We start from the raw sequence: 115,343 nt of genomic DNA on the forward strand, positions 1-115,343 counted from the left end.
TTGTGTTTGCGTAACACCACACTGAAATCGTAGTCGCGCACATAAGATGAGAAATTGTTACCCACAATGCCTTCAATACGTTTATTCGTATAATGATCGACAACGCTGGTTTTCAATACTTCAATCGTCGGGAAGGTCTCACCATTGCCTTCAACATCAACGTCGACATGCACGATATCGAGCTCAACGGAATACCGGTCTTTTTTAGGGTTATCCCAGTGTGCCAGACTATTGAAGTTGTTATTTATCATGTTGATTGCTTTGCGCAGGTTTTCCTGGCGGGCTTCACCACGGGCCAGGTTTGCAAAGTTCGTGGTAAGACGTGTTTCGTCCGCAGGAGAGTAGTGCTCATCAAAGCGAACGGTCTTAATGGAATAAGTGAAATCGCTACTCATAATAGTCTGGTGCCCCATGCTCAAAACAAAAACTAACATTTAATGTGTTGAGCTGATTGTAGGGCGAGTTAACTATGATGAATATTGATATTAATTAATGGTTGTATGAGCCGTTTTCATGGTTTGAGCGGCGTGACTCAAACTGCTATCTTAATGATAATGATTTTTATTTGAGTTTTATCTCAGCTGATCCTATGATTCTATTCGGGGGTAATCCATATCAATGGGTTAAATTGCGGACAGGCTTTTGAGAAGCAAAATGAATGAATCTGTTTCTACAATGCAAACGATGCGTATTGCACTGAAATCACGCGGTTGGCTTGTGAACAAGCGTCTGTTTCTGCCTGTTATTCTGCTTTCTTTTTTATGGTGGCCTTTCAGCCGTGAGACGACTCAGCAGGTTCTTGCTGACGCGTTCTTTCAGGTGGGGGCTTTTGTTTACGCATCTCTGGCGTTGTATTACCTGTGTACATTACGGGTGCCCGCAGAGACCATCAGCCGGTTCATTGCCCGCCATCCGTTTTATGAAGTCTTCATTGCCGCTTTTCTGGGGGCTTTACCCGGTTGCGGTGGCGCAATCATTGTTGTTACTCAATACACAAGAGGGGTAGCAAGCTTCGGTTCCGTTGTGGCGGTGCTCACCAGTACAATGGGTGATGCGGCATTTTTACTGTTGGCCCGGCAGCCGGCAGACGGTCTCACAGTGATGGCCGCCGGCATGGTGGTGGGGTCACTTACCGGAATCATTGTGAACCGTTTTCACAACTACCGGCCTGAACTTATTGAAGATGAGTTTAGCAGTCCTCAGGACGACAGTCACACTTGTGCGTCCATGAGAGTAAGTAAAGCACTGACTGGCCTGGCAACACGTTTCTGGCTGGTGATCAGTATTCCTGTTCTGCTTATCGCCATGGCTTTGGCTCTGCAAATTAGTCCTGCTGACTATTTACCTGTTTCTGAGCAACAACTCACCCTGTCAGGCGCTGTTCTCGCAATTGTGAGTGTTACGCTTTGGGCTACGGGAAGTGTGGGCACGGGATATTACTCATTAACCAGTGAAGATCCGGGGTCACAGCCACCTGACTGGAAACGAAAAGCAGCACTGGATACTCAATTCGTGCTGGTGTGGGTGATCATGGCATTTATGCTTTTTGAGATCAGTATGCTTGTTTTTGGCGTAGATTTAGTCGATGTATTTCAGTCTATGGGGGTAAGTGCCGTGGCACTGGCAATCCTTATCGGCTTCTTACCCGGTTGTGGTCCGCAAATACTTGTTACCACGCTATACCTCAATGGCGCACTGCCGTTTTCTGCGCAACTGGGTAACGCAATCAGTAACGACGGAGACGCGTTGTTTCCGGCTATTGCGCTTTCTCCCCGCGCTGCGCTGCTGGCAACGCTCTATTCTGGCATACCCGCTTTCCTGGTTGGGTTCGGATATTACTTCCTGTTTGAGGTCTGATCCCAGGCGCTCAGCAGAGGTGTAAAATTTACCATCAAATAGTAACAATTATCATTTGCATTATTATCCATTCGCATCTAAGGTAGACTAAGAAAACGGGAAATCACCTAATCTTGTTCACCGTAGAGGATGTCATTATGGATATTACCTTCCTGTGTCCAAAACACACTGAATGGGTGTACAGCCACCCGGAACAGGCTGTGCACTTTCTGGCAAGAGATGAATATCAGGGCTCAATGTTATATGCCGACGGCCAGTACAGAGAAGCCATTGCCTATCTCGGGTGTGCGTTTGATATTGCGGCCATTTTGCTGGAAGTCGACGGTGGAGATAATGACGCCATGCGGCTGAAGCTTGAGTCGCTCGGTGATTTGCTCAGTGATGCCTACAACAAACTCGGATTGGTTCATTATAAGAGCGCCATTGAAATACGGGCTGCCGGATTGCTTTCAACCATGCCTTATTACAATGTGGCGGTGCTGCATGCCTGATGGCGAGGTTATGAATAAGGAATGTCATGCTCATTACGTTATCTGGGAGCGGGTCATTAAAGACGGAAACAGAGACTTTGACGCGGATGTTTTCGAAGGCGCGCGGCTTAAGTATTTACGCGCAGTCGAATTAGCCGTTGCCATGGTCGAAAGCGAACCCTGCATCCGGCCTGCCATCGGCGCCTTGTTGGTGAGCTATCACAATCTGGCCGATCTTTACGAGCGGCACGGCTATCGGCTCTTCGCTCTGAATGCGCTGACCAGCGTGTTTCAGCATGTTGAACATCTTCAAAGGGAGAATCCTGCAGAAACAGCGCCCGTCTGGGGCAAGCGTATTGCCTCAGAGCAACTCTACCTGTTTAAAAAGCGACACGGCGAAGCGGAAGAATTTCAGAGACCTGCTTTCATCGCCATAAAACCTGACGACATCAGTACCCACCAAAGGTCTCTACATTAATTAACAAGGAGCATCCGCATGTTAAGACACCTGTCTTTAAAGCTTCAACTGGCGTTATCGCTGGTTCTGTTCAGCCCTTTTTTATGGGCACACCCCGGCCATGATCACGCCCACTGGACGAGTACAGTTCTTCATGTTCTGTTTTATGCTTCCATTGCCGCAGCGGCCGTAGCGTGTGCCTTTGCGATTTACAAAGTCGTCAAGCGCCAGTCGTTAACGCAGGGAGATTAACTATGATCCACCAGTTACTTGAAAAAGTGGATGCTCTGGTCAATTTCGAGCGCGCCAGTGCCCACTGTGATATTCCCTGCAAAATTTATGATCCCGTCAGCGCACAGCTGGCTGCGCTGAGTGTTATCCGCTTTGCTGACCTGATTGAAGAGTTAAATGGCGAAAATCCGGCTCAGCTTGTTCGCCTTGTACGTGAAAAAGAAATTCATGCGGAAAAGGTAAAGCAAGAAATCAGAGTGATTTGGGGCGACTATTTTAAAGCGCCACAAATCGAAAAATACCCTGATGTTCATGAACTGGCACACAAAATCATGATGGCCGGTTCTGCCTGTAAGCAACATACCAGTCGCGACAAAGGTGTGGAGCTGCTTAATCTGGTCAATCAGTTTGCAGAATACTTCTGGTCTTCTAAAGATGTTGCAACCTTTACAGCAACGTGTCCGTATCCGCCTGCAGAGCAAGTGGTCTATCCTAAACTTGCCTGATGCTGAAACTTCTCGTCGTCGATGGCCGCAGCATGGAGCCGGCACTGAGTGCGGGTACGTTCGTGCTGGTGCGCCATCTGTTCTGGCGACTCCCCCGCATTAACGACATTGTCGCTTTTCGTTGTCAGACCCGCGGTCTGCTCATCAAAAGGGTTATTTCTGCAGAACCTGAACTCGGGCTCTATCTGGGAGGCGACAATATTGCTGAATCAATCACTTCTGAACAAATAGGCTGGGTAAAACCGGCTGATATCATTGGCAAAGTTCTGTGGCGCAGCCGCTGAATACCCGAAAGGATAGTAATTGCTCATATTGGCGGTAAATTGATCGCATAGTTCAATTCTCTGGTCTAGGATACAGTATTGATGGTGACTATATTGAGTAGTACTTGAACGTATCCGTATTGGAAGAAAACAATAGCAACTTATTCGGGCAGCATGCACAACGCTTCGCAGATAACTTTCCTTCTGCCATTGTCCTGACTGATATACACGGCAAAGTGGTTTATCTGAACCGGTTTGCTGAAAGGTATTTGCCACAGGATTTCACACAAGTTCTGCATCAATCTTTTTCTGATGTTATCTCTCCCTCAAGTCTTGCATTGTTTACTGACGCATTCGGGAGTGTCGCGGCTGAAGGCGGCTCTTTAAGTATAAATGTTGACACAATTACAGATCTTGAACGCAGTTCTCTGACAATATTCGCCCTTGATGAGAAAACGCTTTGTATCACGCTTCAGGCTTGTCCGGCTGGCCTTCAAAGCACTGATGATCCTCATAACCTGCCTTTGAGTGAACAAAACGAGGCTCTCCACAAGCAGCGCCGGTTATACGAGGCTGCTCTATCAAATAGCCCCGATCCTGTGTATATCTTCGATCTCTCCGGGCGGTTTACTTACGTCAATGATGCATTGCTCGATATCTGGGGAATAACGTGGGACGAAGCAGTGGGCAAAACGTTGTACGAGCTCAACTACGAGAAATGGCATGCTGACAGGCATATGCAGGAAATTGAGCAGGTCATCGCGACAAAGCAACCCATCAGGAGGGATGTGCCTTATCATGGCGCCCATGGCCTTCGTATGTATGACTACATTTTCGTACCCGTGCTTGATGCAAAGGGCAATGTAGAGGCCATTGCAGGTTCAACCCGCGACGTTACAGAGCGGTATGAAGCAGAAAAAATTGCAAGAGATGCAGACAAAAGAAAGGATGAGTTTCTTGCGACATTAGCTCATGAATTGCGCAATCCGCTGGCTCCTATCCGGAATGCCCTTGAAATCCTGCAGTCCGATCAGTTTTCACAACAAAAGAAAAATGAGTCATTTGAATTAGTGGGGCGTCAGGTGAAACAAATGGTTCGCCTTGTGGACGACCTGATGGACGTATCCAGGATCACGAGAGGAAAGATTAAACTGGAGCGTGAACCGCTTGATATTTGCAGCGTCATTCATGATGCACTAGAGACAGCGCAGCCCTTTATTGACGAAAATCATCATGTATTATCAATCAACTATCCTGCAGAAACTGTGTGGGTAAACGGTGATTCTGTGCGGCTTGCTCAGATATTTACTAACATTATCAATAATGCAGCTAAATACACACCACCCGGCGGTCAGATTAGCATTGATGTAGCGCCTGCCGGCGCTCTGATTAATGTTGAAATCCGGGATAATGGCATAGGCATACCTTCTGATAAGCTGAACGAAGTCTTCACTATGTTTTCTCAGGTCGAAGGCGTGCTTGAGCGTTCACAGTGTGGGTTGGGCATTGGTCTTACACTGGTCAAGCGCCTTGTGGAAATGCACGGTGGTAATGTATCTGTGCAAAGCGACAGCAGTGGAACATCGTTTACCGTCTCTTTACCCCGAATCGATGTTCATAAGCGTGAAACTCAGAAGGCTACGGCATCAAAGCCCGGATATAACGTGGCGGATTCTTCTCCGTTAACAGTACTGATTGCTGATGATAATCAGGATGCTGCCATTACCATGGGATGGATCCTTGAGGCCAAAGGTTGTGATGTAGTGGTTGTCGAAGATGGACCATCAGCACTTAAAGCCGTCGAAAATTTTTCTCCGGATTTGATCCTGCTGGACATCGGGATGCCTGGTATGAACGGTTATGATTTATGTATCGCATTACGTGAGATGCCTGAGCTGGAACATTCCGTTTTTGTGGCCCAGACAGGTTGGGGTCAACCGTCTCACATCAAACGTTCGCAGGAGGCAGGGTTTCATCATCACCTGGTTAAACCTCTGGACATGGGTGACTTGATATCCATTGTTGACGAAGTCAGGCAGTTAAAGTCCCGGCTATCGTCATAATTCACCTGTTATTCTGATAACCGGATTCACGTATTACAGCGCCCGTAACGGGCGCTGTGCATTTTATTCTCCGGTATTTTCTGTCAGCTTCATCGGATCCATAAGCTTCATCAGTTCCTCGCGGGGAATATCTGTCATTTCCTCAGCGACATCTACCACCGGACGCTGCTCTTTGTACGCTTTCTTGGCAATTTCTGCGGCGTTGGCGTAACCGATAACCGGGTTCAGAGCGGTCACCAGAATCGGGTTGCGGTGCAGGGCTTTCTCCAGGGTTTCCTGATTCACCGTGAAACCGGCGATGGCTTTGTCAGCCAGAATGGTGGCGCTGTTTGCAATAAGTGTCAGGCTGTTCAGCAGGTTGGACGCAATGACAGGCAGCATCACATTCAGTTCGAAATTACCTGATTGACCTCCAATAGTGATTGCTGTGTCGTTGCCAATTACCTGTGCTGCAGCCATCGCCACAGCTTCCGGAATAACCGGGTTAACTTTGCCCGGCATGATAGATGAGCCCGGTTGCAGAGCTGGTAATGCGATTTCACCCAGTCCGGCCAGCGGGCCTGAATTCATCCAGCGAAGATCGTTGGCTATTTTCATCATTGTCACAGCGGTGGCCTTCAACTGGCCTGAAAGCGAAACAGCGGTATCCTGGGAGCCAATCAGCGCGAAGAAGTTGTCACCGGGTTGAAAGTCGATATCCGTAAGAGCAGACAATTCGCGGTTAAATGCAAAAGAAAAATCAGGATGGGCATTCACACCAGTACCTACCGCAGTTCCGCCCAGAGCAAGGGTTTGCAGGGCAGGCTGCAGGTTCTGAATCGCATTAATTTGCGCGTCAATCTGCGCTTTCCAGCCACCCAGGCTCTGATCCATGCGAACCGGCATGGCGTCCATCAGGTGAGTTCTGCCGGTTTTACAATAATCCTTCAGGGTTTGCGCTTTTTCACCGATGGTTTCTGACAGATGCGTCAGTGCCGGAAGCAGTACGTGGTGTACCTGAATCGCTGCGCTGACGTGGATGGAGGTAGGGATCACATCGTTGCTGCTCTGACCATAGTTAACGTGGTCGTTGGGGTGCACATTAACACTGCCGGCATTATTCGCCAGGGTGGCAATCACTTCGTTGGCGTTCATGTTAGAGCTGGTGCCGGAACCGGTCTGAAACACATCCACCGGGAAATGCTGCATCATTTGCTCATCGTTCAGCAAGGTATCACAGGCTTTAACGATGTTGTGGCTGGTGGATGCGTTTATACAGTCCAATGACAAGTTTGCTTTCGCGGCGGCTTTTTTAATGGTCACCAGCGCTTCAATAAAAGGGCGGGGCATTGGCTGGCCGCTCACAGGAAAGTTATTTACAGCCCGTTGAGTCTGCGCGCCGTAAAGTGCTTTTGCAGGTACCTCAAGTTCTCCCATACTGTCTTTTTCGATACGATATTCTGACATGTTGTGTCCTTCACAAAAAATATTGAGCCAGGATGTTCAGTTCCCGCTGGAACTGACGGATTAACTGGTCTTCGTCGTCGCAGGTCACCATACGTTGTGCTGCTAACAACGGCCGGTATATCTGGTTAAGGCAGTGGTGCCGCCAGTGCGTCACCACAAAACAGTCGCATACGGTGTCGAGTAACAACCTGGCTGCGTGGATGTATAAACTCACTTTCTCATACGTGGAAAGCAATAAAGAAGATGCATGTTCAATGCGGCGCAAGTAGGTATCGACAAGCAGGGGGCTGTCCGGCTCGTCGCCTTTGCGGATATGACTCTCCAGTTCCAGTAAACCTTTTTGCATAACAAAACCGTACACATAACCAAACAAATTCATTAAATCATAAATGATAATTGTTTTCATTATCATTTTGTGGTGATGCCAGATCTATACAAAAAAGTTAATGTCTGGTAAAACGTAATTGATTAATACAATGGGAAATAAATGATGAAAAAAACGATTGTTGCGATCTCAGTTTTGTTTAGTGGCTTCGCTTTTGGCGAAGAATGTGCGACCACTATCGACAGCACTGACATGATGCAATTCAATAAATCTGAAATGGCAGTACCTGCTTCTTGCGACAGCTACACTGTAACGCTGAAGCACACGGGTACATTGCCTAAAGAAGTCATGGGTCACAACTGGGTTTTATCTAAAACTGCAGATGCCCAGGCAATTGCCGGAGACGGCGTTGGTGCTGGTCTGGCAAACAACTACGTTAAAGCAGGTGACGAGCGTGTTATCGCTATGACCGATGTAATCGGTGGTGGCGAAGAAACAGCCGTTACTTTTGATGTTAAGGCTCTGGCAGCAGGAGAAGACTACACGTTCTTCTGCTCGTTCCCCGGCCACATCGGCGTAATGAAAGGCACGCTTACTGTTAAGTAATAGCCCTGATTGTTGAGAGGAAGGCCACGGTGTCAGCACCGTGGCCTTTTTTATTGCCGTTGTTTTTTTAAGCGTGATCGACGACACTTCATCTATTGTTTTTTATTGCCTGTATATAAAAAAGTATAAGTGCAGTTAATGCATAGGAGTGAGTCATGCGTATCGATCCCCGCACATTGCGTCTTTTCCTGGCGGTTTGCCGGGAGGGCACCATCAGTGGTGCTGCCCGGGCAGAGCACCTTTCCCAACCATCCGTTTCCGTAGCGATTAATCAGCTTGAACGCGTTCTTGCTACCAAGCTTTTTGAGCGTAACCGGCAGGGAATTTTACTTACCCCGGCAGGGGAAGCGTTAAAGATTAAAGCACAGGCGGTGGACAGCCTGCTGGTCTCGGCGCAGGAAGAAATCAAACTGCTGGCGGAAGATATCGGCGGTCCCCTGAATATCGGTGGAACACCCGGCGCACTGGCGTCTGTGATGGGGAAGGTCATTAACAGTTTCAGCGAGCAATATCCGAAATTTAATCTGCGAATTATTGAGTGTCATGACGCCAAAGCCCAGCGTTTGCTGAAGAGTTACGAACTGGATGTGGTCATTCTTACATCTGGTATGACGGACTCGCCGGAGGATTTCTGTGAGTTACCGGTGATGACTGATCCATTTTCTATTATTGTCGGGAATGCGAATAAAGATCTTCCCGATATGATGAATCTGAAGCAACTGGCTGCGGCACGCTGGGTATTGCCAGATAAAGTTGGCGGGTTTCGCAGACAAATTGACGCCCTGTTTATCAACAGTAATGCAACGCTGCCTGGCAATGCTATTTCCTGTGACTCATTACTTACCACAAAATCCATCGTACGCTCATCAGATTACATCACAATATTGCCAAATGAAGTGGTGAAATCTGAGCTGGAAAACGGGACCCTGCGGGCAATAAAAATTGAGGGCATAGCCTTCCAGCGCAAGGTGGGCCTGTTATGGCTGGCGGAACGAAAGTTACCGGCAATTGCACAGGCTTTCATTGACCATACCGTGCAGTGTCTGGATGTATAGTCTTTACCTATATTTAACAAAAAAATAAATATTTGAACAAATATCTGAGAGTGCCAACATAAGCGTATATCCAGAAGAATAGGTGACGCTTATGCGTACAATAATTAATAACGCAAATATCTTCGACGGCAGTGGTAGTGATCTGGTTTCCGGCTCTGTTGCCATTGAAGACAAACGAATTGTTCAAATCAGTGACGCAGCCATTCCTGCACAGGAAGGCGATATTGTCATCGACGCAAAGGGTAAAACGCTTATGCCCGGTATGGTTGAAGCCCATGCTCACCTTACCTGGCCAACGTCGGTAGAAAAGTTTGTGCCGGGCATGTTCCTTCCCCCTGAGGAACTGGCGCTGACAGCAGCCCGTAATGCCCGTATTCTTCTCGACCACGGGTTTACCAGTGCTTATTCCGCAGGCGCGTTAAGCAAAACCCTGGAAATCTCATTAAATGAACACCTGGTGACCGGTGGATTGCCCGGTCCACGTTTAATTCCTTCCTCTGTAGAGCGTGAGCCGCCCAACGAATCTGATCTTGATCCGGGTCATGTTGAACTGCATTCCCGTGGTCCGGAAGGTGTCAAAGAGTTCGTAAAAGACTGTGCGGATATTGGTGCGAAAGCCATTAAGTTTCTTATTAGTGGTGAAAGTGCACTGAAACCAGGTGCATCGCTGGAACTGCTTTACACCGAAGAAGAGTTAATGGCAGCCGGTGAACAGGCAAAAGAAAGCAACGTGTGGCTTACCGGCCATGCCCATGCCTGCGATGCGGTGAAATTCGGGATTAAAGCCGGCTTCCGCATTCTGTATCACTGCACCTACGCCGATGATGAAGCCATTGATATGCTGGTGGCGAAGAAAGACGAAATGTTCGTTGCGCCCACTATCGGTATTATTCAGGCCACGCTGGATGCAACCCCACCCCCGCATATGGACATGACCCATATGAAGGAAGACGCTGCCATTGTGCTGTCTAAGCTTAAAGCGCTGGTACCCAAGCTGAAAGCGAAAGGCGTAAGAATTCTGCCCGGCGGCGATTACGGATTCCCTTTCAACCCTAACGGCCGTAATGCCCGCGACCTGGAATTATGGGTTGAGCACTTCGGTTATACCCCTGCCGAAACCCTGCACGCCGCTACACAACTGGGCGGTCAACTGATGGGTATGGGTGACGAGCTTGGTCTGGTAAAGGAAGGTTACCTGGCTGACTTACTGCTTATTGACGGCGATCCCACCAAAGACGTCACCATTATGCAAAACAAGCAAAATATCGCGATGATTATGCAAGAAGGCCGTTTGTACAAAACGCCAGCCCGCGAAAGCTAGCCCGCCAAAAGGAAATTTACAATGTATGATGTAGCAATTATTGGCTGCGGGCCGGTAGGGGCTCTTGCGGCCAATTTTCTGGGAAAACGGGGGCTTGACGTCGTCGTTCTGGAAAAAGAAGCTAACCCGTATCCGTTACCCAGGGCCGTTCACCTCGACCATGAGATGGTGCGGTTATTCCAGTCTGTCGGCTTACACGACACCATTTTAAAAGATATGCGCGACACCGACGGTCATCTGCATATCGGTGCTGATCACGGTGTTATCCGGTATATGGGCACAGTGGGCAAGCCCCGGCCTTACGGCTGGTCGAACGATTACTTCTTTTATCAGCCAGAGCTGGAAGATCACTTGCGAAATGCGCTGTCCCGTTTCGATAACGTATCGCTGCGTCTGGGCACGGAATGTATTTCGATCAGTCAGCAGACTGATACCGCCGGTAAACGCAGCGTAACGCTGGAAACCCGCACCGGCGATAAAGCGGAAACTGTTCAGGCCCGCTGGGTCATTGCCTGTGACGGTGCCCGCAGCGTCGTCAGGAAATCGCTGGGTATAAAACTGGACGATTTGCAGTTTGAAGAGCCCTGGCTGGTGGTGGATGCCGAAGTAGAAGGGGAGATCCAGTTCCCGCCACTGACTGGTTTACCTGACGATGCCAATATTCAGCAGTTGTCTGTGATGATGTGTGATCCCGAACGTCCGGCAACTGTGGTTCCCGGCAGAGGAAATCACCGCCGCTGGGAATTAATGCTGCTGGCGGGTGAAGATGATCTGGCAATGATGCAGCCGGAAAAAGTCGCAGAGTTACTTGCGCCTTATCTTAAAGGCGTTCCGCATAACATTGTGCGTGCTGTGACCTACCGTTTCCACGGTCTCGTGGCGGAACAATGGAAATGCGGCAATGTCTTTTTAGCCGGTGATGCTGCCCATCAGACTCCGCCATTTTTCGGGCAAGGCATGTGCCATGGTTTCCGTGATGTCGCCAATCTTGCGTGGAAACTGGACCTGGTATCTAAAGGCCTGGCAAATGAATCCCTGCTTAAGACATATCAACCTGAGCGTGACCCTCATGTCCGGGCTGTTATCTCTGCCGCAGTCGGTGCAGGTCGTTATATCTGTATGCTGGACCGGGAAAAGGCCGCGCAGCGTGATATCGACATACGGGAAAAGGTGAAAAAAGGTGAGTTGCCCACAACGGCTGCCGACCTTATTCCGCCTGTCACCGACGGTATTATCGCAGCAGAGACTTCACAGGCCGGACGCCGCTTCATTCAGCCCCGTTTGAATATTAATGGCTCGGAACAGTTATTTGATGATTTAACCCGCGGCGACTGGCGATTACTGGTTTCGGGACTGGAAGTTGCGGGCAAAGCGTTAACTCAGGTTAAGAGTATCCTGCCGGACCTGAACATCGAAGTGGTCGATTTAAGCCAGTGGCGCGACCCGCAACTGACCGCCTGGTTTGAAGAAGCAGGTGTGGGAGCGGTACTGCTGCGCCCTGACTACTACGTTTACGGTACAGCCAGTGAATGCTGTGCCTCTCTTTTACAGCAGCTGAGACACCAGCTTGATGGTGCTTGTGCTGCCACTTCACAACAGGAATCCATAGCATGACATTAACATTAGCCCTCGCTGATAAGATCATTGATGGCACCCTGCGTTATGCCAGAGAAAATAACGTGAACCCGCTGGCGGTTGTTGTACTTGATGCCGGTGCGCATCCGGTTGCTTTCAAACGGGAAGATAAGGCCAGTTTATACCGCTTCGATATCGCTATGGCGAAAGCAAAAGGCGCTCTTGGCATGGGATTCAACACCCGTGGCATTGCAGAGAAAGCGAAAAATAATCCGGTATTTTTTGCCAGTGTCACCGCTATCAGCGGGGTTGAGCTGGCGTTATCTCCGGGGGGGAATCTGATTAAAGACAGTCAGGGCAATATCCTTGGTGCTGTGGGGATAAGCGGTGACACCGGTGAAGTCGATGAGCATTGCGCCCTTGCCGGCATAGAGGCCGTTGCCGGAGAACTGGAGAATGAAGCATGAAACTACGCAGTATAGAAATGGTGCTGCCGGAAGCAGATAAAGCCGCAGATTTCCTGGTGAATGTGTGGGGCACCAAACTTGCTGCCGTGCAAAACAACACACATTACATTCGCGGCTCCGGCACATTTCCCTATCTGGTTGCGCTGGAAGAAGGCGACAGCAAGTATGTACGCAGCGTTACATTTGTGTGTGACAGCGATGAACTGACTGCCCTGAAAGAACGTGTCGCTCAGTCCGGTTTCCCTTGCCGGCCTGAAGCGTGCACTGACCTGGGTGGTGGTGAAGGCATTGTTGTTGAATTGCCTGAAGGTGAATTATTACGTTTTCTTGTGAATGCAGAAGAAGTTGATGCGCTGGACGATGACGATTTGCCGGTAAAACTGACGCATGTGGTTTTCAATGCCACCGATGCAGAACGCACGGCTGACATTGTGGAAGAGGTGCTTAACTTCCGCGTGTCAGACCGCACAAAAGGCATGGTATTCGTGCGCTGTAACGACTCCCACCACAGCACCGCTTTTGCCCGCGCAGGATTCAGCTCTCTGAATCACATTGCATTTGAGATGCAGGATATGGACGCGGTGATGCGCGGTGTCGGCCGGTTGCGCGACGATAAACGTACGCCTGCCTGGGGCCCAGGCCGTCACGGACCGGGTGACAACGTGTTTGCCTATTACATCGCACCTTTCGGTGCGGTTGTAGAGTTTTCTACCGCCGTTGAGAAAGTGCCGGAAGATTACAAAGTGGGTGCGCCGGAAGACTGGACGTGGCCGGAAAACCGCATCGATCAATGGGGCATGTCTGACAAAGATTTCGCCGGGCTGAAAGTAGCTGAAGAAACCTTCCGCTTTCACCGCACATGGCAACCCGCGCCGCTGAATTAACCGACTCAGGAATATTATTTTATGAAATACGTAAGCTTTACTACTGCCAGTGGCCAACAGGGCTTTGGCCGTCTTGATGGTGATGTGATCACCGATTTATCTGCAAAGGCAGCCGATCTTAAAACTGCCATTACTGAAGGCACCCTGTCATCGCTGAACAGTGAAACGACACTCAGCCTGGCTGATGTCACATTAGGTCCGGTTGTGCCGAATCCGGATAAAGTATTCTGTGTGGGTCATAACTACGAGACTCACAGACAGGAAACAGGCCGCGCTGCCACTGATCATCCGTCAATTTTCGTGCGCTTTGCCGATTCCCTGTCTGGTCACAATCAGCCCATCGTGATGCCAAAGGTGTCAACGCAGCTGGATTTCGAAGGTGAATTGGCTGTGATCATCGGCAAAGGTGGCCGTTATATTTCTGAGCAGGATGCTATGTCTCATGTTGCCGGCTATGCCTGCTTCAATGATGCGTCTGTACGTGACTGGCAGTGGCATACCCGCCAGTTCACACCGGGCAAAAATTTCCCGACTACCGGCCCGTTCGGTCCTTACATGGTAACGCCGGATGAAGCCGGTGACCTTTCTGAGGTGCAGGTTACTACGCGTCTGAACGACGATATCGTGCAACAACAGCCCATCGGCGATATGATTTTCCCAATCGCAACGGTGATTGCGTATATTTCCAGCTTCACACCGCTGAAACCGGGTGACGTGATTGCCAGCGGCACACCGGGCGGTGTTGGCGCGAAACGCAATCCGCCACTGTGGATGAAGCCGGGCGATACGGTGTCGGTGGAAATTGGTCCTATGGGCAAGCTGGTGAATACCATCACCGCTGAGTAGTTGTTAAGCATCAGGCAGGAAAATAAACCATGGAAAACACCGCGGTAAGTGAACAAATCCGCCGTCTGGGCCGTGAACTCGGCCCGCCCGTGATGGAAGGGCTGTTAGCTATTTTTAGTGACGAGCAACGTCAGCTGGTGGCGAAGCAACCTGCCAGTGCCGTTGATGTGGCATATGGCGACCATGAGCGTCATGTGCTGGATATTTATGGCGCAGTTAGCCAAAACGGTGAGTCAAAGCCGGTATTCGTTTTTGTTCACGGTGGCGGTTTCCTGAAAGGCGATAAAGGCGATAGCGATCGCTGGTATAACGCCTGCGTGGGCCGCATGGCAGCGGAACAGGGCTGGCTGGGTGTGGTGATAAACTATCGCCTTGCTCCTGATTTTACCTGGCCTGCCGGCGGTGAAGATGTTACCCGGGTGGTAAGCTGGCTTAAAGCCAATGTGGCTCAGTATGGCGGCAACGCTGATAATATCATTCTGTGCGGTACCTCCGCTGGCGCGTGTCATGTGGCAACATACCTGCAACTGAATCCGGGTAAGGAAAAAATCACCGGTGCGGTGCTATTGTCCGGTTTGTACGGCATAACTCCGCTGGATGACCGTGATACGCTGTATTATGGTGATGCCGCAGAATATGGATCGCGTAAACCCCTGCCAGCATTAATTAAAACATCTGTACCCTTGTTTATTGCCTGTACAGAGCTCGACCCCGAACGTTTCCAGAAGGAATGTATCGGACTATTACAAGAGCGCTTACAGGCTAATCATATACTCGATAGAAGCATGATCCTGTCTGGACATAACCATTACTCTATTGCAGGTCATCTGGGTACATCAGATACCCGTTTGCGGGATGAAATCCGTTCGTTTGTCTCCTCAGTGACAGGGTACTGATATCGTATAAAACGAAAACGGGACGCTAATCAGACGTCCCGTTTTTATTTCCGGTATACGTTAAGCTAAAGCGCCTTTTCCTTCAGCAGTGCCCGCTTAATCACCGGGCTTGCCAGCATTTGTTGATAGTGCTGAATAACGTATTCAAACGCTGAAAAATCAAAGCCTGCACGTTTTAGCCGGTTTACCGTCCAGAACAGATAAGCGTCTGTAGCACTCCAGTCGTCACCATACCAGTAAGGCGTGGCTTTCAAACGCTTCTCTACGCTTTGATACGCCGATTTTAACTGCGATGCTGCTACATCTTTCACTGCATCAACGTCAGTGGTTACGCCCAGTAAGTCCGGCTTGCAATAACGTGTGATCAGCGGGTGAACGAAGCTGGCAAACCAGGCCAGATCGCTCACTGCTTCCACGTTGCTGACGTCAGCGGGCAGTATCCCTGCATCCGGATAGTGTGCGTGCAGAAACAGCAATATGGCCGGTGTTTCTGTAATGACCTCCGTGTCAGAGAGCAGAGCCGGTACTTTACCCTTAGGGTTTAAAGCTAAATACTCCGCCGTTTTATGCTCGCCTTTAGCAAGATGTACCGCGCGCAGGGCATAATTTGCCTGCGCTTTTTCCAGCATAATGATGGATATTTGAGAGCAGGCGCCTGGCGAGGCGCATAGAGTTAGCATGCCGGACTACACACGGTTCTGCTTGAGAATTTTGGAATAAGCCAACGCGCTGGGCTTTGGCTTCCGCTCAAAGGTTTTTCTGTCAACGGTATGCAGGCCGAACTTCGGTTCGTAGCCAGAAACCCACTCGAAGTTATCCAGCAGCGTCCAGTGAATGTAACCTTTTACCGGCACGCCCTTATCAATCACACTTTGCAGATGCTTCAGCGAGTGAGTGATAAAGCGTTCACGCTGACTGTCATCTTCAGTGCCAATCCCGTGCTCAGAAACAATAATGGGCTTACCGGTTTCTGCATAGGTGTAGGCAACACAGTTAGCCAGAGAGGAAGCATCTATCCAGCTGCCTGAGTGGTTTTTCTCTGCATCGTCCGGCGTGGGAACGTGACCATTTTTATCCCACACTACCTTTTCGTAATTTTGCACACCAATAAAATCAGTCTCTTCAACTTTCAGCCAGTCGCCGTAGTTATATTTACGCATCTCATTGCGCACAGAATCGGGACCTGCAGACTGATCATCCAGCATCGCCAGGGTAAAGCCCACATCCAGGTTGGTGCGCTCGGCTTTAATGGCCCGGCGGGCCGCTTTATGACCTTCTATCAGAATTGGGTTCATTACATCTAAATCCTGCAAACGCGCAGCATTCAGGCCGGTAAAATGCTCTGACTGTGTGGCTCTGCCTGCGGCTGCCAGCATTTTTTCCTGCATATCCCACACAAAAGGCGGTATGCCGAGCACTTTTAGCAAGCGAAGTAAGTTGGGTTCGTTGAAGGTAACCGCATAGCCAATACCATCAGCCAGTTGCGCCGCTACTTTGCTGCAATAATTTGAGAACAGTGCAGGCGCTTCGGGATTGGTCCAGCCGCCGCGGGCAGCAAACCATACCGGGCTGGCAAAATGATTAAAGCTGACCAGAGGCACCATGTTGCGCTTGTGACAACCGTCGATAATGCGTTTGTAATGGTCAATCATGGCCTGGCTGAATAAGCCCGGTTCTGGCTCAATGCGTGCCCACTCAATGGAAAAACGGTAAGCGCTGAATCCCAGATTGCTGCACAAATCCAAATCGGTTTCCCACAACTCAAAACTGTTACAGGCGTCACCGGACTGCTCCTTAAAAAGCGTGGGTTTTACGTTCTCCAGTAACCAGATATCTGAATTAACGTTGTTACCTTCAACCTGATGACCTGCATTTGCTGCACCCCAAAGAAAATTGTCGGGAAACTGACCGCCAGCCGGTAAAGATGAAGAGGCGGCTTTGGCAAAAAGCGGGGCGCTCATAGTGGCAGAGGCCATGGCAAGGAATTGTCTGCGGTTGATCATGTTACGTCCTGATGTCAAAAATTAATTTCTCAACTGTAAAAATAACGTGAATCAATCTTCAGGAATAATAATCATTTTTGACGGTTGTATAGTTTGAGTTAATGGTTAAACCTGACACAACCCGCAAGCAGGGCGAACGATTCGGGGATTTTTTATCTATAGTTTTTATCAATACATGGCATCAAATAAATAATTTGTTCGTATTGAAGAAATTACGTAAGTTACATTTTGTTAAAAACTTGAAAAGGATAATAACAAAATGAGTGATATGACCCTGAACCGCTACAAAAGCGTTGAAACCGTGGTAGGAGCGGTCATCAACGGCTTATTCAGTTTGTTTTTTGTTTTCCTGATCTTCGGCGGGCTGGACGTGGTGCCTATGCAGGGCGACAGCGGTTTGTTTTTTGACAGCATTCCTCAGGGGCTGGCAATCGGCTTTATGGGCGCGTTCTTTCCCTCATTTCTTACCCGTAAGCGTATCCGCAACGGACAGTTGCACATCAACGGGCAATCCGGTCACACATCCTGGTTACCGTCGCATCCGGTGCTTCGCGCACTGGTGTTTGCCGTATTTGGTGCGGCCCTGTCATTAAGCTTTTTCGCGTTACTCACATTTGCAGTAAATATCGACACCCTTTCGTTCAGTACAGCCGCTTTAGTGAAAACAATCTGGGGGATTTGTCTGGGGGGGCTTGTCGCTGCCATTACCATCCGCCTCGCGCTGAACGATTACGCACACTAATTTCGAAACCGTCTTTGCACCCATGTGTCAGTGGTGTTGCCCCGGTGAAGGCCGGGGCTTTTTAATAACTGGCAAACAGGACTTTTATGCAGGAGCAAAAAATGAAAGGTCTTTCCGCACGCTTGTTTGTATTTGTATTGCTGATATTTGCCCGGCCATCGTACGCAGTAGTAAGCGTAGCAACCGGTGATTGTCCGGCGGCACGTTCGCATTATTCAGTTGATATGCCGTTGTCTGATGTTGTCAGAAATAAAGAACTACTAGAGAAAATTGCCGCCATTTCGCCTCAGGCTGCCAATAAATTTGCGAAGCCGTTTGGTGACTTTCCACTTGATGAGCGGTTCGGCAATATCATCTCTCCGGCTTTTCTGTTTCAACAGCACATCATCCATGTTGATGAAAAAACAAAGTCTGAAATTACACGTCTTTTAGAAAGCACATTGATGACTGATGCCGCAAAGGAAGAAAACTGCGCTCGTTACGACAATATTCGCCCTGATATACCGGCAGCAGAGAATAGCAAACGCATTTTAGTGTTTGGAAAAGTGAATGGCTTCGTTCACGGTGAAGCCATAGCAGCGTCTGTCCCCGCCTTCAAAGAGCTAGCCGCCAGCAATAGTATGGATATCTTTTTCACTGACAAAGCGGGCGTATTTAATGCAGACGATCTGTCGCAGTTTAATGTCATTGTCTGGAATAACATTAGCGGTGATGCACTGACTTTCTCTCAAAGAGATGCATTAAAAGCATTTATTGTAAACGGGGGCGGGTTTGTTGCCGTACATGGCGCCGGTGGCGATTTGCAATATTTCTGGGACTGGTATGCCGATGAACTTATATCAGCCCGTTTCACCGGTCATCCTATGTCTCCCCAATTTCAGTCAGCCAGATTGATTACAGAGAGTAAAAATCCGGTTCTGACGAAAGATCTGCCAGCTTCCTTTGAGATGAGCGAAGAGTGGTATTCCTTTGAACAGTCTCCCCGCAGCAAGGATGTAGAGGTGATTGTTACTATCGATGAAAGCAGCTACGAGCCACTGGGTTTTGGCGGTCAATCTCTGGCGATGGGCGATCATCCGATTGTGTGGGCAAAGTGCGCGGGTCAGGGCAGAGTGTTCTATACCGCTATCGGTCACAAGGCTGAGTCTTTTTCAGATGCGTATGCTGTCAGACTGTTGGAAAACGGATTAATTTGGGCGTCATCGGGAAATGAGGGTGGGCAATGTGCAGATGACTTGGCCACTAACAACGCGGGAGGAGAAAAATAGCATGAATTCACTAAAACGAAGAGAGTTCCTGAAGTTGAGTGGAGTACTTGGTCTGGCAACATTGAATACGCGGTTGGCAACTGCTGCTGAGTCGGCTACCTCTTCCGGCACGTTTGCCGGTAAGTACTTCACTATGTTCAAAGTGCTGTCACACCAGATAATCCCTGATACTGATACACCGGGGGCGCTGGCCTGTCAGGTGCCTGAACAAATGAAAGCATTTGTCCTGAAAGTATACGGCGAGCAACATATCGCTGATTATTCTCGAAAACTGGATGCTTTAGATAACTGGCTGAAATCAAATTTCGGTGAGAGCTGGCATTCCGGAGACGATAAAAAACATCATGGGATAGTCTCTGCCCTTGAGGATTATAGCTACGACGAATCACCGGATTCCGAGGTTGCCGCAGGCTATAGAGAAACCAAAGAGCTCATCGTTTTTCATTACTACACCTCGCAACAGGGAGCCACTAAAACACTGCATTACGACCCTGTTCCCGGCATGTATAAAGGCTGTGAAGACCTATCAATCATCGGTAAAACCTGGGCAACGCCAAACGCTTATTAATGGACTAAAACATGAAAAACACATCATTCGAAGCCATTGTTATTGGTTCAGGCATTTCTGGTGGCTGGGCAGCAAAAGAGCTGTGTGAGAAAGGCATTAAAACCTTAATGCTTGAACGCGGAAAAGACATTAAACACCGGGAAGACTATCATTCCGATTTCACCCAGCCTTGGGAAACTATCGGCAAAGGTAAACTTAACGAAGATATTCTGAACAGGGACTATCCTGTTCAGCAGAAGTCTCATGTTATTAATGAATACAGCCACGACCGATTTATTAAAGATCCGGATAATCCGTATATACAAACCTCGCCGTTTGCCTGGATCCGAGGCCATCATACCGGCGGCAAATCGATTATGTGGGGTCGGCAGTCTTACCGTTTGTCAGAATTAAATTTGTCAGAGAATCAGCGTGATGGTCATGGTTCGCCTTGGCCAGTGCGCTATTCTGACCTTGATCCCTGGTATAGCTATGTGGAAGAGTTTGCGGGGATTAGCGGCAATAATGACGGCATTGATGTTCTGCCTGATGGTAATTTTCTCAAACCGATGGAAATGAATTGTCTCGAAAAACACGTATCCGGTTCGATCACAGAAAATTTCCCCGTCCGCAGAATGATCATAGGCAGGGCGGCGCACCTTACCGAAACCAAACCAGTGCATGAAGCGCTGGGCCGCAGCAATTGTATGTACCGGAATCAGTGTGTCAGAGGGTGTTCTTTTGGTGGCTATTTCAGTACCCAGAGTGCCACGTTACCCGCAGCCCGCAATACCGGTAATCTCACTCTGATGAATAACAAAGTTGTGCTGCGGATCTTACATGACGAAGCCAGCGGCCGCGCGACCGGGGTTGAAGTTGTTGATCAACTGACAATGGAAAAAACGCAGTATTTTGCCCGCGTTGTTTTTGTTTGTGCATCTACGCTTGGCTCAACGCAAATACTGCTTAATTCCGCTTCCTCTGCCTTTCCGCGAGGATTAGGTAACAGCAGTGGCGTACTAGGTCATTATCTGATGGATCACAACATCGGTGCCATTGTGGTGGGTCAGTACAGCGGGTTTGAGGATAAGTATTACAAAGGCAGACGTCCCAATGGCATTTACATTCCCCGTTTCCAGAATATTGGTGATGACAAACGTGATTTCCTCAGGGGATATGGCTTTCAAGGCGGAGCATCGCGCACCGACTGGGCAAAGCAGGCCCAGGGGAAAGGTTTTGGTAAAACACTGAAAGAAAAAGTCAGTACGCCGGGTGACTGGAGTATGGTGCTGGTTGGCTTTGGTGAGATGCTGCCAGATTTCAACAATAAAGTGACCCTGAACACTACGCAAAAAGACAAGTGGGGTATGCCGCTACTTAATGTGGATGCAAAGTGGGGAGAGAACGAGCACAAAATGACGGATGACATGATTGTGTCCGGTAAAGAAATGCTCGAAGCAGCCGGGCTGACACAAGTTTTCGGGTTTAAAACAGGCAGCGAACCCGGTACAGGTATTCACGAAATGGGCACCGCAAGAATGGGAGATGATCCCACACAGTCTGTGCTGAATAAATTTAACCAGATGCATGACGTTAAGAATGTGTTTGTGACCGATGGCTCAGCCATGGTGTCTACGGCCTGTCAAAATCCGTCCCTCACTTACATGGCAATGACAGCCCGTGCGGTGGATTACGCAGTGAAGGAAATGCGGGCTGGCAGAATTTAGCAATGCCACAGACGCGTGGTTCAATCTAACGTTGTCCCGGGATATCCGGGACTTTTTTCAGGAATAATTTGTATGAAAAAACTTATCCCGTTGCTGCTTATTATGGCTGCCAGCTTACAGGCAGTTGCCCAAAATATGCCTGTGGTAATCAACAAAAATGTTGAAGCACAATCATTTCTCGGCGATCCCATCCGGCTTTATCCCGACGATAAGGCCATGCAGGAAAATGACAAGGAAATGTGGGGGCAGATTTCTTTGACGATGCCCAACGGATTTAAACTGGAGCAGTATTTGATCCGCAACGTAACTAACCCTTCTTTATATGCTTTTTTACCTCCTGTTGATAAGGCCACGGGCACGGCAGTTATTGTTGCTCCCGGAGGTGCATTTCTGTCTTTGTCGGTTGAAGAGGAAGGCCGCAAAGTCGCTCAGAAACTGAATGAGCAGGGTATTGCTGCATTTGTACTGACTTATACACTGAATCCAACGCCGGTTGATGTCGATGAATACGGTGCTCATGTAGGCAGCGTATTTGCAGCAAAAGCAAGAGGGGAAGAGCCGGATATTTTTGTGCCTCAGGCGCCGTTAGATGCACTGAAGGCGTTATCCTATGTAAAAGATAGTGCGGATAACTGGCATATTGACCCGGCGAAAGTGGGCTTTATCGGTTTCTCAGCCGGGGCGATGACTACCTTATCGGCTTCGATTGCTGACACCGCTAATCGTCCGGCTTTCCTGGGCTATATTTACGGCCCCATGAAAGCCGTTACTGTGCCTGAGAATGCACCGCCAATGTTTGCCGCAATTGCATTAGATGACGGCTTGTTTGGCAGGGACGGGTTTGGCATTGTCAGCGCATGGCAAAAACAGAATGTGCCGGTAGAACTGCATGCTTATGAAAAAGGGGAGCACGGTTTTGGTACAGGACGACCCGGTACCACCACAACAGGGATGATGCCGCAGTTTATCCGCTGGTTAAATTCGAAAGGGTATTAGATCTTCTTAACCGGGGCAGTGCCGGTCCACTGCCCGCATTAAAACGGTAATGAGTGCTACTGCTGTAAAGAGACGACCGTTACAGATTTAGGTGGCAAGGAAATCACCAGCTTGCCGCTCTTTTCCCGCTCAAACCTGACCGGGGATGCCTTTACAGCTTCCGGCCTGCCAAATTCGTTCACGGTGTTAACTTCAGGAGCAGTCAGAACTGAGCCGGTGGCTGTCTGAAAACTGGTCCCTCCGGCTAACGCTTCGATTTCTGTTGTTTTTCCCGGGTCAATGTTAATCAATGCCATCCAAATCTTACCTTCCGGACTTTTAGCGCTGACCACATCAATCTGTGGTAAATGCGTTTTGCCGATTGTTATCATGTCAGCTTTAAAGTCAGAGGGGATAAACGTGGCATCCTGAAACGGCACATACATTTTATAGAGATGATAAGTCGGCGTAAGCAGCATGTCTTTGCCCTGAGTCAGGATCATACTCTGAATAACGTTAACCATCTGGGCGATGTTGGCCATTTTGACTCTGTCGGCATGACGCATAAAGGTATTGAGTGTCAGAGCAGCAGTGATAGCATCACGCAGACTGTTTTGCTGCTTCAGAAACATGGGGTTTTCACTGATATCAGGTTTTAACCAGTTCCCCCATTCATCGACGACAAGCGCCACTTTCTTTTGCGGATCGTATTGATCCATTATGTTTTCGTGTGCTGTCAGTACATCTTCCATACCCATAGCCATCGAGACGAAATGTGCATACTCAGCCTGACCAAAATCAGCAGAGTAATCCGACATGGGCCCTCTGGACATGGTGTAATGATGTAAAGACATGGCATCGAATACAGGCAGATAACCCGGGGCTTCAGACCAGCTTTTCATCAGGCTTTCAGTAAAGTCAGTGTCGTTATCGTTGGGGCCGGCGGCAATTTTTATCATTGCTTCCGGGTTCGACGCGCCGTGATTGAACAGCAAGTCTATGCCGGAAAATCGTTGCTGAGGATTGTGATTTAACGCAAACACACTGAACGGCTTGAGTCTGGCAAAGTATTCGTCTGCAGACATTGCTCCGCCACAGCCCCACGCTTCATTGCCAAAGCCAATATATTTAACCTTGTAAGGTACGGGGTGACCGTTCTCTGCCCTTAGCGTGGCAAGTGTGGTGGGATTATCCGAGGTAAGGTATTCAAACCAGTCTGCCGCTTCATCCACCGTGCCGGAGCCCACATTGACTGTGAGATAGGCCTCACTGCCAATTTGCTTAGCCAGCTCCATAAACTCATCTGAACCGAACTGGTTCGGCTCAATCACATTACCCCACGCATTGTTGCGTGAAACGCGGGATGATTGCGGGCCTATGCCTTCCCGCCAGTGATACTGATCGGCAAAGCAGCCACCCGGCCAACGTATTACAGGTATGTGCAGTTGCTTCAGTGCTTCTGTGACGTCATCTCTCAAGCCTCGGGTATTGGGTATGTCTGAGTTCTCACCCACCCATAGCCCGCCATAAACACCCTCGCCGATATGCTCGACAAACTGACCAAAGATATCTTTATTTATTTTTGGCCCCGGACTGCCTACGTCAATAAGCACTTGTTCGGTGGCGAAAGCAGCAGGGACATACTGAGGAAATAGCAGTAACCCTCCGATGGATGCCAGAATAAAAGGAGTTCGCATGGTGTACCTCAAAAAATCAGGTAAAAGAAGAATAAAACGGGCAATCTGCCTGCGCAGACTGCCCTCAGGCGGGCTTTACCACTTCAGCGATACATCGCCTAACAGACCAGAGGGTCGAAGCGGTGCATCCGGCACGTAGGCGGGCAGGGTGGTGAAGGTGTACTTTTGCTTCACATCCGGCTGGGCGTCACCGATTAAGCGGTTCACCCACAGGTTCGTGATATTCAGCGTTACCGTATTCTCACCGGCTGTCAGGTAGTCCGATACGTCTACTTCAAAGGGCGGCTTCCACAGCGTATTCACCACCTGTCCGTTCACTACCACTTCCACCACATCGCGCACATCTTCAATATGCAGCTGTACAGGTTTGCCCCGCATAGCCTTATCGATGTTGAAAGATTGGGTGTAGCTGGCGGTGCCGGAGAAGTAACGGATACCGGTGTCGTCAGACTCAGCCCAGTTCCCGGCAGACAAAGTGGCTTTGGCTGGCGCGCCACGGTTTTCAGTAAAGGTTACCTGCCACTCGTCTTTCAGCGTTTTTGTATTACTGAATGATGAAACCACTTTATCCACGTTCGCCGGTGAATCACCGAACACCACATAGCCAGACTCGTAAGGCGCCAGGGCCTTTTCAATCACGGTGCGCCCGTCTTTTACTGTGCTGTTTAATGCAGTAATGGCACCCGTAACGGCGTTGTAGTGATACGGTTTTCTGTCAGACACGTTGAAGGACAGTGTTACCGGCTCGTCACGGTTTTTGCGGTTGGTATAGAAGTAGATGTCTTCTTTGTCTGTTTCACGGTGAACAAAGAATACCGTGGTATCTTCGTGCTTGCCTGTGTAACGGAAGTCCGGTTTTACACCTGCTTGCTTAACGCCGCTTTCTATATTGTCAGTGTCGATAATATGGCCTTTGCCGGTTTTGCCGCTCCACAGTGTGTTGGCAAGTTGAGCAAAACGGGCGGCATCATCTGCCAGCGACGGGCTGGCCAGTGGTTTTTTGCCGATAACGGTGGCGCCATTCGCTACCAGTTCAGCAATGCGCTCAAGAACCGGCAGCGTCATGTATTGCGAGGTGCCGCCAAGATACAACACGGCATAGCGCTGGCCGGAATCTGTGCACAGCTCTGCCCCGCAGTTCTGCAGTAAATCCGTTATGACATCATTGTTCACATAGTCATAAGCATTTTCCAGTGGCACATCTTCAGATGGCTTATCCAGATACAGGGATGTTGGAGGAGCATCTTCACCATAGAAATAGGCCACATCTGCTTTGAAATGACCTTGCTGTAACATGTAGGCATTGCGGCTGATATAAGTTACCCAGGGTTTAGCATAATCAGCCCAGGTCTCCAGGCGGTTAAAGTACTGACCAAACACAAATAAACTCAGACCCGGGCCTTCATCTTTGGGTTGATGGACCGAGGTATGAATGATGGGGCGGTTAACACCCAGCGCAAATTCCATATCGATCATGGGTTGCAAATCCCGGGGTGAGAACGCCCAGGGAGAAGAGGCCGATGTCAGTGACTCAGCGGCGACCAGGTTTTGCCCGTACACGTGCGCTACAGAGGCGGCTTCCCGGATGTCCGCCCAGTATTGTGGTTGAGGACCAACCTGGTTATCAGTATCAAAAGACCACATAGCCGCCATCGGAACGTCCGCGTTCCGGCGAATACGCATGCCGTCACCCAGTGTCGGACGGCCGTTCTCAAGTGCTTCAGAATAATGGATAAGGCCAGCTTCTTTTACCCGCTTGCTGATCACCGCATAATGATTGTCTGCCAGCATTTCACCTAAAGTTAACCGGTAGTCGTAAAGGAATTTATCGGTTTGTTCAGCGCTGCCAATAACCACGCCAACCAGTGCCGGTAACCAGGGGGTTAAGTCGTAACCGCGGCGTTGTTTGAATTCTTCAAACATTTTTGGTGTCCAGTTCGATGCACCGACTTCAATACTGTCATTCAGCAGCGCTTTTATGCCTTCTCCCAATGCATATTGACCGCTGGCGTCTTTGTACATGTCGAGGTAGTGATCAATATAGGCACTCACCGCGCTGGCATCGTATTTGTCGACTTCAAGGCCGGTGGCGGCTTCTGTGGCAGGGTGATTCTCTTTACCGGTCAGGCTGTAACCAATGCGGATAATTTTCCACAAGCCTTTTTCCGGGTGCCAGTTAAGTGAACCGTCTGCATTCAGCTTGTCTGTAATGTCAATCACAGCGTCCGCAGACACACCTTCACCAGCGTGTTGATAAGACAGCGTGTGATAATCCGGGGCAATACCAAAGCCGGCTTTGTCTTCAAAACGATGCACTCGGGCTTGCGGATAAAAGGCTACTTCCAGCAAATCTACCGGCTCTGATTTTGCTTCTCCGGTAGGTAAATTAAAGCCCGGAGGTGGCGCAGCGCCGGGCGCAGATGACGATGGCAGGGAAAATTTGCTGTTCGGGTTACGCGACATAACGATACGCATAAACCGCGCTTTAACTTCCGGAAAACTGATCGTTGTTTGTGCTGTCGTTCCTACAGGAATGGTTGCCACAGGGGTAAACGTTACGCCGTCTTCACTGGCTTGCAGCGTGGGTAAAAATGGAGCCGGAATAAACATACCCGGTGGTGGCATAGCAAAAGACAGGCTTTGAACGCTTTTTAGTTCGCCAAAATCAAAGGTGATTTCAACGGTTTTTTCCGGGTGCGATTGTGTTTTGGTCGCGCTGCTGTATGAACCGTCAGACAATATACCGAGGTCGAGCTCGTCGTCATTGTTGGTTGTTACGGAAACAGGCTGAATGCGCTGTTCATGAACAGGGAAGGCGATAACGGCAATGTCTTTATAATAAACCGGTGTCTCTTTTTCGGCATGTGTAGGATCAGCAAAAATTTCCTCTGCGCCATAGAAATCCTGGAACGCACCCGTATTTTGAGGCGGTTGCGGCACACGAACGGCTTTTTTCTGTCTGGCGTCGATGGTAATTTCGCTCCACGCCAGCTTTTTCATGCCTTGTTCCGGCTTCACCCAGGGACCACCAGTTTCACTCCAGCCCGGCGACGCGGCGATACCAAATTCAAAATTGTGTTTATTCGCTTCACCCAGCGCATACTCAAAGGTGTCTTTCCAGGCCGGAGTCATGTATTCCAGTGTGGTATCGACAATTTTGGGTGTCATTAACTGGGCATCAAAGTTCTGCACGCCGCCAATACCCACTTTGTTCATCCAGGCGAGATCTTTTTCTATCCCTTCACGGGTAACGTTCCCGCTCATCCAGTGCCACCACACTAACGGTTTGGCAGATTGAGGCGGGGTGATGAAGTCGTCTTCGAGTGTGCTTGCAGCGCTGTTAAATGAAAGCAGAGAAAGGCCCAGCGCCACTTTGGATAATGTGAACAGATACGGTTTTACGGGTTTGGTCATAAACTTGCCCCTTAAAAATGATAATGAGGGCTGGCACTTTCGTGGCAGCCCTCCGCGTAGGAAGAGTAATTAAAAACGGGTTCTGAAGCCAACAGATAAGAAGCGGCCCATGCTCTTATAAGCCACACCCTCATCGATGTTACGGAACGGAGGATCTTCGTCGGTTACGTTATCAATGTTGAACGTCACCTGCGTATCCATGCTGAAGTCGTAGCTGGCGAACAGCGACAAAGTGGTGTAGGAATCGATATGTTCCTCTGCAACATCAGCACTGCCACGGTAATAAACTGTACCGGAGAAGTACCAGTCGTCACGACGTAAGCCTAACGTGGCCACACTGTTGAACGCTGAAATAGCTTCGTTGAAGTCACCCAGTGCCAGCGTGTCGTTAAAGCCTGCACCTTTTACGTTCTCTTTGTCACGGTTCATGATGTAGGTACCGCTTAACGAGAAGTCCAGCTCGCCTAAATCGATGTCACCGAACCATTGTACCGAGTAGTCCAGGCCATCGACTTCGTACGCGCCCATGTTCGATTTACGCTGGTCGCTCACCACATAAGGCAGGCCGTAAATGTCGACCATGGCTTGCAGACTCTCATAACCCTGGGTAGGGAAGTCGCCGAATTTCGCGATGATTTCTTCTACGGATGTCGGGTTAACGATGTAGTAGTCTTCATTTACTTCTGCATCGTAATACGCCGGGCCGAAGAAGAAACCTGCGTTCTGATCCAGACGGTCTTCATACGCAATGCTCCAGTAAGTCAGTGACACCTTAGTGGAGTCAGTCACGTACCAGTCGGTACCTAACGACATGGTTTCTGCAGTTTCAGGCTTAATACCTTCAGACGCACCGCCCAAAGTGAATGACGGTTTGAAGAAATCCGGGAAGAACGGGCTGTCTGATGAACGCAGCGGACTGATCGGCAGGAACAGTTCATACTGCAGCGGTGCCGCTAAGTCAGCCAGTGCCGGGGCGTGGAAAGACGTGCCCCAGGTACCGCGAACGGTAACATCTTCAGTAGGGTTCCAGGTTACCGCGATTTTTGGGTTCGAACTTGAGCCTACATCGTTGTACTTGTCGTAACGGCCGGAGATAGACACGTCCAGATGCTGGATACCCGGCATCATGTTGTCATCACCAACAATCGGGATGTAAATTTCGCCGAATACCGACTTAACGTTACGGTCGATGTCGCGTACTGAAGAGGTAGAAGGATTACCCACTTCACCGGCCGTTACCGATTGATAGAAGGACTCTTCACGGTACTCTGAGCCAACCGCTGCCCGCATCATACCTCCGGCAATTTCAAACATGTCGCCGTTGGCAATGACTTTGAATTCCGTTAAATCCTGGTCTGTGCTGGTATCGTCCAGCCAGTTATTGATACCGGATAACACAGATGCACTGGTTTGTGACACATCGTAAGGGTTCAGTGCTGTCTCAGTGGTACTGGCAGAAAGTGCAGCAAGCTGCGCATTCGCGTTAATGGAGTAGTCGTGATAGTACGACGTACTCTTACCGTAGTTAACGGTACCTTTAACTTTCCAGGTATCTGTAAGCTGATAAGTCAGGGTGGGCGTAACCTGCCATTGTTCGTACATGGACGGGTTTGCGCCGGCGCTGCCCCATACATCCGCGTAAGAGAACGAAACCGTGTTAGAGGTTTCATCACCCACAGCGATAAAATACGGGTTATCAGAAGTAATCGTCGCAGAAGCGCGAATATCGGACGGGTCATAATCTGTGGCTTCACGGCGTGAATAGTACGCCAGCACATCCAGGCTTAAACGGCTGGACAGTTCCTGAGTCAGGTTGGCGAACAGCGAATAACGCTCTTCTTCCGGATAATAAGACTGGTCGTCATAAGTAGAACAGTAGTTCGGTGATGATGCATCTACACCCGGCAGGCCATATAAGGTGTTGTCTAAAAGAATATTACCGGGCGTACAGGAAGTGGAACGGTAATCTGCACCGCCAACACCGGTGAGGTCTTCTTTAATGAAGTCCTGATCTTTACCGTACATCGGTGAACGGTCGCCGTAAGAAAATGCAGTAACCAGTGTGCCTTTATCCCAGCTTGTGCCAAAGCCGCCGGAAATATCAATGCGGTCATAGTCACCCGCACCCATACCATACTGCACGCTAACTTCGCCGCCTTCCATGTCTTTCTTCGGAATGAAGTTAATGACACCGGCAACGGCATCAGAACCGTAGATAGACGAACCGCCGTCGGGAATCACTTCTACGCGCTCAAGCAGGCTCGCAGGGATCATCGACGAGTCAACCCAGTTCATCGGGCCAACCGGAACAAGACGATTGCCGCCCAACATCACCAGCGTGGCCATGCCGCTTAAGCCACCAATACCGCGTATTTGTGGTGGCTCAAAAGGAATTGAGGCTGTAAGGGTATTTTCCGGCACGGCGTTGAAGTCGGCCATTTGCGGAATGCGACGAAGCAAATCGGTAGCAGAGGTTACACCCTGCTCAATGATTTTTTCCTGATTCAAACCGATGACGTTGGAACCAACGGGATTAACACCCTCGATCAACGTACCGGTAACGGAAATAACTTCAACGTCTTCTTCATCTTCTGTTTGTGTGTCCTGAGCAATGGCAGTGGCGCTCATAGAAACGCTTAATCCTGCAATAACAGCAAGGGAAAGCTTGTGTAGTGGCATGGTGGTTTTCATCATTATAACTCTCAGCATTAACCGACAGGTGTGTAATTTGTTACCAAGATTTAACAATGCGTATACAAAAGTAAAATACTATATTTTTGATAATGTATTAGTTCAGGCTATGCATGCCCCTGCGGGTCAGGCGCAGTAAGGCTTTCACGTGATGCCATTCTATCCGTGATATTGAAAATATAAATATCAGATATGACTATTATGGATTGAAAATGATTGTTTGTGAGTAATTTGTGTTGTGCAGGATGTAAAAGCCTTGGGTTTTGTAAATAGTTGTTGTACTTTTCAATCAGAATTTTCCGGAGTAAAGCAGTCTTTCGCCATGAAACCAGATGAAATCCCCTTCTATGATTTATATGGTGAGTCGTTTCTAAAGCTTAGTGCTGACTTCGTGCATCTGGAAGATATCCGTGCCCGCAGCGCAGGATTAGGGTGGGAGATTTCGCCTCACCGCCACGGCAAATTATTCCAGCTTATTTGTGTGTTTGATGATGAATGGACAGTACAACGGGATGATGAAAAGCTGACGCTTCAGGGAGACTGGGTAGTAACACTACCGCCCGGCGTGGTGCACGGATTTACCTTTGCGCCGGACACCAACGGCTACGTGCTTTCCGTGAATGCCGATGTGGTAAATGCATTGCGCAGTGACAGCGCTATCGCGGACTTTACCGGTGCAGTATGGTCTTCGCAGGCTATTGAGTTTCAGGACAAGCATCAGTCTGAACGGTTCGTTGCTTATCTGCATATGCTGGCCGGTGAAATGCGCAGCAATGATCCCGGCGCCACAGTGAGCATCCATATGTTGCTTAAACTTCTGTTTGTGCTGGTTGCCAGGCAACAAAATACAGCCCGTAATCTTGCCGGTACATCGGGCAGGGATTCCAGAGTGTTACTGGGCTTTCGGGAGCTCATCGACAAGCATTATCAGCAACATATGAATGTGAATGATTATGCATCGAAATTGTATATTTCTGTCTCTACCCTTAGCCGCATATGTCAGCAGCACCTTAATACCACCCCGAAAAAGCTGATCCACCAAAGGCTGGTAAATGAAGCGAAGCGGCGGCTGATTTACACCCGGCAATCGCTGGATGAAATTGCTGATACTTTAGGGTTCAAAGATACCGGCTATTTCTGCCGTTTCTTTAAACAGGCGGAAGGCACGACGGCAGGAGAATTCAGACGCCGGAGTGAGCTGTAAAAGTTCTGCTGCAGTGGTATCTGTTTATGACAATTTATTTATGGCTGTAAAATCTGTTTTGAATGTGGGTGAAAGGGGCGAAAACCTTTTAATTCTTATTTAAAAAGCTGAATTGTAAATAGTGCTTTTTTACTTGTATTTTTCGTGTCGTTATAGAAAAAACTAATGTCTGTCGTCGCATTTCTTAACAGCATCTGTTGATTCGCGGTAGCATACTGTTAGCCCTGAAACGGCTTGTAGTTATTACGCCGCAACTGAATCGTTTCTGACAGCGAAATCCGGTGCCTGAATTATTTTGCGCTCCTTTCTCTGTCAGCAGGAGAATGAATTAATGAGTGGTTTTACTGTTGATGCCGACTGGCTGCACTGGTGCGAGTCACCGTCGAAGCCGAAGTTTGTCGTACCCGAAGGTGCTGTTGACGCCCATTGCCATGTGTTTGGTCCCGGTAATGAATTCCCCTTCGCGCCGGAGCGCAAGTACACGCCATGCGACGCGTCGAAAGACCAGTTGTGGGCGCTACGTGATTATCTGGGTTTCAGCCGCAACGTCATTGTTCAGGCTACCTGCCACGGCGCTGATAACCGTGCCCTGGTTGACGCACTAAATCACTCTGATGGTCTCGCCCGCGGCGTTGCTACTGTAAAAGCGGATATTACTGATGAGGAGCTTCAGGCTCTGCATGCCGCTGGTGTACGGGGCGTTCGCTTTAACTTTGTAAAGCGGTTAGTAGACGCGCTGCCCTTCGACTCGTTGGGCACTATCGCTGAGAAAATTAAGCCTCTTGGCTGGCATATCGTTATTTACTTTGAATCTCAGGAACTGCCGGAGCTGTATGATTTCTTCACCAGCCTGCCTACCACTGTTGTGGTTGATCACATGGGCCGCCCTGACGTAACAAAACCGGTAGACGGACCTGAGTTTGCCCTGTTTCTGAAACTGCTGGAAGAGAATAAAAACTTCTGGTCGAAAGTAAGTTGTCCTGAGCGCTTGTCCATTGTGGGACCGGAAGGTGGCTACGAAGATGTGGTGCCGTTCGCCCGTGAAGTGGTTACCCGTTTTGAAGACCGTGTACTGTGGGGAACAGACTGGCCGCATCCGAACATGAAAACACATATGCCGGATGACGGGCACCTGGTGGATATGATCCCCAAAATCGCCCCCACAGAAGCATTGCAGCGTAAATTATTAATTGATAACCCCATGCGCCTTTACTGGGCGGATTAATCATCGCCGCCGGTACTTTCAGGAATGATGCAGGTCCGGCTGGCTGAACAGAAATGAGTTGGGAGAATAAAATGAAAGTAATCGTAGTGGGTCCCGGTGCGTTCGGGATCAAACACCTTGATGGCCTGAAAAATATCGATGACGCTGAAGTTGTTGGTCTGGTTGGCCGTAATTTAGAAAAGACACAAGCCGTGGCAAACGAATACGGTATTCCGAATGTGTATACGTCTCTGGACGATGCACTGGAATCCGATGCTGATGCCGTTATCCTCTGTACCCCTACACAACAACATGCTGCGCAATCTATTCAATGTATGAAAGCCGGCAAACATGTACAGGTCGAAATTCCGCTGGCAGACAGCTGGGAAGATTCAGAAGCTGTAGTGAAAACCCAGCAGGAAACGGGCAAAGTGTGCATGGTAGGTCATACCCGCCGCTTTAACCCGTCTCACCAGTATGTACATAATAAAATCACAGCCGGTGAGCTGAATGTTCAGCAAATGGATGTACAAACCTACTTCTTCCGCCGTAAGAATATTAATGCCAAAGGTGAGCCCCGTTCCTGGACCGACCACCTGCTGTGGCACCATGCTGCCCACACTGTGGATTTATTCGAATATCAGGCGGGTTCTCCTGTTGTTAAAGCGAATGCGATTCAGGGACCAATCCATCCTGAACTGGGTATTGCACTGGACATGTCAATTCAGCTGCAGGCTGAAAACGGTGCAATTTGTACACTGTCACTGTCGTTCAATAACGATGGCCCGCTGGGTACATTCTTCCGCTATATCTGTGATAACGGCACTTACATTGCCCGTTATGACGATCTGGTGGATGGCAGCGAAAATGCCATTGATGTGTCCAAAGTCGATGTGTCGATGAATGGAATCGAGCTTCAGGATCGCGAGTTCCTGTCTGCCATCAAAGAAGGCCGCGACCCGAACAGCAGTGTTCACAAAGTTATTAACTGTTATAAAGTGCTTCACGATCTGGAGCAGCAACTTAACAGCTGATGCTGCTTGTCTTCCGTATCGTGTGTCGACAGCGTCAGGCAACTACAGCCAGCGTATCCGGCATGATGCGGAAGCGGTTTAAAAGTTAACGGGAGAGAGAGAATGAAACAAAGAAAGCTGGCTGGTCGTCTGGTATCCGAAATCGGCCTTGGATGCATGAACCTCAACCACGCTTACGGCGCTTCAGTCTCTCAGCAGGAGGCCAGCAAGTTGCTGGCTTCTGCTTTTGAACAGGGCGTTACCCATTTCGATACTGCCGCGCTTTACGGTTTTGGCAGTAACGAAAAGCTGGTGGGTGAAGCCATTAAAGGTTTTCGTAAAGACATCTTTCTGGCCAGCAAATGCGGCATGACAGGCGTTGACGGCAAACGTGTCATCGACGGTCGTCCGGATACCCTGGTTAAAACCCTGGATACCGCTCTGCAAAGTCTGCAGACCGACCACATCGACCTGTACTACCTGCACAGAATCGACAAAGATGTGCCAGTGGAAGAAAGTGTAGGCACCCTGGGAGACATGGTGAAAGCCGGTAAAATCGGTGCCATCGGTTTGTCTGAGGTGTCAGCAGACTCTTTGCAGAAAGCCCATAATGAGTTTCCCATTGCTGCGCTGCAAACAGAATATTCTCTGTGGACCCGCAATGCAGAAATTGCCGTGCTGGAAACCTGTCAGAAACTGGGTATCGATTTTGTGGCTTTCAGCCCGTTGGCCCGTGGTTATCTGGCTGGTGGTATCGACAATCCGGAAGCACTGGCAAATGGTGATATCCGTAAAGGCATGCCACGTTTTCAGGGTGACAACTGGACAGCGAATCAAAAGCTGTACGCTGAGTTTGCAGCCCTTGCTGAAGCAAACGGTGTCACCCCGGCTCAACTGGCTATCGCCTGGGTTCTGGCACAAGGTGAGCATATTCACGCTTTGCCGGGCACGAAGTCAGAAGCGCATTTAACGGAAGATTTAAAAGCCAGCGGGGTGTCTCTGGATAAGCAGGTATTTGCACAGGCTGATGACATTATCAACCGTCAAACCGTGCAGGGTGCCCGCTATGGTGCAGGTGCACAGGCAGATATTGATACGGAAGATTTCTGAGTATTCCTCAGACGAACAGAATTTGAGCTGAACAGAAAACAAAGCCCTCCATGTGAGGGCTTTTGCTTTTAAAAGGACAGGGAATAAACGTCCTGCTCATGAGAGTCTGACAAACTATTACTTTCCTGCAAAGGTTTGTGACTCTGTCTCTTCAGCAAACCGCGCCAGTTGTTTTGTTAGCCGGTCAACGACATCAGGATGAGAGTCAGCCACATTGAAGCGCTCTGACGGGTCATCTTCAAGGTTATATAGTTCAGCCTGTACGCGTGTATCACCGGCACTGGCCATCTCACCGCTGAATTCATCAAAAGGAGACAGGCGCAGTTTCCATTTTTTATCTCTGACGGCTTCTGCCACATCACCACGGAAATAATAGAAGTAATTGTCTTTGCTATGCAGAGTGTTGCCCTTTAGAAAATCCGACAGATCTGCGCCATCCAGAGTGAGATCTTCAGGCAAAGTTGCGCCGCTTAATGTGGCGAATGTCGGGAATAAATCCAGTGCTGAAATCAATTCTGAATTGACCGAGCCGTTAATTTTGCTGTCAGGCCAGTGAATGATGGCGGGAACACGGGAGCCGCCTTCGTAGGTTGTGCCTTTTGACCCTTTCAACGTGCCGGCACTGCCCACATGCCAGCGTTCCACACCGCCCTGAACCATTCTGTCGGGCAGGTTTTGCCACGGGCCGTTATCACTGAAAAATACAATAATGGTGTTGTCCGCTACACCTTTTTCTTCCAGTGCATTCATTACTTCACCAACGCTCCAGTCAATCGTTGATACAGCATCACCATATAATCCGCCTGCGGATTTTCCTTTTTGAAAATCCGGTGCTGCCACCGGTAAATGGGGCATGGACCAGGCCATATATAAAAAGAAAGGTTTGTCGTCAGAAAATGCGCCGATATTGGCAACAGCTTCTTCGGTGTATGATGTGGTGAGCACAGACTGGTCTTTGATCACGCCCACAGGCTTGTCGTTACGGAACATTTGCAGCGGAGACATGCTTTCTCTGCCCATCAATTCTGCTGTCACCCAGGGATCAGTCATATCATTGCTGTAAAGCAAGCCGAAATACTGATCGAAGCCATGGTCCACCGGCAAAAATCCGGCTTTATCGCCCAGGTGCCATTTTCCTACCATAGCAGTTTGATACCCCTGAGATTTAAGCATTTCGGCCATCGTAAATTCAGACTGGGGCAGGCCGCGGTCTGAATCAGGCATCAATACCTGCTGCATACCGGATCGGATGGCATATCTTCCTGTCATCAGTGCTGCGCGGGAGGGTGTACACACTGCCTGACCAGCGTAAAACGAGGTGAGTTTGATCCCTTCTGATGCCATTGCATCTAAATTGGGTGTCACAATGTTGGGATGTCCATAAATACTTAAATCTCCATAGCCCATATCGTCAGCCATCATCACGATGATATTGGGTTGCTCCGGTTGAGGTGCTGACATAGCGCTGTTGAGCCCTGCCAGCGAAAATGCGGTGATAAGTGAAACGCGGGCAGAAGCTGCCAGCAATGTAGATACATAGCTCACGGGTAAATTCCTTAAACTAGGGGAGAAAAAAAGGCCCGGCCATAATATCGGGGTGTTGAGGGATTGGCCGGGCACTCACTGGAAATCAGAACGTGGCGCGGAATCCCGCAAACAGCCGGCGGCCATTGTCTACAACCTGATAGGGCAGGCCGTCGGTGAACTTAATTTCTACCGCTTCATCAAGCAGGTTCACGCCTTCCACGACAACGGTGAAATTCTCCAATACGTTATAATTCACCGACGCATCTAACGTGCCGTAAGCCTGGGTAACCGCGCCTTTGCCACCGAACGCTACAAGCTGAGACAGAAACTTGTCGCGCCAGGTATAGGAGATACGCGCGCCGAAGGTGTCATCCTCGTAAAATCCGCCCACGTTGAAGTTGTGCTTTGAGCCGGCAGTAATGGCTTCCGGGTCGCTGTTGTCAATAAAGGTATAGTTAGCGTTAACACCGGTATTGGACAGCAAGCCCGGCAGTGAAACGAAACTATGCTGACCGGCCAGCTCTGCACCGCGAATTTTAGCACCTTCGCCATTAGACGGACTGCGGTCAATAAACTGGGCTGTAAAGACTTCCCCGGTCAATGCATTGGTCACAGGCAGGTTTATTACCGTAGAGCCGGAGCGTATAAGAGACACCAGATCTTTGTAAAACAACGTTGCAGATACCATATCAGTGTCACCGTAGTAGTACTCCAGAGCCACATCGATGTTATTAGATTTAAACGGATCCAGTGTCGGGTTACCGCCTGTAATACTGTTGGCTTCCACGTTCGCTACCGTTACCGGCGAAATGTCTGTAAAGCGCGGACGGGCAATGGTTCTGCTGGCACCAAATCTTGCAATCAACTCATCTGTGAGGTTATAGCGAAGGTTAAGACTCGGCAGCCATTCACTGTAGCTGTTAGATTCCTCGATTAACCCCAGCGGTGCCACTGTGGTTAATCCGCCGTTAGGATTGAAGGTAATCTGATTTAAGTCAGCGCCGGCACCACGGGACAATTGCTCTGTACGGGTGTAACGAACGCCAAAGTTACCCGACAGATTGCCATCGCCACTTTCAAACTCTATTTCGGCATAGGCATTGGTCGCTTCTTCGGATACATCCTCCGACAGGGTGGGATCAATACCGTAATTACCGGCAGCTATCAGCTCTTCCCGGGAAAAGCTGTTCAGCATTCTGCGGGTATCAATGGCCAGCCGTTCCTGAATCAGGCCCGGATAGTTTTCAAGATACGCGCCGTTCAGTGGTGATACCGGTTGCAGCAGGAAAGCGGCAGAAGAGGTGCCGGTGATCCCCAGTTGTTCGAACAGATCCACCGGAGGCTGGTCGCCAAACAGTGACTCAATTTGTGCTACATTCATTGTCAGTCTGGCACTTTGACCCACTTTATTGCGGTCAGCGTAATGAAAGCCGGTTTTGAACTTCGTGATATTGCCGAAATCCAGATAGCGCTCTGCGTCGAGTTTTATATCCAGTAAATCTTCCGATGATGCCTGGTTGTAGGCACCGTTAACACCAACGAGGCGATAGTTCTGCGGGTCCAGCACACGGTCTTCAGAACCGTTCATATAAGTGGTTGAGGTAACCGCATCACCCTGTTCAGATTGCAGCGTTAAATCCACCAGCGTACTGTTCACAATATTCAGGTTGTCTGCCAGCTGTGAAGAACGGGAGCGGTTTACCTGACCGTTAACCGTCCAGTTATCAGTAAGATATTTACCCAGCAACGTCATCGACCAGGTATCACCTTCCCGCTGTTCTATCCGGTTTCCGGCACGGGTATCCACATTATCGGCGCGGAACGTCGTTGCCACTGCACGTCCGTCAATGTCCCGGATTTCAGACTCGTCAGGATAGTACGGCCCCAGTGAGTTATAGGGGAAGGCGAGGAATTCTGCCCGCGCGCTGTCGACTTCATATTTTGTGTAAAAGCCGTCAGCCGTCAGCTCAAGGTTATCCGATGCCGCCCACTGGGCTGACAAAATTGCGCTGGTGCGGGTACGTTTTTCGTCGTACATGGTGTGAAAGGTAATGTAGGGAATGGCCACACTGCCATCATCCAGTACGCCATTACCGTTGAAGTCCTGTCCGCTGCATAAGTCCCGCGAAGCTACAGAGCCGTCGCAGATCTCCGGATTGGCAATCCCGTCTTCAGTAAACGCGCCAAACTGTTGAGAACCGCTGGTGAAGCCCTCGGCTTCAGAAAAGCTGGTATAACCGAAATTAAGAAAATCCTGGGTGCCGGAATTCCGCTCCATGTAAGACACACCCAGTGTCAGACCAAAATCACCGTCGCCATAAACATCGCTGTAGAAAGCAGTAACACGGGGACCAATGTCTTCGGCGTTAGACTCCTTGCTGCCCTGCACTGACAGCGCAAGCTGGCGCTCAGTAAAATCGAAGGGGCGGGGAGTGCGGATCACCACAGAGCCGGCAAGGCCACCCTCCTCAAGAGACGCTGTGGGCGTTTTGTGTACTTCCAGGGTTCTGACAAATTCACTGGGTAAAGAAGTAAAGTCAAAGCTGCGGCTGGTATCTGAACCGGTATCCGTTAACGCATTTGGTAACGCCACATTGTTCATGCGTACAAGCACGAAGTCGGAAGGCAGGCCCCGTATATTTATCGAGGAGCCTTCACCGCGGGAGCGGTTAATTTGTACACCTGTAATACGTTGAAGGGATTCCGCGACGTTAATGTCAGGGAACTTACCTACATCTTCGGCAGAAATCGCATCAACAACGGTGGAGGATTCTTTTTTAATTCCCATGGCCTCAGTGAGGCTCTGGCGGATCCCGGTAACCGCGATGACTTCCATATCATCAGTTGGCGTGTCCTGAGCAAAACCGGGGTTGCAAAAGGTGGAGGCAATGGCGATTGCTAATGTGCTTTTCAGGCATCTGTTTTTTGTGTGTGTCATCGTGCTCTCAGTAATCAAAAGTCGTTGTCCGGAAAGAAACTACAAACAGACAGGATCTGTTTACTCTTCTTTGTTAACTGGAGGTTAACTTAAGGTTAATGTTGCACGCGTGTCGTGATAACTACAATTGATATTAAATTATCAACCTATAACTTATGGGAAATCATGGTTGATTATATCGGGTTCTCAGTGCTTCCAGCAGATAATTCACCGGTTCGAAATCTGTCAGACTGGTGCGGCATACCATGCCGGACGAGAACGTTTGATTCAGTGAAATTGCCTCTACAGGAATTAAATCGTAATGTGCAAAAGTTTCTGACACCGCATCCACAGACATAATAATGTGGTCGGTTTGCTGGCCGATACGGGCAAGACCAAGTAAAGATTCGATACCGTAGGTGAAGCCGGAAAAAGGAATGCCTTTGCGTTGCAGATTCTCTTTCATGGAAATGTTTATCGCACCTTCCCAAATCCCGAATGCAGACCAGGGATAATTGCAAAGGGACGCTGCGCGTTCGTTCGCGGGCAGCGCATGGATAGGATGTGAGCGGCGGGCGAACAGCATGCTTTCGAGATTTAACAGCGGAATGGCGCTGAGTCCGTGAGCCAGCTCACCGGCGGGGATCAAACCGAAATACATGTCAGAATCACCATTGAGTACTTTGGGAATGGCAATGTCTGCGGATTCAAGCTTAATGCCGATGTTCAAGCCAGGAAACTGGTGATACAACGAAGGCAATACATCCGGCAAAATCTCAGACAACCAGACGGGACCGGCGCTGCCAGTAAGAGGTTTGTAATAGTTCTGCTTAATTTTCTCAATTTCACGGGTGGTTATCTCCGCTTCCTTAAGGATGATATTGGCTTTGGTTCTGAGAATATCTGCGAACGGAGTGGGATTTAAACGGCCACCGGTTCTGTCGAATAACTTCACATCCAGCAGCATTTCAAACTGACTCAAACTCTTCGACAACGCAGGCTGGGACACATTCAGTACCTCCGATGCCGCCCGCAACGAGCCTTTGTCATAAATTGCTACAAACTGGGCAAGATGCCGGGACAACAAGAAGCGCATAGTACACCTGCATTAATGTGAGTGAGCTTATGTTGCCTCCGGTTGCAGGTAAAAGCCAGCGCGTCCGTTAAAGTCTGAGCATAAAAAACCGGAGGCCTTATGCCTCCGGTTAATTAACTAAAGCAAAACATGCCTGAAGTGATTATTCAGGATGGTTGTCCAGCACCATCACGCCGGCGCCGGTATTGGATATCGGGGCATGGTAGTGCTTGTGTACCACTTCCACGTCGTGACGCAGAGCGCCGCGCATCACCATCCACATGATGGTTTCAATACCTTCAGAGCCTGAGCGGCGCATGATTTCAGTGTTCGAGAGGTCTGCAAACCACTCAGGATCAGTGGCGATTTTATCCATACACTCTAAATCGAATTCCACATCAATGATGCCTGCGCGCTCACCCTGTAGCTGGTGAGACATACCGCCGGTACCCAGAATCACCACGCTGAGATCGTCCGGGAAGCTGGCGATAGCTTTGCCTAAAGCCTGGCCCAGTTTGTAGCAACGGCGGGCAGTCGGTACAGGGTGCTGAACGGTATTTACCGCCAGAGGAATGGCCTGAACCGGCCAGATTTCATGGTCGCCGTAAAGCGCGCGGATAGGGTTTACAAAGCCGTGGTCGACTTTCATTTCCTGACAGGTACAAATGTCGAATTCCTGCTCTACCAGCGATTCCGCCAGATGCCATGAGAAAGGTGCGTTACCCGTGAAAGGTGCGACAGGCTTCAGGCCCCAGCCCTCGTCGGCATTGAAGTACTGATCAGCACAGCCCAGCGCGAACGTGGGTACTTTGTCGAGGAAGAAATTCAGGCCGTGATCGTTATAAACCACAATCACGATGTCGGGCTTCTTCTCTTCCAGCCACGCCTTGGCCGGACCGTAGCCGTCAAAGAAGCGTTTCCAGTAAGGTTCCTGCGTTAAATTATTGGATATTGCAGCGCCCACTGCCGGAATATGTGAGCTGGTGATACCGCCTAAAAGCTTAGCCATTCCAGTAGTCTCCTTTTGCCTTAATCAGTTCATCGAGCTTCTCAGCCCGTTTTTGTAAATTCGCGATAAATTCTTCAGTCGTAATGCCCTGAAACGCCGCGCCGGCATCTTGTACTGATGTGCCACGGGGAATCGCCATTTTGGCCATGAAGTAAATGTTTGCACCCATTCGCAGCATGCCGAGAAAATCCTGATTCACCACAGCATCTTTATATTTGTCTTTCACACCCATTTTGTCGCAGTAAGCGGCCGGGTCCTGATCAAACTCAAGGCGGTTGGCTTCTTCATTAAAAGAAAACAGTAACTTGTTTAACGCATAGGCCGGGTTGGCTGCGCGTCCGTCGAACACATAGGTGCCCGGAATATCGTCATAATCTTTGGGTTGCCAGCTCATTGTGAAACCTCTGTTAACATTGTTTATTGTATTTTATATAGATTGAATGCATAGTTAATGCATAAAAAAGGTGCTTAATTGTCAATTTTGTAGAAAGTGAAAATTATGTTGAATTCTTTGGACGCGGTGGATTTCTATGGTGATAACGAACAGGTGGAACACAGACACATTTTGTACTGTGAGCCGCTGACCACACGCAGTGAACGCCACGACTGGATAATTCAGCCTCACCGTCACCGGGATTTGCACCAGATTTTTTTCGTCGTCAAAGGGGGCGGGCAAGTTCAGCTGGATGAGCAGCAATTATCTGTAACAGCGCCGGTATTGTTGTCTATCCCTGAAGGCCACATGCACGGTTTTCAGTGGGAACCCGGGTCTGAAGGATTTGTACTTTCAATTGTATCTGCGGCGATTTCTGAAATATCACCGGGAGCCTATCAGGCTGCGTTTCAGGAAGGCGCTATTTTGCAGGATATTCCGGCGCAAACCTGCGAAGATTTACAGCTCATTTGTAAACAACTGAAGCGGGAGGCCGAAGGCCACGGGCAGTTTGAAGAGCAAATGACCATCGCGCTTTTAAGGCAGATGGTAGTACATATTGCCAGGTGTACATCGCAACACGAAGATGTGCCCGGTCAGTATTCCAAGGCGGAAAGAAAGTTTCTGCAGTTTAAAGCACTGATCGCCCAGTTCGGCACAACGCATCACCAGGTGGGATGGTATGCAGGAAAAATCGGCGTATCAGCGGCGCACTTAAATCAGCTTTGTCAGCAACATGCGTCCGTGAATGCATTGTCGATGATCCACCGGCACCTGTTGGTGGAAGCCAAGCGGCATCTGATGTTCGCCGATTTCAGCATTACCTCAATCGCCTACCGCATTGGCTTTAAAGATCCGGCGCACTTTACCAAGTTTTTTACCAAAAAGGCCGGGTTGTCACCGCTGAAATTCAGACAGGAAACCCGTGATAAAGCGTCGCCGGAAACAGGGTAAGCCGTATTATACTACCGTGATGTCCACTTCAATGTTGCCACGGGTAGCATTGGAGTACGGGCACACCTGGTGTGCTTTGTCTGCGATGGCTTGCGCAGTCGCTTTATCAAGCTCTCCCAGGTCAACAATCAGCTTCACAGCAATAGCAAAGCCGCCCTCAATCGGGCCAATACCTACTTCACCTTTTACTGAAATGTCTTTGCCCAGTTTCACTTTCTCTGCAGCGGCTACATGCTTCAGTGCGCCGATGTAGCAGGCAGCATAACCGGCTGCGAACATTTGCTCAGGGTTAGTCCCTTCACCACCCGCGCCGCCAAGCTCCTTCGGGGTAGTCAGTGTGACAGACAGGTTGCCGTCATCAGAGGTTGCTTTACCTTCGCGGCCACCGGTTACCGTGGCTTTACCTGTATAAATCACGTTATCTAATTTGTGCATCAAGATCTCCTCAGTGTTGTCGTAATACAATCAAATACTTTGCATGCAAAATAAATTAACAGAGATCAGGTTTGCAGATCAAGTGTTTTGCATGCAAAATATTTGTATCTTGTTCCGGAGGCTGTTATGTCTGAAGCGCTGAAGTTAGAAAACCAGCTTTGTCACCGTTTTTATACTTTGTCGAATGCATTTACCCGTGCGTACCGGCCGCTCTTGGCTGCGCTGGATATTACCTATCCTCAATACGTGGTGATGATGGCTTTGTGGGAACAGGACGATGTGACGATTGCCGGCCTGCTCAACAAAACCCTGATAGACGGTGGTGCCATGTCGTTAATTCTGAAAAAGCTGGAGCAGAAAGGCTTGCTTACGGTGAAGCAGGATGAAAAAGATAAGCGGGTGAAGAAAGTCTTGCTGACAGAAGCGGGCAGGGCGGCGAAGACCACAGCAGAAGCTGTACCTGCACAGATGTTATGTAAATTTCAGGGCATGACCGCTGACGAAGCCCGCCAGCTGGTCACACTCATTGATAAGTTACAGGGCTGTTTCAGTCCTAAACTTTAAAGCGGTTCACGTTACCGTCGATATTGCGGGATACATCACTGACCCGCTGACTGGCGGCACCGGCCTGTTCAACGGTTGCGATAACTTGCTGACTCAGCGTGTTCAGCGCTGATACGGTTTCATTCAGGTTCATCACTACCTGACTTTGCTCTTCCGTGGCGGTGGCAATCAGATAGATACGGTCGTTGGCACCGGTGACCGACGACGATACCTTATTCAGCTTTTCATTCAGCGATGCTGAAATCTCTACCACTTCTGCCATCTGTGACGAACCGGACTCAATAGCCGATACAGCCTCAGACACCCCTTTGTTAAGATTCAGCAGCATCTCATTAATGTCTGTGGTGGCCTGCTGGGAACGGTTAGCCAGCGAGCGGACTTCATCAGCAACCACAGCGAAACCGCGACCCTGTTCACCGGCTCTGGCCGCTTCAATTGCCGCGTTCAGTGCCAGCAGGTTGGTTTGTTCAGAAATGCCGCTGATCACATCCAGCAGGGAAGAAATTTGTTGTGTTTCTTTTTCCAGCTTCTGAATCACAGAGCTGGCATGAGTGATCGCCTGCGAGGTTTTGGATACCGTTGATGCGGAGGTAGACACCGCTGCCTGGCTATCTGCTGCATCTTCATTGGCAGTGCGGGTATCGCTCAGCGCATCCTGAGTATTGTCGGCAACTTCCTTCAGCGCATAGCTGAGTTCGTTAATTGCGGTAGCAATCTGATCAAGGTTGTCACGTTGCTCATGGGAAATGTGTCTGACATCGTCTGACGATGTGCGCATAGAGGTTTCCGCATCTTTCAGTGACACAGCGTCAGCTTTAATCAGCTTGATAAGCCGCTGAAGGTTGTCCATTAACGCATTAAATGCCAGTGCCACACCGGTGATTTCATCGCGGCCATGTGTACTTAACCGCTGAGTCAGATCACCTTCGCCTTTACTGATTGAATCAAGCACATTGCGCAACATATTAATGCGGCGGGTAATAAGGCGCGGACCGATAATAATACTCACCGCACAGGCAACAACGGCCAGTACCACGGCAATAATCAGATACACGGTTTGCTGGTTACTGGCTGCAAGACTGTCACGGGTGATTTTGTCCGACTGATTTTTCACTGCTTCGCCAATGCGGTCGTAATTGCCCCGCAAGGCTTCAAACAGCGGCATCCCTTGCTGATGATAAATTGCAGCCGCTTGCCCCACGTTTTTCTGGCGAATTAGCGTAATGACCTGTTGATTCAGCTGGATCCAGCTATCGAAATCCCGACGGAACTGCTTTGCCTGGCTAACCACGTCAGGATAATCTTTTGTGAGTGAAAGCACTTTTGCCATCCGGTCGTTAGCCTGCTGAGCATTCTCTTCGTAGTCTTCAATCAGGCTTGCTGCCCCACTGATCCCCAGCTCTTCTGCCAGCATCAGGTCCAGCAGCGCAGAGTGCGCCTGATACAAATCGCGGTCTGCGTTCAGTGCCGTACTGATTGATTCTGTGAATGTGGCAGACAGGGTTTCAGTGTTGTGCGCCAGTGAGCGGCTGTTAGATATGCTTATAAAACTGACTACCAGAATAAGCAGAGCAACAAAGCTGAGTGGTACTGCCAGCTTTTGACGAACGGTCATATTTTCGAAGTTGAGCATAACGCCTTCTTTTGTGGTGATTGGCAAGGTACAGTTGACAAAGTGTTTTTTCTGGTCTGAATTATAAATTATTGGACTAATCAGTAGCAGCTTTTCTCCTTATACTTTGTGTTAATCAGCACTTCTCTGGTTATACCTTTTATGAATTTTCATACCTGATATCCCCTAAAGGTGTAGGGTTTCTCATATTCACACCATTTATAATGCACCCAATCAAATGTCCGGATGCATTTCGACTTTCCGGAACACTCAATTAATAAGGACTAAGGTTCTGTCAATGCGTAAATTTATCCGTCCAGCGCTTATCGCAGCGTTGGGGTCTTTACTTACTCCTCAGGCTCTCGCTCAGGATGTTGAATTTGATTTCAGCGGTTCCTGGAGAATGCGTTACGAAACGTTGAAAAACCCCATTTTTCCGGCCACAGAAGCCCAGCGTACTCAGTCCAACGACCGTATTTCTTCACGGGTATTGTTAAAAGGTGAGGCAAATTACGGTAACTGGAATGCCACTGTGGAAATTCAGGATTCACGTGCATTTCTAGACGACAACGACCCCACTTTAAAGTCGTCTCAGGTGAATACGCTGGAGCCGCTACAGTACTTTGTTCGCTACAAAGATTTTAACGAGTACGTAAAAGCCATCACCGTTGGCCGTATGGCTGTCGACCATGGCAGTCGCCGTTTAATGGCTAAAGGTGTGTACCGTAATACCATTAATACATTCGACGGTGTGATGATAGATACCGTTGTGAGCGATTGGAACGTACGCGGTTTTTATTTCCTGCCGGTAAGTCGCTTTCCTACCCAATCTCAATTGGTAGAAGATAACAAGCGAGCTTTCGATAAAAGTTTCAGTGAGCGTAAATACTTTGGTTTATACGCTGTATCACCGGATGAAAAATGGAAAATTCAGAATGTCTGGTTTAAAGAAAGTGATTCTGAAGAACTGGCGACGAAAAATCGTGATCTGTACACCTTGTCTGTGGATTACTCCGAAAGCTTTGCCGGTAACTGGAAAAGCAATATTGAAGTGATCGGACAAACCGGTACTGCAAGGGCGTCTTCATCAGCCAGTGATATTACCGATTTAGATGTGAATGCGTGGATGGTGCACGCCCATTTAGGTCAGCAGGTGACAGAAAGCACCTTTTTACGGGCGGAAATTGATTTTGCGACGGGCGACAATGACAGCGCGGACGATGAGATTAACGCCTTCGACGGCCTTTATGGTGTACGACGTTTTGATTTTGGTCCAACAGATGTGTATCAGGGCTTTCAGCGCAGCAACATTATTGCGCCGGGGTTACGCAGCGTAACCAAAATCGGTGGTGAGCATAACATCATGGTGGGTTACAAAGCCCTGTGGTATCACAAAGTAGAGCAGGGCGAAGAGGACTTCATGGGGAACCAGTTAGAAATCAGATGGCGTTATCAGGTCATGCCGGAACTGCGTCTTGAGTTTGGCGGTGCCTACCTGATGAAAGGTGATGCCCTTGAGCAGGGTGATTACCCTGATGACTCTCAGTTTGCCTACACCGCATTTCTTTATAAGTTCTGACTAATACGTATTTAGGGTTTTTCGTCCTGTCTTAACAGGCCATCCCCAGGGATGGCCTGATTTATATTTCTCCGACATAGCGCTTATCTGTCGTACTTACTTCTACAAGTCTGCTTATTCTTCTCATCACTACCTCTCTTGCAATATAGACATTAAAACCTATAAGTCGTGAGACATTAAAACCTATAAGTGATATAACTCTAAAACCTGGATGTGATATTTGGCAGCGGACGAATTTCACGTGTTATTGATGGGGCGAGTATGAATGACATATCACAAAAACTGGCTGTTTCCCTTGAGCAATTACAGCAGCTTCAGGAGTCAGGGGTTGTTGCTATTCAATCGAAGCAACTCAGCAGGTTGCACCGGGAGCGGCTACTGAAGCACGGGTTTATTCGCGAAGTTATCCGGGGCTGGTACATTCCGGCAATGCCAGATGAAAAACCAGGCGACAGTACATCGTGGTATACCTCTTTTTGGGATTTTTGCGGAGCCTATTTGTCGGAACGGTTCGATCAATCCTGGTGCCTGTCGCCTGAACAATCTCTAAGTTTGCATACCGGCGACAGAACTGTGCCTGGACAATTACTCGTGCGCTCACCCAAAGGAAATAACAAACCCACCACCTTCCTTCACAACACTTCAATTTTTGATGTCAGATTGAATTTGCCCTCCGCGGAATACATTGAAAACCTTGCAGGGCTCAATGTATACAGTCTGGCGGCAGCGCTTGTCTATTCTTCCGCGAACCAGTTTAAAAATGCGCCCGTTCAAATGCGTACAGCCCTGTCGATAGTGGCAGATTCTTCCGACGTATTGTCGGTTTTACTTGCCGGAAACCACAGTGTGATTGCAGGGCGGTTAGCAGGCGCTTTTAGAAATATTGGACGGGATTTGATTGCTGACAATATATTAAAGGGCATGCAAGCGGCCGATTTGAAAGCTCATGAAGAAGATCCGTTTACAGAGAAAGTGCAGGTGAGTTTTGGTCGTCGTGATATGTCACCCTATGTTAATCGCATGCGGTTAATGTGGGCGCAAATGCGTGAAAATGTTATAGCGCATTTTCCATCACCCTCAGGCAAAGCCATCAAGATAGAAACCTATATGGCCGAAGTGGAAGAAAAATACGTTTCTGATGCTTACCACTCGCTGTCCATTGAAGGTTATCGGGTGACTCGTGAGTTAATTGAACTGGTTCGCTCAGGCAACTGGAGAGCTGATGACTCTGACGGGCACAAAAAGCATTTGGACGCCATGGCTGCTAAAGGCTACTGGGATGCATTTCAGGAAGTTAAAAAAGCAGTATTAGCGGTGTTAGAAGGTAACAATCCGGGGAACCTGTTAGAACAAGCCCACAGTGATTGGTATCTTGCTTTGTTTGGACCAGGTGTGGCCGCGGGCATCGTCAGACAAGCGGACCTTGCCGGATATCGTTCAGGTCCTGTCTATATTCGCCAGAGTATGCACATCCCTCCCGGCCGTGAAGCGGTTCGCGAGATGATGCCGGCACTTTTTGACCTGCTTGCAGAGGAGGAAAATGCAGCAGTCAGAGTTGTGCTGGGGCACTTCATCTTCGTCTATATCCACCCTTACTTTGATGGTAATGGCAGAATGGGAAGATTTATCATGAATCTGATGATGGCATCTGGTGGTTACCCATGGACTATTGTGCCGGTTGAGCGACGGGATGAGTACATGCAGGCATTGGAAGCAGCCAGCGTTAAACAGGATATTGTGCCTTGTACACAATTTCTCGCATCGCTGCTATAACTAAAGGGCTGTCTCCCTAACAACATGCACAGTTGCGTTTCGTTTTCTCCATATGGCCGATGCCGGGATTGAACGTATTGGTCGGATCCAGTGAGCGGTAGAAGGCTTTCAGGGTATCTTCTGCATCATATAAATGACCCACGTTGTGTTCTGCCGGGTATTTGGCTCCGCGGTTATCGAGCAGGGCCAGCATCTCTGCTTTTACCTGCTTTGCCTCAGTGCCTTTTTTAAGAATGTAGTCCTGATGGAATACATGGCAGAAAAAGTGGCCGTAATAGAGTTTCTTCTCAATTCTTGCGTCAAGCTCCGGCGGTAAGGTTTCTATCCAGTCCATGTCGTTGCGGCGCAGCGCAATATCCAGTGCGAGGATGTCGCCCACCTCTTTTTCATGCAGTAACTGATAGCGCAATGCAGCGCCTGCAGCGGCAAACCGGTGCAGGAATGCGGCAGACGCTTCGTCCGGTGAACACACCAGAAAGTTGCCGCCACGTTCTGCGGCAAAAAATGATTTCAGAAAAGCGTCTGCTTCTTCAATGCCCTCATCACTCATCTTCAGAATGAGGTGGTGCTCATACTGGTTCCGGTACTGCATCAGACTGTCGGGCAGATGATTGGGAAACAGTCTGGCGGCAGATTGCATAATGCGGTCTGAAAGAAACGAAGGCAGCCTGGACTGCTTGTTCAGCAGTGCATCGATGCGGCCCTTTGCTGCAAACATTTTAGGCAGCCTGCCGGTACCCACGTGCTTAACAGCCAGAAAGGTGTCTTTTCCGTAGTCTTTAGCGACATCGAAAATATCACGGTGCATGTACTCTGCGACTTCCGGTAAGTGTGTAAACTCTGCCAGCATGTGCCGGCGCAACTTCGCCAGAAGTGCCGGGTCATTCACGCCGATATAAAAGGTTTGCTCTCTTTCGGGCTTGGCAAAGGTATCCAGTCTTACTGCAAATACCGCGAGCTTACCGGCGCATCCACTGGCCTCAAAGAGTTTGCCCGGGTCCGCGTTGTAGCGGGCGGGGGTTGAGGCATCCACATCACGAATGATGTCTGCGTAATCCTGCGCGCTGGCATACTTACTGTTGTCAGTACTGGTCTTATCAAATGTGCCGTTTTCCAGGTTTGTCAGGATCTCCTCAGGCTCTGACCCCAATTCAATACCAAGGTGATTAACCAGTTGTAGCTCGCCATGTTCATTAACCTGCGCATACAAGGCATATTGGGTGTAGGCAGGGCCGCGTTTAATCAGCGCGCCACCTGAGTTGTTTGCTACACCGCCTACAATGGATGCGCCCAGACAGGATGAACCGATAACAGAATGGGGACTGCGCTTAAGAGGTTTTAACTGATCTTCAAGCTTGTGCAGGGTGGTGCCCGGGAAACTGATGACCTGTTTGCCATCTTTAAGCATGATGAGATCATCCATGGCCAGAGTATTTATCACCACGATTTCCCGGTCGTAATCGTCGCCGGACGGGGTAGAGCCTTCCGTCAGTCCGGTTTTTGCGGCCTGCATAATAATGATGCAGTTATTGTTTACGCACACTTCCAGCACGCGCCAGAGTGCAACCAGAGTTTGCGGAAATACCACGGCCAGTGCTTTACCTTGCCCTGAACGCCAGCCGGAACGATAGTGTTCGGTAGCGGCAGGATCTGTAGCGATATGTTCGGGGCTCAGCACAGCTTGCAGTTGCGCAACAACCGGGTGCGACATGAAATAACTCCTTTTTGAAAAAGCAGGCCTGGAAACCTGATTGAATATACCGCATTTTTACCATGATGGCTTATCGTAACCGGCGCGCTGGTCGGGTAAACTGCGCGCCTTACCTTTTAACAGTGATTTTGGTTTTGCATAATTCAGTTTTGGCACTGCGTATTCAGGAACTGGCTAAATCAACGCGGCCTTTTGTAACGCGGGGTAGTCGCGTAAAACGCTGCGAAGGTTGTCTGCTGCCGGCGGTGCACTGTATTTGTGATGCTGTACCGGAGCCTGTGGCTGAAAGTGCCTTTCTGTTTCTGATGTATAAAGGTGAATGCTACAAACCGTCGAATACAGGCCGGTTAATCGCGGATGTGGCTAAGCACAATTTTGCCTTTACCTGGTCGCGGACAGAACCTCAGCCAGCGTTGCTGGCGCTGTTAAATGACGAACGCTACATGCCGGTAATCATCTTTCCTCATGAGAATGCAGCACCCGAAAGACGGCTGTATGACGTGCCTGTGCAGGAAGGTAAAACCCCGTTGTTTATTATGCTTGATGGTACGTGGCGTGAAGCCGGCCGCATGTTTCGTAAAAGTGCGTACTTGCAGTCTTTTCCTGTACTGGGCATTCAGCCTGAAGCGCTGTCAGATTACGCCCTCCGCGAAGCTTCTCATGATTTTCAGCTATGCACAGCAGAAGTAGGTATCGAAGTCCTGAAACTGGCGGGCGAAGCACAGGCAGCGGCCAGCCTGAGTGCGTATTTCAGTCATTTCCGGAAAAATTACATTATGGGTAAACCCCATATGAGTAACCGTTCGTAGCAAACAAGGATTCGCCACACCGCATTTTTGTGGCAGACTGAAGTTAATGTTGCTGCATGGAAGAAGTTAATGACGCTATATCGCCCGTTGTTCAAGCATATTCGTAATCATTCTGCGCTTTTCAGCGAAATGTCGCAGTATCGTGATCAGGCCGTTCAGGCCCTTGGATTAACCCATTACGCGTTTCACAAAACGCCTAAATTTGTCACTGAAGATGGTCGCAGGCTTACCATTGAGCCAGAACGCAGCATCGTATTGCCCAACGTACACCACCTCAAAGGGGTGAAAACCAAACTGGCAGAGCAGGTTGCCGGGCTCAGCATGGTTACTCACAGTGAAATCGGCTACCGTTATCCTACCGCTGCACTGGCAGGTCTGGATGCGCCCTTTATTAAACGGATGCGCTCTGAGTATTTTCACCGGGTGGATGAGGATCGCAGTATTTGCCGGCCGGTAAACTTGTCTTATGGCATTAAAAGCCGGGGTAAAGGCGATAACCGCCAGGAATATGAAGTCTGGATGCCTGATGAAGCGCCGGAACAAAGCCCGTTACCTTTATTAATTGACCGCTACGGCGAAGACTTACCCGATGATGTGCGGGACTTTGTTGAACAACCTTCCCGTGTGCATGGCTGGATGGGGGTAAAACGGGCGGCCTTTGAAGCCCTTTACCAGAACAAAGCGGTGTGCGGTGATTTGGTGATTTGTGTAGCACTCAGTGTTGATGCTTACAATATCGGCGCCCGGCCTGATTTATCTTATTCACCGGAAGCGGAAAGCTCTATCGCGGTCAGCAATGCTGAACTGGAGTGGGAAATTGAGGGATACTACGCGCCACGGGACTGGAAATTCGATCACGACACAGTGTGGAATGCCATCAATCATACCCTTGAGGCCGTAAATGCGCCGCTGAATGATTTGTACGGTCAGGATGCCATCCCCGTAAATGAAAGTAAGACAGAGCGGATTTTATCCACCTTACAATCCTTAGGTGTAACCACAGAAGAAATTGAGAGCATCAATTTGCAGCCCTGGGAGTTCATGCTGACAGAAAGTGAGTCGCGGGTAAAAAATCACGATCCCAGCAGAACGGTAAATCTGCTCGGACGGCTGAACCGTTTGTTTTATCAACCAGACAGACAACTGCCGTCACTGAACTGGATGCATGATTTAATCAGCTGAAGTCAGCATCCTTTCTACGAACCATTGTTTAAATGCGTCACGGTTGGCCCATTCTAAGGCGACCTTAACCTGCGGGCCACTGTCTGTCGGTACAGTAAATCCCTCTCTGGTGACAGATAAATACATGGGCTCAGCGGGTAGCCAGCTGTGGTCGGGGAGGGCAAGGTATACAGCAACGGCGTCGTACATGACTGAACTGCGGGATGCCAGATAATCAGCATTTTCCCAGGTAACGAGGCCAGCCCAGATGGGGTAGTTCTCAAAAATGACCTCAAGCTGTTTATCGGTGCTGTTTTTCAGTTGCTGATATTGTTCACCGTCAAAAATCATATCGCCGCAGGTATCAAGGGGCGTAATGGTGAAACTGTGTAAGGGCGCGTGAAGCACTTTCCGGAAGGCGGGTACATTGTTTTGCACGTTGTACTCGGCAGAAGGCTCATCACCGTATCCTTTATAAATACTGCCATGCATGCCCACGACACGCATTTTTGCAGCCAGTTCCGGCGCACGTTCCAGCACGGCAGCAATATTATGCATAGGGCCGGCAACAATAATGGTAACGGGATCTGAAGATTGCTTAAGCAACTGAATAATAGCACCGGCGCCGTCTTCGATAATGTCACCCTGGTAATCAGACAGTGCGAAGTCAGCTACCCAGGGCTTGTGAAATTCAGCTTTGCCTTCAAAACGCTCGCCCATTCCAACAGGAATATCTGTTCTTCCTGCTTTTGTCAGAAATTTCGCGGCCACCTGCGCCCGGTACCGGGTATCTTCCGATGCCGTGGTTACCAGCTTTAAATCTAATTCCGGACTTTTTAAAATAAGCGACAGCGCTACCATGTCATCGATATCGCTGCCAATGTCGGTGTCAAAAATTACCGGAACAGGCTCTGCGGCGCGGGTCGTATTACTCAGCGCTGCGGTCAGAATGAAGAGTACGGTCAACAAGCGTTTAAACACAAAGGTCACCAATTTTTTCTGTCAGATGTGTTCAGATTACCCGACTATTTCAAATAAGACTTTAAGATCTGCGCCACATCGTCGATTTCTTTCGCCCGCTCTTCATCGGTAATGTCTGTCGCGCCAATATGTTCACGAATGTGCGTTTCCAGAATTTTCGTCATTAATCCATTTACTGCACCGCGAATCGCCGTCACTTGTTGAAGCACCGCAAGACAATCTGTTTCTTCAGACAGTGACTTTTCCAGTGCGGCAGCCTGACCTTTAATTTTGCGCACACGTGTCAGCAGTGCGCTTTTCTCTTTTTCAATATGCGCCATTCCCGGCTCCGTTGTTCGATAAAGTATACCGGGGTATAGTATATGAAAGCGCTCAAACATTGAATGATAAAATGACAAACACAACTGTGCCGGATGCCGGTATTACCAATGCCGAACAGGCAAAATCACACTGGGGCCATTCCCACCAGTTTCTGATTGACACAAAAGAATCAGAAAAGAAGGTAAACATTGTTTTCGCGATCACCACTGTGATGATGGTGCTTGAAATTGTGGGGGGGACCTGGTTCGGTTCGATGGCTTTACTGGCCGATGGCTGGCATATGTTTACTCACTCTGCCGCGTTTGCTGTGTCGATGTTTGTTTACTGGTATTCCAAAAAGCACAAAGACAATAAGGCCTATTCCTTTGGTACGGGCAAAGTAAATACGTTGGGAGGCTTTGCCAGTGCCATTGCGCTGGGCACGGTTGCGCTGATGATGATTGTCGAGTCAACGGAACGGTTATTTGCGCCACAGGGTATTCATTTCAATGAAGCCATCGGGGTTGCCATCGTCGGGCTGGTGGTGAATGTGATTTCCGCGTTTCTGCTGCACGATGACCATCATCACCACCATTACCATCATGGTCACGCTCATCATCATGACGACCACGACCACGACCACGACCACGACCACGACCACGACCACGACCACGAGCACGAGCACGAGCACGAGCATGGTCATGGGCACGATCACAATCTGCGTGCGGCGTACTTCCATGTGCTGGCCGATACCCTTACCTCTGTGTTTGCCATTGTGGCGCTTTTCGCCGGTAAATACTTTGGCTGGGTATGGGCCGATGCGCTCATGGGCATTGTGGGGTCAGTTGTGGTGGCAAAATGGGCGTACCAGTTATTGTGTGACAGTAGCGCAATTTTGCTGGATAAAACCCCCGGTCACGGCGTTAAACATAAGGTGGAAGCGGGTGTTGCAGCACGCTCTGATATAACAGTAACCGATATCCACGTGTGGAAATTATCCGGTGAACACCTTTGTGCAATGGTGTCAGTAGCCACAGCTTCGCCAGTTACGCCGGATGACATTAAAGCGCTGATTGCAGAGCAGGTGAACTTGCACCATATCACCGTAGAAATTAATCCGCTGCAAACCACCGGATAATCACGATAGGCGAATGATCTTTTCTGCTCTACAATTAATAATCAGATTAAGGACATAGCAAATATTCCGGAGTAACAGTGCTTAGCGAACTTTCCCTTGGCGGCATGCTTTTCAGCCCGATGGTGGTGATGATTCCGCTGGCTTTTCTGTTTTCGTTATTAACCCGTTACGGGTTATATGCCACCGGTTTATATCAAAAATTGTGGAAACCACCCTGGTTCGAGGTCGCTCTGTTTATTTGCTACCTCGCGGCGACGGTGAAGATGTTGGCGGGTTGAATATGGGAAAAGTACTGAGCATCATTGTGACACTTCTGGTTATCGCCGTCGCTGTCTTCTCCGGGCGCTGGGTGTGGGATCATTACCTTTATTCGCCCTGGACACGGGACGGCCGCGTTCAGGCTGATATTATCACTGTTGCACCTGATGTGTCCGGATGGGTAACAGCCATGCCGGTGAAAGATAATCAGAAAGTACAAAAGGGCGATGTGATATTCCGCGTTGATGTGAAACGCTATCAGGCTGCGGTAGACGAGTTAAACGCGCAGGTGCACAGTAAACAACTGGCGCTGGATCTTGCGCAGCATGAGTTCACCCGCCGTGAAAAACTCAGAGATCGTAACAGTATCAGTGCCGAGGAGCTGGAAAGCAGCCGGATCAGTTCCGATATGGCCAAAGCTGCACTGGATGTAGCAAAGGCACAGCTTGCCAGTGCGGAAATCGATCTTGAACGGGCAACCGTGACTGCGCCGGTGAGCGGGCGGGTAGTGAATCTGACCCTCCGGGAAGGAAACTACGTGAATCAGGGCACACCGGTGCTTTCTGTGGTTGCTGACAATACCCTGTACGTTACCGGTTATTTTGAAGAAACAAAGCTTCCTCTTATTCATGAAGGTCAGAAAGCCACTATTCACCTGATGAGCGGCGGCAAAGCGTTGTCGGGCACAGTATCCAGCATCGGCCACGCTATTGCCGACACCAATACCTCCACAAACAGCCAGTTGCTTCCTGAAGTGCAGCAAACCTTTAACTGGGTGAGACTGGCCCAGCGTGTACCGGTAGACATTAAACTGGATAAGGTACCGGAAAATACCCGCCTGGTCGCCGGTATGTCGGCGTCGGTCCGGTTAGCCACAGACGGGGAGTAATCTCGTTGCCTGCCTTCCTGGCTGTCTACTTAAGGCCTTCACGCGCTTCGTTAATTTTTGCCCTCAAAGGGGTTATCTCCATGGCGATGGCAATGTATGTGGCTATGTGGATGGACCTTGAACGGCCTTACTGGGCGCTGGTCTCTGCGGTTTTTCTGCAGGTGCGTCCGGAAGCCGGCATGGTGCTGGAAAAAACCGTTTGTCAGATCCTCGGCACCCTCATTGGCGGTGCCTTCGCCATGGTGGTGCTGCATTATTTTCATGCCTATTCAGGGATTTCCCTGTTTTGCCTGGCGCTGTGGACCTGGCTGAATTCCGGCCTGTCATCACTGGTGCGGCGGGTGAACTTTATTTACCTCTTTGCCATGGCCTGCGTCACGCCCTGTATTATTATTCTGCTGACCATGGCAACGCCTTCCGCAGTAAGCAGCCAGAGCATTTTTGATATTGCGCAATCCCGGATCAGTGAGCTTATCGTGGGGTCGGTGTGCGCCATGCTGGTTTCGCTGATTTTATGGCCCCAGCGGGTAGAGAAGGTGCTGGTTGATCATGCAAAAAACACCGTTAACCAGACGATGGCTTATCTGTCGGTAGAATTAGACCCTGACGGTTCACACGATGAGCGGCACAAGCACATTGACGATACCTTACAGTCTCTAACGGCGCTGAGTGACGACTCCAGTGCTGTCGTTTTTGAAGGTCCGGACGGGCCGGGAAAATCCCGCGCGGCCACCGTCATCTGTAATAAAATCCTGTCGTTAATTGCTGTAGTACAAATATTCGGCCGGCTGCAACGGAATAATCCTGAACTGCTGTCAGAGAATATGATGTCTCTGCTCACTCAACTGAGAAACGATGTGGGCCTCATTGGCAGCCTGAAAAGTTTCGACGAATGCTATGAGCTGGCACAGAAGCAAAGACGCAAATGGAGCAAGCTTTTCCAGTCTGACCAATTGACCACATTAGAATTCCGTTTGTGCCGCACCGCGCAGGAAATGGTAGCAGATTTAGTGGTCATACTCCGTGCTTACCGGGCACTGGAGCGGGGAGAAAAATCCACGCTAAAAGCTTCAGGTATTAAACCGCACCGCGACTGGCTGGTAGCAGTGACCACAGGCTTTCGCACTTGCCTGGTTTTCAGCACCGGCGCATTTTTATGGGTAGGCACAGGTTCACCGGCAGCCATCATGCTGATGATCTTGCCGGTGATATTTTCCATCATGTTCGCCAGACTCGCACCCGTGGTGGTCACCCGGGCCATACGTGGTGTACTCATCGGTGCCTGCTTTGCTATCCCTGTAGCCATTTTCTACGCCCTGAACCTGATAGCCGCCAGTAGCGGTGACTTTGCTATTCTGGTGCTTATTTTATCCGGCCCGCTGTTTTCAGGTTTAATGCTGCTGTCGCACCGGGCGTTTCTGCCCTACGGCATCGGCTTTTGCATTCCGTTTGTGATCCTGGTGCAACCGGCCAATGACATGAGCCGTTCACTTTCCGTGGATTACACCACCAGCAGCGCATTGGCGATCCTCACCGGCGTGATGATTTTATACTGGATATTTAAGTTATTTGCCGGGCCCGGCGCGAACTGGATTCAGTCACGTCTGCTTTCAGTGACTTATCAGGATTTGCTTAAAATTGGCAGTCCCGGTCATGATGAAGACTGGTTCAATGCGCGTATGTGTGACCGGCTTCTGCGACTCACCAGTTACGAGCAGAATGTAACCTCAGGTTACCGGACACTAACCGACCTGGGCTTGACAGGCCTGAACCTCGGACACGCTTCTATGCGGATCCGGCGTTTAATGAGTGGTTTGAGTGAGCGCTCACTAACTGGTCTTGAGCAGGAGTGGCAGCAAGCGCTGGCGGCCTCTTTTCTGGCTGCATCAAAAGGGGACGATACAGACCTTCTTGCCCCGGTAAATAAGCGGATTATCGACACTCTTAAAGCGGAAGGTGCGCCGGAAGAAAATCTGGCTCTCATAGACGGTATCTTCACCCGCCTGCATTATTCTTTTCGCCGTACGGCAACCATGATCAAAGAAGCCCGCGCTTAATTCACATCCCACTACCAGGTGGCAGATTAAGTTTCATATATAAATATTTTGGTAAGGCCAAATAGGGTTTTTAATTGTCTTTTACTTGCTTATGCAGTAGTCTCTTTATAATTGGCATGACCAAATTTGAGGTTGCAGATGATTGAAACATGGCGCTGGTTCGGACCCGGCGACAGCATTACGCTTGAAAAAATCCGCCAGGCAGGCGCGACCGGTATCGTGACATCGTTGCATGATGTGCCCACCGGTGAAGCCTGGCCACTCGAAACGATAAAATCCCGTAAAGCGATGATCGAAGATGCCGGCATGCAATGGGATGTTATTGAAAGTATTCCTGTGCATAACGACATAAAAAGTCGTACCGGTAATTATCGTGAGCTTATCGAAAACTATAAAACGTCGGTGCGCAATGCCGGCGCTGCCGGTGTCACGACCGTGTGCTACAATTTTATGCCGGTGGTGGACTGGACCCGCACGAATCTGACTTATCAACTTCCTGATAAAAGCTATGCATTACGCTTTGAGTATTCAGACTTCGCTGCTTACGATGTGTTTGTAATGCAGCGTCAGGGTGCTGAGAATGATTATTCTTCTGATATGCTGAACAAGGCGAAAGCCCGTTTTGATGCAATGTCAGACGCTGAACGGGAAATGCTGGAGAAAAATATCATTGCCGGATTACCCGGTGGTGAAGGCTCTTATAACCGCGAAGGGATCAGAGATACTATCCAGCAGTTTATCGATCTCGGCGAGGACGGTTTACGGGCCAGCCTGTTTGAATTCCTTGAAGCTGTCATTCCGGTGGCGGAAGAAGCCGGTGTGAAAATGTGTATTCATCCTGATGATCCGCCGTTTTCACTTTTCGGCTTGCCCAGAGTGGTGTCTACCCAACAGGATGCAAGGAAGATCCTCGAAGCGGTGCCTGGTCCTGCAAACGGCCTCACCATGTGTGCCGGCTCCTACGGTGCCAGAGGCGACAATGACCTTATCGCCATGGTTAATGAGTTTGCAGAGCGGATTTACTTTGTGCATTTACGCAATGTAAAACGGGAAGATGACGGTTCATTTTATGAAGCAGCCCATCTGGACGGCGACAATGATATGGTGGGGCTGGTACAGGCGCTGCTGAAGTGCGAGTCCAGTCTGGGATGCCAAATTCCCATGCGCCCTGACCATGGCCACACATTAAGTGATGAGCAGGGCAAAGCGGATTTGAAACCCGGCTACTCCTACCTTGGTCGTCTGAAAGGTCTTGCAGAACTGCGCGGGCTTATTTGCGCCGTGTCCTACATGAATGCAAAGCACTAGTCGATTGCCCAGTACGGCGTATCGCCGTATATCGACAACATGTAATCAATGAAATGGCGCACGCTAACCGGCGTGTGCTGTGATTTCGGATAAACAAAGTGAATATCCTGCGGCGATTTCCGGATAGCCGGTTTAAACGCATCCAGCACAGGGATCAGTTTGCCTTCCCGCACACTCTCTCCAACCAGCCAGTCCGGGAATAAAACCAGTCCCATTCCTTCCCGCGCAGCCGTCAGCAGCGCTTCCGCATTGTTAGACGTCATCAGCGGTACAAATTGTTGTTGTGTCCAGCCCGAATCAGGCTCGTGGAAAAACCACGGGTTAGTGCCGCTGAAGCCTTTATACACCAGGCACCGGTGCTGTTTTAAATCAGCAGGGGATGTCAGCGGTGTATTGTTCTTAAGATAAGCCGGTGATGCCGCCAGAAAGTAACGTTGTTCGCAGATTTTTCTTGCCCGCAGGGTAGAGTCGGGCAGGGCACCTATGCGGATAATCACATCGGCGTCACCTGCATGAGGATCGATAAACGCATCTGTTAATGTAAGCTCAACCTGTACATCCGGGAACAGTTCGGAAAATTCCGCCAGAAACGGGGCAACATGATGTTGTCCGAATTGAACCGGTGCGTCTATTCTCAGTATGCCACCGGGTTCCCCATCGAAGTCTTGTAAATGCTGCTGCATCTCCATCAAAGATTTTTCAATTTCTGACGTATAGCGAAAGAATATTTTCCCCTGTTCGGTGGGAGCCAGCGAACGGGTGTTGCGATAGAACAGCGGCTGCCCCGTGGCATCTTCCAGTTGCTGAATAGCTCTGGAAACAAGAGACGGTGAAACCCCTTCCTGCCTGGCGACGGCTGACAAACTGCGGGCTTCATAAACCGCGATGAATAGCTTGAGAGTTCGGAGTGTAACTTGATTCAATAAATTCATTTGTGCGTAATATGCAAAAATCTTTTCTGAATTATCGTGTTTTTCGCACATTTAGCAATGGTTAAAATACACTTTTTTCAGGAGAGCACAGATATGCACATTTTAATACTGATGCTGGCTGTCGCAGGGGGCGCAGGCTTGTCTGTGGAAGCCGGACTGCTGGGGCCGCTCGGCAGTGAGGTTGGAGAGCTATGGGCAACGTTCAGCATTTTTGCCGTGGGCTCCGCACTCACATTCTTTTTAATGCTGTTCTTCAGCGACCGTAACAGCGCATCATTCTTTTCCCAACCGGGATGGACACTAACCGGCGGCATCCTGGGACCAGTCTATGTGGTATCCCTGACGCTGGCTACGCCGGTAATCGGTGTGGCCATGACCATGATAGCAATACTGACCGGACAAATCGGGAAGAGCCTGCTTATTGATCACTTCGGCTGGTTCGGTGGTAAGCAGCGTAAAATAGACAAAGACCGCCTGGCAGCTCTGGTGCTGATTGTCGCAGCACTTATCTTAATTTCACAATAATACGGAGATAACTATGACCCTGTTATTTGTCATTCTGGCTGTCATTGGTGGCGCAACTTTAAGTGTTCAGGCATCGGTTAATGGTGAACTGGGAAGCCGGGTGGGTGTGTACAAAACGGCCTTTCTTACCTTTTCAGGCGGCGCAGTATTAACTGCGTTACTTATCTTTTATTTTGAACCGGCCCATGCCAGTACGTTACTGGACGTACCCAAATGGCAATTGCTGGGGGCTATGTGCGGCGTGCCTTACATACTTATTATGATCGTTGCGGTAAAACGCCTTGGCGTTGCTCTGGCCACACTGGGTGTTATTTTCGGGCAACTCGCCATGAGCCTGCTTATTGATAACTTCGGCTGGCTGGGAAATGAAGCCGTGGCACTGAGCACGAACCGTATCCTTGCCATGGTGTGTCTGGCCGGTGCACTGTATTTTGTCTACCGCAGCAATAAACGAGCAGAATAAAAGCCGGAAACTGAAGAGGCAAAGGTGCGGAGCCATGCAGCTCCGCATCAATAAGTTACCAGTGCTTTATACGGCAACCTTTCAGCGCATAGAACAGAATGAACGCGTAGCAGGGAATGGTCATCCAGTAAGCATTCAGAACACCATATGCATCAGCAATCGCGCCGAAAACCATTGGTAACACTGCGCCACCGGCAATACCCATGATCAACAGGGCTGAACCACGGGCAGTGAATTTACCGAGGCCTTCCAGTGCCAGTGGCCACACCGCCGGCCAGACAATGGCGTTGGCGAGGCCCAGAAGGGCGATACAGGCCAGCGGATCCGGCAGCGTGGTGACACCGGTCCAGCCCCAGATAACGGCAGAAATACTGTCACTGGCAGGGTCAGTAAACGGGATGGCAACCGCGAGTAATATGCCCAGTACCGCTGACAGGGTAAGTAACTGATGTTGGGTTAATACCCGCGGGATCAGTACCAGTCCCAGGGTGTAACCTATTACCATAAAGAACATGGTATAGGAGGTCAGCCCCAATGCGCCTTCTACGCCAAGTTCAGAACCGGCAAGCCCGATAGTGTCACCGGCAATCACTTCCACGCCCACATAGAAAAACAATGCAGCCACACCCAGCACCAGCTGGGGAAACTGTAAAATAGAGCCGTTTTTCATGCCGCTGGCATCCAGGCTTTCATCTTCTTTGTCTAAATCCAGCTCAGGCAATCCGGAAAAACGCAGCGCTACCGCCAGTAACAACAGCGCGACAGCCATGCCGATATAAGGTGTTACCAGGCTGTCAGCCAGAGACTGAATTTGCGCAGCCCGCTCTGCTTCCGGTAAAGCAGCAATACTCTGCGCCGTTACGCCGGAGAATTCCCCCAGTACCAATGCGGTAAATACCACCGGTGCCAGCCAGCCTGCGCCTTTATTCAGCAGGCCCATTATCGATATGCGGGCTGCAGCGGTTTCCGAGGGCCCGATTTTTACCAGATACGGATTAGATGCCGTTTGAAGAATAGTCAGTCCTGAACCCACAATAAACTGTGCGGTGATAAACAGGGCAAAGGTTTGGGTTTCTGCAGCCGGCACAAACAAAAAGCAACCGGCGGCTATCATCACCAGACCCAGCGACATGGCATTGCGGTACCCGGTTTTATTTAACACAAACGACATGGGCAGAGCCATGACGACGTACGCAATGTAAAAGCTGAATGCAATCAGCAGCGCTTCCATGCCCGACAACTGACAGACAATTTGCAGAAAAGGTATTAGCGCACCGTTCAGCCAGGTAATGAAACCAAACACAAAGAACAAGGTGCCGATTATGGCCATGGGCAGCAATACAGCACTGCCGGAAGAAGAGGTTTTACCTGTTGTCATTATTATTTCCTTCAGATTAAAAGGGACGGGCCCTGCAAGCCTTACGACATGCAAATTCCGTTACGCCAGACGCGCTGAACCTGCAAGGCGTCGTTTACCGTTATCCAGTTGGCTTGCGAGCCGGTTTGTAATGTGCCGATACTTGATGAAAGCCCAAGAAAGTTTGCCGGTGTTGAAGTGGCCATTTTCAGGGTGCTTTCCAGCGCAATGTTCAAATCAAAACGGGTATGCTGAATGGCTTCTTCCATGGTCAGTACCGAACCGGCCAGTGTGCCGTCTGCCAGTTTCAGCGTTGGTCCCTGACGCAGTACCTTAATGCCCTGATACATAAAGTGGTCAGCATCGCTGGCCGCCGGGGCCATGGCATCGGTCACCAGCATCAGCTTGTCGTCACCCTTCAGGCGGATGGCCAGAGTGGCACTTACCGGATGCACATGCTGATGATCAACAATCAATCCGCAATACACATCATCACGGTATAACGCGCTGCCCACTACGCCGGGTTCCCGGCTGGTAAGGGCTGACATGGCATTGTAGAGGTGTGTTGCGCCGGTTGCACCGGCATCAAAGGCTTTAAAACAGGTGTCTGCATCTGCGTTGGTGTGACCGGCCGATACAATTACGCCCGCGTCCACCAGACGGGTGATGTCTTCAGGAGATACGGTTTCCGGCGCAACGGTAAGTAACACCCGGCCTAAGTCTTTGCGGGTAAAAAGGGTAAACTCATCGTCACTCAGGGGGCGGATATGCGCCGCACTGTGCATGCCCTTTTTCGCCGAAGACAGGTGCGGGCCTTCAAAGTGTACGCCGGGAATAGCGCCAGGGTCGGCCTTATGCGCTTCAGCAATAGCATCCGCACCGGCAGACATGACGGCAATATCGTCTGTGATCAGCGTAGGCATAATACTGCCTGTACCGGTAGTCAGGTACGCACGGGACATCTGCAACAATGAATCTGCCACCGGCGCTTCATTAAACTGCACACCGCCGCCACCATTAACCTGCACATCTACCATGGCTGGCATGATCAGGCCATCCAGCACATCGTGTTGCCCCGGTTCCGCATCAGGTGTCACCGACGCAATGCGCCCGTTTTCCACCGTGAATACCACGTTGCTTTGCAGGCGGTAGCCATCAAAAAATTGTGAGGCAAAATAACCCATGAATTAAACCGTTTCCGTGACTTTCTTCAAGCCTACCGGATTATCCGGGTCCATGTTAAGGGTTCTCGCTGCAATTTCGATATCCAGATAAAAACGCTGCATGATCAGCAATGGCGCAACCAGCGGATGCACCTCGTCATCTACTTTTAACAGTGGAAATACCGGCGCGCCACGGCGCTTCACTTCTTCTATCTGGCCGCTGTGAAAACTGGCTGAAGCATCCGGCACGTGCACGTCAATAATGGCTACGCCACGGTTAAGCAAGGCTACCGGTCCGTGCAGGAACTCTGCGCTGCTGAACGCTTCGGCCTGAACGCCAAGTACTTCTTTCATTTTAAGGGCAATTTCGCGGGACACCGCATAACCAAATGCACGGCCAAGTACTACGCAGCGCTCCATAGGCTGAAGTACCTCAGCGGTAAGTACCGGCGCCTGTACAATGGTGTACTCAAGCCGGGCGGGCAACGCACTCAGCGCTTCCTGCAGTGCCTGGTTGTCTGAGCACGCAGCTACAATGGTCAGCAAAGCATATAAACTGGCGAGATAGCTTTTCGTGGCAGCCACTGCCACTTCAGGGCCGGCTTTAAGGGGCACGAAGAAATCAGCAAGATTTGCCAGCGGTGAGCTTTCATCGTTTACCAGCGCAACAACCAGCGCGCCTTTTTTCTTCGCCATTTTTGCCTGAGCAAGAATGTCAGGGCTGCGGCCAGACTGGGAAATCACGAACACTAACGCTTTTTGTAAACGCAGTGACTTACCGAATACACTGTTCACCGACGGTGCTGCGGCGGCTACCGGTAAACCCAGCTCAGTTTCAATGAGGTATTTACCGAAGACACCGGCGTGGTCAGATGTACCACGGCCAATCATGTACACAAATTCAGGGTCTTTTTGCTTAATTGCTGCCGCCAGCGCAGTGATTTGCGCTGCGTTGTCACGTAATTGTGTGCGAAAAACGTCAGGGGTCTGCGACGCTTCAGCAGCCATTTTTGTTGCGTGTGCCATTCAGGCCTCCTTAAATGCCTGCCGTGCCAGCGAAACCGCACCGTATTCAGGGGAACACAATGCGGGGCTCAGCAGCCGTTGAATAGTATCAGGGATCTGGCTGCTCCAGTACGATGCCAGTCCGCCAATCATGGTGATACGCCGTGCATCCAGCGCCTGTAATCTTGTCAGCATTTTGGTGAGGTACATAGTACCTTCATTAACAATGGCCTGCGCACCGGCGTTGTTCTGCTTCGCAAAGTCCAGTACCAGCGGTGCCAGTGCGGCGTAATCACCGGAGCGGTAGTGCAGGGCCTCCGCAACAATATCTTCCGGTGTTATTACGTTAAGTTGCTGACACACCGCCTGCGTGAAATCACAAACCGGTTGTAACGCATCCATCGCTTCCAGGGTGTGGCTGATTGCCCGCCAGCCCAGCCAGGCGCCGCCGGCCTTATCGCCCAGCGGGAATCCGTGACCGCCAATACAGGTATGTACTTCATTCACGCTGGCAAAGGCCGAACTGCCCGTGCCGGTAATTAAAATGGCACCTTCGCTGCCACCGTGTGCGCCGGTACAGGCTATGTGTAAATCGGTAGTAATCATGGTACTGGCGAAGGGAAGCTGCCACTTTTCTGCAATTTCCCGGTAGGCCGGAATGTTCACTCCGGCCAGTCCCAGGCAGGCATGCACCTGTGACAGTGCACCCGCCGGCAGTCCGGCTTCCTTTAATGCTTGCATGGCAGCGGCATTCACCGAGTTATATGCGGTCTCTGCAGATTGTGCAGGATTAGACGGGCCGGAAAGCCCTTCGCCAAGCAGTTCGCCGTTCAGGGATTCAAGGCGGGCTTTGCATTTAGTGCCGCCGCCATCGATACCAAGAAAATACTGTTGCTGAATCACTCACGGGTTCCTTGCTGTTGGATAGATAAAATAGAGAATAAAAAACGGTGTAAGATCAGATTTTGATAAAAATCTGTTTGCGGTAGAGCCAGTACAAGGGAATAAAACAAATACCCACAAACATCACTACCCAGGTAGTGGCACTGGCAAATTCGCTGAAGCCTGCCTGTAAAGACCACTCAACCCATGCCGCATGGACAGATGTGCCGGCTATTTCCCAGTCCAGGCACTTTTCGATAATGACGTGCAGCACATAGGCGGTAATCGCATTGGCGCCAAAGATTACCGGAATGGCCGTGCCGGCACGGTGGCCTTTAATATCGGTGTACCACACCATCACCGCCAGAATCATTGCGCCAATCCCGCCGGTGGCCAGCACGAAAGAACTGGACCAGATTTGCTTGATGAACGGAAAGCCAAGGCTCCACACACAACCGGCACAAAAGGTAAGAAAGCCGAATAAGAAAAGGTGCATCACGGCGTCCCTTAACTCACCTTTGGCGGCAATGATAATGCGGCCGATAAGCATACCCATGATGCCGGTAACCACAGAAGGGAAGGTGCTGAGTAAACCTTCAGGATCCCATTCGCCACGCCAGAGCATGCCGGGCATGAATCTGTCGAACCAGTTAATAATGTTCTCGCCCCGTTCCAGGTGACCGGCGGGTAAATCCGGGGCCGGCACAAACAGCACAAACAGCCAGTACAGCACCAGCAGGGCAATGCCGGTTTTAATAATCGTACGCACAGAGCAGTAAACCGCCAGATAGCAGCACACCAGGTACACCAGTGCGATACGTTGCAACACGCCAGGAATACGAACCTGCTCGAAGTGGGTGTAGAACAGGTTCACCACTAATCCCAGGGCGAACATAATGCAGGTGCGTTTCCACACTTTTTGCAGCACAGGTTTCAGATTGGGGGAATCAGCATGAATATTCTTAAAGCCTAAACTGATTGCCACACCCACAATGAGGATGAAAAAGGGAAATATCAGGTCGGCGAAGTGAATGCCATCCCAGTATGCATGGGACAACTCACCATAGGTATTCGGACTGTTTGCCACAATCATGGCCATGATAGTCAGGCCGCGGAATACATCCAGCGACAATAAACGGTTTTTCTTTCCGGTGTTATCAGCCGTGTTTGTCATGATCAACTGCTTCTTTAGTCATCAGGGTTTTTACGTTAACCTTGCTTTGTCAACGTTGTCAAATGTTATTTTGGTGGAATAAAATACGATAAGACAGGGGAATGGCAGGACAGGAATGTTGCGGGCCGTCTCCATAGCCTTTATGCTCCTGAAAGACAGGAATTTTTTTGATCATGGCAGTCACTATGAAGAAGCCGACAATTAAGGATGTGGCCAAGTTAGCGGGGGTTTCCTTTAAAACCGTTTCCCGTGTGGTCAACAACGAAGCCAGCGTCAGCGATGAAGTACGCACCAAAGTGCAGGAATGTATTCAGAAACTGAATTATCAGCCTAATCACACTGCACGTACCATGCGTAAAGCGCCTTTCTCACTGGCGTTCGTGTATGACAACCCGAACAGTCACTATGTGATTGAGATGCAGAACGGCATCATTTCAGAGTGCCGCAAGCGCGGGTTTGAACTGGTTATTCATCCCACCGACTCCCGTTCCGAAGAAGTGGGTAAAGAGCTGGCGGCCATGATTGGGTCAAATCAGATAGGCGGGGTGATTCTTACGCCGCCGTTATCCGAAAACCGTGAACTGGTTACTTTTCTGCTGAACCGGGATGCCAAGGTTGTACGCATCCTGTCCGGTTCAGAAGCGCCGGATACACTTGCCCCTGTGGTCCATGTGGACGATGTGGAGGCCAGCCGGAAAATGACAGACTATCTGCTTGATCTCGGGCACAAGCGTATTGCGTTTCTCGGCTATCATGCCTCTCATGAATCCAGCCTGGGTCGCCTGCGCGGTTTTCGTGAAGCACACGAAGCACGGGGGCTGGCAGTGGACAAGAACCTCATCGTAGACGGCGAATTTACCTTTGATTCCGGTATGGCGATGACAAAGCAGGTTCTCAGTAATGACAATAAACCCACCGCTATTTTTGCATGTAACGACGAAATCGCAGCCGGCGCAGTGTTCATGGTGCGCCTGAATCAGCTTCGGGTGCCGGAAGATGTTTCCGTGGCCGGATTCGAAAACAGTCCGTTTTCAATTCAAACCTGGCCACACCTCACTACCATCAATCAGCCAAATTTTGATATCGCCGCTTCCGCCGCCGAAATGGTGATCAAGATGATGCAGGCGAAAGATGTTCACACCGTGGAATCTAAAGGCTTCAGCCTCGAACTGGTTGTCAGAGATTCCGCTGCGCCGCTGAATTAATTTCCTGATATTCCGGAACCACCGTGTCATAAATTTTTCATTTTGATGTTTGACAACGTTGACACGCGGTGATAGCGTCAAAAACGGGATGATGAAAAAATCACCGTAAAACAAAAATAAAAGAAAACATATTCAGCGACGTTGCCTGAAGCTGAAACGATAAAAGTGTTGAACTGATGGGAAACGCAAATGAACTATGCACTTCCGAAGAAAACCCTCATTGCCAGCGCGCTGCTCTGTGCTCTGAACCCTGTTGCTTTTGCGCAGGAAACTGCAACGCCTGATGAAGACCAGATTGAACGCATCGACGTGACTTACCGCTCCAGCCTTGTGCAGGCAGCGGCGATCAAGCGTGATGAAACCAAAGTTGCCGATATCATCACCTCAGAAGATATCGGTAAATTCCCTACCGAGAACATTGCTGAAGCTATTCAGCGTATTCCCGGTGTACAGATTTCCAACATTAACGGTCGTGGCTCCACGATCAGTGTGCGTGGTTTAGGTGCGCAATATGCGCGGACGACCGTTAATGGTCAGACAATGGCAAACGCCGATTTCACCGGAGGCTTCCGTTACGACATTATTCAGTCAGAACTGGCCTCTGCCATCTCGGTGATTAAATCTCCCAGTGCTGACATGGATACCGGTGGTTTATCCGGCACAATCAACATCGATACTACCAAGCCGCTGTCTTACGGCGAGCGTAAAATTGTGGCATCGGTAAAAGGTCAGTATTCAGAATTTTCACCTACTGACGATGTTACGCCGAAAGGAAACATTACTTATATCGACCAGTTTGCTGACGATACCGTGGGTATTTTCCTTAACGCCGGTTATCAGGAACTGGATGACCGCGTAGATAACTTCTGGATGGGCCGCTGGTTCCAGGACGACGAAGGCAATGATTATCCCCGCCGTCCCCGTTACCGTCGTATCGACCGTGAAACCAAGCGTTATCTGATGAACGGTGCCGTGCAGTGGCGTCCGACTGACAGTTTTGAAACTACGTTTACTGCCATTTATGCCGACGACGATACTTACCAGGATTTGAACCAGCAGGTATTCCTGTTCGACCGTGATGACATCACCCTGCCTGGCGAGCCGGTAGGCGGCGTATACACCAATGTGAGAATTGATGATTTCACGCTGGAAAATAACCGTCAGATTGAAGAAAAAGGCGCGACCAGTAAAGCTTTTACCTTGCAGTCTAAATACGAAACGGAAAACTGGATAATCTCAGGCGTGGCGCACTATACCGCCGGTGATGCTACAGAAAGCGAAGAAGCCGCTATTCTGGCAACCACCGTGTCTGCCACCATGGATATTTCCGACAGCAGCAATGTTATTTTCGATGTGGATGAAGATCTCACCGACCCGGCGCTGTATCCCTACGACATGCCCCGTAACGAATACCCGAACGGTGCGACCCGTATTGTGGATACCTCCGAAAAGGCGCTGCAATTTGATGCTGAACGTATTCTCGACGGCGACATTTTCACGTCTTTCGCATTCGGCGTGAAGTACCGTCAGGAAGAGTTTAACCGCGAAGTATATCGTACTGACCGTTTCGCCATTGGTGATGCAGACCCTGCAGACTTACCGCTGATGTCTGAATATAACTTCATGGTGACGGACTTCCTCGATAATCAGATGTCTATTCAGCATGCCTGGATCGCACCGGATATTCAGGCTTACCGCGATGCGCTGGTAGCAGAGGGCGTGACCATTCCTACCTTCTTTGCCGCCCAGTCATCTTACGGTATCGAACGTGACATTTTGTCGTTCTACTCCGAGCTTGAGTTCGACACCATGTTAGGTGATTTCCCGTTCCGCGGTAATTTCGGCGGACGTTACGAAACCACAGACCGGACAATCAATACTTACCTCACCGGTGAGCAGAATCCGGATAACGAAGAAATTCGCATGGTGGTGGGTGAATACGATATCGATTATGACTACACCAACTTCCTGCCCAGCATGAACCTGGTGTTAGAGCTCACCGATGAAGTACAGGCCCGTTTTGCGGCAGCAAAAGTGCTGGTGCGTCCTATTCTGACGTCCAATACACAAATCGCTGCTTCAGAAACCTCAGCGTCTAACTCCTTCGGTACCACTACCTACACCATCGATCTGGGTCAGCCGGAAATGAAGGCAATGACCGCAGACCAGGCAGATTTAGGTCTGGAATGGTACTACGGTGAAGGTGACAGCCTGGCGTTAACCCTGTTCTGGAAAGAAATTAAGAACGGCGCTGTCACCGAGTTTGTTTGTCCGGACAGTTATGACGGTGTGGCGCTGAGCGGCACGGCAGCAGACTGTACCGACAATGAAGGTAATATTTATGAAATTACCAGCACCTACAACGATGACTCCGGTACTACCATCAAAGGTTATGAGCTTGGCTGGAACCAGGGACTGGACGAATGGCTGCCCATCAAAGGTTTTGGTTTCTCAGCAAACTACACCTTTATTGATGCGGAAGACGGTGAAGATTTTGTACTGACCAATTCTTCTGAAGAAACCTGGAACTTCATCGGCTACTGGGAAAATGAAGTGTTCAGCGCGCGGGTCGCACTGAACCACCGCAGCCCGTATATTCAGGACAACAACGATGCGTTCTTCGCCCGTGAAGGCCGCGTGGTAGATGGCCGCGATCAGATAGACGTGGTACTGAGCTACAACGTGACTGAAGAACTGAACCTGCGTTTCGGCGCACTGAATATTAACGGTAACGATGAAGAAGCCTACTACACCGATGAGAAGCCGGTCTGGCAGACCACCAGTGTACTGGGTACAAGCTACTATCTGAGTGCAATGTACTCGTTTTAAAAACGCGGTGTGCGCTGCCTGTTAATGCAGCGCACGTTTTTTACAGGATAAAATCAATGCGTAAACCTATGTCTATGCCGGTCAGTGCGCTGTGTCTGGCAGTGGCGTTCGCCTTAAGTGGCTGCGGTACACCGGCAGAGCAACCCCGTGCCAGTGAAAGTGAAAACGTAGCCGTGCAAACGCCTGTGCAGGCTGTTCTCAGCCGGGTTACCGGTGGTCAGGCAGGGCACATTTCCACCCGCAAAGTTACCGGCGACGAACCTGAGTGGTACGAAGTGAATGTAACAGACGGACAGGCGGAAATCAGTGGCAACAGCGATGCGGCCATGGCATACGGTGCATATCAGTATCTGCGGGAGCAGGGCGCGTTATCGGTAAGCTGGGAAGGCAACCGCGTGGCCATGCCCGACCATTTTGCTGACTACGACGGGGTGAAAATCGCTACACCGTTTGATCAGCGCGCATATCTGAATGTGTGTGCTTACGGTTATACCACACCCTGGTGGGACTGGGCGCGCTGGGAGCAGGAAATAGACTGGATGGCCCTGCACGGTGTGAATAACCCCGTGGCAATGGAAGGTCAGGAATTTGTGTGGCAAACCCTGTGGAAAGAGTTCGGTGTAACAGACAGCGAACTGGATACGTACTTTTCAGGACCTGCGTTTACGCCCTGGCAGCGCATGGGTAACATTGAAGGCCATGAAGGCCCGTTACCGCAAAGCTGGATTGATAAGAAACACAAACTGCAGAAACAAATTTTGGCCCGCATGGACGAGCTGGGCATGAAGCCTGTTGTTCCGGCATTCAGCGGGTATGTACCCAAAGCGTTCACCGAACGTTTCCCTGATGCAAAAATTTACGAAATGCCGAAATGGACAGGGTTCGAACACGAAACCTACTGGCTGGACCCGGCAGATCCGTTATTCGATAAAGTGGCAAAACGCTTTATTGAAATCTACACCGCCACCTACGGCGAACACGAATACTATTTATCTGATGCATTTAATGAAATGCTGCCGCCGGTGTCAGAAGACAACCGTTACGCCGACCTGGCTTCTTACGGAAAGCGCATTTATCAGTCTATTCAACAGGCTGCGCCGGATGCTACCTGGGTGATGCAGGGCTGGATGTTCGGTGCCGATGAAGAGTTCTGGGATCTGGAATCTATAGAAGCCTTTTTGAAAGATGTACCGGACAGCAAAGCCATGATCCACGATATCGGCAACGACCGTTATCATGTGTGGCAGCGTACAGAAGGCTTTAAAGGTAAGCCGTGGATCTTCGGATTCATTCATAACTACGGCGGATCAGACCCCGTTTACGCTGACTTTGCAGACTACACGGAACAGCTGGATGTGGTAACGCATTCAGAAAATAAAGGTGCGTTAACCGGTTTCGGTGTATTCCCTGAAGGTATTCACAATAACTCTGTGGCTTATGAGTTCCTGTTCGATTTACCCTGGCAGGCAAAGCCGGACATGCAAAGCTGGATAGCCACCTACGCCAACGCGCGGTACGGTAAATCGTCTCCGGCGCTGCTGAATGCCTGGGATAAGCTTATCGACGGCGTGTACTCGGTACGTTACTGGACTACGCGCTGGTGGGAAGGGTCAGCAGGTGCTTACTTACTGTTCAAGCGCCCTACAACGGACATCACAGAATTCGAAGGTAGCCCGGGCGATCTCGCCAGCCTCGATGAAGCCATCATGGAACTGCTGTCTCTGACTGATGAATACGCAGATTCCCCGCTGTTTATCTACGATCTGGTGGACGTGACAAAACAGTCTGTATCACTGCATGTGGATTTAATGTTGCAGGAAGCCGTCGCGGCTTATCAGGCGAAAGACATTGAAAAAGGCGATGCACTGACGGCACAAATCACCAAACTGGTTACACAACTGGACGCGCTGATGGGATGGCACCAGGAGTCTCTGCATACCTGGTTGTCAGATGCAGCCGCATACGGTGACAACAAAGCAGAATCAGACTTTTATGTGAAGAACGCCCGTCAGCAAATTACCGTGTGGGGCGGTCCTAAACTGAAAGACTATGCGTCTAAAGCATGGCAAGGCATGTATAAAGATTTCTACCTGCCGCGCTGGTCGCAGTACTTGTCAGCCCTTCGTGCTTCAGTGGTGTCTGACTCGTCTTTTGATGATGAGGCACAACAGCAGGCACTGATTGAATGGGAGAGTGCGTGGACAGAGCAAACCACCATTCCCGCACCGGTAAAACCGGACAACCCTGTGTTGCTCGTTAACGGGTTAATGATGGAAGTTTCCCGTTAACAGCCTGCCCGCCTGTGGTTGGGCTGGCGGGCTTTTTCTTTCCGTATTCCTATCTTATTGCTGCGCCATCAATGCCGTATAAAACTGGACGGCTTTTACCAGGTTCGCTGCCGGTATCTTTTCATTGGTGCCGTGAATACTGCCAAGATCTTCTGAACGTAACACCATAGGCGCAAAGCGGTAACTGTCGGTTATTTCGCTGTAGAAGCGGCTGTCTGTAGCGGCAATGGTCAGGCCCGGCGTAATAATGGCATCCGGATAAACGGCCCGTGTGGTTTGTACCATCTGTAAAAAACCTTCGTTACTGCTGGATGCTACCGGCGAAGGTTCGGTGAATTCTCCCGCTTCCACTGTTACCCGGTCATCGTTAATGGCTTCGCGCACCCATTCAGTTACAGATTCCACCGAATCCCGCGGGTGCAGCCTGAAATTAATCGTGGCCGTTGCGGTGGCGGGTAGTACGTTAGATTTCACGCTGCCTGACAGCATGGTGGGAGCTGTAGTGGTGCGCAGCATGGCATTACCGCTGGTGCTGCTGCCTACAACAGAATTCAACAGGGGTTTAAACAACCACATATTGGCAAATAACAGCCGCTTGGTGAAATCCATGTGCCGGGCGATGTCGCTGTACATCTTTTCGCTTATGCCTTCCAGCCCGCCGGGTAACGGCGCGTCGTGCAGCTTCATCAGTGCAGCGGCCAGAATAGTTACCGCAGTATCTTGTGGTGGCATGGAGCTGTGTCCGCCTTCACCTTCTGCGGTGAGCGTCAGTGTTAAATACCCTTTTTCCGACAGGTTAATACTGGCAATGCCTTTATCGATACCCGGCACAATGCCGTCCAGCACGTATGAGCCTTCATCCAGCGACCAGGCCGGCGTGATCATTTTATTTTTAAACCACTGCGTGACTGCAATTGCGCCGTCCGTGCTGCCAATCTCTTCGTCATGGGTAAGGGCAATATAAATATCCCGCTGCGTGACGATGTTCTCTTCCAGCAAATGCGTGGCAGCAGCCATCAGTGTGATGACAGAATTTTTGTCGTCCAGTGCGCCACGGCCCCACACTTCACCGTTTTTAATGACGCCGCCGAACGGTGGGTACGTCCAGGCGCGCTCTGTACCCGGGTTAACAGGCACCACATCGTAATGGGCTGAAAACAGCACCGGCTTTAACGCAGCGTCCTGACCTTTCAGGCGGAACAGTAAGGTGTGAGTGTTCAGGCGCACCAGCTCTGCTTTTTCGAATACCAGCGGATAGGTGGCGGCCAGCCATTCCTGAAACGCGGTGAAGCTGGCGTAGTTGTCGGGGTTGCCGTTTTCATAGGAAACGGTTTTAAAGGTCAGCGCCTCAGCCAGCTGTTTAGCCAGTAATTCATCGTCGGGCTGGATTAACGTAATGTCTGCAGACAAGGCAGACTGCTGTGGCGTGAAACGCATGGCGTTAAAAATCAGTACGCCAATCAACAGAACAATCACGACACCCAGTGACAGGAAAAAACGTTTCATACTCTTATCCTTAAATGAGCAGGCAGTTTAACTGACAGAATCAATGTATACCTTCACCGCGCGGCGCATAGAAGGGAAAGCAATATTATCCGGGTTAATATCACCCGGTTTCAGCCATTTTACACCGGCAATTTCGCTGGCCTGAAGCGAAAATTCCGGGCGCTTTTTCAGCGTGGCAACAAAAAAGCCATCGCAGGTGTGATAGCGCACACCGGCATAATCATAGGTGTTGGGTGCAGACAGCAAATATTGCCAGTCAGCAATATGAATGCCCAGTTCCTCGCGGGTTTCCCGCATGAGTGCCTGTTCCAGCGATTCATGAAAATCTACAAATCCGCCAGGCAGACCCAGCTTACCTTTACCCGGGGCTTTCGCACGCACGGTAAACAGCAGGTGACCATCACACACCAGAATACCCGCTACCGCCGTGGCAGCATTCAGGAAGTAAGTAAAGCTACAGTCTTCACAAAAATAGCGGTTTTCGGATAACGAAAAAGCATCACTTTTGCAGTTCGGGCAAAAGCGCAACGGGTCTGTATTCATGCAGAAAATACATCAATTTGATGACAGAAATTAGCGGTTAGCATGCCAGAAAATATGCTGGCGGGGCAACTTTCTAAAACACCACACTAATTAACGCGGCCAGCAGGAATGCAATGCTGCCGAGCAGGGTTTCCATTACCGTCCAGGTTTTCAGGGTGGTCTTTTCATCCATATCCAGCAGGCGGGATACCAGCCAGAAGCCGGAATCATTGAAGTGCGACAGCACCGTTGCGCCGCCGGCAATGGCAATTACAATACAGCAGATGTCTACCGCTGAAAGGCCGGTGGTGGCCGATACGATGGGCGCCATCAGAGCTGCTGTGGTGGTGAGTGCTACTGTGGCAGAACCTTGTGCTACCCGTAAACAGGTAGAAATCACAAACGCTGCCACAATCACCGGTAATCCTGTGTCCTGTAATAATCCTGCCAGCGCTTCGCCAATTCCGCTGCTGCGCAGTACACCACCAAACATACCACCGGCACCGGTAACCAGAATCACACCGCAGATGGGCGCCAGCGATTCTCCGCAAAGCGCTTCGGTTTTCTCACGACCAAGATCGCGGGTGAACAGAAATAAACACAGAATAAGCGTGATCAACAGCGCGACCGGGGTTTTACCCAGCATACGCAGAATATCTATCCATAAAGCATCGCCGCTTATTGCGCCGGATACCTGCAACGTATTCAAACCGGTATCCATAAATATCAGCAGCACCGGCGTTAGCAGCACAGCCAGCACCGTACCGAATGCCGGCGGGGTGGTTAATGTGGAAGAATCAGTGTTCTTATACAGCGGCGGCAGGGAGAGTACGGTTTTCTTGCCCGCATACAGGGCAAAGCAATACGCGCCCAGATACCAGGTAGGAATGGCAATCAGCAAACCAACCAGCAACAGAAGGCCAATATCCGCCCCCAGTAAATCAGCAGCGGCCACCGGGCCGGGATGAGGTGGCACAAAGGCATGCATTACCGCAAACGCGCCGGCTGCGGGAAACGCATATTTAATTGTAGAGCCACCGAACTTAGCCGCCACACTCATCAGTATGGGGAACATCACAATCAGTCCGGCATCAAAAAAGATAGGAAAGCCGAACAGTAATGACGCAACACCCAACGCAAACGGCGCTTTTTGCTCACCGAAGCGGTTGATCAGACCATCGGCCAGCACTCTGGCACCACCGGTGACTTCCAGTAATTTGCCAATCATACAGCCCAGCCCTACCAGCAAGGCCACAGAGGCCAGCGTGCCACCAAACCCTTTCATCATCACCGGCACAATGTCATCGGCCGGAATACCGGCTACCGCAGCCGACAATACGCTGACAAGGATCAATGCCACAAATGCATGCACCCGCATTTTTATAATGAGCAGTACCAGCAGCACCACCGCGCCAAGGCCGGTAAGCAACAGGTGAGTAGGGTCGGTTCCAATATCCATAGCACGTTCTCTTATTCACAGCGTTTTACAGGTTCAGAAGCGGTTACTGAAAGCCGGCAGAAAAAATTACGCTTTAAAGCCATTCACAATCAGTAACGTTACCGGTAACATGGTACATGTTACGCTAAAAAGGTAAACAATTATTTAACACCAAAACCGTGGAGCAGGCTGCAACATTATGAGTAAAAGCGAGAGCAAACAACCGCCGGCAGGCTTCTCTGTGGTGGTCATGGGCGTAAGTGGTTCAGGTAAAACCACCGTGGCTGAGATGCTGGCGGCAGAGATGCAGGCCACCTTCATCGACGGCGACGATTTACACCCCAGAGCCAACGTAAAAAAAATGGGCGAGGGCTCCCCGCTTAACGATGAAGACCGTGCGCCCTGGCTCGAACGCATCAATGATGCGGTGTATAACCTGGAGCAGCGCAGCCGCAAGGGCGTGATTGTGTGCTCGGCACTGAAAAAGCGCTACCGCGATGCAATTCGCAAAGATAACAAAAACCTGGTGTTCGTGTTTCTCGACGGCCCGAAACATGTGATTTTAGAGCGGATGGCTGCCAGAAAAGGGCATTTTATGAAACCGGATATGTTGGACAGTCAGTTTGACGCGCTGGAACGGCCGGACATCAGCGAGCAGGATGTATTAACAGTCACCATCGACAGCACACCGCAGGAAATTGTCAGCCGGGTAACAGAGCGTTTAAAAGCGCGAAACTGTATTTAAATCATTTTTAAGCGTTGATTACTGGTAATCATTATCCGGCAAGTGATCGTATGCGCATTCCCTTTTTTATAATAAATTTTTCGCTTTATTAGCTGTTTATATCAAATAATTCCCTGCATAATGGTTTTATATCAAGTTGTTCGCTATTAGAGGTGGCTATGTTTGAATTATATTTCCCAAAAGATACCGCTGAATCCAAAGCGCTATCTAAGAAATTTGTTGCAGGCACACTCAAACGCATCAGGCAGGGGATATATACGAATGCCCCTTATGAAGAAATTAATGATTTGGTGATCAGGCAGTGGTCAAAGATAGTTAATTACCTTTATCCGAACGCAATTGCTAGTCATAGCACTGCGGAACATCTCAAACCCGTTGATGGTACTGTTTACATTACAGCAGATATAAAAGTACGTAAAAGCGTTAAAATAGCTGACTCACTTACAATCAATATCATTCCCGGCAACGTCAACACATTAACTGAGCACTTTCTGCCAGAGTTATTCAGAAGTGCGCCTGCAAGGATGCTACTTGAAAATTTGCAAATAGCTCATGGCGATACTAGTGCCCTGAAGTCATTGGGCAAAGTGTGGGTAGAAGAAAAACTCTGCACATATCTGGACAGATACGGAGAGGATGAGCTCAACAGAATTCGCGATATGGCAAACAAAAGTGCCAGCACACTTGATATGCAAAGAGAAGCGAAACTGCTTGATAGTATTGTCAGTAGCATTTTGACAACGCAACCCATTAAGAACCTTGCTAGCCGGAGAGCAATCGCTCACGCAAAGAAAGAACCGTTTGATACACATCGTATAACAATTTTCCAAGCTTTAGCGGACTATTTGCAGCGCTGTGAGTTTACGCCATCACCCTATCAATACGATACTCAAGGCTGGCTAAGTCTCTCTTTTTACGAGAGTTATTTTTCAAATTACATTGAAGGCACTGAATTTGAAATCGATGAAGCTGAGAAAATTATTTTCGAGAAAAAAACGATTAACAATCGTCATCAGGATAGTCACGACGTTTTATCTGTATTTGATGTAGTGAATGATTATTCTGAAATGTGCGTCGTTCCATCTTCAACTGAAGAACTTATCAATCTGCTTAAAGAGCGTCACGCATTGATCATGAGCCAACGCCCGGAGAAGCGGCCAGGTGAATTCAAGACTGAACCGAATAAAGCTGGAGGGACTTCATTTGTAGTACCGGAGCACGTGGAAGGGACATTTGCACAAGCGTTCCCCATTTACCAATCATTGCCGGCTGGTTTACCCAGAGCCATATTTATGCAGTTCTTGGTGGCTGAAGTCCATCCGCATGACGATGGCAACGGAAGATTGTCCCGCATCATGCTCAACGCAGAGCTTGTGGCCAACGAAGAACATAAAATTATCATTCCGACGGTTCATCGTGAAAGCTATTTAAATGGCCACAGGCAGGCGACCCGAAGCGGTAGATTCAGAACATTAGTCAAAGTGTTTGCAAATATGCAGGCGTATACGGCAAGTATTGAGTGGAGTGATTATGGTGAAGCACGAGAGACTTTGGAGCGGCATATGGCTGATAAATTGCCAGATCAAGGTATAGCAACTTTCAACAGGGAAATTTCTAAGCACAAAATTACTCTTCCGGCAGGTTAGTGATAATCCGCTACAGCATTCCGGTTACAATGTTTCCCCTGCCGTCAGGCTGTGAGGCAAGGTGATCAGCTTCTCTGCTACCGCCTCTCCCTGCAACGACGCCAGCAACAGGTGGGCTGCCTGTTCTCCCATTTCTTCCCGTGGAGTAAGCACGCTGGTTAATACCGGCGTGGTTGCGCCGCCGATATCCAGCCCGTTATATCCCACCACTGCCATGTCAGCAGGGATCTGTTTTCCCGTTTGACGGCAATGCAGCATCGCGCCGATGGCAATATCATCGTTCGTGCAGAACACACCGTTAGTATGCGGATGTAACGACAACGCCTGCGCCATCAATTGTGCGCCACGGGTGAAACTGGAATGCTCCGCAGTGGAAACCGTTACCGGCTGTAAGCCCGCTTCTTTCATGGCCCGTTCGTAACCCTGTTGCCGCAGCAGGGTACGGCTGTCTAACCTGGCGGCAAGATAAACCGTATTCTGTTTGCCTGAGTCCAGCATCCGCTTAACCACCTCATAAGCGGCCTGTTCGTGGTTCATACCCACTGCCATATCCAACGGTTCGGCGGGTACTTCCATGGTTTCCACCACCGGAATACCAGCCTTTTTCAGCATCTGCCTGGTGCGCGGTGTGTGTTGGGTTTCAGTGAGTACCAGGCCGTCAATCTGATACGACAGCATCATATCAATCTTGTCTTCTTCGGTTTGCGGGTTATAACCCGTGTGAGCAATCAGGGTGTCGTAGCCATTGGCGGCGGTGACGTTCTCAACCCCCTGCACCAAATCAGCAAACACCTGGTTCGACAGCGAAGGAATAATAATGCCAATGGTCTTACTGGAGGATTTCGACAAAATGGCCGGTACACGATTTTTAATGTACCCCAGCGACGTTAAAGCTTCTGCAATTTTGGCCTGCGTAGACGGTGCCACAGAGTCAGGGGCCCGCAGATAGCGGCTTACCGTCATTTTAGTTACACCAACAATGTCGGCAATATCCTGAAGTGTAGGGCGTTTGGCAGGCATAACGTCTCTCTTTACGTTTCTTATGCCGGTGATGTTACACGTAACATGAGGGGGAGGGAATGATACTACGGTAGGAAAGAGGTGGCAGCTACATCAATCATACGAAATGTTGAAATGGTCTGCGAGTAGATTGAGCCGCTTATCAAGCGTCCATAGGGCTACTTCCGGAGTAATCATTGTAGAAGCTAGCAGCGACAAATCTATCCAACCACACCCACGACCGTACAGTTTGTGATGTTCAATCATATACAACGTTTCCTCATAACTCGCCACCGGGCAACACTTCAAACTTTTCAAATCTGCGAATGTTCTCGCTCTTGGCTCTGGCGGTGTACCGCAGGCCAGTTCACCAACAATTAAAGGATGGGTGACTACCCGGTCTGATAGCAGTAAAGCGCTCAGGTCGCTGTTATATTTTTTGAAATGAGAAACCCACACTGAGGTATCAACCAAGACTTTCATTGAGACTCCGGCACTTCCTTTCGCCGCGACACTTCCGCCATATCAGGTGCTTTACCGCCTAAAGACGATAACCTTTCAGCAGCTCGCACTCTGATAAACGTGCATATCGCTTCGCGGAATAAGTCAGCCTTGTTCATGCCAGGCTCAGCGAGTTCCATCGCTGTTGTGTACAGCTCATCGTCGATCGTCACGGTAGTTCGCATTATCTATCTCAATACTAATTTTGATGATTTAGTGCATCAATAATAGCATCAATCATATTGAAGGGTGTTTAATTATTATTCAATGAAACGTCCTGAACAGAAACTGGCAGCAAGAACAGTTCGTGCATTTGTATCCAAATGTGACAACTGCTTTTAAATTCACCGGTGATCCCCATATCATACCGGCATGTGTTGCGAATAACGGGTATCAATGAAGAGCTTTCTGAAGAATGTGTTGTCACCGCTGGAACCCTTGCTTGATGGCATGACGTCGGCAGGCGACTGGTTCACACGTGAAAATCACCGTTTTACCATTACCGGGTTAAGCCGCAGCGGTAAATCCATGCTGTTTACCAGTTTAATGACCATCCTGAAGTATCGCAGTGAACATCAGTATCAGTGTTTGCCGCTGCTTAAGCACTTACCCGCAGAGCTGGTAGACAGCATGTGGCTGGAGCCGGTAGACAACTTTCCGTTATTCCCCATCGATGATCATATTGCCTCACTGGAAAAGGGCGAATGGCCTGCGCCCACTGAGAACGTGTATGCGTTTAAAATGGTGGTGCGGTTAAAGCAAACCGGTCAGTTCAAAAAGTATCTGTTTCCTCATACCCATGTGGTGTTTGAGTTTATCGATTATCCCGGTGAGTGGATCACCGATTTACCCATGGCCGGTAAAACCTTTGCCCAGTGGTCTGATTCCGCGCTGGCCCAGCAAATGACCGATCCCCAGCGTTTCTATGCCAAAGACTGGCATCACACCCTGGAACAGTTCGATTTCGATAGCGACCCCACACCCGAAGCCATGCTCACGCTTACAAGCAGTTATCGTGATTATTTAAAACAGGCGAAACAGGCCGGCATTGCCATGCTGCAACCGGGTAGTTTTTTGCTGGATGGCAGCGGGTTTAACTGGCGGGAAACCGGCTTCACGCCGCTGCCTGCCAAAATAAGCAGTGATATTACCCATCCCTGGACCAAAGCATTCAACGCACGGTTCAGTGAATTTCAGCAAGACTGGCTGAAACCACTCCGCGCCGGTACCTTCCGTGAAGCAGATAAGCAAATTATTCTGGTGGATCTATTCGAAGGGCTGAATCACAGCAAACAGCATCTGGCCCAGTTAAAAGAAACCTTAAGCCACCTGGCTGATGTGTTTGTGTATGGTGAGCAGGACTGGTTCTCGAAACACGTGTTACGCAAACAGGAAATCGGCAAAGTGGCGTTTGTGGCCACCAAAGCCGATCTCGTCCCAGACGCTGAAAAGCCGCAATTACTGGCGTTACTCAAAGACGTATGCGGCGGCGCCACCGCCAAGCTCGAACGGGAAGACGTACCTTACGAGCATTTTTTGGTGTCAGCCATTCAGGCTACCGACGAGGGCAGCAAACCCGGTGCGCTGCGTTACACCAACAAGCATAAACAGTATGTGGAAGTACAGTTCGAACCTCTGCCGGCCCGCATTAAAGATATGTCGTCAGACGAGCACTATCCTGCGTTGTATCCGCCGGTGCCCGCAGACTATCTGCCCCGCATGTTAAACGGCAGGGGACTGGATAAACTGTTTCAGTTTTTACTGACAACCCGTTAGTTAAAGGTTTAAACATGAGTGAAACCGATTATAAAGCGCCGGAATACCGGTCACGTACCATCGAAACGCCGCTGCAGCAGCAGGCTCCCAGCCAGCAGATGCCGTCAAAAATAGATACCTCCGAATGGGATATCGACGGTCAGCAGGGCATTTCCCTGAAAGTCATTACGCTGGTGCTGGGCGCACTTACCGTTACCGGCTTTATGGTGTTTGATGCTATCGACTCTCTGGTCACACAATTCAGTGAGTATCCGCTGATTTCCACCGGTCTTGGCGTATTACTCGGTGGCTTTGTGACCGCGCTAATCGCGCTCATTGTGAAAGAATGGCGTGGCTTTCGTGCGGTAGAAGCCTGTATTGAAACGCCACTGAATCTGCCCGCACTGGCAAAACTGGACGACCGCGCGGGTGCTGAAAAACGCATCCGTGCGCACGCCCAACGCTTCGGCAAAGACAGCTACGCCGCCAGATGTTACAAGCAGTACCAGACTGCATTGCATGCAGATATGACCGCAGCGGATGTATCCGGCCTGTATGAAAGCATGGTCGCGGTGCCTGTAACAAAAAAAGCCGAAGAGATATTACGTAAAGAAGCAGTGGTGAGCGGAAGTCTGGCGTTTATCAGTCCGAACCACCTTATTCAAACACTGGCCATTGCGTGGATAAGTTTTCGTACCATCCGGCGTATCGCAAGAGTATTCGGATTACGCCCGGGCACGGCCGGCAGCTGGCGATTATTTAAAGTGCTGGCACAGAACCTGGCGGCACAAAGCCTGTTTGATATGGCTACCGATGAACTGGCCAATCAGATAAGCGGATCTCTGGCCGCCAAAGTGGTAGAAAACTCGGCAGAAGCTGTGGCCGCCGGTGCGCTTAACGTGCGCCTTGGCAGAACACTTATTAAGTTATTACGCTAAGCACACACAGTGAAACGTTAATTCACCACCAGTCCCTCAGGCCTGACAAGCTCATCGCTCAGGCCTTTTCCCGCGCCCGGAACGATTGAGACCTGTGCGCGGGGTTTTTATTCCCCTCTATAAAATATTACTGCCGTCTTCCGGATCACGGGCCTGTTCCGCCTGACGGCGAATGTCGTCATTCTCACTGCTCACGTCTTCGTTATGGTCGATAACAGCAGACTCAGCGGCCGAAGAGAATGTACTCGGTTTAACCGGCCGCGAATAGCCACCACGAAAATCGTCCACAGAACGTGAAAACGGGAGTTCAGCACTATCAGCATCCGGTTGTTTCGACAGCTGGTGAATGGGCACGCCTTCCGGAAACACCACTTCACGGGCGTCGTCTGGCATAGAGATACCTGCATCGGTAAACGATTCAACCAGAATACGCATCAGTGAAGACGACATTTTTACCACGCTGGTAGCTTCTACATTTATCCAGAAATACACTTTAAGGTTTACCGTCGATGAGCCAAGATTATCAATCAGCACCAGAGGCTCGGGTTCGGTAAGCACGTTAGGGTGTTTGTTAAGCAGCGACAGCGCCAAATCCCGAGCACCGGTAATGTCGTTGTCATAACCAATACCCAGAATAAAGGTACCGCGCATATTCGGATTGGCCGTCAGGTTCTTAATGATGCCTTTATAAACAATGGCGTTGGGCAACTGAATATGATTGCCGTCGAAGTCGACCAGCGTGGTAGCCCTTGAAGTTACTTTTTGCACCACACCGGTGTACGATTCAATCTGCACCACATCACCAATGCGAAAGGGACGCTGTACAGTAAGCAGCAAGCTGGAAATGAAGTTCTCGGCAATATCTTTAAACGCAAAGCCGAGAATAAGGCCGATTAAGCCCGTACCGCTGACAATGGCTACTGCAAATTCAGTCAGCCCCGCCATCTTGAGGAATATGTACAAACCAAACAGCATGATCAGCACACTGATGGCACGACGGAAAACCGAGCGGATAAGCGGACTTTCCGACACATAGCCAAAAGGCTTGATCAGCAAATTGGAAAGGCGACCTGCAATAAGCACAAGGACAATGAATATAGCCAGCCCGATAAGCACATCAGGCAGGTGGGTACCTAAATCGTTAAGCAGGCTATTCCAGGTATCGGCAGCGTTGGTGGTTTCGGGCATGGGCGTATCCGGAAGTAAAAAAACTAAATTGGATACGCCTGAGTTCGTTAAAGAGTTCTGAATTACAGATTGCGTTGATTAATCATAAAGTCATTCAGAGCGCTTTTTTAGTCGGTGCAACCACATTCGCAAAAATTAATCCGGCGATGAGCGACATAAATATCAGAAATACCTCTTGGCCAACATGCTCAGCGGCTACAAAGTCCTGTCCGGAAATAAATGAATTCAAGCCAATATAAGTTTTAGAACCCGGCACCAGTACAATTAATCCATGCATACCCACAATGGTATGGGGCTGTCGGGCGATACGGGTGAACATATTGGCAAATACACCAAGCGCGAACGCACCCACGAAGGTATTCATGCCCGCACCCATGAAGTCTGCGCTCCACACCGAAGCACCATAAGCGATAAAGGCAGCTGCAATGCCCCAGGGAATATGCTTAGGTCGCGTGCGGAAAATAGCAACAAGAGAGATACTCAACAGAAATACAGCCAGCCAGGTTCCCCATTCAGGCAATGATTCCGCCGGCACATAGATATTTTCGCCAAACAGCGAAAAACCAACGGATACCCCCAGAAAGGCACCAAAATACAATTTAAACAATTGCATCAGCGCATCCATTACCCGGGCCGTGCCAGACACCATATTCCGAGAAGCAAGTTCAGCTAACCCCATGGTTAATGCTAAACCGGGAACTAGCACGATCACGGAGGAAAGAACGATGAGAGGTATATTGATACCAGGGTCGATATAGCGTCCGATGCAACTTGCTACTAAACCAGCCATAAAACTGGTCATAGGTTCCAGCATCATGCTTACGCGTTTAGAACGCAACGCCCACAAATACCAGATGTAAGACAAAAGCCCCAACAGGCCTGACCAGCCGATTTCTGGCCAGCTTGCACCCATCAACATGGCAAAAGCGCCTGTTGATAATGCAAATGAGAAACCTGTAACCAATTTTCCATAAGGAGAAGGCATGGCATCGATATCTGACAGTAGCCTGTCGGCCTCAGATAGTGTAACTTTACCGGAAAGGAGTTCACTTGCCAGTCCATCGACGTGAGAAAGGGAATTTAAGTCTAATTCACCAGGTTGTAACCTTGCCGCGTGAGTATATTCATCTTCGTGGCCATCGGACCAGATAACAAATGTAAGAGAAGTCGGAGTCGCTATAATAGAGGCGCGAACGCCCAGATAGGCCGCCACTTCCAACAGATACGCTTCCAGACGGAAGGATGGCGTACCATACTTGTGTAGCATCTTTCCCAAGCGTACGATAAAACGACGTTTTTGGATAAATTCGGCAGTGTTCAAAATATAAAAAATTTCTAGAAATAAATCGTAAATTTATAGATGATTTCTTTTCAATAGTAAACATTTTAAAGGGAAAGGATAAACAAAGAGTGATGAGTTGGATAAAACATGAAAAAACTAATATCAATCTACTGCCTCTTGTTTTTATTGCTATAACCTTTCAAGCGGAGGCTCAGTTTTCAAATTATAGTGACGGAACAGGTTTTATTGCAAATTTAGAAAGTGCAATAGTTCACGATAGCAATATATACAGAGTGCCAGATGAATATAGCGATTCAGACCAGTATTTGAAAATTACACCTGAAATAAAGTTCATAAAAGAACTAGATAAACAAAAGTATGAGATTATTTATAAAAGCGATATTGCAAAATTTAGAGAACAACACAGCGCTAATTACGATGATCATCTTCTGAGTATTAGGGCTGGCTTCGATCATACATATAGATTTAGTTCGTTTTTCGAATATGAATATGTTAAAGATCATGAAGAGCCTGGCTCGCTAAACAGAATACAACTCGATATTGTTGATTATAATAAATTCTCACAGAACTTTTTTAAAAGCACTCTGGTATGGGGAAAGGAAAACTCTAAAGGGCAAATTAAACTTAGCTATATTCGGAATAAAAGAAACTATAAAAATAACGGTCTAGACTTTTTAGACTCAATTAGAGATGAATTGGATGGAACGTTTTTTTATAGGGTTGCGCCCAAAACTAGAGCATATTTTCAATATGCATATGCTAAATATGATTATGAAGCTTCTAACAACTACGAGCTTGACAACGTATATAAAAGATTAAGCTTGGGGGCGGTATGGGATACATCAGAGGCTTTATCTGGCGATGTGAATATCGGTTATCAAAATAGGGAATATGATTTAACAAGATTACAAGATATTGACGGGTTTTCATACGACGCTAATGTATTTTGGAATTTAAAGGATTATAGTCAGTTCGCTTTCTTTGCTAGGCGGGAGTCAATAGATTCGTCGATAGAAGAGGTTGGAGGTTTCTTGAGGACAAGTTTCGGTCTTGAATTTCAACACGAATTTACCGAAAAACTATCTATTGATGCTGGGATAGCACATTCAAAAGATGAGCTTGTATTCGATTTAAATCGAACAGATAAGCGCGACCAAGTGTTAACAGAAATTTCATATGTATATTCGCCTATATTAAAAATTAGCTGTGCATATAGTTATGAAGATAGAACATCGACATTAGCGATAGCAAACTTTAAATCAAACAAAGTCATGCTGAATATTGACTTGAAACTGGATAATTAATTATGAAGGTACATATGAGACGAGGGTTATTGACGCTATTTTTCTCTTTTCTTATTTTTGCAAATATGCAGGCTAAAGCTTTAGAGATCGAAAATTATAAACTTGATACTGATGATATAATATCGGTAAACATCTACGATGAACCGGAGTTGTCTTTGAAAGAAGTCAGAGTATCTAGTCAAGGAACAATAACAATGCCATTGATTGGGCAGGTTGTTGTAAAAGGATTTAATCTAAGGGAAATTGAGCAAAAAATTATAAAGATGTACAAAGGCGATTATTTGAAAAATCCCGATGTATCAATAGCCATAAAAGAATATAGGCAATTTTATGTTAATGGTGAAGTAAACAAACCTGGAGGCTATAATTACCGCGAGGGTATGACTGTACAGAGAGCAATCACTCTAGCTGGTGGGTTTACAAATAGAGCAAAAAGAGATGATGTTGTAATTACCGAAAATAGTCAAGAAAAACAGAGAAAAGTTAAGCTGTCGTTTAAAATACAGCCTGGCGATGTAATTACAGTCGAAGAAAGTTTTTTCTAAAGGAAAGAAGTATGCAACTTATGGAAGCATCTGAGCATATCAAAGTCGAAAGTTCATCAATTGATGTCCTGCATTATTTTAAAATATTACGGCGTAGAAAATGGGTAATAATCATTGTTACTGCCATAATTAGTTTGATTGGTTTATTTTACGCAAAAACAACTACACCCGTATATGAAGCAACAGTAAAAATTCAAGCTGACCCTATCCAGCCTAATCCTACAGCGCAAGATCAGTACATAATGAGTTCAATGGTTTTCTTATTTTATGAAACCCAATATGAAATAATACAGTCAAGAAAAGTAGCTGAAACAGTCGTAGATAAATTAAATTTAGTAGAAAGATTCAAGGCTGAAATAGAAACAAAGAGCCGAACAAATCATGGTGAATTTTTAACTGATATTCGTGAACTGTTCTACGATGAGGAAGCACAGGACGAAAATTCACAAACTCTTACCGATGACCAACTGAGAACAATCTTGGCTCAAGGTATAAAGGCCGGGATTTCAGTATCGGGTGGAACACAAAGTCAGGTTATTAACATTTCATATCAGAATGAAGACCCAGAATTGGCTGCTAGAATCGTCAATGCTGTTAGTGAGGCATATATTGAGTTCGGATTAGAAGCAAGGTTGAGTCAGCTAAAAGATACCGCTCAGTGGCTAACAGAGCAACTTCAAGAGCTAAAATCGACATTACAAACCTCTGAAAATAAGTTGCGGCAGTTTAGAGTAAATCAGAATTTGATGGACACTGACCAGCAGCAGAGAATTGCGAACACGCAACTCCAAACACTCAACACTGAATTAGTAAGAGCACAAACTGGCGTATCTGAAGCAAAAGAACTTTATGAGCAGGTTGTTCAAATTGAGAAAAACAATCAGGCCTATACTTCACTAGGACCTGTATTACAAAGCAACACAATTAGAGATCTCGTGAGGGAAGAAAGTCTCCTGAACAGAAAAGTAGAAGAACTTACTAAGCGCTACGGTGAAAAACATCCTAAGATGATTGCTGCAAGGTCGGACCTGCAGACCGCACAAGCTAATTTAAATTCTGAGGCAAAGAAGATTGCCGAGAACATGAAAAAAGATTACAAAGCTGCGCTATCCCAAGAAGAAAATATTCGGAAACTTATCTCAGAAACAACCAGTAGCCTACAAAATTACCAAGGTAATTCTTTTGAGTTAGAGCGCCTAGAGCGTGATGTAGAAAACAATAGAAGAATATACGAATCGTTTTTAGCTAAGTTAATGGAAGCAGACGTATCTGGTAATTATGAGGCGTCGAATATTCGAATAATTGATTCGGCAACAATACCCGATTTTCCAATTAAGCCTAGAGTATTACTCATAATTATAGCTAGTATGATAGTTGGCGTTTTTCTTGGGATTATTCTTGCGTTAATAAAAGAATTCACTGGACGTGTCTTTAGAACTCCGGATCAATTTGAAGAAGAATTATCAGTCGCCTCGCTAGGATTGACTCCCTTCGTGAAATCATTAAAGAAAAACGAAAGTCCTGCGCTGAAGTATGCAGAAGACAACAGGAGCACTTTCGCTGAAGCTATAAACACTATAAGAACAGGGATTTTGTTTTCTGATATTGAAGCGCCCCCACAAGTTATTCTTGTTACTTCATCAAACAGTGAGGAGGGCAAAACAACTTTAAGCTGCAATCTAGCAAACGCATTTAGTCAAATGGATAAGACTCTTCTTATTGAGTTAGACTTAAGAAAGCCTTCTTTGACTAAAAACCTAAACCTCAATCCTGAGAGCGGGCTTGTTGACTTCATTACAGGTAAAGAAAGCCTAAACATAATAAAGTATTCGCCTGAACTAGATGTTATTACAAGCGGGGCAATACCAAAAAATCCAATGGAAATCCTGTCTTCGAGAACTTTTAAGACCCTAGTTGAAAAACTGAGGACAGAATATAAATATATAATTTTAGATAGCCCTCCTATTTTACCTGTGAGTGATTCATTAGTTATTGCTAAAAGTGCAGATATGACAATTCTAGCGGTTAGAGCAGAGAAAACTAAAATTGCAACGGTGAAAGAAACGTTAAATAGATTAAGAAAAGTAAATACAAAAGTTAGTGGAATAGTATTAACGCAAGCGTCTCCACAGAAAATGAGTTACTACGGAGACCACTATTATCAAAATGAATACTATGGCACTAAATAGACTATCGGAAGTGACCGTAATAGCGGATCAACATGAACGTTAAAAATACGGAAGGCCTGAAACGTCTTGTCTTCTATAAGGAATTAGCCAATGTTGTAGCTCTACTCAATGAACGTAAGATTTTATTTCTTTTCATTAAGGGGCTTCCATTATCTATTTTACTTTATGAAGATAACACGAAGAGGCTCTATTCAGACATAGATCTTTTCATCTCGAAAAAAGATCTATGTCCGACGATTAGTTCGTTATCAGCTTTAGGTTTTATAAACGTAAGAGGATGGATACCGAAGGAGGTTTCAAAACAAATAACGTTAAGAAAGATAGTCTATGGTATTCCGATTGATATAGATCTGCACTACGAACTCACGCAGTTCAAAACTATAAACGACACATTGGATTTCAATAGTATATACAAACAGTCGATTGAATTCAGTTTTGGCAATTGTGTCTGTAAAACTATGCCTTACAATATCGCTCTCGACTTTTCAATTTACCATTTAAAATTAGAGCGCATGAGAGGAAATTTAGAAACATTTAAGTGGGAGAAGGATATTGAACTACTTATAAAAAAACTAAAATTTGTTCCATTTGTAAATAATCTTACAATTACCGAATTTATAGACTTAAATAAAAAGAGACAAAAATACTCTTACTTTTTATTCAGACTATTAGAATGTAGAAGAAAATTAACTTTCTTGAAAGAGTCCTTATTTCCACCAAAAAGCGAGTTATCATATTCTGGAAAATATAAAACTAGATTGCATCGTCTTCTCGGAATAGAAAATGAAAAAAATTAAATTTGCTAGCCAAAAATACAACAGCGATGAGATAATATTGATATACACTCCAGGTAAAGTTGGTTCTTCTTCTTTAGAAAAATCACTTAAAGACTCAATCCATACGCACACGCTGTATTGTAACCCCCCTAATCCACCTCACTGGAAATTAGATTACTACTCGAGGATAGATAAATTTAAGTTTCATTTTAAACAATTTGTAAGACGACTGCTAATACGTAGGGCAAAAAAAATAACTATAATTACAGTTGTGAGAGAACCTATAAGTAGAAACATTTCGATGTTCTTTCAGGCGTTACCTTTTTGGCTAGCCTATAGTTCTTCTAACATGAGCCATGACAGGATGAGTCCAAGAGAAGAGGGGTTCAATTACATCGTAGATGCTTACCAAAAGAACTTCAATCATAGGTATATTACCAGCTGGTTTGATAAAGAGATCCTGCGCTTTTCTGGTATTAATATCTACGAACATGATCCTATTACAAAAGGACTATGGGATGTAACTCGGGGTAAATATAGATTAATAGTTTCTACATTAGAGAATCTGTCAGATAACGTTAGTTTTATTGAAAATGCACTCGGTCAAAAAATAGATTTAGACGTTCAGAATAGTGGAAGCAGAAAATGGTACTCTGATATATATAAATCTTTTAAATCCTATGATTTACAGGATTCAGAGATAAATCAGCTTTTAAAAGAATCAAAATATTATAAAAAGTTTTATTTAAATGAAGATTTTGAAAAGTAACCTTACAGCGTTAATTGTTAAAGGGTTTTCTGCTGTTGTTGCGTTGATGTTTAATTTAGTAGTCGTTGATACCTATTCAACATCGGATGCTTCAGATGCTTTCACCTTAGTCACTTGTCTGCTTATACTAAGTGTTTTTACAAGATTAGGTGCAGACCAATATATTGTGAAAATTTTGGCACGTCGAGACAACAGCTATCAATCGACCAAACGTTTTACAAAAAGAGTAAATTTAATCATAATAATTCTTTCAATAGGTATTTTGTTAATCTCGCTACCTATAATTGAAATATTAGGATTTAATTTTAAGTTCATAGAAATTCTATGTTTCACCGTAACGTTGATATTCTTTAGTTTAAGTCAAGTAAAAAGCTATATATTTCAGGGTAAAAAAGAGTATGTCAAACACCTTTATTTTTTGAATCTATCATTCTTTCTTGTTTTAATAATGTTAATATACCTTTTTAAATTATTGAACTTAGAGTATATAGTTAACAACTTTTACATAATTGCACTATTAGCAGCTTTCATCTCTTATTTAACTTCTCAGACTTCTAGTCCTATCGGGATATCTCGAAGAATCTCGTACAATAGTTTTAAGCGTACTGTTTACCAAGTTGAAGTTTATTTTACATTTTCACTAGTTCAAATTATTCTTGTATGGATGCCTCAATTGGCTTTGTATGTGTTTGGAAATCATGAATTAGTCGCATCTTTTACCTTAATGCACAGATTTTCGCTTTTAGCAGGATTTGTATTGATTTCTATCTCGTCAATTTATACACCAAAGTTTGCAAGATTAATTAACCTCCGTGACTATGTAAAATTAAGAAAAGAGTCTTATAATTTCACTTTATTGGCTACTCTAGCATCTTTAGTAACGATTTTTACTATTTTGCTGGTGATAAAACCTTTCATGGAACTATTTTCAGATCCTGATTTATTAGATTATAGAGTTTTAATTTTACTTTTGGGTGCTCAACTTGTTAACTCAATGACTGGGCCGTCACTAAAACTGTTGCAAATGAGCGAACATGTAGTTAGGGCACGCAAGATACAATTTTTTGTTTTTTCTCTTTCTATTATTTTGGCCTATCCTCTTGTTATATATTGGGGCTATTTAGGCGCAGCAGTATTATGTTTTCTTAACATTACATTGGCAAATGTTTTGTATTTTCGTGCCGCCAGAAAAATTTATTTTAAGTGATAATAACATGAGATTGGTGGGTTATTTATTTATCTTTTTTTTATTGCACTGTTTAACTTCGTGCTCTCATGTGTATGATGATTCTAATCTAATAATTATTCTTCGCGAAAAAATAGATTCTCTCGTAATTAGTAATGAGAGAATCCATATTACCAACTCGACTTCTTGCAGAAATATTATTCAATATGGAGCCGATCCAACCGGAGTTGTCGATAGTTCTAAAGCATTTCAAGCTGCTATTGATGACATTACTTATAAAAGTCGTATATGTATTTCTAGCGGGAAATACAGGTTAAAAAATAGAGTCGATATACGTGAAAACACTTATATAAAAATGGATGACGAGGCTTTATTGATTAGAGATGATAATTTTAACGGTAATGGCAGCCGAAGCGCTTTATTTAGATCTTCGTCACATAACCATAAGATTAACAATGTTACTATCGAAGGTGGTAAAATTACGGTTTCATTCAATGGTATAAGAAGTGGTGGACGTATTCTTGATTGGTATGGTGACAATTGGACGGTTAAGGGAGTAAAGATACTTACTTACGGTAATAATACATCACATAGTAGAGCCATATCATATGTCGGGAATAACACTTTGATTGAAAATGTTGAAATTTCTGGTCCTGGTTGCGGAATCGGTTGCGGCGGCATAATTATAGGTGGTGGCAAAAATCATCTAATAAGAAATAATAAAGTTTTTTCGGGTGACGATTCAATTGCTATCTTTCCTGGAGCTTTGATTGAAGGCAGAAACGAAAAACTTTTAAATAATGACATCTCAAATGTTTATATAAATAATAATTATGTGATTTCTAATTCCGCTAGAGTTTTCGGTGCAGGACTTCATTGTCTATCCACCTTTGACTGCAATACTTTCACTGCTGATATAAAAAATGTTAGTGTTAAAAATCTCTACGGAATATCTATAAAAAATAAAGAAAATTCTATGGTTCTACTAGTCTATAATAGCTCTCGTAATGGTCAGGTCAAAGCGATAAGCTTAAAAAACATTGAGATTGCTAGCGAAGGAGTAATTAGGCACGGATACAAAATAATAGGTAATGAGTTTTCACCTGTTGGAGAAATACTACTAGATGATATTAGTTTTTTCGGAGATTGTTTAGAGTCAAAAGTCTTTCTCAATAATGTATCAATTTTTGATAGCACTAATGTGGTAAAGAATATGATTGGAACCTGTTAGATAAACACTACAATATCTACTTTATTTTTTTCGCATTTACTTTTTACGTAATGCCTGTATAACGTAGTTCCTATAAAACGTCAACTATCTTGACCGGTCCGTATTGCCTCACTAAAAAATAACACTTTGCCAATAGTTCGGTATTTCAGTCTAAAATCATTCCGTTTGCATTAATTGGGTTAGTTTAGCCTGATAAGTCTGGTCGCGTAAACGCAACGCTGAAATACGTCTTTGCAGGGTCCGCACTTGGCCCATATCATGTTGGCCGGGGTAACGAACAGAGAGCCATTTAATCATTTCAGGAGCTGTGCAGTGAGGCTCCAATTGAAGTTTAAATTTTATATCATCCCAAGCGTGTCCAAACGGATCTTTACGGGTTCGCCACGTTCGCGGAAGACTCCGTTTGTCTTTTGGCTTTTCAAAACGAAAGTAGTCTAGAGCTTCTGACGCTGTGGGTGTTGTTTGACTCTGAGCAGGTTCAGCCGGTTTATCAGCATGCTGCTCGGCTTTGGAGGAGCCGTTAATGTTCCAGGCAAAGGCCATTAGGTTGTTTTGCAACACTTTTAACTCAGACATTAAGGTCACCGAGTCTAGTTGTAAGTAAGTTGCGGTCAAATCATCTTTGATACTTTGCTGTATATGCGGGCTATTTAAAATACGTTGGTAAGGGGTCAATGCTTTGTCATATTGTTTCACTACTTTGGCACCGGTCCGTGTTTTTTTAAGTAGCTTCACGGATGGCTGAAAGAAGTTTACGTATTTCCGTAAAACACTATAGAACTTAGCGAGAGCTGCCCACGCATTAGGGCCTTCGAAACGGTCGTAACCAACTAAGCGCCGAACAACAGAGCCGTTTTTCTCTTCGACAAATGCTTGATCATTCTTTTTATAAGCTCGCGAACGAGTAAATGTGATTTTGTTTGTTTCACAGTAATCCAAGACTTCGTAATTAATAAATTCTGAGCCGCCGTCTGTATCGAGTCCCAACAGTGGAAACGGCATGAGAGAGCGGGCAACGCTAACGCCGTTGATGACATCCGCTGCACTTTTTCGTAACAACGGCATGCATTCAAGCCAACCGGTGCTTACGTCCACCATCACTAGCGAGTTAAGAAACGTGCCATTTGCATCATCTCCACAGTGGGCAACTAAATCAACTTCGTAAAAGCCGGGGGCCACGTCATTCCAGTCGGCAAAGGTTCGTACCTGAATCTTACTCTTTAAAAGCGCTCCAGCCTTTGTTTGGCTTAATCCCTGTACTTGCCGGGAACGTTCAGGTTGAAGTATTCGATCTACCGTTGCAGCGCTCACTGCCATCAGCTTCTTTCTTATGTCCTCTGATATTCGCAAGTGGCCGTGCCGCTCCATGGCTGCGACCAGATCAGGTATGAAAGGAACAAATCGTTTTGAACAGACTTGATTCGCTGCATTCCAGACTTTAATGAGTACGTGGCGAAACTGGTCATCATACACTTGCGCCCCGGGTCGAGTCTTAGGTTTCAACGAGACTGTATCGATTAGTGAACTCTTTTTGCACAGCAAAACGAGCGCGTATTTTCTGTCGTAACCGGTTGCCGCCACGAAACCATCGAGGATCTTCGTTTTTTCTGGGCGTTTTGCTGATAAGTAGCGTTGCCGAATGTGTAAACCTCCCCTAATTAGTTACATCCATAATTAGAGGTTTCAGCCTGTTCATGTTTGCTTAAATATTCCCATGGGGTCAGATCATTCAGTGCATCATGGGGGCGTTCTTCGTTATATTCCGTCATCCAGTTTTCGGTCAGTTCACGTACTTCATTCAATGTTTTGAAGACATACATGTTGAGTATTTCTGTCCTGTAAGTGCGGTTGAATCTCTCGATAAAAGAATTCTGCGTAGGCTTTCTGGGTTTAATAAATTCCAGTGCAATACCATGCTCTTCAGCCCAACTTGCCAGCGTGACTGAGATAAATTCCGGCCCGTTGTCCATGCGAAGTTTACTGGGGTAACCCCGCCAGGCGACGACGCGCTCCAATACTCTGACTACACGCTGCGATGGCAGATTCAGGTCAATCTCGATATCCAGTGCTTCACGGTTGAAATCGTCTACCAGATTGAACGTTCTGAAGCGTCTGCCGCATTGCAGGCTGTCGCACATAAAATCCATTGACCAGCAATGATTAGCCTGAGCCGGCACGGCCAGTGGCTCCGGGTTTCTCGCTGGCAGCCGGCGCTTTCCACGGCGTCGTTTGTTCAGCTTGAGCTCGCAGTAAATCCGGTGAACACGCTTATGATTCCAGCCATGGCCCCAACGACGCAGGATTTTGTACAACTTGCTGAATCCGTAAGCAGGATAACGCTCAGCGGCTTCTATCAGTTTGGCGATGACCTTATCATCCCGCGATTGATCAGGTTGATATCGGTAGACTGAATCACTGATGCCAACAGCGCGACTTGCAAGACGTAAACTGGCACCATGCTGCTCTCGCGCATAATTAACAAGCTCACGTCTTATCGCTGGCTTTACAGCTTTTTTTCGACGATATCTTTCAGAATTCGGTGTTCCAGACTTAAGTCAGCGAACATCGCTTTGAGTCGTCGATTTTCGTCCTCGAGATCTTTCAGCCTTTTAATATCAGACGCTTCCATACCACCATATTTGGCTTTCCAATTGTAGTAGGTTGTATCTGAAATACCGTACTCACGGCAGACCTCTTTAACCAGTCTGCCAGCTTCCACTTCCTTTAAGATCTTTACGATCTGTGACTCTGTGTAACGGGACTTTTTCATCAGGAGTTCTCCTTATTGGATCAGTTTACGCCGAAGAACTCTAAAAAGGTATGCCGCTATTTTAGGGGAGGTTTACAAATGCTTAATAACATTTCCCGGCGAGCGGCAAGACTCATAGTAGTCGTCATAAATCACCTAATATCATTCCCATAGAGTTTGATTTTAGATGAGGCAACCGGACTTGCTAGGTTTGATTTTTAGTGAGTCAATGCGGCACCGCCGTGTAATTGTCGCCACTTCTTAATTCTGCGCTCAAGTGTGCGTCGCGCTGAGGTGGGAAACTGGTCGCTATGCGACTCGCACAAATAATCAAATACGCCCACAGGCGTAATTAAATGATCCTGCTCCAGAAGGGGGACAACAATATTCTCCCAGATTGCCTCCAGGGGATCGGGTCGGGTGCGCCAATGGCGGTGAGCTTTTTTAGGTTGGTGACGGCCGTTCTCTATGCGTCTGGCGGAACTGATAGAAATGTTCGCTTTGCTGGCGGCAACTTCCTGCGTGAAATCCTTTCGAAACTTCATATATAACCTGACTTGTTTTTCTGTGATGTGAGTTCCCGACACGCCATTCTCCTCGAATTGTCGTGTCGAACCTTAACAGAACAACCGTTCAAGTTAATTGTCGCTCTATAGTTCCTTTCTATATTCTTAAAATTGTGTCGATTCTATTTGAACATCTACCCTGAAATAGTTGCATTTTTATTTAGAGTTCCTTGATATAGATTGAGATAAGAATGGAGAGCTGCTTATAAAAGTCCCACTTCAAAGAATTATAGCTCGTAAATGCAGTTGAATCAGGCTGACTTATCAAAGAAGTCGACGAGTGCACCAGATTTCAGTTGCAAGTTACAAAAACTGCATAGCTAAGTACGGTGTTATTTTTGGAGGAAAGGTCATAGAAATACTCAATATGTATATTTTCGAAACATTGAATTAAGTACGTAGACTGTCCGAAACCATGGATCATGGAATATAACGAAAGACACCCCCACGATGCGCTGAATGAACTGTCACATTTGCAGTATTTCAGTAAGAAAAACACGCCTAAACCTTTAATAGTAGATGAAACTAATTAGAGGACGATTACAATGGCATTGTTCCAAGAATAGTGTATTCATAAATGCATAACGCAATGTCGTGGAATTCTGACTAAATGTAAAATCAAGCTCGTCACTTTAGAATCCGCAATTACTTTTGTTCAATTTTGGCACTATCTAAAATATGCTTAGTATCACTAAGCTGAATTTTTAATGCTAACACTACAAGGACTACAGGTATAAATTTTAAAAATATTGTTTGGATAAAACCTGTATCAATACCTTGTCCTAGCACGAAAACAGAAAAAGTGATAATTAGATAATCTCTAATAAGTGATTTATGCGACAATTTGTTCAAAATTGCGAGTAGAAACGCATTAAGTATGGCGCCAAAGATAACAAGGAACCAAGAACCATTTACATAAAAATCGCCCACAGCAGTAATTGGCCACCCGTTGCGTTTTTCACTTTCATACACTTGTCTGAACCAAAGTCCCGTGTTGTGTGTTTGTGGTTTATCCGGCCAAAGAAAGCGTGGTATCCACGCGAAAAATCCATTGGCAAAATCTTCTCCGTAGCGGTAATCGAAACGCTTTCCAACGTCTCTGCTAGCTAAAACCAATCCATCATATTCTGATAAGTGCATGGACAAAGAAAGAGCTGTAACCGCTCCCATATTCTCTAAGGAGTTTACTTCATGATTAATAGCTTCAGAATGCAGATCCTCTCTTACGAACCTTAAACCATTTGCTACGACGACTAAAATTACCACCGAAAGTATTACTTTCGTAAATTTGAACTTTATAAAAGTAGTAAAGTAGAATAGACCGAGCATGAACAGAAAAAATCCGATTGTCGTACGGTTACCCCAAGAGAATATAAATGCAGAATTAATGACAATTAATCCTAAAGCGATTGTAGTCTTAAAATAGTTTCTTGATAGTTTCGCATATAGAAATATCAAGCCTGAGAGAATTAAAGCCCAGCTGCTTACTTCTCGAAAAATATACATTCCCTGCATAGCTTTCTCAATTTTTACTTGGTATAAAAACTCGCTCAAGCTACCAAATTTAATAATAAAGTAAGATGTGAAAATTGCGCCCATTAATGATATTAATGTTGTTAGTATTATTAGAAGATTTAGATTTATAATTTCTATCTTATAAGTGTTCCTAATTGCTTCATTTTTAGGTTCTGAAAATTTACTAAAAACAACAATTAATACTACCCATACTAATATTATAAGATGAGCTTTTGCTATATCAGGATAAAAATCATACATGAATTCATATGAAGGTATGATTACATCAAGACCAAAGAAAATAAGTAATGGCCTTAAAGACAAAAAGTAAATTGAGAAAAAGAAAAAGAATGTGGAAGCATGCTTTTTTTTCTTGTAGGATTCCAGTAGGCTCAATCCTAAAATACCTGTATATATCGCCCATAGAAGAATTGAGAGAAGATACATCTTAACACCTATATAATTTGTCTAAGTCGATCGCCAGTTGCTTGACTGAATAGTCATAATTATAGTCTCTTTCAAGGTCGGCCTTAGCGTGAGTTAATTCGTCTTTTGATACTTGTTGAAAAATCTCTAGCAAACCAACGTCTACAGGACTCGTAATTTTTCTGTAGAAGGACGTGTCGCGATGATGTTCTGCAAGACCACCTGCACCGGAATGAAAGACTGGACAGTTTGCTAGTAAGCTTTCTATCGCTACTAAACCGAATCCTTCCCATCTTGACGGCACTAAAAGGACGTCACATACAGACATGTAAGAAAGAACTTCCTCTTTAGTTCTCCAACCTAAAAACGTTAATCTGTCATCAACTAAATCATCTTTAGTGTTTTTTGAAACTACGAAATCGCCGATGCAGTATACGTTTATATCGTTTTTATTACATCGCTTGAGTGCACTTGTAATTAAGTCAAAGCCTTTTTGTTTGTCGAATCTACCTACGAATAAAAAATTTCTCGTATGACCGGGTAATTTAGGTGATATCGATTTATTTATCTGAAATTTTGTTACAGAGTTTTTTATAATTTTGAGTTTCTCTGGATTTAATCCGTGATTCAACGCTGTTTTATAATCATTTTCACTTATGCACACGATTTTAGTGGTGACTATTTGTAACGCTCGTTCTATGACCTTAATTATCTGCTTATTAAACAAGCTAGTTTCACGGTCAAATGCCCAGCCATGGCTACAGTAAATGACAGTATATTTTTTTTGCATAGTTAATAATAGATAAAGTCTAAACCAAAAGCCGGAGAAAGTGCTATGCAGATGGATTACATTTGGATTGAATTTTCTTACTAATCTTATATAAGAAATTAACATTGAGACTTGTTTTACTAGCGAATTTCTATTTATAGTTCCAAACGTACTTATATTACTTTTCTCGAAACAGATCTCTGACATTTGTTCTTCCGAAACTACAACTTTAATGTTCTCCTTTCCATACTTTTCAAGTTGTACTGGAATTAATTCATTTAAGTATGTTGCTATACCTCCAGTGATTGATTCACACAGATGTATTATCTTCATTTAAATATTTCCGATAAGCTTTGGAAATACTTTTTCTCTGAGTACTCTTCGATAACTCTTATTCTCGATGCTTGCCCCATTTCGGAAGCTATATTTTTATTATCCCTGAAGTATTTGAGTTCTTTTTCAAGTAATTCGTTATTATTATATTCGATTAATTTACCGTTTCTAGCAGTAACAACTTCTTCATTCGAACCTGCAAAGGTAGAGAGAATAGGAAGAGAAGATGACATCGCTTCTACTATCACGTAAGGCATTCCTTCATATTCAGAATTTAATACAAAAAGATCTGCTATTGAATAAAGATCAGAGACGTCATTACGTTTACCCAAAAAAATAGTATTTTCAGTTTTTAATGACAAAATTTCTTTATAATAATCTTCGTGTGATCCATGATCACCAACATGTACTAGTACCGAATTATCAAGGTTCGCTTTTTTAAATACTCTTACTAACTGTAATACTCCCTTTCTAGGCTCTATGTAGCAAACTGAAAGGACAACAAAAGCGTCTGATTTTATTCCAAGTTTCTCTCTTAATGTGTTTCCAACTTTCTCATTTCTTATAAATTTATCTGTGTTTACTGGGTTTGGTATGCAAACAACTTTCTTTGAATCATATATATATTTTGGAAATTCTCTTTTTGAATAGCCCTCAGTTCCATGAATTATAACTTCATGTACTAAACTATGGACCATTCTTAATAGTAGCTTGATTGGTGTCTGGCTTATTTGCAACCTGAGTATTATTTTTGAATTGCTAAATAGTCTATATAGACATAATAAAGGTAAATAATAAATTGATGTTCTATAATTATTAAAAACTATATAATCATATTCTTTCTTTGTTCTAGTATAAGTTTTAAAGTTATAAACTAGTAGATATAGAAAGTTTATAAAGACATTTATTCCTTTTATACTTTTTTTACCATACTTGTTAGCTTTTTCAGGAATTGGGCTAATTATTACTTTTGCGCCCGATCCTTCTAATTCTTTGGATATTTCACCATTTTCACCGAGCAAAACATCTATATGAGCCTGATCTTCTGAAATATACTTTTTTATCCAATTGTTTAAGTTTATAGCGCTCCCGTAGAACAAGCCGGATCGCTCTATAGCTAAAATCTTCATTTACTTATAATCTTTGCTAATTTTAATGATTCTTGGTAATCGCTTTCTAATGCTTTTTCAAGTTTATTTTTTGCCGCAAGATCGTCTCCTGAAAGTGAATTATCAGGTTTAGCCTTATTTAGCTTCTCATATATTGGCTTTATTACTTCCTTTATCTTCTTGTTCTTTACTTTCACAGCAATCTTTTCTTTAACTCTATTTAGGCCTCTAAATTTAGCTATGGATGTTTCATTTTTGTGTGTGAAGTCGAAATTTGAATAAAAGTCACCGTCAATATTTAACCACTCAGCTATATCACGCATAAGAGCCACTTTCTGCTCTTTAAAGTCGCTAAAATCATAGGTTCTAATATTTTGCTCTCCTAAGACGTCTTTCCACTTATTCAGATACAAGTAATATCTTGATTGCTCAATCACTTTGGAAAGTTGGTTGTTACCCCTAAAATCATCGCCGGAATCAACCCTTTTTAAAAATTCTGAGAAAGACATGTTCTTAGGCAAAACTGTTCTAGTGTCTCTAAAATATTTGAAAGTAGAAAAAATTCGGCTCGAAGGCTCTCTTATGAAGAATAGTACTTTCGGTTTTAACTCTTTTGCAAATTCAAGTGCAGATTCTTGGTATATAGTTAAGGTCGTCCCATCGACCATGATTTGATTGTCTTCTTTAAAATATTTGGAGTAGCCAACTTTACCATGACTTCCCCAATTACTTTTCTCGGAGTACTTCCAATCACTTTTATCGATCAAATAAAACAGTTCTTTATCGACAGCACCGCTAATATCGGGATGTTTTACCAGCCAGTCGTAAACAGATGTCGTACCACATTTCGGTGCTCCAGCAAGAAGTAAATTGGGTAATAAATTTCTTTCCACTTTTTATTCCTAAATCAAGATGTTTTGAATTTTAAATTTCCGTTTAAATATATTAGATATCATTAGGATGTAGTCGTTTTAGAGTAGGCCTATCAAAATAGGCAGTATCTATATGCAGAGAATTACCAATCCAAATCGGTTCAGGCGTAGAATTGTGCCCATGAATTGAATAGTCCACGCCGTGATTCACTCTATTTAGTTTCTTGTTAAACCGTTCTCTGTCCCACATAAGCGGAAATACGCAAGCTTCGATGTTTTGTGGCATGTGCTCCCAATTCCAGGTCGGGGGGAGGGTATGAGAAATGCCGATCTTTTTTCCTTGATAATCAACAGTAATTGCGATCTGTTGTTGCAGGAACCATTTGCACATACTTACCAGCGTTTGAAAGTCCGCTGTCTGATGCCACCTGCCACCATTTTGCACCCAAAGGCGCATCGCGTAACTGTCCCTGCCCATTAATGCTTCCAGCATCATGTGTTCATGATTGCCTAGCACAGCATGGGCGTTAATTTCCTGCATATATTCGACGAGTCTTGCGCTGTCTTCTCCGCGATCAATGATATCGCCTAAGCTTATTAATACATCGTCTTGCGGGTCGAAATCAACTTTATCTAATTCTGATTTCAGCTTTGTGAAATTGCCATCAAGATCGCCTACCACGAACACACGTTTATCATCCTCGATAGTAATGTGTTTATGCAGGCGTACTTTGCTAATGACGTTTGTTTTGACTTGCATTGAACTGACTACGCTAACTTCCTTATTAGGCATAGTGTATGTTTTTCGAGCCGTGGTTTCAAAGAATAACTTTGAAGGTCGGGTATGTGCAGAGAGAATTGAGTATAGGCGTAACGGGCGTTACGCCTTAAATATACATTTTTAGCTATAGAAACAAAGATAAGCCGTGGTCACTTCCACTTTTACATCAAAAGACTGATTCGCTGCGACGTTAAACTCTGTGCCTGTTTTATAAGACTGGAATTCGTCTGAACCAGGCAGTTTCACAATCAGCTCACCTTCAACCACTTTCATCAGCTCATCTTTAGAGGTGCTGAAAACGTATTCGCCTGGCAGCATAACACCTGAGGTGCACGGGCCGTTTGCAGATTCAAAGGCGATGGATTTTACGTTGTCGTCGAAATAACTGTTTACGCTTAATGACATGAGTGTTCCTGATAAAAATTAGGGTCACACAGTGTGCCGTAAGGAAAGGGTTTCTTCTACCGCCATTTTGTTTTTCAACTAACAGAAATGGCATGAGATAGACCGCTAAGCACTAATTGCTCAGCGGTGCTTGTTTGTTGAGGTGGATTACTTTGGCGTAGTGGTAAGTTCAGGCTCCCAACCATTCAAAATATTAAACCGCTTATAAATATCCATTTTTTCTACGCCAAGCTGGGGGCGTTGTTCGTTAATCGCGTAGCCCGGGCCGCTGCTGCCATATTCTGCAAAGCGGGCATCGTTGATAGGGTCGAATTCTTTTCTGCCGCCTTCTTTGGTTGAACCGCCCATGGAGGCCCAGCCGGTTGTGGTGATGTGGGCGTCCATCCAGGTGTTGATAAACACGGCTTTACCGATGGCGAAGGGGTTGGCATAGCGGCCATCGTCAAAGGTAGTGGTGGGATGCCAGGGTCTGCCCAGTGGCACGGAGTTGTCCGGTACGCCTTCTTCACGCAGCAGTTTGCAGTTTACGAAGGTCAGGCCGAAGGTATCTGAAATCAGCGTGCTGGGGGCGGTGATGTAGCCGGTGATGTCCATGTCTTTCCCTCTGGGGCGGGAATAGATACTGACGTTATCGAAATAGGCATTGCCGTCACCGAAAATGAAATCCACATTGCCCCTGATCTCGCCGCCTTTGAAGTAACTGCGTCCGCCACGCACGTAAAGGGTGTCCTGATAGCCGAGCAGGGCAACGTTCTTGATAAAGGTTTTGTCGGTGTATTCTGAAATTTTAAGGGCCACTGCCTGCATACCGGACACTCTGGCCGGGTCGCTGCTTTCTCTGGCATCTTCAGTTAAAAAGTCGAAGCCGTTTTCGATAGTGAGGTTGGCAATGTGTACGCCGGGGCGGGTAATTTCCACAGTGGCACTGCGTGAGGTGCCCCAGTGTTCTTCACTGCCGCGGGTAACGGCTTTGCCGGCGTAGCGGTCGAATACAATTTTGGTCTGATCCATACCGGCACCGATAAGGGTGATGCCGGGCTTATCTATCACCACGCGCTCGTAGTATTCCCCGGGCGCAACGCCGATGGTCCAGCCGCCCTCCTGCGGGGCGGCGTTAACGGCTTCCTGAATGGATGAATAATGTGTTTCGTCGATGGCGGTACTGGCCACAATGGCATCAGCAGTGACAGATTCAGGTAAAAAGCGTTCCGGCTTCTCGCTGCTGCATCCTGCTAACAGTACGACCAACAACAAACAACATATTCTAGACATCAGGGAGTTCCACGGTTTTTCCGTTCACACGGATATTTTGCTGAGAGATATTATCTATATTCTCAATTATGGATTTTTTATCAACCTTCGTGAATATCAGATTTTTCAGCGACACGCCGGTAATGGGTGTGTGATCGTACCCGCGCAACACAAAAGCCCGTTCGGCATGTTGCACATACAGGTTCTCGATGGTGATATCTTCCAGCTTGGGCGTGAACTCACCCACATCGCCTTCTTCATAGAAGAAGTTAATGACTACCGCATCTTTTACCTGGCCCACACGAAACTGACGGTAGTTCAGGTTCTGCAGGTGTCCGCCACGGATAGAGTTGGTTTTAATGCGTACGGCACGGTCGAGATCCGGACTGCTCATTTCACAGTTCTGTGCATACAGGTTACGCACGCCGCCAGAAATTTCACTGCCAATTACCACACCGCCATGACCGGCTTTCATGGTGCAGTCGTTAATGAGGATGTTTTCACAGGGCTGTGCCACACGGCGGCCATCAGCATTACGGCCCGATTTAATGGCAATACAATCATCCCCTGTATCGAATGTACAGTTCTCGATAAGTACATCGGTACAGCTTTCCGGATCGCAGCCGTCAGAATTGGGGCCATAGCTGTGACAGTATATATCCCGCAGAGTCACATTGGTACACAGTACCGGGTTAACCAGCCAGAACGGGGAGTTACGGATAGTCACGCCGGAAATCAGCACGTTCTTACAGCGGTAAGGCTGAATGAAAGGCGGGCGCAGATAGTTTTCTTCAAACACACGCTCTGCCACCGGCACACCGTCTTCGGCCATCTGACGCAGCACATCGCGGGTGTATTTCTGGTTTGCCACGGGATGATCGCCCCATTTGGCTTCTTTCCATTTACCTTTCCACGGCCACCAGTTTTCCGGGCTGCCGCCGCCTTCCAGTGTCCCTTCACCGGTAATCGCCACGTTGGTTTCTTCAAAGGCGTAAATCAGCGGGGAATAGCCCATCAGTTCAGTGCCTTCCCAGCGGGTGAACACATAAGGCTTGTAAAGCTCAGGCTCGGGAATGAAATGCAGTACCGCGCCTTTGGCAAGATAAAAATTGATATTGGATTTTAAATGCACGGGGCCGGTATAGAATTCGCCTGCCGGCACTTCAACGGTACCGCCGCCTTGCGCAGCTACATCGCTGATGGCATCGCGGATAGCCTGTGTGGCATCTGCCTGACTGCTGCTTTCACTGGCTGGCTTTGCGCCGTATTCAGTAATGCTGACATGCAGCGGCGGAAATTCTGGTGCACGGATACGCTGACGGATGCGGCGGGCATCATCGTTCCAGTCGAAATCGCCGGTGGCCACAGGTTGCGTGAAAGTTTGCGTAACACTGCTGCAGCCTGATAACCCCAGGAAACCTGCGGTGGCGGCACTGCTGCCGGTTAATTTAAGTAAGTTGCGTCGGGATGCTTGAAAACCCATTATTGATTAACTCCGGATGCTATCTGGCTTAAGAAGGCGTGGATCCGCTCTGCGGTTTCTGTGAGATACGGTTCAAACAGCCAGAATGTGTGGATATTGTTGTCGTACTGATAATACTTGCTGGCAATGCCGTGGCTGCTGAGTTTGTCGAGCACTTCGTCTTTGCCGGCGGTAAAGCGCATCTGGCCGCTGCTGATGATAAGCATGGGCGGCGAGTCTGCATCGATATGTTTGGCGGTGGATGCCTCTGCCCAGCGTTCAGGCAGCGTTTCATACGCGCCGCCGAACCACATGCCGGCAGCGGATTTATCTTTGCGCTTGTTTTCACTGGCAAGGGCTAAGGGGTGGGTGAAATCCAGCACGCCGTCAAGGTCGACGACAGCGTTTACGCGCACGGCGTCTGCTGAATGTTCACCCTTAAACAGGGTGGTGTTGGCGGTATTACCAACCAGTGCGGCCATATGACCGCCGGAAGAGCCGCCGCCCAGGGCAATTCTGGTCGGGTTGAATCCCCAGGCAGCAGCATGCTCTTTTGCAAACGCCAGTGCGTCGTTGATGTCTTCAAGCCCGGCAGGGTATTGCGCTTCCATGGATAACCGGTACTCAGGAGAGATCACCACATAACCTTGCTGAGCCAGTAAATTCGCCAGCGGGTAGAAATGGCTTTTATTGCCTGAACGCCAGCCGCCACCGTGAATGAACATAATTGCCTGATCATTGGCTTTTCCGGCGGCGGGCAAAAATACATCCAGATGCAGTTCACGGCCATCTGCCACTTTATAACGGCGGTCGAATAACACCTGCTGACCTTCAGTGAAGGAGAGTACCGGCTCTTTCAGCTCAGGATGTTCATCCCGATAGGCATAGAAGCGCTGGGAAATGCTGTAGCTGTCGTCCACGGGATAATCTTTGGCGCTCACAGGCACGCTGCCGGCGGCACAAATCGCGCACAGGGCTGCGGCTGTGAGGCGGCGAAGCCGTGCACTGACATCAGATTGTGGCATGAAAGCCTGTAACATGATTAAGGTCTCCGTCGCGGCAGAAATCTGAAGTAGTTCACCTTCAGCGATGCCGGGGCGCTTTGTTGTGCATCAGACAGTTCATCAGTCATTGCGGCGTCTGCATCCGCAGACACACTGAACAGGCCGGTTTTCGCGCCGACCCAGCGGCCGCGTCTGGCTTTAAACTGTTCGCCCACCACCGTAAAGCGTGTTGCATTAGCGCTCTGCGCGCCGCTTCCGGCGGCTTCTGCGTTAACGCGGTAACTGAATATGGCGGTGGCATCACCGGCCATCACGTAGCGCAGTTCGATGGTTCTGGCGGTGGCATTGTCATCTGCTGTTCCATTTTCACTGAACAGTGCATTTACCGGGCCATAGTCGTGTACTGACTCGTCGCAACCGGTGCGGGCGTTTTTACACTGCACGTAAACCAGGTGGGTTTCACCGTCCACGGGTTTTACTCCGATCCAGGCATAATCTTCACCGAACAGCAGCAATCCGCCTTCGGCCTGTGCGCCGTCTTCCTGCAGAATGATTTCAGCACGCACGTCGTAGGTCAGCGCCGGCAGCTTTTGCAGTAATAATGAAGGTGTAGACCAGAGATTATCGCCGGTGGTGGTGATTTTGGGTTGTGCCGGTAAGGTAAGCACGCCGGACTGCTTGTCGATGCTGTACCAGTCACGTTCCCAGTTGGCATTCCACTGCCACTGAATGCCCAATTCGTCATTGAATTCATCAGTCGCGGGCTGAGGTTTCACTTCGCCAGGGATGTCTGTCAGTGGTTTTTTCCAGCGGTACACCGGTTCGCCGGTACCGTCACCGTCTTTATCTTCACCGATAACAGGCCAGTCGTTTTCCCAGTACATGGGCTGCAAATGCACAATGCGGCCGTATGCCTTGCGGGACTGAAAGTGAATAAACCAGTCTTCGTTTTTATTAGTGTGGATCCATGAACCCTGATGGGGACCGTTAATGAGCGTGTCGCCCTGGTCCATCACGGTTCGGGGTGTATAAGGGCCGGCGATGTTGTCAGAACGGAACACCGACTGCCAGCCGGTCTCCACGCCGCCGGCCGGGGCGAAAATGTAATAGTAGCCGTTACGTTTATAAAATTTGGGGCCTTCCAGTGTGCGGTAGCCGTCAATGGCATTGCCATCGACCACATGGGTATACGTGTCGCTTACCTGTGAGGCATCACCGGACATTTCCCGTAAGCTGAGCACATTATTAAAGCCGGCGCGGCTTTTTGCCCAGCCGTGCAGTAACCAGGCTTTGCCTTCGTCATCCCACAACGGGGTAGGGTCGATAAGGCCTTTGCCAGCGAGAATTAATTCCGGTTCGCTCCATTTACCGGCGGGATCGGCAGCGGTGGTCACGTAAATACCAAAATCGGGGTCAGGGTAAAAAATCCAGAACTTGCCGTCGTGATAACGGATATTCGGTGCCCATACGCCGTTACCGTGCTGCGGCGTGGCAAACACATCCAGTGGTACCTGCTGGGGCAGGGCGTAATTGATGAGTTCCCAGTTAACCAGATCGGTAGAGTGCAGCACCGGCAGGCCGGGGGCGGCGTTAAAGCTCGATGCTGTCATGTAATAGTGGCCGTTAACAGCCACTACGTCAGGGTCGGAATAATCAATATGCAGGATGGGGTTACGGTATTCACCGTTCTGCAAATCTGAAATCCACAGCCGCGGATCGTTTGCGTTATCTTCAGCGCTGCTTGCGGCTACCGCCGGCGATTTTGCTGCGGAAGACTGCGCATCTGCACAGCCTCCCAGTGCGGCAGTCGCTGCCATAACCGCCAGCGCTGGTGCGCAGGGCAGAGATTTCAGAGTATGCAGAATGCCCATGATTATTTTTCCAGTTCCAGTGCAGCCAGAATGAACGGGCCCACGCCTTTGGCGTCGTTAGCACGTACCGGTTCGCTGAGGTAGTAATCGAAAGAACCATCGCGGTAAGGGTTACCGCCAAGACCGGCTACGGCACAAATGTTGTTCAGGCTGATAACATTGTTCGCCGGGTCGACAGAAATCATCTGATCTTCCATACCGGCAAAGCCTTTTTTCGCATACGCCATGTAGCTTTCAGGCAATACATTCATGTTCACAGCTTTGGCAATGGCGTAAGTCAGCATGGCAGTACCGGAACCTTCCAGGTAGTTACCTTTCTTGTCGCCAAGATCCGTTACCTGATACCACGCGCCGGTTTCATCCTGATATTTCACGGCCTGGTCTACAAAGTTCTGCAGACGGGATACCAGCCATTCACGTTTTTTATCCTGCGAAGGCACAACTTCCAGTACATCTACAATGGCCATGGCATACCAGCCTAATGCACGTGACCAGTGATTAGCAGAAAGGCCGGTGCCTTTGTCTGACCATTTCTGATCCCGCGACTCATCCCAGCCGTGACGTGGCAGACCGGTTTTGTCGCTGTACAGGTGTTTTTCAATCAGCTCAAACTGCTTGTACACATCGTTAAGTTCTTCAGGGTTACCGTAACGCATGATGTATTCGGCATAGAAAGGTGCGCCCATGTACAGGCCGTCCAGCCACATTTGTGACGGATAACGCTTCTTGTGCCAGAAACCGCCTTCGCTGGTGCGGGGATGGTCGTTCAGCTGGTCGCGCAGGGTGTCGGCGGCCAGTTTATATTTTTCATCACCGGTTTCGTCGTACAGGAAGAACAGCACTTTGCCCGGGTTGATCATGTCGATATTAAACTTGCTGCGGACGTAGGTATTGATGGTGCCGTCTTCATTCACAAAACGGTCGTAGTAGTTTTTGATGTAGGTGAAATACTTCTGATCACCGGTTTTTTCATACAGTTTGGAGAACGCCAGCAGGTTCAGACCATGCACATAGTCCCATTGGGGCGCTTCATCCCAGTCGATCATCCACGCTTCAGGAAAGCGTACCATTTCCGATTCGGCCATACGTACAGACCAGGGCTGGGTGTTGTCTAAGTAACTTGATGAATCCGCTGCCATAACACTGGCCGGGGCGGTGCAGGCCGCCGCGATAAGCAGTACGGAACTAAAGAACTTACGCATGGAGATCTCCAAAAATTAACAATTTAAATACTTAACGTGCTACCGGTAGCATAATGAGGGGGGAGATGTATGTTGTCAAGTTGTTATAGGTAGTGCGTAAGGGTTAACATTCATCCCCTGTGATCTATATAAGCAGGGCGCCACGTGGCTTTCATCTCCATACGAATCAATTGGTCTAGCCAATTACCCGGCGGCATATCCGGCGCTTTATTAGTCTTAAGTATTAGTTAAACTGTTGTTTACAAAAAATACACAAAAAGTGTTGCCACCGGTAGCAATTGGATCTAGGATGTAAAACAAATGTAAGGCAGGCCTCTGTATCTACCACAGCCTTACATGGAAAAATAATAGCCACGACAGGTAAAACCCTGTGAACGTGGCAGAGAGGATCCGGGCTGCACGGAACATGACATGTAAGTGTAGCGAAATAAAAACGTAGAAAGACCCGTGAGGAATACTCATGAAATTTGCCAAAGGTTTTAAGAAAGCGCCACTCAGCTTAGCCGTTACCACCGCAATTGTAACTTCCGTATCTGCCTGGGGACAAACAGCTCCCGCCACACCGGCAGATGACGACATCGAAGTTATTTCGGTTCGTGCCACCAGTTACGCAGACAGCCTGGCGAAAGCCCTGTCTCTGAAGCAGTCATCAGCCGGTGCCGTAGACACCATTCTTGCAGAAGACATTGCTGACTTCCCTGATCAGAACCTGGCGGAAGCGCTGCAGCGTTTGCCGGGCGTAGCGATTACCCGTGAAGCCGGTGAAGGCCGGGAAATCACCGTACGGGGCCTGAACTCAACGTTCACCCGTGTGCAGTTAAACGGTATGCAGGCCCAGTCGCTGGCTGCCGGTACCGGTGGTGTACGAACCAGCCGTGGTTTCGACTTTAACGTATTCGCCTCTGAACTGTTTAATCAGTTAAGTGTGCATAAAACTACCTCGGCAAAATTAGATGAGGGTTCCTTAGGAGCAACGGTATCTCTGCGTACCGGTCGTCCTTTCGATTTTAATGAAGATGTTGTGGCGGTAAACGCACAGGGTTCATATAACGACCAGTCTTCCGAGCTGACTCCGCGCTTATCCGGTCTGGCGTCATGGACCAATGAAGATGACTCCTTCGGTGTGTTATTCTCGGCTTCATTGTCGCAACGTATCGTCAATAACGCCGGTTCAGACACGGGCCGCTGGGAAGATGACACCTTCGGTGCGTGTTCAGCCTGTGACTCAGAAGCCGATGTGGCTGCCGTCAGCAGTGCATGGCACCCGCGCTTCCCGCGCTTTGCGGATAAAACGCACGATCAGGACCGCGTTGGTTTAACTGCTGCTGTGCAGTTTGTACCTTCTGACGACACACTGATTTCAATTGATGCCCTGTATGCAAACATTGATTCACGCCGTGACGAGCCGTTCATGGAAGCGATTTCTCTTGCACGTACCGGTGCCACCGGTGTCCAGCAATCAGACGTGACCGCCTATCAGATTGACGGCAACAACACCATGTACGCCGCGACCATTGCTGATGTTGATGTGCGTTCTGAGTTCTTTGTGGCTGAGTGGGAATCTGAATTTACCCAGTTCAGTGTGAACATCGACCATCACTTTACTGATGAACTGAGCATGAGTTTCCTGGCCGGTACGTCACAGTCGACGCTGGATAACCGCGAATCTACGGTTATTTACGAGCATTTCAGCGATAACGATGAACGTAAGATGCTGGAGTACGCAGAAGCGAGCTCAGCAGTAAGCTATGACTTCTCAGATATGCTGTCCCCGTCTATCGGCTACAGCTTCGATACGGCGAATCCGGCGAACTGGGAAGTCTCTGAATTCCGTGACCGTATTTATGATGCCGAAGCGTCGACAGACACAGCCCGTCTGGATTTGAACTACCTGCTGAATGATGAAGTGACGCTGAGCGGCGGTATCACCTGGCGTGAATACGGCTATGAAATTGCCGGTGTGCGTGCAGATGCGTCGTTCGCTTCCCGTGATGAAGCAGACGGTACAGTCGACGGCAACGCCTGCGGGATCAGTAACGTAGTCACAGACGCCGACGGTGAAGTGGTCTCTTTCGGTGGCCAGAGCTTCTTTATGGCTGACGGCGACAAGATCAACAACTTTGTAGACAGCGGTTGCTGGCCTTACAACGTGCGTCCGGGTGACACCCGCGCCGTAACGGAAGACAGCACAGGTATTTACGCTCAGGCCGATTTCAATACGGAAGTGGGTGACAAAGTACTGCGCGGTAACGCCGGTGTGCGTCACGTGAAAACGAACCTGGAATCTACCGGTATTATTAACGGTACTGAGGAAGTGACGGTTGAGCACGATTACACAGACACACTACCGTCTGTGAACCTGGCGCTGGAAATGACCGACGAGTTAATTCTGCGTGCAAGCTGGGCGAAAGTAATGTCCCGTCCGAATCTGGGTACGTTAAGCCCGGGCGGCAGCGTGTCGATTTTCGGTGACTACCGCGTGTCTTACGGTAACCCTTACATCGAGCCGTTCCGTGCTGATGCCACCGACTTTGCTGTTGAATGGTACTTCGACGAAGGCGCATTGCTATCACTGGCGTATTTCGTCAAAGATATCGAGTCGTTCCCGACTTCAGAGACAGAGTTCCTGAGCTGGGCTGAAACCGGCTTACCTGAGTCATTACTGGGCGCAGAGCGCGACAACCTGATTGATGAAACCTTTGAGGTTCGCCGTACTGTTAACGGTACCGGTGGCGACCTGAGCGGTTTTGAAATTCAGTATCAGCAGCCGCTGACCTTCCTGCCGGGCCCTGAGTGGATGCAGAAATTTGGTGTGCTGGCTAACCTGACACTGGTTGATTCTGAAGTGACTTACGGCGCAGACCGTACCGGCCCGCTGACCGGTCAGTCTGATGAATCAGCTAACTTCACGCTGTACTGGGAAGATGATGTATTCAGTGCCCGCCTGTCGGCGGCGTACCGTGGTGAGTTCTACACTAACCTCAGCAGCACAGACGAGCGTAAATGGCGCATTATGGATGCGACTACATACGTTGATTTCTCAACCAGCTATAAGATTTCTGAGAACTTAAAAGTTTCCCTTGAAGGTATTAACCTGACCGATGAAACCATTGATGAGTACATCGATGCGGATGCCATGCGCATCATCAACAGTCAGTCTACCGGGCGACAATTCTTTCTGGGCGTGAGCTACAGAATGTAACACAGTGGTAGTGTGTCCCTTGGGCCATCAGTAATGATGGCCTTTTTTCGTTTAACATAAGGATTTTTCATGAAAAAGCTGATTCTTTCTCTCTTCTTCGCAGCAACGGCTTTCAGCGCTGCAGCGCAGGATCCCACCCGCACGACGTTGCACCTCATCGGCGATTCCACCATGTCCATCAAACCAAACCTGGCTTACCCGGAGCGCGGCTGGGGCATGTTATTACCGGCGTTTATTTCACCTGAGCTGGAAATTCTGAATCATGCAGCGAATGGCCGCAGCACCAAACGCTTTATTGATGAAGGGCGCTGGGGAAAGGCGTTGTCTGAAATGAAAGAAGGGGATTACGTGCTGATCCAGTTCGGCCATAACGATCAGAAGAAAAGTGACCCTGCCCGTTATGCCTCTGCAGACAAAGACTATCCGGCGTATCTGCACCGTTACATCAAAGATATCCGCGATAAAAAGGCCACACCGCTGATTGCCAGCTCTATTTGCCGCCGTCATTTTGATGAGCAGGGCAATCTGAAGCACACGCTGGATGACTATGTGAATGCGGCCCGCAAAGTGGCACAGGAAGAAAACGTCGCGTTCTTCGACATGAATAAGCACACCTGTGATTTCTTTGAACAGGAAGGGGATGCCGCCACCGTGAGATATTTCCTGCGCATTCCGCCAGGCCTTTACACCCGTTACCCTGACGGCAATGAAGACAACACTCACCTGAATACGCTTGGTGCCGCGCTGGTAGCTCAGTTCTTTATTAAGGATTTAAAAGCGCAGCAACACCCGCTGGCAAAATATGTGTACCGGGAAACGCTGTAAACGTGCGCTGAGCACGAATATCAGCAAGGAACGTGGCGTTCCTCTGCCATCACTTTACGGTGGCCGAGGACGCCGGCGTTAACACCTTCTGAACTTACCCCAAATCCAGGCGCACGAATGGCAGGGCGAACAGATACCGTGCTGCCGGTTTCGTTAATATCGAATTCCAGCATGCTTTCAAATCTGAAATCCTCAGGCAGGCGCACAAACTGACTGCTGCCGATCTTGTACAACATATCTTTATCCATGGTCTGTTACTTTGACAACGTTATATTAGAAAAGTAGTAGAGCCCGGAGGGAAGTCAAGCGGGGAGCTGATTAAATAACCCTGACCCGATAAATTCTCACCGTCACAAAACCTTCATCAAAAAAACTGTCTGCTTTTTTCGTCTGTTGACTCATTACATGTGTTACCCGCGCGCACCGGTACGTTCACCTTTTACTTTGCACATTTAGGAACACACATGACAAACCGATTTATGAAAACCACACTTGCGTTAAGTGTACTGTCGGGTTTAACGGGCATGACGCCAGCCATGGCGCAGCAAGCCCCCGCCGCAGACGATTCTCTTGAAGTGATCGAAGTGACCTCATTTCGTCGCTCGTTGATTCAGGCAAAAGACCTGAAGAAAGATGCAATTATTTCCCGCGATACCATTTTAGCCGAGGATATTGCAGATTTTCCTGACCTTAACCTCGCTGACTCGTTACAGCGGGTACCGGGGGTGACTATCACCCGTGAAGGCGGCGAGGGCCGTCAAATCTCTCTTCGCGGACTGGGACCTGATTTTACCCGTGTGCAGGTAAACGGTATGGAAGCCATGGGGACGTCAGCGTCACCCATGGATGCCCGTGGCGGAGTAAGCCGGACCCGGGGCTTTGATTTCAACGTTTTTGCTTCCGAATTGTTTAACCGTATTGATATCAGCAAAACCTACTCAGCGGATCAGGAAGAAGGCGGTATTGGTGGTACGGTAGGTTTGTTTACCGCTAAGCCTTTTGACTACGATGGCTTTAAAAGCGCTTTGTCTGTGCGGGGCGGCTACAACAGTAACAGTGAAGAAACCGATCCGCGTATGGCTGGTTTGATTTCTAATACGTGGGACAAATTTGGTGCTCTGGTATCGGTAGCTTACAGTCAGCGACATACCGCTGAATACGGTACCAACACCACACGTTGGCGTCGCGAAGGTGGCAAAACAGCGGCCGACCCGGCGAATACAGATCTGCAAGCCGGTTTAGATTCAGGAGAGTTGTGGTTTCCCCGCGGGCACCGTTTTTCCC

General features: G+C 48.0%; 100 protein-coding genes and 1 pseudogene (2 of these 101 only partly in view). 54 read left to right on the plus strand and 47 right to left on the minus strand.

Features of this window, described 5'->3' with window-relative positions; all coding sequences use genetic code 11:
* Window positions 1-395 carry the 5' portion of a DUF1852 domain-containing protein gene (locus J3369_RS01495; RefSeq protein WP_349582956.1) on the minus strand. The gene continues 592 nt to the left of window position 1, outside the view, so only the first 395 of its 987 coding nucleotides appear in the window; it begins with the start codon at window positions 393-395; its stop codon lies beyond the left edge, outside the window.
* A 259-nt stretch (window positions 396-654) separates the two neighbouring features.
* Here J3369_RS01495 and J3369_RS01500 point away from each other — a divergent pair, with 259 nt between their 5' ends.
* From J3369_RS01500 to J3369_RS01530, 7 genes are all read left to right on the plus strand, one after another.
* Window positions 655-1,857, plus strand: a complete 1,203-nt coding sequence (locus J3369_RS01500) for a putative manganese transporter (RefSeq protein ID WP_349582958.1) — start codon at window positions 655-657, stop codon at window positions 1,855-1,857.
* A gap of 137 nt (window positions 1,858-1,994) precedes the next feature.
* Complete coding sequence (locus J3369_RS01505; protein WP_303573410.1) at window positions 1,995-2,348, plus strand: hypothetical protein; 354 nt, start codon at window positions 1,995-1,997, stop codon at window positions 2,346-2,348.
* Entirely contained in the window at window positions 2,341-2,805 is a 465-nt protein-coding gene (locus J3369_RS01510; RefSeq protein WP_303573412.1) for a DUF2753 family protein, read from the plus strand. Before J3369_RS01505 ends, J3369_RS01510 begins: the two co-directional genes overlap by 8 nt.
* Before the next feature lie 18 nt (window positions 2,806-2,823).
* Complete coding sequence (locus J3369_RS01515; RefSeq protein WP_303573413.1) at window positions 2,824-3,036, plus strand: hypothetical protein; 213 nt, start codon at window positions 2,824-2,826, stop codon at window positions 3,034-3,036.
* A gap of 2 nt (window positions 3,037-3,038) precedes the next feature.
* On the plus strand, window positions 3,039-3,521 hold the full coding sequence (sodN, locus tag J3369_RS01520) for a superoxide dismutase, Ni (RefSeq protein WP_349582962.1): 483 nt from the start codon (window positions 3,039-3,041) through the stop codon (window positions 3,519-3,521).
* Entirely contained in the window at window positions 3,521-3,805 is a 285-nt protein-coding gene (locus J3369_RS01525) for a S26 family signal peptidase (RefSeq protein ID WP_303573415.1), read from the plus strand. Before sodN ends, J3369_RS01525 begins: the two co-directional genes overlap by 1 nt.
* Window positions 3,806-3,909: 104 nt before the next feature.
* Window positions 3,910-5,847, plus strand: a complete 1,938-nt coding sequence (locus J3369_RS01530; protein WP_349582966.1) for a PAS domain-containing hybrid sensor histidine kinase/response regulator — start codon at window positions 3,910-3,912, stop codon at window positions 5,845-5,847.
* 63 nt (window positions 5,848-5,910) lie between these two features.
* On the opposite strand, the gene J3369_RS01535 is transcribed toward J3369_RS01530, so the two are convergent.
* Complete coding sequence (locus tag J3369_RS01535; protein ID WP_349582968.1) at window positions 5,911-7,293, minus strand: class II fumarate hydratase; 1,383 nt, start codon at window positions 7,291-7,293, stop codon at window positions 5,911-5,913.
* 10 nt (window positions 7,294-7,303) lie between these two features.
* The gene (locus J3369_RS01540) at window positions 7,304-7,639 is read right to left on the minus strand and encodes a hypothetical protein (protein WP_349582971.1); all 336 of its coding nucleotides are present in this window, start codon (window positions 7,637-7,639) and stop codon (window positions 7,304-7,306) included.
* A gap of 141 nt (window positions 7,640-7,780) precedes the next feature.
* Here J3369_RS01540 and azu point away from each other — a divergent pair, with 141 nt between their 5' ends.
* The 8 genes from azu to J3369_RS01580 all read left to right on the plus strand — a co-directional run bounded on the left by azu (window position 7,781) and on the right by J3369_RS01580 (window position 15,268).
* The gene (azu, locus tag J3369_RS01545) at window positions 7,781-8,224 is read left to right on the plus strand and encodes an azurin (RefSeq protein ID WP_349582974.1); all 444 of its coding nucleotides are present in this window, start codon (window positions 7,781-7,783) and stop codon (window positions 8,222-8,224) included.
* Between the two features lie 155 nt (window positions 8,225-8,379).
* Window positions 8,380-9,279, plus strand: coding sequence for a LysR family transcriptional regulator (locus J3369_RS01550; protein WP_349582977.1), 900 nt, complete (start codon window positions 8,380-8,382; stop codon window positions 9,277-9,279).
* 91 nt (window positions 9,280-9,370) lie between these two features.
* Complete coding sequence (locus J3369_RS01555) at window positions 9,371-10,600, plus strand: amidohydrolase family protein (RefSeq protein WP_349582980.1); 1,230 nt, start codon at window positions 9,371-9,373, stop codon at window positions 10,598-10,600.
* Window positions 10,601-10,621: 21 nt separating this feature from the next.
* Window positions 10,622-12,214, plus strand: coding sequence for a bifunctional 3-(3-hydroxy-phenyl)propionate/3-hydroxycinnamic acid hydroxylase MhpA (gene mhpA / locus J3369_RS01560; RefSeq protein ID WP_349582983.1), 1,593 nt, complete (start codon window positions 10,622-10,624; stop codon window positions 12,212-12,214).
* Window positions 12,211-12,642 (plus strand): GlcG/HbpS family heme-binding protein, encoded by a 432-nt coding sequence (locus J3369_RS01565; RefSeq protein ID WP_349582986.1) that lies wholly within the window; start codon window positions 12,211-12,213, stop codon window positions 12,640-12,642. The genes mhpA and J3369_RS01565 overlap by 4 nt, the downstream gene beginning before the upstream one ends.
* Window positions 12,639-13,526, plus strand: coding sequence for a VOC family protein (locus J3369_RS01570; RefSeq protein ID WP_349582988.1), 888 nt, complete (start codon window positions 12,639-12,641; stop codon window positions 13,524-13,526). Before J3369_RS01565 ends, J3369_RS01570 begins: the two co-directional genes overlap by 4 nt.
* Before the next feature lie 21 nt (window positions 13,527-13,547).
* Complete coding sequence (locus tag J3369_RS01575) at window positions 13,548-14,372, plus strand: fumarylacetoacetate hydrolase family protein (RefSeq protein ID WP_349582991.1); 825 nt, start codon at window positions 13,548-13,550, stop codon at window positions 14,370-14,372.
* A 29-nt stretch (window positions 14,373-14,401) separates the two neighbouring features.
* Complete coding sequence (locus J3369_RS01580) at window positions 14,402-15,268, plus strand: alpha/beta hydrolase (protein WP_349582994.1); 867 nt, start codon at window positions 14,402-14,404, stop codon at window positions 15,266-15,268.
* Between the two features lie 65 nt (window positions 15,269-15,333).
* Here J3369_RS01580 and J3369_RS01585 read toward each other — a convergent pair whose 3' ends face one another.
* The gene (locus J3369_RS01585) at window positions 15,334-15,948 is read right to left on the minus strand and encodes a glutathione S-transferase family protein (protein WP_349582997.1); all 615 of its coding nucleotides are present in this window, start codon (window positions 15,946-15,948) and stop codon (window positions 15,334-15,336) included.
* A gap of 6 nt (window positions 15,949-15,954) precedes the next feature.
* Window positions 15,955-17,271, minus strand: a complete 1,317-nt coding sequence (locus tag J3369_RS01590; RefSeq protein WP_349583000.1) for a glycoside hydrolase family 1 protein — start codon at window positions 17,269-17,271, stop codon at window positions 15,955-15,957.
* 259 nt (window positions 17,272-17,530) lie between these two features.
* Here J3369_RS01590 and J3369_RS01595 point away from each other — a divergent pair, with 259 nt between their 5' ends.
* The 5 genes from J3369_RS01595 (at window position 17,531) to J3369_RS01615 (ending at window position 22,551) form a co-directional block, all read left to right on the plus strand.
* On the plus strand, window positions 17,531-18,013 hold the full coding sequence (locus tag J3369_RS01595) for a hypothetical protein (protein WP_349583003.1): 483 nt from the start codon (window positions 17,531-17,533) through the stop codon (window positions 18,011-18,013).
* Between the two features lie 101 nt (window positions 18,014-18,114).
* Window positions 18,115-19,281, plus strand: coding sequence for a ThuA domain-containing protein (locus J3369_RS01600; RefSeq protein WP_349583006.1), 1,167 nt, complete (start codon window positions 18,115-18,117; stop codon window positions 19,279-19,281).
* 1 nt (window position 19,282) lies between these two features.
* Window positions 19,283-19,849: a gluconate 2-dehydrogenase subunit 3 family protein gene (locus J3369_RS01605; protein ID WP_349583009.1), complete on the plus strand. Its 567-nt coding sequence runs from the start codon at window positions 19,283-19,285 to the stop codon at window positions 19,847-19,849.
* 11 nt (window positions 19,850-19,860) lie between these two features.
* Window positions 19,861-21,555, plus strand: coding sequence for a GMC oxidoreductase (locus tag J3369_RS01610; RefSeq protein ID WP_349583012.1), 1,695 nt, complete (start codon window positions 19,861-19,863; stop codon window positions 21,553-21,555).
* Window positions 21,556-21,627: 72 nt separating this feature from the next.
* Window positions 21,628-22,551 carry an alpha/beta hydrolase gene (locus J3369_RS01615; RefSeq protein ID WP_349583015.1) on the plus strand — a complete coding sequence of 308 codons (924 nt, stop codon included), beginning with the start codon at window positions 21,628-21,630 and terminating at the stop codon, window positions 22,549-22,551.
* Between the two features lie 56 nt (window positions 22,552-22,607).
* On the opposite strand, the gene J3369_RS01620 is transcribed toward J3369_RS01615, so the two are convergent.
* From J3369_RS01620 to J3369_RS01630, 3 genes are all read right to left on the minus strand, one after another.
* Window positions 22,608-24,227 carry an alpha-N-arabinofuranosidase gene (locus tag J3369_RS01620; RefSeq protein WP_349583018.1) on the minus strand — a complete coding sequence of 540 codons (1,620 nt, stop codon included), beginning with the start codon at window positions 24,225-24,227 and terminating at the stop codon, window positions 22,608-22,610.
* Window positions 24,228-24,302: 75 nt separating this feature from the next.
* Window positions 24,303-27,641: a glycosyl hydrolase gene (locus J3369_RS01625; RefSeq protein ID WP_349583021.1), complete on the minus strand. Its 3,339-nt coding sequence runs from the start codon at window positions 27,639-27,641 to the stop codon at window positions 24,303-24,305.
* Between the two features lie 69 nt (window positions 27,642-27,710).
* Window positions 27,711-30,335 (minus strand): TonB-dependent receptor plug domain-containing protein, encoded by a 2,625-nt coding sequence (locus J3369_RS01630; RefSeq protein WP_349583024.1) that lies wholly within the window; start codon window positions 30,333-30,335, stop codon window positions 27,711-27,713.
* Between the two features lie 319 nt (window positions 30,336-30,654).
* Here J3369_RS01630 and J3369_RS01635 point away from each other — a divergent pair, with 319 nt between their 5' ends.
* The 4 genes from J3369_RS01635 to J3369_RS01650 all read left to right on the plus strand — a co-directional run bounded on the left by J3369_RS01635 (window position 30,655) and on the right by J3369_RS01650 (window position 34,863).
* Entirely contained in the window at window positions 30,655-31,536 is an 882-nt protein-coding gene (locus J3369_RS01635; RefSeq protein WP_349583027.1) for a helix-turn-helix domain-containing protein, read from the plus strand.
* Between the two features lie 331 nt (window positions 31,537-31,867).
* Entirely contained in the window at window positions 31,868-32,761 is an 894-nt protein-coding gene (locus J3369_RS01640) for an amidohydrolase family protein (protein ID WP_119499672.1), read from the plus strand.
* A gap of 71 nt (window positions 32,762-32,832) precedes the next feature.
* Complete coding sequence (locus tag J3369_RS01645; protein ID WP_349583030.1) at window positions 32,833-33,774, plus strand: Gfo/Idh/MocA family oxidoreductase; 942 nt, start codon at window positions 32,833-32,835, stop codon at window positions 33,772-33,774.
* Window positions 33,775-33,876: 102 nt separating this feature from the next.
* A complete protein-coding gene (locus J3369_RS01650; protein ID WP_349583032.1) occupies window positions 33,877-34,863 on the plus strand; it encodes an aldo/keto reductase in 987 nt (328 codons plus the stop codon).
* 117 nt (window positions 34,864-34,980) lie between these two features.
* Here the strand turns inward: J3369_RS01650 and J3369_RS01655 are convergent, their stop codons facing one another.
* The 5 genes from J3369_RS01655 to J3369_RS01675 form a co-directional block, all read right to left on the minus strand.
* Window positions 34,981-36,408, minus strand: a complete 1,428-nt coding sequence (locus J3369_RS01655) for a sulfatase-like hydrolase/transferase (RefSeq protein ID WP_349583035.1) — start codon at window positions 36,406-36,408, stop codon at window positions 34,981-34,983.
* A gap of 85 nt (window positions 36,409-36,493) precedes the next feature.
* Entirely contained in the window at window positions 36,494-39,328 is a 2,835-nt protein-coding gene (locus J3369_RS01660) for a TonB-dependent receptor (protein ID WP_349583038.1), read from the minus strand.
* 163 nt (window positions 39,329-39,491) lie between these two features.
* Window positions 39,492-40,403 carry a LysR family transcriptional regulator gene (locus J3369_RS01665; RefSeq protein ID WP_349583041.1) on the minus strand — a complete coding sequence of 304 codons (912 nt, stop codon included), beginning with the start codon at window positions 40,401-40,403 and terminating at the stop codon, window positions 39,492-39,494.
* Between the two features lie 142 nt (window positions 40,404-40,545).
* A complete protein-coding gene (locus J3369_RS01670; protein ID WP_119499678.1) occupies window positions 40,546-41,391 on the minus strand; it encodes a class III extradiol dioxygenase family protein in 846 nt (281 codons plus the stop codon).
* On the minus strand, window positions 41,384-41,785 hold the full coding sequence (locus J3369_RS01675; protein ID WP_119499679.1) for a protocatechuate 3,4-dioxygenase: 402 nt from the start codon (window positions 41,783-41,785) through the stop codon (window positions 41,384-41,386). Before J3369_RS01675 ends, J3369_RS01670 begins: the two co-directional genes overlap by 8 nt.
* Window positions 41,786-41,890: 105 nt before the next feature.
* Here J3369_RS01675 and J3369_RS01680 point away from each other — a divergent pair, with 105 nt between their 5' ends.
* On the plus strand, window positions 41,891-42,778 hold the full coding sequence (locus J3369_RS01680) for a helix-turn-helix domain-containing protein (RefSeq protein ID WP_349583044.1): 888 nt from the start codon (window positions 41,891-41,893) through the stop codon (window positions 42,776-42,778).
* A 6-nt stretch (window positions 42,779-42,784) separates the two neighbouring features.
* Here J3369_RS01680 and J3369_RS01685 read toward each other — a convergent pair whose 3' ends face one another.
* A complete protein-coding gene (locus J3369_RS01685; protein ID WP_349583046.1) occupies window positions 42,785-43,213 on the minus strand; it encodes an organic hydroperoxide resistance protein in 429 nt (142 codons plus the stop codon).
* A gap of 126 nt (window positions 43,214-43,339) precedes the next feature.
* On the opposite strand from J3369_RS01685, the gene J3369_RS01690 reads away from it, so the two are divergent.
* Window positions 43,340-43,777, plus strand: coding sequence for a MarR family winged helix-turn-helix transcriptional regulator (locus J3369_RS01690; RefSeq protein WP_349583049.1), 438 nt, complete (start codon window positions 43,340-43,342; stop codon window positions 43,775-43,777).
* Here J3369_RS01690 and J3369_RS01695 read toward each other — a convergent pair.
* Window positions 43,767-45,410, minus strand: coding sequence for a methyl-accepting chemotaxis protein (locus J3369_RS01695; protein WP_349583052.1), 1,644 nt, complete (start codon window positions 45,408-45,410; stop codon window positions 43,767-43,769). The two genes, J3369_RS01690 and J3369_RS01695, sit on opposite strands and share 11 nt — an antisense overlap.
* 277 nt (window positions 45,411-45,687) lie before the next feature.
* Between J3369_RS01695 and J3369_RS01700 the strand changes: the two genes are divergently transcribed.
* Window positions 45,688-46,968 (plus strand): alginate export family protein, encoded by a 1,281-nt coding sequence (locus J3369_RS01700; protein ID WP_349583055.1) that lies wholly within the window; start codon window positions 45,688-45,690, stop codon window positions 46,966-46,968.
* 213 nt (window positions 46,969-47,181) lie between these two features.
* Window positions 47,182-48,741 carry a Fic family protein gene (locus tag J3369_RS01705; RefSeq protein WP_349583057.1) on the plus strand — a complete coding sequence of 520 codons (1,560 nt, stop codon included), beginning with the start codon at window positions 47,182-47,184 and terminating at the stop codon, window positions 48,739-48,741.
* A gap of 16 nt (window positions 48,742-48,757) precedes the next feature.
* Here J3369_RS01705 and dld read toward each other — a convergent pair whose 3' ends face one another.
* Window positions 48,758-50,452 carry a D-lactate dehydrogenase gene (dld, locus tag J3369_RS01710; RefSeq protein ID WP_349583059.1) on the minus strand — a complete coding sequence of 565 codons (1,695 nt, stop codon included), beginning with the start codon at window positions 50,450-50,452 and terminating at the stop codon, window positions 48,758-48,760.
* A gap of 149 nt (window positions 50,453-50,601) precedes the next feature.
* Between dld and J3369_RS01715 the strand changes: the two genes are divergently transcribed.
* Window positions 50,602-51,261 carry a tRNA-uridine aminocarboxypropyltransferase gene (locus tag J3369_RS01715; RefSeq protein ID WP_502877401.1) on the plus strand — a complete coding sequence of 220 codons (660 nt, stop codon included), beginning with the start codon at window positions 50,602-50,604 and terminating at the stop codon, window positions 51,259-51,261.
* Window positions 51,262-51,330: 69 nt separating this feature from the next.
* Window positions 51,331-52,443, plus strand: coding sequence for a hypothetical protein (locus J3369_RS01720; RefSeq protein ID WP_303573449.1), 1,113 nt, complete (start codon window positions 51,331-51,333; stop codon window positions 52,441-52,443).
* Here the strand turns inward: J3369_RS01720 and J3369_RS01725 are convergent.
* Window positions 52,432-53,412, minus strand: a complete 981-nt coding sequence (locus tag J3369_RS01725; RefSeq protein ID WP_349583063.1) for a nucleoside hydrolase — start codon at window positions 53,410-53,412, stop codon at window positions 52,432-52,434. The two genes, J3369_RS01720 and J3369_RS01725, sit on opposite strands and share 12 nt — an antisense overlap.
* Window positions 53,413-53,447: 35 nt before the next feature.
* Window positions 53,448-53,723: a metal/formaldehyde-sensitive transcriptional repressor gene (locus J3369_RS01730; RefSeq protein WP_303573453.1), complete on the minus strand. Its 276-nt coding sequence runs from the start codon at window positions 53,721-53,723 to the stop codon at window positions 53,448-53,450.
* Between the two features lie 71 nt (window positions 53,724-53,794).
* Between J3369_RS01730 and dmeF the strand changes: the two genes are divergently transcribed.
* From dmeF to uxuA, 5 genes are all read left to right on the plus strand, one after another.
* Complete coding sequence (gene dmeF / locus J3369_RS01735) at window positions 53,795-54,841, plus strand: CDF family Co(II)/Ni(II) efflux transporter DmeF (protein ID WP_349583066.1); 1,047 nt, start codon at window positions 53,795-53,797, stop codon at window positions 54,839-54,841.
* Between the two features lie 77 nt (window positions 54,842-54,918).
* Window positions 54,919-55,119 (plus strand): DUF1656 domain-containing protein, encoded by a 201-nt coding sequence (locus tag J3369_RS01740; RefSeq protein WP_303573455.1) that lies wholly within the window; start codon window positions 54,919-54,921, stop codon window positions 55,117-55,119.
* Window positions 55,120-55,121: 2 nt separating this feature from the next.
* Window positions 55,122-55,988, plus strand: coding sequence for an efflux RND transporter periplasmic adaptor subunit (locus J3369_RS01745; protein ID WP_349583070.1), 867 nt, complete (start codon window positions 55,122-55,124; stop codon window positions 55,986-55,988).
* 5 nt (window positions 55,989-55,993) lie between these two features.
* Window positions 55,994-58,045, plus strand: coding sequence for an FUSC family protein (locus J3369_RS01750; protein ID WP_349583073.1), 2,052 nt, complete (start codon window positions 55,994-55,996; stop codon window positions 58,043-58,045).
* Between the two features lie 138 nt (window positions 58,046-58,183).
* The gene (uxuA, locus tag J3369_RS01755; RefSeq protein ID WP_349583076.1) at window positions 58,184-59,353 is read left to right on the plus strand and encodes a mannonate dehydratase; all 1,170 of its coding nucleotides are present in this window, start codon (window positions 58,184-58,186) and stop codon (window positions 59,351-59,353) included.
* Here uxuA and J3369_RS01760 read toward each other — a convergent pair.
* Window positions 59,350-60,285 (minus strand): LysR family transcriptional regulator, encoded by a 936-nt coding sequence (locus J3369_RS01760; protein ID WP_349583079.1) that lies wholly within the window; start codon window positions 60,283-60,285, stop codon window positions 59,350-59,352. The two genes, uxuA and J3369_RS01760, sit on opposite strands and share 4 nt — an antisense overlap.
* 93 nt (window positions 60,286-60,378) lie before the next feature.
* On the opposite strand from J3369_RS01760, the gene J3369_RS01765 reads away from it, so the two are divergent.
* Together J3369_RS01765 and J3369_RS01770 are read left to right on the plus strand one after the other, a co-directional pair.
* Window positions 60,379-60,810, plus strand: coding sequence for a DMT family transporter (locus J3369_RS01765; protein ID WP_349583082.1), 432 nt, complete (start codon window positions 60,379-60,381; stop codon window positions 60,808-60,810).
* 13 nt (window positions 60,811-60,823) lie between these two features.
* Entirely contained in the window at window positions 60,824-61,273 is a 450-nt protein-coding gene (locus tag J3369_RS01770) for a DMT family transporter (protein WP_349583085.1), read from the plus strand.
* Window positions 61,274-61,328: 55 nt separating this feature from the next.
* On the opposite strand, the gene J3369_RS01775 is transcribed toward J3369_RS01770, so the two are convergent.
* From J3369_RS01775 to J3369_RS01795, 5 genes are read right to left on the minus strand one after another with little or no spacing between them, the layout of a single operon-like run.
* The gene (locus J3369_RS01775; RefSeq protein ID WP_303573460.1) at window positions 61,329-62,651 is read right to left on the minus strand and encodes a sugar MFS transporter; all 1,323 of its coding nucleotides are present in this window, start codon (window positions 62,649-62,651) and stop codon (window positions 61,329-61,331) included.
* A gap of 41 nt (window positions 62,652-62,692) precedes the next feature.
* Complete coding sequence (nagA, locus tag J3369_RS01780; protein ID WP_349583088.1) at window positions 62,693-63,814, minus strand: N-acetylglucosamine-6-phosphate deacetylase; 1,122 nt, start codon at window positions 63,812-63,814, stop codon at window positions 62,693-62,695.
* 3 nt (window positions 63,815-63,817) lie between these two features.
* Window positions 63,818-64,819, minus strand: coding sequence for a glucosamine-6-phosphate deaminase NagB-II (nagB-II, locus tag J3369_RS01785; protein WP_349583091.1), 1,002 nt, complete (start codon window positions 64,817-64,819; stop codon window positions 63,818-63,820).
* Window positions 64,820-65,701, minus strand: a complete 882-nt coding sequence (locus J3369_RS01790) for a glucosamine kinase nucleotide-binding domain-containing protein (protein ID WP_349583094.1) — start codon at window positions 65,699-65,701, stop codon at window positions 64,820-64,822. It lies immediately after the preceding gene.
* Window positions 65,702-65,756: 55 nt separating this feature from the next.
* Window positions 65,757-66,854 (minus strand): acyltransferase family protein, encoded by a 1,098-nt coding sequence (locus J3369_RS01795; protein ID WP_349583097.1) that lies wholly within the window; start codon window positions 66,852-66,854, stop codon window positions 65,757-65,759.
* Between the two features lie 173 nt (window positions 66,855-67,027).
* On the opposite strand from J3369_RS01795, the gene J3369_RS01800 reads away from it, so the two are divergent.
* From J3369_RS01800 to J3369_RS01810, 3 genes are all read left to right on the plus strand, one after another.
* Window positions 67,028-68,059 carry a LacI family DNA-binding transcriptional regulator gene (locus J3369_RS01800; protein ID WP_232373457.1) on the plus strand — a complete coding sequence of 344 codons (1,032 nt, stop codon included), beginning with the start codon at window positions 67,028-67,030 and terminating at the stop codon, window positions 68,057-68,059.
* A 189-nt stretch (window positions 68,060-68,248) separates the two neighbouring features.
* Window positions 68,249-70,888, plus strand: coding sequence for a TonB-dependent receptor (locus tag J3369_RS01805; protein ID WP_349583101.1), 2,640 nt, complete (start codon window positions 68,249-68,251; stop codon window positions 70,886-70,888).
* Window positions 70,889-70,944: 56 nt separating this feature from the next.
* Window positions 70,945-73,176 carry an alpha-N-acetylglucosaminidase gene (locus J3369_RS01810; RefSeq protein WP_349583104.1) on the plus strand — a complete coding sequence of 744 codons (2,232 nt, stop codon included), beginning with the start codon at window positions 70,945-70,947 and terminating at the stop codon, window positions 73,174-73,176.
* A 54-nt stretch (window positions 73,177-73,230) separates the two neighbouring features.
* Here J3369_RS01810 and J3369_RS01815 read toward each other — a convergent pair whose 3' ends face one another.
* From J3369_RS01815 to J3369_RS01825, 3 genes are all read right to left on the minus strand, one after another.
* Window positions 73,231-74,682, minus strand: coding sequence for a M20 family peptidase (locus J3369_RS01815; RefSeq protein ID WP_349583107.1), 1,452 nt, complete (start codon window positions 74,680-74,682; stop codon window positions 73,231-73,233).
* Between the two features lie 27 nt (window positions 74,683-74,709).
* On the minus strand, window positions 74,710-75,225 hold the full coding sequence (locus J3369_RS01820; RefSeq protein WP_349583110.1) for an NUDIX hydrolase: 516 nt from the start codon (window positions 75,223-75,225) through the stop codon (window positions 74,710-74,712).
* 73 nt (window positions 75,226-75,298) lie between these two features.
* The gene (locus tag J3369_RS01825; RefSeq protein WP_349583113.1) at window positions 75,299-76,663 is read right to left on the minus strand and encodes a GntP family permease; all 1,365 of its coding nucleotides are present in this window, start codon (window positions 76,661-76,663) and stop codon (window positions 75,299-75,301) included.
* Between the two features lie 178 nt (window positions 76,664-76,841).
* Here J3369_RS01825 and J3369_RS01830 point away from each other — a divergent pair, with 178 nt between their 5' ends.
* Both J3369_RS01830 and J3369_RS01835 read left to right on the plus strand, forming a co-directional pair.
* Window positions 76,842-77,387: a gluconokinase gene (locus tag J3369_RS01830; protein ID WP_349583115.1), complete on the plus strand. Its 546-nt coding sequence runs from the start codon at window positions 76,842-76,844 to the stop codon at window positions 77,385-77,387.
* Between the two features lie 158 nt (window positions 77,388-77,545).
* The gene (locus J3369_RS01835) at window positions 77,546-79,033 is read left to right on the plus strand and encodes a Fic family protein (RefSeq protein WP_349583117.1); all 1,488 of its coding nucleotides are present in this window, start codon (window positions 77,546-77,548) and stop codon (window positions 79,031-79,033) included.
* A 24-nt stretch (window positions 79,034-79,057) separates the two neighbouring features.
* Here the strand turns inward: J3369_RS01835 and J3369_RS01840 are convergent, their stop codons facing one another.
* From J3369_RS01840 to J3369_RS01850, 3 genes are all read right to left on the minus strand, one after another.
* Complete coding sequence (locus tag J3369_RS01840) at window positions 79,058-80,053, minus strand: substrate-binding domain-containing protein (protein WP_349583119.1); 996 nt, start codon at window positions 80,051-80,053, stop codon at window positions 79,058-79,060.
* Window positions 80,054-80,146: 93 nt separating this feature from the next.
* Window positions 80,147-80,515, minus strand: coding sequence for a type II toxin-antitoxin system VapC family toxin (locus tag J3369_RS01845; RefSeq protein ID WP_349583121.1), 369 nt, complete (start codon window positions 80,513-80,515; stop codon window positions 80,147-80,149).
* On the minus strand, window positions 80,512-80,718 hold the full coding sequence (locus tag J3369_RS01850) for a type II toxin-antitoxin system VapB family antitoxin (protein ID WP_349583124.1): 207 nt from the start codon (window positions 80,716-80,718) through the stop codon (window positions 80,512-80,514). Before J3369_RS01850 ends, J3369_RS01845 begins: the two co-directional genes overlap by 4 nt.
* Before the next feature lie 211 nt (window positions 80,719-80,929).
* Here J3369_RS01850 and J3369_RS01855 point away from each other — a divergent pair, with 211 nt between their 5' ends.
* Together J3369_RS01855 and J3369_RS01860 are read left to right on the plus strand one after the other, a co-directional pair.
* Window positions 80,930-82,309 carry a YcjX family protein gene (locus tag J3369_RS01855; RefSeq protein WP_349583126.1) on the plus strand — a complete coding sequence of 460 codons (1,380 nt, stop codon included), beginning with the start codon at window positions 80,930-80,932 and terminating at the stop codon, window positions 82,307-82,309.
* Window positions 82,310-82,323: 14 nt separating this feature from the next.
* A complete protein-coding gene (locus J3369_RS01860) occupies window positions 82,324-83,226 on the plus strand; it encodes a DUF697 domain-containing protein (protein WP_349583129.1) in 903 nt (300 codons plus the stop codon).
* Between the two features lie 117 nt (window positions 83,227-83,343).
* Here J3369_RS01860 and J3369_RS01865 read toward each other — a convergent pair whose 3' ends face one another.
* Together J3369_RS01865 and J3369_RS01870 are read right to left on the minus strand one after the other, a co-directional pair.
* Entirely contained in the window at window positions 83,344-84,414 is a 1,071-nt protein-coding gene (locus J3369_RS01865) for a mechanosensitive ion channel family protein (protein WP_349583132.1), read from the minus strand.
* 94 nt (window positions 84,415-84,508) lie between these two features.
* Window positions 84,509-85,735 (minus strand): threonine/serine exporter family protein, encoded by a 1,227-nt coding sequence (locus J3369_RS01870; RefSeq protein WP_349583135.1) that lies wholly within the window; start codon window positions 85,733-85,735, stop codon window positions 84,509-84,511.
* A gap of 92 nt (window positions 85,736-85,827) precedes the next feature.
* Between J3369_RS01870 and J3369_RS01875 the strand changes: the two genes are divergently transcribed.
* The 7 genes from J3369_RS01875 to J3369_RS01905 are packed head-to-tail and all read left to right on the plus strand — an operon-like array spanning window position 85,828 to window position 93,717.
* Window positions 85,828-87,021, plus strand: coding sequence for an outer membrane beta-barrel protein (locus J3369_RS01875; RefSeq protein WP_349583138.1), 1,194 nt, complete (start codon window positions 85,828-85,830; stop codon window positions 87,019-87,021).
* Window positions 87,022-87,023: 2 nt separating this feature from the next.
* Entirely contained in the window at window positions 87,024-87,566 is a 543-nt protein-coding gene (locus tag J3369_RS01880) for a polysaccharide biosynthesis/export family protein (RefSeq protein WP_349583140.1), read from the plus strand.
* A gap of 11 nt (window positions 87,567-87,577) precedes the next feature.
* Window positions 87,578-89,755: a GumC family protein gene (locus tag J3369_RS01885; protein ID WP_349583143.1), complete on the plus strand. Its 2,178-nt coding sequence runs from the start codon at window positions 87,578-87,580 to the stop codon at window positions 89,753-89,755.
* A gap of 32 nt (window positions 89,756-89,787) precedes the next feature.
* Window positions 89,788-90,552, plus strand: coding sequence for a nucleotidyltransferase family protein (locus J3369_RS01890; RefSeq protein WP_349583146.1), 765 nt, complete (start codon window positions 89,788-89,790; stop codon window positions 90,550-90,552).
* The gene (locus tag J3369_RS01895; protein WP_349583149.1) at window positions 90,539-91,300 is read left to right on the plus strand and encodes a putative capsular polysaccharide synthesis family protein; all 762 of its coding nucleotides are present in this window, start codon (window positions 90,539-90,541) and stop codon (window positions 91,298-91,300) included. Before J3369_RS01890 ends, J3369_RS01895 begins: the two co-directional genes overlap by 14 nt.
* Window positions 91,281-92,507, plus strand: coding sequence for a lipopolysaccharide biosynthesis protein (locus tag J3369_RS01900; protein WP_349583152.1), 1,227 nt, complete (start codon window positions 91,281-91,283; stop codon window positions 92,505-92,507). The genes J3369_RS01895 and J3369_RS01900 overlap by 20 nt, the downstream gene beginning before the upstream one ends.
* 7 nt (window positions 92,508-92,514) lie before the next feature.
* Window positions 92,515-93,717, plus strand: a complete 1,203-nt coding sequence (locus tag J3369_RS01905) for a glycosyl hydrolase family 28-related protein (RefSeq protein WP_349583155.1) — start codon at window positions 92,515-92,517, stop codon at window positions 93,715-93,717.
* Between the two features lie 156 nt (window positions 93,718-93,873).
* Here the strand turns inward: J3369_RS01905 and J3369_RS01910 are convergent, their stop codons facing one another.
* The 14 genes and pseudogenes from J3369_RS01910 to J3369_RS01975 form a co-directional block, all read right to left on the minus strand.
* Window positions 93,874-95,190: an integrase catalytic domain-containing protein gene (locus tag J3369_RS01910; protein WP_349583157.1), complete on the minus strand. Its 1,317-nt coding sequence runs from the start codon at window positions 95,188-95,190 to the stop codon at window positions 93,874-93,876.
* A 185-nt stretch (window positions 95,191-95,375) separates the two neighbouring features.
* Window positions 95,376-96,487, minus strand: a protein-coding gene (locus tag J3369_RS01915) for an IS3 family transposase (RefSeq protein WP_502877394.1) whose coding sequence is annotated in 2 segments (ribosomal slippage) — window positions 95,376-96,226 and window positions 96,226-96,487 — 1,113 coding nt in all. Because the reading frame shifts where the segments join, the coding sequence is not laid out codon by codon here.
* Window positions 96,488-96,705: 218 nt separating this feature from the next.
* Window positions 96,706-97,053: pseudogene (locus J3369_RS01920) on the minus strand (helix-turn-helix domain-containing protein); the annotation flags it as partial.
* A 624-nt stretch (window positions 97,054-97,677) separates the two neighbouring features.
* Complete coding sequence (locus tag J3369_RS01925) at window positions 97,678-98,943, minus strand: oligosaccharide repeat unit polymerase (RefSeq protein ID WP_349583163.1); 1,266 nt, start codon at window positions 98,941-98,943, stop codon at window positions 97,678-97,680.
* Between the two features lie 52 nt (window positions 98,944-98,995).
* The gene (locus tag J3369_RS01930) at window positions 98,996-100,075 is read right to left on the minus strand and encodes a glycosyltransferase (protein ID WP_349583165.1); all 1,080 of its coding nucleotides are present in this window, start codon (window positions 100,073-100,075) and stop codon (window positions 98,996-98,998) included.
* Entirely contained in the window at window positions 100,072-101,205 is a 1,134-nt protein-coding gene (locus J3369_RS01935; RefSeq protein WP_349583168.1) for a glycosyltransferase family 4 protein, read from the minus strand. Before J3369_RS01935 ends, J3369_RS01930 begins: the two co-directional genes overlap by 4 nt.
* A complete protein-coding gene (locus tag J3369_RS01940; protein ID WP_349583170.1) occupies window positions 101,202-102,077 on the minus strand; it encodes a sulfotransferase domain-containing protein in 876 nt (291 codons plus the stop codon). The genes J3369_RS01935 and J3369_RS01940 overlap by 4 nt, the downstream gene beginning before the upstream one ends.
* A 52-nt stretch (window positions 102,078-102,129) precedes the next feature.
* A complete protein-coding gene (locus tag J3369_RS01945; RefSeq protein WP_349583173.1) occupies window positions 102,130-102,816 on the minus strand; it encodes a metallophosphoesterase in 687 nt (228 codons plus the stop codon).
* A gap of 141 nt (window positions 102,817-102,957) precedes the next feature.
* Window positions 102,958-103,242, minus strand: a complete 285-nt coding sequence (gene ppnP, locus J3369_RS01950; RefSeq protein WP_303573489.1) for a pyrimidine/purine nucleoside phosphorylase — start codon at window positions 103,240-103,242, stop codon at window positions 102,958-102,960.
* A gap of 147 nt (window positions 103,243-103,389) precedes the next feature.
* On the minus strand, window positions 103,390-104,514 hold the full coding sequence (locus J3369_RS01955; RefSeq protein WP_349583176.1) for a pectinesterase family protein: 1,125 nt from the start codon (window positions 104,512-104,514) through the stop codon (window positions 103,390-103,392).
* Window positions 104,507-105,976, minus strand: coding sequence for a glycoside hydrolase family 28 protein (locus J3369_RS01960; protein WP_349583179.1), 1,470 nt, complete (start codon window positions 105,974-105,976; stop codon window positions 104,507-104,509). Before J3369_RS01960 ends, J3369_RS01955 begins: the two co-directional genes overlap by 8 nt.
* A complete protein-coding gene (locus J3369_RS01965) occupies window positions 105,976-106,995 on the minus strand; it encodes an alpha/beta hydrolase fold domain-containing protein (RefSeq protein WP_349583181.1) in 1,020 nt (339 codons plus the stop codon). The genes J3369_RS01960 and J3369_RS01965 overlap by 1 nt, the downstream gene beginning before the upstream one ends.
* Before the next feature lie 2 nt (window positions 106,996-106,997).
* Window positions 106,998-108,830 carry a glycoside hydrolase family 43 protein gene (locus tag J3369_RS01970; protein WP_349583184.1) on the minus strand — a complete coding sequence of 611 codons (1,833 nt, stop codon included), beginning with the start codon at window positions 108,828-108,830 and terminating at the stop codon, window positions 106,998-107,000.
* Between the two features lie 2 nt (window positions 108,831-108,832).
* Window positions 108,833-110,032, minus strand: a complete 1,200-nt coding sequence (locus tag J3369_RS01975) for a glycoside hydrolase family 88/105 protein (protein ID WP_349583187.1) — start codon at window positions 110,030-110,032, stop codon at window positions 108,833-108,835.
* A 460-nt stretch (window positions 110,033-110,492) separates the two neighbouring features.
* Between J3369_RS01975 and J3369_RS01980 the strand changes: the two genes are divergently transcribed.
* Both J3369_RS01980 and J3369_RS01985 read left to right on the plus strand, forming a co-directional pair.
* Window positions 110,493-113,234, plus strand: a complete 2,742-nt coding sequence (locus J3369_RS01980) for a TonB-dependent receptor (protein ID WP_349583189.1) — start codon at window positions 110,493-110,495, stop codon at window positions 113,232-113,234.
* 69 nt (window positions 113,235-113,303) lie between these two features.
* Window positions 113,304-114,059, plus strand: coding sequence for a rhamnogalacturonan acetylesterase (locus J3369_RS01985; protein ID WP_349583192.1), 756 nt, complete (start codon window positions 113,304-113,306; stop codon window positions 114,057-114,059).
* A gap of 20 nt (window positions 114,060-114,079) precedes the next feature.
* Here J3369_RS01985 and J3369_RS01990 read toward each other — a convergent pair whose 3' ends face one another.
* The gene (locus J3369_RS01990; protein WP_349583195.1) at window positions 114,080-114,307 is read right to left on the minus strand and encodes an AbrB/MazE/SpoVT family DNA-binding domain-containing protein; all 228 of its coding nucleotides are present in this window, start codon (window positions 114,305-114,307) and stop codon (window positions 114,080-114,082) included.
* Window positions 114,308-114,523: 216 nt separating this feature from the next.
* Here J3369_RS01990 and J3369_RS01995 point away from each other — a divergent pair, with 216 nt between their 5' ends.
* Window positions 114,524-115,343 carry the 5' end (the start) of a TonB-dependent receptor gene (locus J3369_RS01995; RefSeq protein ID WP_349583197.1) on the plus strand. It continues 1,862 nt past the right edge of the window, so the window shows 820 of its 2,682 coding nt (coding positions 1-820); it begins with the start codon at window positions 114,524-114,526; the stop codon falls past the right edge of the window.

The sequence above is a fragment of the Alteromonas sp. NFXS44 genome, assembly GCF_040148705.1.
Lineage (GTDB): Bacteria > Pseudomonadota > Gammaproteobacteria > Enterobacterales > Alteromonadaceae > Alteromonas.

Excerpts from the sequence above, each read along its gene's own strand:
- J3369_RS01500 (WP_349582958.1), top strand. The coding sequence starts at position 655 with ATGAATGAATCTGTTTCTACAATGCAAACGATGCGTATTGCACTGAAA.
- J3369_RS01505 (WP_303573410.1), top strand. The coding sequence starts at position 1,995 with ATGGATATTACCTTCCTGTGTCCAAAACACACTGAATGGGTGTACAGC.
- J3369_RS01510 (WP_303573412.1), top strand. The coding sequence starts at position 2,341 with ATGCCTGATGGCGAGGTTATGAATAAGGAATGTCATGCTCATTACGTT.
- J3369_RS01515 (WP_303573413.1), top strand. The coding sequence starts at position 2,824 with ATGTTAAGACACCTGTCTTTAAAGCTTCAACTGGCGTTATCGCTGGTT.
- sodN (WP_349582962.1), top strand. The coding sequence starts at position 3,039 with ATGATCCACCAGTTACTTGAAAAAGTGGATGCTCTGGTCAATTTCGAG.
- J3369_RS01525 (WP_303573415.1), top strand. The coding sequence starts at position 3,521 with ATGCTGAAACTTCTCGTCGTCGATGGCCGCAGCATGGAGCCGGCACTG.
- J3369_RS01535 (WP_349582968.1), bottom strand. The coding sequence starts at position 7,293 with ATGTCAGAATATCGTATCGAAAAAGACAGTATGGGAGAACTTGAGGTA.
- J3369_RS01540 (WP_349582971.1), bottom strand. The coding sequence starts at position 7,639 with ATGCAAAAAGGTTTACTGGAACTGGAGAGTCATATCCGCAAAGGCGAC.
- azu (WP_349582974.1), top strand. The coding sequence starts at position 7,781 with ATGATGAAAAAAACGATTGTTGCGATCTCAGTTTTGTTTAGTGGCTTC.
- J3369_RS01550 (WP_349582977.1), top strand. The coding sequence starts at position 8,380 with ATGCGTATCGATCCCCGCACATTGCGTCTTTTCCTGGCGGTTTGCCGG.
- J3369_RS01555 (WP_349582980.1), top strand. The coding sequence starts at position 9,371 with ATGCGTACAATAATTAATAACGCAAATATCTTCGACGGCAGTGGTAGT.
- mhpA (WP_349582983.1), top strand. The coding sequence starts at position 10,622 with ATGTATGATGTAGCAATTATTGGCTGCGGGCCGGTAGGGGCTCTTGCG.
- J3369_RS01565 (WP_349582986.1), top strand. The coding sequence starts at position 12,211 with ATGACATTAACATTAGCCCTCGCTGATAAGATCATTGATGGCACCCTG.
- J3369_RS01570 (WP_349582988.1), top strand. The coding sequence starts at position 12,639 with ATGAAACTACGCAGTATAGAAATGGTGCTGCCGGAAGCAGATAAAGCC.
- J3369_RS01575 (WP_349582991.1), top strand. The coding sequence starts at position 13,548 with ATGAAATACGTAAGCTTTACTACTGCCAGTGGCCAACAGGGCTTTGGC.
- J3369_RS01580 (WP_349582994.1), top strand. The coding sequence starts at position 14,402 with ATGGAAAACACCGCGGTAAGTGAACAAATCCGCCGTCTGGGCCGTGAA.
- J3369_RS01585 (WP_349582997.1), bottom strand. The coding sequence starts at position 15,948 with ATGCTAACTCTATGCGCCTCGCCAGGCGCCTGCTCTCAAATATCCATC.
- J3369_RS01590 (WP_349583000.1), bottom strand. The coding sequence starts at position 17,271 with ATGATCAACCGCAGACAATTCCTTGCCATGGCCTCTGCCACTATGAGC.
- J3369_RS01595 (WP_349583003.1), top strand. The coding sequence starts at position 17,531 with ATGAGTGATATGACCCTGAACCGCTACAAAAGCGTTGAAACCGTGGTA.
- J3369_RS01600 (WP_349583006.1), top strand. The coding sequence starts at position 18,115 with ATGAAAGGTCTTTCCGCACGCTTGTTTGTATTTGTATTGCTGATATTT.
- J3369_RS01605 (WP_349583009.1), top strand. The coding sequence starts at position 19,283 with ATGAATTCACTAAAACGAAGAGAGTTCCTGAAGTTGAGTGGAGTACTT.
- J3369_RS01610 (WP_349583012.1), top strand. The coding sequence starts at position 19,861 with ATGAAAAACACATCATTCGAAGCCATTGTTATTGGTTCAGGCATTTCT.
- J3369_RS01615 (WP_349583015.1), top strand. The coding sequence starts at position 21,628 with ATGAAAAAACTTATCCCGTTGCTGCTTATTATGGCTGCCAGCTTACAG.
- J3369_RS01620 (WP_349583018.1), bottom strand. The coding sequence starts at position 24,227 with ATGCGAACTCCTTTTATTCTGGCATCCATCGGAGGGTTACTGCTATTT.
- J3369_RS01625 (WP_349583021.1), bottom strand. The coding sequence starts at position 27,641 with ATGACCAAACCCGTAAAACCGTATCTGTTCACATTATCCAAAGTGGCG.
- J3369_RS01630 (WP_349583024.1), bottom strand. The coding sequence starts at position 30,335 with ATGATGAAAACCACCATGCCACTACACAAGCTTTCCCTTGCTGTTATT.
- J3369_RS01635 (WP_349583027.1), top strand. The coding sequence starts at position 30,655 with ATGAAACCAGATGAAATCCCCTTCTATGATTTATATGGTGAGTCGTTT.
- J3369_RS01640 (WP_119499672.1), top strand. The coding sequence starts at position 31,868 with ATGAGTGGTTTTACTGTTGATGCCGACTGGCTGCACTGGTGCGAGTCA.
- J3369_RS01645 (WP_349583030.1), top strand. The coding sequence starts at position 32,833 with ATGAAAGTAATCGTAGTGGGTCCCGGTGCGTTCGGGATCAAACACCTT.
- J3369_RS01650 (WP_349583032.1), top strand. The coding sequence starts at position 33,877 with ATGAAACAAAGAAAGCTGGCTGGTCGTCTGGTATCCGAAATCGGCCTT.
- J3369_RS01660 (WP_349583038.1), bottom strand. The coding sequence starts at position 39,328 with ATGACACACACAAAAAACAGATGCCTGAAAAGCACATTAGCAATCGCC.
- J3369_RS01665 (WP_349583041.1), bottom strand. The coding sequence starts at position 40,403 with ATGCGCTTCTTGTTGTCCCGGCATCTTGCCCAGTTTGTAGCAATTTAT.
- J3369_RS01670 (WP_119499678.1), bottom strand. The coding sequence starts at position 41,391 with ATGGCTAAGCTTTTAGGCGGTATCACCAGCTCACATATTCCGGCAGTG.
- J3369_RS01675 (WP_119499679.1), bottom strand. The coding sequence starts at position 41,785 with ATGAGCTGGCAACCCAAAGATTATGACGATATTCCGGGCACCTATGTG.
- J3369_RS01680 (WP_349583044.1), top strand. The coding sequence starts at position 41,891 with ATGTTGAATTCTTTGGACGCGGTGGATTTCTATGGTGATAACGAACAG.
- J3369_RS01685 (WP_349583046.1), bottom strand. The coding sequence starts at position 43,213 with ATGCACAAATTAGATAACGTGATTTATACAGGTAAAGCCACGGTAACC.
- J3369_RS01690 (WP_349583049.1), top strand. The coding sequence starts at position 43,340 with ATGTCTGAAGCGCTGAAGTTAGAAAACCAGCTTTGTCACCGTTTTTAT.
- J3369_RS01695 (WP_349583052.1), bottom strand. The coding sequence starts at position 45,410 with ATGCTCAACTTCGAAAATATGACCGTTCGTCAAAAGCTGGCAGTACCA.
- J3369_RS01700 (WP_349583055.1), top strand. The coding sequence starts at position 45,688 with ATGCGTAAATTTATCCGTCCAGCGCTTATCGCAGCGTTGGGGTCTTTA.
- dld (WP_349583059.1), bottom strand. The coding sequence starts at position 50,452 with ATGTCGCACCCGGTTGTTGCGCAACTGCAAGCTGTGCTGAGCCCCGAA.
- J3369_RS01720 (WP_303573449.1), top strand. The coding sequence starts at position 51,331 with ATGACGCTATATCGCCCGTTGTTCAAGCATATTCGTAATCATTCTGCG.
- J3369_RS01730 (WP_303573453.1), bottom strand. The coding sequence starts at position 53,723 with ATGGCGCATATTGAAAAAGAGAAAAGCGCACTGCTGACACGTGTGCGC.
- dmeF (WP_349583066.1), top strand. The coding sequence starts at position 53,795 with ATGACAAACACAACTGTGCCGGATGCCGGTATTACCAATGCCGAACAG.
- J3369_RS01745 (WP_349583070.1), top strand. The coding sequence starts at position 55,122 with ATGGGAAAAGTACTGAGCATCATTGTGACACTTCTGGTTATCGCCGTC.
- uxuA (WP_349583076.1), top strand. The coding sequence starts at position 58,184 with ATGATTGAAACATGGCGCTGGTTCGGACCCGGCGACAGCATTACGCTT.
- J3369_RS01760 (WP_349583079.1), bottom strand. The coding sequence starts at position 60,285 with ATGAATTTATTGAATCAAGTTACACTCCGAACTCTCAAGCTATTCATC.
- J3369_RS01765 (WP_349583082.1), top strand. The coding sequence starts at position 60,379 with ATGCACATTTTAATACTGATGCTGGCTGTCGCAGGGGGCGCAGGCTTG.
- J3369_RS01770 (WP_349583085.1), top strand. The coding sequence starts at position 60,824 with ATGACCCTGTTATTTGTCATTCTGGCTGTCATTGGTGGCGCAACTTTA.
- J3369_RS01775 (WP_303573460.1), bottom strand. The coding sequence starts at position 62,651 with ATGACAACAGGTAAAACCTCTTCTTCCGGCAGTGCTGTATTGCTGCCC.
- nagA (WP_349583088.1), bottom strand. The coding sequence starts at position 63,814 with ATGGGTTATTTTGCCTCACAATTTTTTGATGGCTACCGCCTGCAAAGC.
- nagB-II (WP_349583091.1), bottom strand. The coding sequence starts at position 64,819 with ATGGCACACGCAACAAAAATGGCTGCTGAAGCGTCGCAGACCCCTGAC.
- J3369_RS01795 (WP_349583097.1), bottom strand. The coding sequence starts at position 66,854 with ATGACAAACACGGCTGATAACACCGGAAAGAAAAACCGTTTATTGTCG.
- J3369_RS01800 (WP_232373457.1), top strand. The coding sequence starts at position 67,028 with ATGGCAGTCACTATGAAGAAGCCGACAATTAAGGATGTGGCCAAGTTA.
- J3369_RS01805 (WP_349583101.1), top strand. The coding sequence starts at position 68,249 with ATGAACTATGCACTTCCGAAGAAAACCCTCATTGCCAGCGCGCTGCTC.
- J3369_RS01810 (WP_349583104.1), top strand. The coding sequence starts at position 70,945 with ATGCGTAAACCTATGTCTATGCCGGTCAGTGCGCTGTGTCTGGCAGTG.
- J3369_RS01815 (WP_349583107.1), bottom strand. The coding sequence starts at position 74,682 with ATGAAACGTTTTTTCCTGTCACTGGGTGTCGTGATTGTTCTGTTGATT.
- J3369_RS01820 (WP_349583110.1), bottom strand. The coding sequence starts at position 75,225 with ATGAATACAGACCCGTTGCGCTTTTGCCCGAACTGCAAAAGTGATGCT.
- J3369_RS01825 (WP_349583113.1), bottom strand. The coding sequence starts at position 76,663 with ATGGATATTGGAACCGACCCTACTCACCTGTTGCTTACCGGCCTTGGC.
- J3369_RS01830 (WP_349583115.1), top strand. The coding sequence starts at position 76,842 with ATGAGTAAAAGCGAGAGCAAACAACCGCCGGCAGGCTTCTCTGTGGTG.
- J3369_RS01835 (WP_349583117.1), top strand. The coding sequence starts at position 77,546 with ATGTTTGAATTATATTTCCCAAAAGATACCGCTGAATCCAAAGCGCTA.
- J3369_RS01840 (WP_349583119.1), bottom strand. The coding sequence starts at position 80,053 with ATGCCTGCCAAACGCCCTACACTTCAGGATATTGCCGACATTGTTGGT.
- J3369_RS01845 (WP_349583121.1), bottom strand. The coding sequence starts at position 80,515 with ATGAAAGTCTTGGTTGATACCTCAGTGTGGGTTTCTCATTTCAAAAAA.
- J3369_RS01850 (WP_349583124.1), bottom strand. The coding sequence starts at position 80,718 with ATGCGAACTACCGTGACGATCGACGATGAGCTGTACACAACAGCGATG.
- J3369_RS01855 (WP_349583126.1), top strand. The coding sequence starts at position 80,930 with ATGAAGAGCTTTCTGAAGAATGTGTTGTCACCGCTGGAACCCTTGCTT.
- J3369_RS01860 (WP_349583129.1), top strand. The coding sequence starts at position 82,324 with ATGAGTGAAACCGATTATAAAGCGCCGGAATACCGGTCACGTACCATC.
- J3369_RS01865 (WP_349583132.1), bottom strand. The coding sequence starts at position 84,414 with ATGCCCGAAACCACCAACGCTGCCGATACCTGGAATAGCCTGCTTAAC.
- J3369_RS01875 (WP_349583138.1), top strand. The coding sequence starts at position 85,828 with ATGAGTTGGATAAAACATGAAAAAACTAATATCAATCTACTGCCTCTT.
- J3369_RS01880 (WP_349583140.1), top strand. The coding sequence starts at position 87,024 with ATGAAGGTACATATGAGACGAGGGTTATTGACGCTATTTTTCTCTTTT.
- J3369_RS01885 (WP_349583143.1), top strand. The coding sequence starts at position 87,578 with ATGCAACTTATGGAAGCATCTGAGCATATCAAAGTCGAAAGTTCATCA.
- J3369_RS01890 (WP_349583146.1), top strand. The coding sequence starts at position 89,788 with ATGAACGTTAAAAATACGGAAGGCCTGAAACGTCTTGTCTTCTATAAG.
- J3369_RS01895 (WP_349583149.1), top strand. The coding sequence starts at position 90,539 with ATGAAAAAAATTAAATTTGCTAGCCAAAAATACAACAGCGATGAGATA.
- J3369_RS01900 (WP_349583152.1), top strand. The coding sequence starts at position 91,281 with ATGAAGATTTTGAAAAGTAACCTTACAGCGTTAATTGTTAAAGGGTTT.
- J3369_RS01905 (WP_349583155.1), top strand. The coding sequence starts at position 92,515 with ATGAGATTGGTGGGTTATTTATTTATCTTTTTTTTATTGCACTGTTTA.
- J3369_RS01930 (WP_349583165.1), bottom strand. The coding sequence starts at position 100,075 with ATGAAGATAATACATCTGTGTGAATCAATCACTGGAGGTATAGCAACA.
- J3369_RS01935 (WP_349583168.1), bottom strand. The coding sequence starts at position 101,205 with ATGAAGATTTTAGCTATAGAGCGATCCGGCTTGTTCTACGGGAGCGCT.
- J3369_RS01945 (WP_349583173.1), bottom strand. The coding sequence starts at position 102,816 with ATGCAAGTCAAAACAAACGTCATTAGCAAAGTACGCCTGCATAAACAC.
- ppnP (WP_303573489.1), bottom strand. The coding sequence starts at position 103,242 with ATGTCATTAAGCGTAAACAGTTATTTCGACGACAACGTAAAATCCATC.
- J3369_RS01955 (WP_349583176.1), bottom strand. The coding sequence starts at position 104,514 with ATGTCTAGAATATGTTGTTTGTTGTTGGTCGTACTGTTAGCAGGATGC.
- J3369_RS01960 (WP_349583179.1), bottom strand. The coding sequence starts at position 105,976 with ATGGGTTTTCAAGCATCCCGACGCAACTTACTTAAATTAACCGGCAGC.
- J3369_RS01965 (WP_349583181.1), bottom strand. The coding sequence starts at position 106,995 with ATGTTACAGGCTTTCATGCCACAATCTGATGTCAGTGCACGGCTTCGC.
- J3369_RS01970 (WP_349583184.1), bottom strand. The coding sequence starts at position 108,830 with ATGGGCATTCTGCATACTCTGAAATCTCTGCCCTGCGCACCAGCGCTG.
- J3369_RS01975 (WP_349583187.1), bottom strand. The coding sequence starts at position 110,032 with ATGCGTAAGTTCTTTAGTTCCGTACTGCTTATCGCGGCGGCCTGCACC.
- J3369_RS01980 (WP_349583189.1), top strand. The coding sequence starts at position 110,493 with ATGAAATTTGCCAAAGGTTTTAAGAAAGCGCCACTCAGCTTAGCCGTT.
- J3369_RS01985 (WP_349583192.1), top strand. The coding sequence starts at position 113,304 with ATGAAAAAGCTGATTCTTTCTCTCTTCTTCGCAGCAACGGCTTTCAGC.
- J3369_RS01990 (WP_349583195.1), bottom strand. The coding sequence starts at position 114,307 with ATGGATAAAGATATGTTGTACAAGATCGGCAGCAGTCAGTTTGTGCGC.